Origin of the sequence: Sagittula marina, from assembly GCF_014196795.1 — a bacterium.
GTDB classification, from domain to species: Bacteria; Pseudomonadota; Alphaproteobacteria; order Rhodobacterales; family Rhodobacteraceae; genus Sagittula; species Sagittula marina.
Genome location: NZ_JACIEJ010000001.1, coordinates 1 through 113351 on the forward strand (window position 1 = coordinate 1; position 113351 = coordinate 113351).

General features: G+C 58.0%; 110 protein-coding genes and 1 pseudogene (1 of these 111 running past the window's edge). 54 read left to right on the forward strand and 57 right to left on the reverse strand.

Annotation, left to right across the window (positions count from 1 at the left end; translation table 11 throughout):
- The 9 genes and pseudogenes from GGQ68_RS00005 to mutM form a co-directional block, all read right to left on the reverse strand.
- Positions 1-203: pseudogene (locus GGQ68_RS00005) on the reverse strand (transposase); the annotation flags it as partial.
- 165 nt (positions 204-368) lie between these two features.
- A complete protein-coding gene (locus GGQ68_RS00010) occupies positions 369-608 on the reverse strand; it encodes a hypothetical protein (protein ID WP_183962207.1) in 240 nt (79 codons plus the stop codon).
- A gap of 384 nt (positions 609-992) precedes the next feature.
- Entirely contained in the window at positions 993-3410 is a 2418-nt protein-coding gene (gyrB, locus tag GGQ68_RS00015) for a DNA topoisomerase (ATP-hydrolyzing) subunit B (protein ID WP_183962209.1), read from the reverse strand.
- A gap of 73 nt (positions 3411-3483) precedes the next feature.
- Positions 3484-4590, reverse strand: coding sequence for a DNA replication/repair protein RecF (recF, locus tag GGQ68_RS00020; protein ID WP_183962211.1), 1107 nt, complete (start codon positions 4588-4590; stop codon positions 3484-3486).
- Positions 4591-4671: 81 nt separating this feature from the next.
- Positions 4672-5790 (reverse strand): DNA polymerase III subunit beta, encoded by a 1119-nt coding sequence (gene dnaN / locus GGQ68_RS00025; RefSeq protein ID WP_183962213.1) that lies wholly within the window; start codon positions 5788-5790, stop codon positions 4672-4674.
- A gap of 153 nt (positions 5791-5943) precedes the next feature.
- The gene (gene dnaA / locus GGQ68_RS00030) at positions 5944-7326 is read right to left on the reverse strand and encodes a chromosomal replication initiator protein DnaA (protein ID WP_183962215.1); all 1383 of its coding nucleotides are present in this window, start codon (positions 7324-7326) and stop codon (positions 5944-5946) included.
- A 528-nt stretch (positions 7327-7854) separates the two neighbouring features.
- Positions 7855-8121: a 30S ribosomal protein S20 gene (gene rpsT / locus GGQ68_RS00035; RefSeq protein WP_183962217.1), complete on the reverse strand. Its 267-nt coding sequence runs from the start codon at positions 8119-8121 to the stop codon at positions 7855-7857.
- Positions 8122-8333: 212 nt separating this feature from the next.
- Positions 8334-9110 carry an enoyl-CoA hydratase gene (locus GGQ68_RS00040; RefSeq protein ID WP_183962219.1) on the reverse strand — a complete coding sequence of 259 codons (777 nt, stop codon included), beginning with the start codon at positions 9108-9110 and terminating at the stop codon, positions 8334-8336.
- A 66-nt stretch (positions 9111-9176) separates the two neighbouring features.
- A complete protein-coding gene (mutM, locus tag GGQ68_RS00045) occupies positions 9177-10028 on the reverse strand; it encodes a bifunctional DNA-formamidopyrimidine glycosylase/DNA-(apurinic or apyrimidinic site) lyase (RefSeq protein WP_183962221.1) in 852 nt (283 codons plus the stop codon).
- 86 nt (positions 10029-10114) lie between these two features.
- Between mutM and ubiE the strand changes: the two genes are divergently transcribed.
- On the forward strand, positions 10115-10867 hold the full coding sequence (ubiE, locus tag GGQ68_RS00050) for a bifunctional demethylmenaquinone methyltransferase/2-methoxy-6-polyprenyl-1,4-benzoquinol methylase UbiE (RefSeq protein WP_183962223.1): 753 nt from the start codon (positions 10115-10117) through the stop codon (positions 10865-10867).
- Positions 10864-12396, forward strand: coding sequence for a 2-polyprenylphenol 6-hydroxylase (gene ubiB, locus GGQ68_RS00055; protein ID WP_183962225.1), 1533 nt, complete (start codon positions 10864-10866; stop codon positions 12394-12396). Before ubiE ends, ubiB begins: the two co-directional genes overlap by 4 nt.
- Positions 12397-12413: 17 nt before the next feature.
- Here ubiB and GGQ68_RS00060 read toward each other — a convergent pair whose 3' ends face one another.
- Both GGQ68_RS00060 and GGQ68_RS00065 read right to left on the reverse strand, forming a co-directional pair.
- Complete coding sequence (locus GGQ68_RS00060; protein ID WP_183962227.1) at positions 12414-13124, reverse strand: flagellar hook capping FlgD N-terminal domain-containing protein; 711 nt, start codon at positions 13122-13124, stop codon at positions 12414-12416.
- Between the two features lie 9 nt (positions 13125-13133).
- Positions 13134-14978, reverse strand: coding sequence for a flagellar hook-length control protein FliK (locus GGQ68_RS00065; protein ID WP_183962229.1), 1845 nt, complete (start codon positions 14976-14978; stop codon positions 13134-13136).
- A gap of 112 nt (positions 14979-15090) precedes the next feature.
- Here GGQ68_RS00065 and GGQ68_RS00070 point away from each other — a divergent pair, with 112 nt between their 5' ends.
- The 6 genes from GGQ68_RS00070 to GGQ68_RS00095 all read left to right on the forward strand — a co-directional run bounded on the left by GGQ68_RS00070 (position 15091) and on the right by GGQ68_RS00095 (position 19241).
- On the forward strand, positions 15091-15360 hold the full coding sequence (locus GGQ68_RS00070; protein ID WP_183962231.1) for a rod-binding protein: 270 nt from the start codon (positions 15091-15093) through the stop codon (positions 15358-15360).
- Complete coding sequence (gene flgN, locus GGQ68_RS00075; RefSeq protein WP_183962234.1) at positions 15353-15700, forward strand: flagellar export chaperone FlgN; 348 nt, start codon at positions 15353-15355, stop codon at positions 15698-15700. Before GGQ68_RS00070 ends, flgN begins: the two co-directional genes overlap by 8 nt.
- 202 nt (positions 15701-15902) lie before the next feature.
- Complete coding sequence (locus GGQ68_RS00080; protein ID WP_183962236.1) at positions 15903-17180, forward strand: flagellin; 1278 nt, start codon at positions 15903-15905, stop codon at positions 17178-17180.
- A gap of 74 nt (positions 17181-17254) precedes the next feature.
- Positions 17255-17632: a flagellar biosynthesis regulator FlaF gene (gene flaF / locus GGQ68_RS00085; RefSeq protein ID WP_183962238.1), complete on the forward strand. Its 378-nt coding sequence runs from the start codon at positions 17255-17257 to the stop codon at positions 17630-17632.
- A complete protein-coding gene (gene flbT, locus GGQ68_RS00090; RefSeq protein WP_183962240.1) occupies positions 17629-18033 on the forward strand; it encodes a flagellar biosynthesis repressor FlbT in 405 nt (134 codons plus the stop codon). The genes flaF and flbT overlap by 4 nt, the downstream gene beginning before the upstream one ends.
- Positions 18033-19241 (forward strand): DUF1217 domain-containing protein, encoded by a 1209-nt coding sequence (locus tag GGQ68_RS00095; RefSeq protein WP_246429191.1) that lies wholly within the window; start codon positions 18033-18035, stop codon positions 19239-19241. Before flbT ends, GGQ68_RS00095 begins: the two co-directional genes overlap by 1 nt.
- 18 nt (positions 19242-19259) lie before the next feature.
- Here the strand turns inward: GGQ68_RS00095 and GGQ68_RS00100 are convergent, their stop codons facing one another.
- Positions 19260-20630, reverse strand: a complete 1371-nt coding sequence (locus GGQ68_RS00100; RefSeq protein ID WP_183962242.1) for a FliI/YscN family ATPase — start codon at positions 20628-20630, stop codon at positions 19260-19262.
- Between the two features lie 84 nt (positions 20631-20714).
- On the opposite strand from GGQ68_RS00100, the gene GGQ68_RS00105 reads away from it, so the two are divergent.
- From GGQ68_RS00105 to GGQ68_RS00145, 9 genes are read left to right on the forward strand one after another with little or no spacing between them, the layout of a single operon-like run.
- On the forward strand, positions 20715-21092 hold the full coding sequence (locus GGQ68_RS00105) for a FlgB family protein (protein ID WP_183962244.1): 378 nt from the start codon (positions 20715-20717) through the stop codon (positions 21090-21092).
- A gap of 12 nt (positions 21093-21104) precedes the next feature.
- Positions 21105-21494, forward strand: coding sequence for a flagellar basal body rod protein FlgC (gene flgC / locus GGQ68_RS00110; RefSeq protein ID WP_183962246.1), 390 nt, complete (start codon positions 21105-21107; stop codon positions 21492-21494).
- Between the two features lie 41 nt (positions 21495-21535).
- The gene (gene fliE / locus GGQ68_RS00115; protein ID WP_183962248.1) at positions 21536-21829 is read left to right on the forward strand and encodes a flagellar hook-basal body complex protein FliE; all 294 of its coding nucleotides are present in this window, start codon (positions 21536-21538) and stop codon (positions 21827-21829) included.
- Between the two features lie 4 nt (positions 21830-21833).
- Positions 21834-22103 carry a flagellar biosynthetic protein FliQ gene (locus GGQ68_RS00120; RefSeq protein WP_183962250.1) on the forward strand — a complete coding sequence of 90 codons (270 nt, stop codon included), beginning with the start codon at positions 21834-21836 and terminating at the stop codon, positions 22101-22103.
- A gap of 1 nt (position 22104) precedes the next feature.
- Entirely contained in the window at positions 22105-22818 is a 714-nt protein-coding gene (locus tag GGQ68_RS00125) for a flagellar hook-basal body complex protein (protein ID WP_183962252.1), read from the forward strand.
- A 10-nt stretch (positions 22819-22828) separates the two neighbouring features.
- Positions 22829-23614 (forward strand): flagellar basal-body rod protein FlgG, encoded by a 786-nt coding sequence (flgG, locus tag GGQ68_RS00130; RefSeq protein WP_183962254.1) that lies wholly within the window; start codon positions 22829-22831, stop codon positions 23612-23614.
- Positions 23614-24030 (forward strand): flagellar basal body P-ring formation chaperone FlgA, encoded by a 417-nt coding sequence (flgA, locus tag GGQ68_RS00135; protein ID WP_183962256.1) that lies wholly within the window; start codon positions 23614-23616, stop codon positions 24028-24030. The genes flgG and flgA overlap by 1 nt, the downstream gene beginning before the upstream one ends.
- Before the next feature lie 26 nt (positions 24031-24056).
- A complete protein-coding gene (gene flgH / locus GGQ68_RS00140) occupies positions 24057-24767 on the forward strand; it encodes a flagellar basal body L-ring protein FlgH (protein WP_246429192.1) in 711 nt (236 codons plus the stop codon).
- Positions 24768-24776: 9 nt separating this feature from the next.
- The gene (locus GGQ68_RS00145) at positions 24777-25289 is read left to right on the forward strand and encodes a flagellar basal body-associated FliL family protein (RefSeq protein WP_183962260.1); all 513 of its coding nucleotides are present in this window, start codon (positions 24777-24779) and stop codon (positions 25287-25289) included.
- 15 nt (positions 25290-25304) lie between these two features.
- Here the strand turns inward: GGQ68_RS00145 and GGQ68_RS00150 are convergent, their stop codons facing one another.
- The 13 genes from GGQ68_RS00150 to GGQ68_RS00210 form a co-directional block, all read right to left on the reverse strand.
- Positions 25305-25730, reverse strand: a complete 426-nt coding sequence (locus GGQ68_RS00150) for a hypothetical protein (protein ID WP_183962262.1) — start codon at positions 25728-25730, stop codon at positions 25305-25307.
- A 1-nt stretch (position 25731) separates the two neighbouring features.
- Positions 25732-26820 carry an EscU/YscU/HrcU family type III secretion system export apparatus switch protein gene (locus tag GGQ68_RS00155; RefSeq protein WP_183962264.1) on the reverse strand — a complete coding sequence of 363 codons (1089 nt, stop codon included), beginning with the start codon at positions 26818-26820 and terminating at the stop codon, positions 25732-25734.
- Positions 26821-26826: 6 nt separating this feature from the next.
- Positions 26827-27594, reverse strand: a complete 768-nt coding sequence (locus GGQ68_RS00160; protein ID WP_183962266.1) for a flagellar biosynthetic protein FliR — start codon at positions 27592-27594, stop codon at positions 26827-26829.
- On the reverse strand, positions 27591-29672 hold the full coding sequence (gene flhA, locus GGQ68_RS00165) for a flagellar biosynthesis protein FlhA (protein ID WP_183962268.1): 2082 nt from the start codon (positions 29670-29672) through the stop codon (positions 27591-27593). The genes GGQ68_RS00160 and flhA overlap by 4 nt, the downstream gene beginning before the upstream one ends.
- Positions 29673-29886: 214 nt before the next feature.
- Positions 29887-32184 carry a tetratricopeptide repeat protein gene (locus GGQ68_RS00170; protein ID WP_183962270.1) on the reverse strand — a complete coding sequence of 766 codons (2298 nt, stop codon included), beginning with the start codon at positions 32182-32184 and terminating at the stop codon, positions 29887-29889.
- Complete coding sequence (gene motA, locus GGQ68_RS00175) at positions 32181-33050, reverse strand: flagellar motor stator protein MotA (protein WP_183962272.1); 870 nt, start codon at positions 33048-33050, stop codon at positions 32181-32183. The genes GGQ68_RS00170 and motA overlap by 4 nt, the downstream gene beginning before the upstream one ends.
- A gap of 69 nt (positions 33051-33119) precedes the next feature.
- Positions 33120-34226: a flagellar basal body P-ring protein FlgI gene (locus GGQ68_RS00180; protein WP_183962274.1), complete on the reverse strand. Its 1107-nt coding sequence runs from the start codon at positions 34224-34226 to the stop codon at positions 33120-33122.
- Positions 34226-35224, reverse strand: coding sequence for a flagellin (locus tag GGQ68_RS00185; RefSeq protein WP_183962276.1), 999 nt, complete (start codon positions 35222-35224; stop codon positions 34226-34228). The genes GGQ68_RS00180 and GGQ68_RS00185 overlap by 1 nt, the downstream gene beginning before the upstream one ends.
- A 12-nt stretch (positions 35225-35236) precedes the next feature.
- Positions 35237-36685, reverse strand: coding sequence for a flagellar hook-associated protein FlgK (gene flgK, locus GGQ68_RS00190; RefSeq protein WP_183962278.1), 1449 nt, complete (start codon positions 36683-36685; stop codon positions 35237-35239).
- Positions 36686-36719: 34 nt separating this feature from the next.
- On the reverse strand, positions 36720-38027 hold the full coding sequence (locus GGQ68_RS00195; RefSeq protein WP_183962280.1) for a flagellar hook protein FlgE: 1308 nt from the start codon (positions 38025-38027) through the stop codon (positions 36720-36722).
- A gap of 134 nt (positions 38028-38161) precedes the next feature.
- A complete protein-coding gene (locus GGQ68_RS00200) occupies positions 38162-39001 on the reverse strand; it encodes a flagellar motor protein MotB (RefSeq protein WP_183962282.1) in 840 nt (279 codons plus the stop codon).
- 90 nt (positions 39002-39091) lie between these two features.
- On the reverse strand, positions 39092-39745 hold the full coding sequence (locus GGQ68_RS00205; protein ID WP_343055782.1) for a sugar transferase: 654 nt from the start codon (positions 39743-39745) through the stop codon (positions 39092-39094).
- On the reverse strand, positions 39742-40641 hold the full coding sequence (locus GGQ68_RS00210) for an NAD-dependent epimerase/dehydratase family protein (RefSeq protein ID WP_183962286.1): 900 nt from the start codon (positions 40639-40641) through the stop codon (positions 39742-39744). The genes GGQ68_RS00205 and GGQ68_RS00210 overlap by 4 nt, the downstream gene beginning before the upstream one ends.
- A 51-nt stretch (positions 40642-40692) precedes the next feature.
- On the opposite strand from GGQ68_RS00210, the gene GGQ68_RS00215 reads away from it, so the two are divergent.
- Together GGQ68_RS00215 and GGQ68_RS00220 are read left to right on the forward strand one after the other, a co-directional pair.
- On the forward strand, positions 40693-41802 hold the full coding sequence (locus GGQ68_RS00215; RefSeq protein WP_343055783.1) for a polysaccharide biosynthesis/export family protein: 1110 nt from the start codon (positions 40693-40695) through the stop codon (positions 41800-41802).
- Positions 41803-41872: 70 nt separating this feature from the next.
- The gene (locus tag GGQ68_RS00220) at positions 41873-43084 is read left to right on the forward strand and encodes an MFS transporter (protein WP_183962288.1); all 1212 of its coding nucleotides are present in this window, start codon (positions 41873-41875) and stop codon (positions 43082-43084) included.
- On the opposite strand, the gene GGQ68_RS00225 is transcribed toward GGQ68_RS00220, so the two are convergent.
- Genes GGQ68_RS00225 through GGQ68_RS00235 form a run of 3 tightly spaced genes read right to left on the reverse strand, consistent with a single transcriptional unit; the run spans position 43081 to position 45370 of the window.
- Positions 43081-43671, reverse strand: coding sequence for a Smr/MutS family protein (locus tag GGQ68_RS00225; RefSeq protein WP_183962290.1), 591 nt, complete (start codon positions 43669-43671; stop codon positions 43081-43083). The genes GGQ68_RS00220 and GGQ68_RS00225 overlap by 4 nt on opposite strands.
- Positions 43668-44669, reverse strand: a complete 1002-nt coding sequence (gene mltA, locus GGQ68_RS00230; protein ID WP_246429193.1) for a murein transglycosylase A — start codon at positions 44667-44669, stop codon at positions 43668-43670. The genes GGQ68_RS00225 and mltA overlap by 4 nt, the downstream gene beginning before the upstream one ends.
- 38 nt (positions 44670-44707) lie before the next feature.
- A complete protein-coding gene (locus GGQ68_RS00235; protein WP_183962294.1) occupies positions 44708-45370 on the reverse strand; it encodes a Tim44/TimA family putative adaptor protein in 663 nt (220 codons plus the stop codon).
- A 132-nt stretch (positions 45371-45502) separates the two neighbouring features.
- On the opposite strand from GGQ68_RS00235, the gene GGQ68_RS00240 reads away from it, so the two are divergent.
- On the forward strand, positions 45503-46009 hold the full coding sequence (locus tag GGQ68_RS00240) for an FxsA family protein (protein WP_183962296.1): 507 nt from the start codon (positions 45503-45505) through the stop codon (positions 46007-46009).
- An 81-nt stretch (positions 46010-46090) separates the two neighbouring features.
- Positions 46091-46579: a protein-export chaperone SecB gene (secB, locus tag GGQ68_RS00245; RefSeq protein ID WP_183962298.1), complete on the forward strand. Its 489-nt coding sequence runs from the start codon at positions 46091-46093 to the stop codon at positions 46577-46579.
- Positions 46580-46590: 11 nt separating this feature from the next.
- On the opposite strand, the gene dnaQ is transcribed toward secB, so the two are convergent.
- From dnaQ to GGQ68_RS00265, 4 genes are read right to left on the reverse strand one after another with little or no spacing between them, the layout of a single operon-like run.
- Positions 46591-47322: a DNA polymerase III subunit epsilon gene (gene dnaQ / locus GGQ68_RS00250; RefSeq protein ID WP_183962300.1), complete on the reverse strand. Its 732-nt coding sequence runs from the start codon at positions 47320-47322 to the stop codon at positions 46591-46593.
- A complete protein-coding gene (coaE, locus tag GGQ68_RS00255) occupies positions 47315-47908 on the reverse strand; it encodes a dephospho-CoA kinase (RefSeq protein ID WP_183962302.1) in 594 nt (197 codons plus the stop codon). The genes dnaQ and coaE overlap by 8 nt, the downstream gene beginning before the upstream one ends.
- Positions 47905-48738, reverse strand: coding sequence for a shikimate dehydrogenase (locus GGQ68_RS00260; RefSeq protein ID WP_183962304.1), 834 nt, complete (start codon positions 48736-48738; stop codon positions 47905-47907). Before GGQ68_RS00260 ends, coaE begins: the two co-directional genes overlap by 4 nt.
- A complete protein-coding gene (locus GGQ68_RS00265) occupies positions 48735-49334 on the reverse strand; it encodes a Maf family protein (RefSeq protein ID WP_183962306.1) in 600 nt (199 codons plus the stop codon). The genes GGQ68_RS00260 and GGQ68_RS00265 overlap by 4 nt, the downstream gene beginning before the upstream one ends.
- A 530-nt stretch (positions 49335-49864) precedes the next feature.
- Between GGQ68_RS00265 and rho the strand changes: the two genes are divergently transcribed.
- Genes rho through GGQ68_RS00295 form a run of 6 tightly spaced genes read left to right on the forward strand, consistent with a single transcriptional unit; the run spans position 49865 to position 56651 of the window.
- The gene (gene rho / locus GGQ68_RS00270) at positions 49865-51136 is read left to right on the forward strand and encodes a transcription termination factor Rho (RefSeq protein ID WP_183962308.1); all 1272 of its coding nucleotides are present in this window, start codon (positions 49865-49867) and stop codon (positions 51134-51136) included.
- Between the two features lie 7 nt (positions 51137-51143).
- Entirely contained in the window at positions 51144-52424 is a 1281-nt protein-coding gene (gene mnmE / locus GGQ68_RS00275) for a tRNA uridine-5-carboxymethylaminomethyl(34) synthesis GTPase MnmE (RefSeq protein WP_183962310.1), read from the forward strand.
- Between the two features lie 3 nt (positions 52425-52427).
- Positions 52428-54302 carry a tRNA uridine-5-carboxymethylaminomethyl(34) synthesis enzyme MnmG gene (gene mnmG / locus GGQ68_RS00280; RefSeq protein WP_183962312.1) on the forward strand — a complete coding sequence of 625 codons (1875 nt, stop codon included), beginning with the start codon at positions 52428-52430 and terminating at the stop codon, positions 54300-54302.
- Complete coding sequence (gene rsmG, locus GGQ68_RS00285; RefSeq protein WP_183962313.1) at positions 54302-54919, forward strand: 16S rRNA (guanine(527)-N(7))-methyltransferase RsmG; 618 nt, start codon at positions 54302-54304, stop codon at positions 54917-54919. The genes mnmG and rsmG overlap by 1 nt, the downstream gene beginning before the upstream one ends.
- Positions 54912-55721 (forward strand): ParA family protein, encoded by an 810-nt coding sequence (locus tag GGQ68_RS00290; RefSeq protein WP_183962315.1) that lies wholly within the window; start codon positions 54912-54914, stop codon positions 55719-55721. Before rsmG ends, GGQ68_RS00290 begins: the two co-directional genes overlap by 8 nt.
- A gap of 21 nt (positions 55722-55742) precedes the next feature.
- Positions 55743-56651 (forward strand): ParB/RepB/Spo0J family partition protein, encoded by a 909-nt coding sequence (locus tag GGQ68_RS00295; RefSeq protein ID WP_183962317.1) that lies wholly within the window; start codon positions 55743-55745, stop codon positions 56649-56651.
- Here GGQ68_RS00295 and hemW read toward each other — a convergent pair.
- Genes hemW through rph form a run of 3 tightly spaced genes read right to left on the reverse strand, consistent with a single transcriptional unit; the run spans position 56648 to position 59128 of the window.
- On the reverse strand, positions 56648-57844 hold the full coding sequence (gene hemW / locus GGQ68_RS00300) for a radical SAM family heme chaperone HemW (protein WP_183962319.1): 1197 nt from the start codon (positions 57842-57844) through the stop codon (positions 56648-56650). The two genes, GGQ68_RS00295 and hemW, sit on opposite strands and share 4 nt — an antisense overlap.
- A complete protein-coding gene (gene rdgB / locus GGQ68_RS00305) occupies positions 57807-58415 on the reverse strand; it encodes an RdgB/HAM1 family non-canonical purine NTP pyrophosphatase (protein ID WP_183962321.1) in 609 nt (202 codons plus the stop codon). Before rdgB ends, hemW begins: the two co-directional genes overlap by 38 nt.
- Complete coding sequence (gene rph, locus GGQ68_RS00310; protein ID WP_183962323.1) at positions 58415-59128, reverse strand: ribonuclease PH; 714 nt, start codon at positions 59126-59128, stop codon at positions 58415-58417. Before rph ends, rdgB begins: the two co-directional genes overlap by 1 nt.
- Positions 59129-59236: 108 nt before the next feature.
- Here rph and hrcA point away from each other — a divergent pair, with 108 nt between their 5' ends.
- On the forward strand, positions 59237-60304 hold the full coding sequence (gene hrcA, locus GGQ68_RS00315) for a heat-inducible transcriptional repressor HrcA (protein ID WP_183962325.1): 1068 nt from the start codon (positions 59237-59239) through the stop codon (positions 60302-60304).
- Positions 60305-60307: 3 nt separating this feature from the next.
- On the forward strand, positions 60308-60868 hold the full coding sequence (locus GGQ68_RS00320; protein ID WP_183962327.1) for a nucleotide exchange factor GrpE: 561 nt from the start codon (positions 60308-60310) through the stop codon (positions 60866-60868).
- A 70-nt stretch (positions 60869-60938) separates the two neighbouring features.
- Here the strand turns inward: GGQ68_RS00320 and mutS are convergent, their stop codons facing one another.
- Positions 60939-63557: a DNA mismatch repair protein MutS gene (gene mutS / locus GGQ68_RS00325; RefSeq protein WP_183962329.1), complete on the reverse strand. Its 2619-nt coding sequence runs from the start codon at positions 63555-63557 to the stop codon at positions 60939-60941.
- 117 nt (positions 63558-63674) lie between these two features.
- On the opposite strand from mutS, the gene GGQ68_RS00330 reads away from it, so the two are divergent.
- A complete protein-coding gene (locus GGQ68_RS00330; protein WP_183962331.1) occupies positions 63675-65930 on the forward strand; it encodes an NADP-dependent malic enzyme in 2256 nt (751 codons plus the stop codon).
- A gap of 49 nt (positions 65931-65979) precedes the next feature.
- Positions 65980-66846 (forward strand): ribokinase, encoded by an 867-nt coding sequence (locus GGQ68_RS00335; RefSeq protein ID WP_183962333.1) that lies wholly within the window; start codon positions 65980-65982, stop codon positions 66844-66846.
- Here GGQ68_RS00335 and msrA read toward each other — a convergent pair whose 3' ends face one another.
- Positions 66847-67491 carry a peptide-methionine (S)-S-oxide reductase MsrA gene (gene msrA, locus GGQ68_RS00340; protein WP_183962335.1) on the reverse strand — a complete coding sequence of 215 codons (645 nt, stop codon included), beginning with the start codon at positions 67489-67491 and terminating at the stop codon, positions 66847-66849. It abuts the gene before it with no gap.
- A gap of 234 nt (positions 67492-67725) precedes the next feature.
- Between msrA and GGQ68_RS00345 the strand changes: the two genes are divergently transcribed.
- Positions 67726-68142, forward strand: a complete 417-nt coding sequence (locus GGQ68_RS00345; protein ID WP_183962337.1) for a DUF7282 domain-containing protein — start codon at positions 67726-67728, stop codon at positions 68140-68142.
- 165 nt (positions 68143-68307) lie between these two features.
- On the opposite strand, the gene GGQ68_RS00350 is transcribed toward GGQ68_RS00345, so the two are convergent.
- Both GGQ68_RS00350 and GGQ68_RS00355 read right to left on the reverse strand, forming a co-directional pair.
- Positions 68308-68592: an SCP2 sterol-binding domain-containing protein gene (locus GGQ68_RS00350; protein ID WP_183962339.1), complete on the reverse strand. Its 285-nt coding sequence runs from the start codon at positions 68590-68592 to the stop codon at positions 68308-68310.
- Between the two features lie 124 nt (positions 68593-68716).
- Positions 68717-69940: an argininosuccinate synthase gene (locus GGQ68_RS00355; protein WP_183962341.1), complete on the reverse strand. Its 1224-nt coding sequence runs from the start codon at positions 69938-69940 to the stop codon at positions 68717-68719.
- A 139-nt stretch (positions 69941-70079) separates the two neighbouring features.
- Between GGQ68_RS00355 and GGQ68_RS00360 the strand changes: the two genes are divergently transcribed.
- Positions 70080-70799: a hypothetical protein gene (locus tag GGQ68_RS00360; RefSeq protein ID WP_183962343.1), complete on the forward strand. Its 720-nt coding sequence runs from the start codon at positions 70080-70082 to the stop codon at positions 70797-70799.
- A gap of 40 nt (positions 70800-70839) precedes the next feature.
- Positions 70840-72066 (forward strand): threonine ammonia-lyase IlvA, encoded by a 1227-nt coding sequence (gene ilvA, locus GGQ68_RS00365; RefSeq protein ID WP_183962345.1) that lies wholly within the window; start codon positions 70840-70842, stop codon positions 72064-72066.
- Positions 72067-72102: 36 nt separating this feature from the next.
- Here the strand turns inward: ilvA and GGQ68_RS00370 are convergent, their stop codons facing one another.
- The gene (locus tag GGQ68_RS00370; RefSeq protein WP_183962347.1) at positions 72103-72438 is read right to left on the reverse strand and encodes an Hpt domain-containing protein; all 336 of its coding nucleotides are present in this window, start codon (positions 72436-72438) and stop codon (positions 72103-72105) included.
- A 138-nt stretch (positions 72439-72576) separates the two neighbouring features.
- Between GGQ68_RS00370 and GGQ68_RS00375 the strand changes: the two genes are divergently transcribed.
- Positions 72577-73872 carry a PP2C family protein-serine/threonine phosphatase gene (locus tag GGQ68_RS00375; protein ID WP_246429194.1) on the forward strand — a complete coding sequence of 432 codons (1296 nt, stop codon included), beginning with the start codon at positions 72577-72579 and terminating at the stop codon, positions 73870-73872.
- Here GGQ68_RS00375 and GGQ68_RS00380 read toward each other — a convergent pair whose 3' ends face one another.
- Positions 73873-74307, reverse strand: coding sequence for an NUDIX hydrolase (locus GGQ68_RS00380; protein WP_183962349.1), 435 nt, complete (start codon positions 74305-74307; stop codon positions 73873-73875).
- A 93-nt stretch (positions 74308-74400) separates the two neighbouring features.
- Between GGQ68_RS00380 and hslO the strand changes: the two genes are divergently transcribed.
- The 8 genes from hslO to GGQ68_RS00420 all read left to right on the forward strand — a co-directional run bounded on the left by hslO (position 74401) and on the right by GGQ68_RS00420 (position 84712).
- Positions 74401-75384 (forward strand): Hsp33 family molecular chaperone HslO, encoded by a 984-nt coding sequence (hslO, locus tag GGQ68_RS00385; protein WP_183962351.1) that lies wholly within the window; start codon positions 74401-74403, stop codon positions 75382-75384.
- On the forward strand, positions 75381-75983 hold the full coding sequence (locus tag GGQ68_RS00390) for a CoA pyrophosphatase (RefSeq protein ID WP_183962353.1): 603 nt from the start codon (positions 75381-75383) through the stop codon (positions 75981-75983). Before hslO ends, GGQ68_RS00390 begins: the two co-directional genes overlap by 4 nt.
- The gene (locus GGQ68_RS00395) at positions 75980-77134 is read left to right on the forward strand and encodes a CCA tRNA nucleotidyltransferase (protein WP_183962355.1); all 1155 of its coding nucleotides are present in this window, start codon (positions 75980-75982) and stop codon (positions 77132-77134) included. Before GGQ68_RS00390 ends, GGQ68_RS00395 begins: the two co-directional genes overlap by 4 nt.
- A 178-nt stretch (positions 77135-77312) precedes the next feature.
- Positions 77313-79157, forward strand: coding sequence for an ABC transporter ATP-binding protein (locus GGQ68_RS00400; RefSeq protein WP_183962357.1), 1845 nt, complete (start codon positions 77313-77315; stop codon positions 79155-79157).
- Positions 79154-80995, forward strand: a complete 1842-nt coding sequence (locus GGQ68_RS00405; protein WP_183962359.1) for an ABC transporter ATP-binding protein — start codon at positions 79154-79156, stop codon at positions 80993-80995. The genes GGQ68_RS00400 and GGQ68_RS00405 overlap by 4 nt, the downstream gene beginning before the upstream one ends.
- The gene (locus tag GGQ68_RS00410) at positions 80992-82824 is read left to right on the forward strand and encodes an ABC transporter ATP-binding protein (protein ID WP_343055785.1); all 1833 of its coding nucleotides are present in this window, start codon (positions 80992-80994) and stop codon (positions 82822-82824) included. The genes GGQ68_RS00405 and GGQ68_RS00410 overlap by 4 nt, the downstream gene beginning before the upstream one ends.
- 100 nt (positions 82825-82924) lie before the next feature.
- Positions 82925-84154, forward strand: a complete 1230-nt coding sequence (locus GGQ68_RS00415; protein WP_183962361.1) for a class I SAM-dependent RNA methyltransferase — start codon at positions 82925-82927, stop codon at positions 84152-84154.
- Positions 84155-84211: 57 nt separating this feature from the next.
- Positions 84212-84712 (forward strand): L,D-transpeptidase family protein, encoded by a 501-nt coding sequence (locus tag GGQ68_RS00420; RefSeq protein ID WP_183962363.1) that lies wholly within the window; start codon positions 84212-84214, stop codon positions 84710-84712.
- 73 nt (positions 84713-84785) lie between these two features.
- On the opposite strand, the gene dalA is transcribed toward GGQ68_RS00420, so the two are convergent.
- Positions 84786-85343, reverse strand: a complete 558-nt coding sequence (dalA, locus tag GGQ68_RS00425) for a divisome-associated lipoprotein DalA (protein WP_183962365.1) — start codon at positions 85341-85343, stop codon at positions 84786-84788.
- Positions 85344-85511: 168 nt separating this feature from the next.
- Between dalA and GGQ68_RS00430 the strand changes: the two genes are divergently transcribed.
- Positions 85512-86111, forward strand: a complete 600-nt coding sequence (locus tag GGQ68_RS00430; RefSeq protein ID WP_183962367.1) for a L,D-transpeptidase — start codon at positions 85512-85514, stop codon at positions 86109-86111.
- 148 nt (positions 86112-86259) lie between these two features.
- The gene (locus GGQ68_RS00435) at positions 86260-86457 is read left to right on the forward strand and encodes a hypothetical protein (protein ID WP_183962370.1); all 198 of its coding nucleotides are present in this window, start codon (positions 86260-86262) and stop codon (positions 86455-86457) included.
- Positions 86458-86570: 113 nt separating this feature from the next.
- Here the strand turns inward: GGQ68_RS00435 and hemH are convergent, their stop codons facing one another.
- Both hemH and GGQ68_RS00445 read right to left on the reverse strand, forming a co-directional pair.
- Positions 86571-87641, reverse strand: a complete 1071-nt coding sequence (gene hemH, locus GGQ68_RS00440; RefSeq protein WP_183962372.1) for a ferrochelatase — start codon at positions 87639-87641, stop codon at positions 86571-86573.
- A gap of 58 nt (positions 87642-87699) precedes the next feature.
- Complete coding sequence (locus GGQ68_RS00445; RefSeq protein WP_183962375.1) at positions 87700-88518, reverse strand: methyltransferase domain-containing protein; 819 nt, start codon at positions 88516-88518, stop codon at positions 87700-87702.
- A 30-nt stretch (positions 88519-88548) separates the two neighbouring features.
- Between GGQ68_RS00445 and GGQ68_RS00450 the strand changes: the two genes are divergently transcribed.
- Genes GGQ68_RS00450 through GGQ68_RS00465 form a run of 4 tightly spaced genes read left to right on the forward strand, consistent with a single transcriptional unit; the run spans position 88549 to position 90823 of the window.
- Positions 88549-89262, forward strand: coding sequence for a ComF family protein (locus GGQ68_RS00450; RefSeq protein WP_183962377.1), 714 nt, complete (start codon positions 88549-88551; stop codon positions 89260-89262).
- Positions 89263-89301: 39 nt separating this feature from the next.
- A complete protein-coding gene (grxC, locus tag GGQ68_RS00455) occupies positions 89302-89559 on the forward strand; it encodes a glutaredoxin 3 (protein WP_183962379.1) in 258 nt (85 codons plus the stop codon).
- Positions 89559-90395, forward strand: a complete 837-nt coding sequence (locus GGQ68_RS00460) for a carbon-nitrogen hydrolase family protein (RefSeq protein WP_183962381.1) — start codon at positions 89559-89561, stop codon at positions 90393-90395. The genes grxC and GGQ68_RS00460 overlap by 1 nt, the downstream gene beginning before the upstream one ends.
- The gene (locus GGQ68_RS00465; protein WP_183962383.1) at positions 90392-90823 is read left to right on the forward strand and encodes a MarR family winged helix-turn-helix transcriptional regulator; all 432 of its coding nucleotides are present in this window, start codon (positions 90392-90394) and stop codon (positions 90821-90823) included. Before GGQ68_RS00460 ends, GGQ68_RS00465 begins: the two co-directional genes overlap by 4 nt.
- Here the strand turns inward: GGQ68_RS00465 and GGQ68_RS00470 are convergent.
- Together GGQ68_RS00470 and ubiG are read right to left on the reverse strand one after the other, a co-directional pair.
- A complete protein-coding gene (locus GGQ68_RS00470) occupies positions 90820-91137 on the reverse strand; it encodes a YciI family protein (RefSeq protein WP_246429195.1) in 318 nt (105 codons plus the stop codon). The genes GGQ68_RS00465 and GGQ68_RS00470 overlap by 4 nt on opposite strands.
- Positions 91137-91880 carry a bifunctional 2-polyprenyl-6-hydroxyphenol methylase/3-demethylubiquinol 3-O-methyltransferase UbiG gene (ubiG, locus tag GGQ68_RS00475; protein ID WP_183962385.1) on the reverse strand — a complete coding sequence of 248 codons (744 nt, stop codon included), beginning with the start codon at positions 91878-91880 and terminating at the stop codon, positions 91137-91139. The genes GGQ68_RS00470 and ubiG overlap by 1 nt, the downstream gene beginning before the upstream one ends.
- Positions 91881-91927: 47 nt before the next feature.
- Between ubiG and pip the strand changes: the two genes are divergently transcribed.
- Both pip and GGQ68_RS00485 read left to right on the forward strand, forming a co-directional pair.
- Positions 91928-92926 (forward strand): prolyl aminopeptidase, encoded by a 999-nt coding sequence (gene pip, locus GGQ68_RS00480; RefSeq protein WP_183962387.1) that lies wholly within the window; start codon positions 91928-91930, stop codon positions 92924-92926.
- Between the two features lie 96 nt (positions 92927-93022).
- Positions 93023-94576, forward strand: coding sequence for an ABC transporter substrate-binding protein (locus tag GGQ68_RS00485; protein WP_183962389.1), 1554 nt, complete (start codon positions 93023-93025; stop codon positions 94574-94576).
- Positions 94577-94648: 72 nt separating this feature from the next.
- On the opposite strand, the gene hslU is transcribed toward GGQ68_RS00485, so the two are convergent.
- On the reverse strand, positions 94649-95953 hold the full coding sequence (gene hslU / locus GGQ68_RS00490; protein ID WP_183962392.1) for an ATP-dependent protease ATPase subunit HslU: 1305 nt from the start codon (positions 95951-95953) through the stop codon (positions 94649-94651).
- A gap of 138 nt (positions 95954-96091) precedes the next feature.
- Here hslU and GGQ68_RS00495 point away from each other — a divergent pair, with 138 nt between their 5' ends.
- Positions 96092-97060: a diacylglycerol/lipid kinase family protein gene (locus GGQ68_RS00495; RefSeq protein WP_246429196.1), complete on the forward strand. Its 969-nt coding sequence runs from the start codon at positions 96092-96094 to the stop codon at positions 97058-97060.
- Positions 97057-97857, forward strand: a complete 801-nt coding sequence (locus GGQ68_RS00500; RefSeq protein WP_183962394.1) for a metallophosphoesterase family protein — start codon at positions 97057-97059, stop codon at positions 97855-97857. The genes GGQ68_RS00495 and GGQ68_RS00500 overlap by 4 nt, the downstream gene beginning before the upstream one ends.
- 32 nt (positions 97858-97889) lie before the next feature.
- Here the strand turns inward: GGQ68_RS00500 and GGQ68_RS00505 are convergent, their stop codons facing one another.
- From GGQ68_RS00505 to regB, 10 genes are all read right to left on the reverse strand, one after another.
- The gene (locus GGQ68_RS00505; RefSeq protein WP_183962396.1) at positions 97890-98711 is read right to left on the reverse strand and encodes an alpha/beta fold hydrolase; all 822 of its coding nucleotides are present in this window, start codon (positions 98709-98711) and stop codon (positions 97890-97892) included.
- A 61-nt stretch (positions 98712-98772) separates the two neighbouring features.
- Positions 98773-99321 (reverse strand): ATP-dependent protease subunit HslV, encoded by a 549-nt coding sequence (gene hslV / locus GGQ68_RS00510; protein ID WP_183962398.1) that lies wholly within the window; start codon positions 99319-99321, stop codon positions 98773-98775.
- Between the two features lie 62 nt (positions 99322-99383).
- Positions 99384-100562: a T6SS phospholipase effector Tle1-like catalytic domain-containing protein gene (locus tag GGQ68_RS00515; RefSeq protein WP_183962400.1), complete on the reverse strand. Its 1179-nt coding sequence runs from the start codon at positions 100560-100562 to the stop codon at positions 99384-99386.
- A 180-nt stretch (positions 100563-100742) separates the two neighbouring features.
- Positions 100743-101063 carry a thioredoxin gene (gene trxA / locus GGQ68_RS00520; RefSeq protein ID WP_183962402.1) on the reverse strand — a complete coding sequence of 107 codons (321 nt, stop codon included), beginning with the start codon at positions 101061-101063 and terminating at the stop codon, positions 100743-100745.
- 94 nt (positions 101064-101157) lie between these two features.
- Positions 101158-104526, reverse strand: coding sequence for a double-strand break repair helicase AddA (gene addA / locus GGQ68_RS00525; RefSeq protein ID WP_183962404.1), 3369 nt, complete (start codon positions 104524-104526; stop codon positions 101158-101160).
- Positions 104523-107459: a double-strand break repair protein AddB gene (gene addB, locus GGQ68_RS00530; protein WP_183962406.1), complete on the reverse strand. Its 2937-nt coding sequence runs from the start codon at positions 107457-107459 to the stop codon at positions 104523-104525. Before addB ends, addA begins: the two co-directional genes overlap by 4 nt.
- 93 nt (positions 107460-107552) lie before the next feature.
- Entirely contained in the window at positions 107553-108251 is a 699-nt protein-coding gene (locus tag GGQ68_RS00535; RefSeq protein ID WP_246429197.1) for a nucleotidyltransferase family protein, read from the reverse strand.
- Positions 108236-109696 (reverse strand): tRNA (adenosine(37)-N6)-threonylcarbamoyltransferase complex ATPase subunit type 1 TsaE, encoded by a 1461-nt coding sequence (tsaE, locus tag GGQ68_RS00540; RefSeq protein ID WP_183962408.1) that lies wholly within the window; start codon positions 109694-109696, stop codon positions 108236-108238. The genes GGQ68_RS00535 and tsaE overlap by 16 nt, the downstream gene beginning before the upstream one ends.
- 36 nt (positions 109697-109732) lie before the next feature.
- Complete coding sequence (locus tag GGQ68_RS00545; protein ID WP_246429198.1) at positions 109733-111313, reverse strand: PAS-domain containing protein; 1581 nt, start codon at positions 111311-111313, stop codon at positions 109733-109735.
- 105 nt (positions 111314-111418) lie between these two features.
- Complete coding sequence (regB, locus tag GGQ68_RS00550) at positions 111419-112822, reverse strand: sensor histidine kinase RegB (protein ID WP_183962410.1); 1404 nt, start codon at positions 112820-112822, stop codon at positions 111419-111421.
- A gap of 98 nt (positions 112823-112920) precedes the next feature.
- On the opposite strand from regB, the gene GGQ68_RS00555 reads away from it, so the two are divergent.
- A protein-coding gene (locus GGQ68_RS00555; RefSeq protein ID WP_183962412.1) for an SCO family protein crosses the window boundary here: on the forward strand, positions 112921-113351 show its 5' portion. The gene runs 220 nt beyond the window's last position; only the first 431 of its 651 coding nucleotides appear in the window; it begins with the start codon at positions 112921-112923; its stop codon lies beyond the right edge, outside the window.

The window sequence follows — 113351 nt, forward strand, 5'->3', positions numbered from 1 at the left end:
CTCGCGCCGAAGCCGATCATTCTCTTGAGCGAGGCCAAAATCCTCTTTTGACACCACATCCGTGTCTCGGTGCGCCGTGATCCACTTGTTCAGCGCCGACATGCCGACACCCAGATCATCAGCACCTGCTTACGCGTTAGCCCGCTGGTCAGTGCTATCCGCACCGCATCCTTGCGAAACTCGTCCGTCCGTTTCAGTCTCATAGTTCATCTCCTTTGTTGCAGTAAATGCTAACAAAGCAGCGGCATCAAACCGTGACATGTCCAATGCTCGAGCTTCTTCATGGTCTCGCGCTTGCTGGCCTAGCTGGATCGCGGGTCGTCGATATTCCTGGCCAACTCTTCAGACTCAGCTTTCAACCGCCCGACCTAGGCCTCCATATCGATGATCGGTGAGTATTTCTGCTCGATCGCCTGCCGCTTCTCCTTTTCCTCCGCGAGGATCCGGTCGCGGTCTTCGGAGGCCCGCGTCTTCTCCTGATCGAGCTCGCGACCGAGGCGCTTTGTCCGCCGTCGCGCGACCGAGAATAGAATGAGAAAAAGCGGAAAACCGATCAGGAATATCAGGACGGCGATCGGAAAAGCTATATTCGGGTCCAATTCTGGCATCACGCACCTCTTTCGCGAACTCGGAAATGAGGCACATAAAATCCAGTCAAATCAAGACCGGAGCCGCAATTGAAGATTACGTGCGCTCCCTGCGATCGCCACGCCGGCTTTCAACGCTGAGCTGAAGCTCAAGTTTTTCCTGCGGAGAAGTAGGCTTCTGTCTCGGTTGATGGGCAATAGGCATCAACCGAGACACAATCGCGAAGATCGTTCGTTTTGCAGACGCTGCTCTACGCGCTCCGCGAGAAGCATCTTCACTTTCCGCGAGGGCCTGAATTTCGCGCTAACCTTCTGAAAGTCATGGAAAACGTGGTCGCACCTCGACCTCAGCACGCGAAAAACTATGAGCGCGGCGAAAAACTACGCGCGCGCCTACAAACCGAATCAGAAGTCCAAGTTTTCCACAGATAGCGCATTTTGCTGGATGAATTCCCGGCGCGGTTCGACGACATCACCCATCAGCTTGGTGAAAAGATCGTCTGCTTCTGCCATGTCATCCACGGTCACCTTCAAAAGAGTGCGCGCATCCGGGTCAAGAGTGGTTTCCCACAGCTGACCAGAGTTCATTTCCCCAAGCCCCTTGTACCGCTGCAAAGAGAGACCCTTTTCGCCCTCTTCCAGGATCGCTTTAAGCAGCTCCAATGGTCCGTGAATCAGTTGCCGGCGGTCTTTACGCTCCAACGTTGCCGGTAGACCATAGACTGACATCAAGCTTTCGGTAAAAGAGCCTGTGCGGCGTGCTTCACCCGAGCGGAGCATCGGACCGTCCAAGGTGCGGACCTCTTCAACACCGCGCAGGATGCGCGCGAGACGCACCCCCTTGTCTTGGGTAATTCGACCCTGCCAGCCACGCTCATATTCCAGCGCAACCAGGTCAAGCCGCTTTGCAACAGCATCGGCCACGCCCTGCAAGTCGCTGTCCACCGCGCCCGGAACGAAGGCCCCGGCGATGGCGGCCTGCTCCAGGATGTGTCGCTGATAATGTGTCGGAAAGGCTTCCAAAACACGTTTCAACTGACGAGCTTCGTCGACCACACGGATCAAATCCTGTCCGGCGATGACCTCGCCGTTTCCTTGTATAAGCTGTGCATTTTCAATGCCTTGCTGGATCAAATAGTCATCGAGAGAAGGCTGGTCCTTCAGGTAAACCTCGGACTTGCCACGTGCCACTTTGAACAAAGGCGGCTGGGCGATGTAGAGGTAACCACCCTCGATCAACTCTGGCATTTGACGGTAGAAGAACGTCAGCAGGAGGGTTCGGATGTGCGCACCGTCAACATCCGCGTCGGTCATGATGATGATCTTGTGGTAGCGCAACTTGTCTATGTTGAACTCGTCACGGCCAATGCCCGTGCCGAGCGCCATCACAAGGTTGCCGATCTCCTGCGACCCCAGCATCCTATCAAAGCGCGCACGTTCCACGTTCAGGATCTTGCCACGAAGGGGCAAGATCGCCTGATTCCGGCGATCACGTCCGGTCTGAGCAGATCCACCGGCGGAGTCACCCTCCACCAGGAACAGTTCGGTTTTGGAGGCGTCTTTCTCCGAGCAATCCTTCAGCTTGGCCGCGTTGAACGACACGTCCATCGCCGTCTTACGGCGAGTGAGATCGCGGGCCTTGCGCGCTGCTTCTCGGGCCATTGCAGCCTCGATGATCTTGCCGACGATTTGCTTGGCTTGGGTCGGATTTTCTTCGAACCATTCGCCAAGTTTTTCGTTCACGAGGCTCTCGACCGCCGGGCGCACTTCGGACGAGACAAGCTTGTCCTTGGTCTGGCTGGAGAACTTCGGATCCGGCACTTTGACCGACAGCACTGCAGTCAAACCTTCACGCGCATCATCACCGGTGAAGTTGATCTTCTCCCGCTTGGCAATGCCGGTTTCCTGGGCGTACTTCTGCAACTGACGTGTCAATGCGCCACGAAAACCCGCCATGTGGGTGCCGCCGTCGCGCTGAGGAATATTGTTGGTAAAAGGCAGCACGTTTTCGTGGTAGCTGTCGTTCCACCACATGCCGACTTCGACACCGATTCCGTCCTTTTCGCCGTCCATATAAATGGGGTCCGGCATCACTGCCGTTTTGGACCGGTCGATGTATTTCACGAATTCGCGGACACCGCCTTCGTAGTGCAGTTCGGATTTGATCGGCTCTGCCGGACGCTCATCTTCGAGGATGATCCGCACGCCCGAGTTCAGGAAGGCCAGCTCGCGCAGGCGCTTTTCCAGAATGTGGAAGTCATAATCGAGATTGGAAAACGTGCCCGTCGAGGCGAGAAAGCGCACCTCTGTCCCGGTTTCGCCATTTGCCTCGCCGACAACACGAAGATGTTCTGAGGTATCACCGTGTTCGAATTTTGCGTAATGTTCCTTGCCGTTGCGCCAGATGCGCAGCTCAAGCCAAACAGAAAGCGCGTTCACCACAGACACACCCACGCCGTGCAAACCGCCGGACACCTTGTAGGAGTTCTGGTCAAACTTACCGCCCGCGTGCAGCTGGGTCATGATGACCTCCGCGGCGGAGACGCCCTCCTCGGTGTGAATATCGGTGGGAATACCACGGCCGTTGTCGCGCACGGACACAGAGGAATCGGCGTGGATTTTCACATGCACATAGTCTGCATGTTTGGCCAGCGCCTCGTCGATGCCGTTATCCACGACCTCGTAGACCATGTGATGCAGGCCCGAGCCATCGTCGGTGTCGCCGATGTACATGCCGGGACGTTTGCGGACTGCTTCCAAGCCCTTGAGAACCTTGATGGAATCGGCGCCGTACTCGGTGTTGGCGCTCGGCTGGTCGGACATGCCCATTTCCCTTGTTATTATCGCCCGATTTATAGACCCGGGCGCGGGGAATGTCACGCGTATGACACAAGATTTAGTGGCTCAGCGCTGCTTTCGAAACAACAGAGGAAGCCCCCTCCTCCGTGACCTCCAGTGCCTGCGCCCGGTCACCAAGTTCCGCAAACATTTCGGGTCCGGTTCCAGTCATCCATGCCTGCGCGCCAAGCGCGGAAATCTCGTCAAACAATGCAGCGCGGCGTCCTGCATCAAGGTGCGCAGACACTTCATCCAAAAGCAATATCGGCGGCTCCCCCACATCCTCTGCCAACGCGCGCGCATTCGCCATGATTAGCGAAATCAGAAGCGCCTTTTGCTCTCCGGTCGAACACTCGGACGCGGGGACTTCTTTTGCCGCAAAGGTGCCCAGAAGGTCCGTCCGATGCGGTCCAACCAAAGTCCGCCCGGCCTGGAGATCGCGCGATCGGCTTTCGGACAGCGCAGCACGCAGGTCTTCCATGGACTGGGGCATATCCCCCTCTGACTGAACCAACTTCAAAATAGCGGTTGGAAACTCCGTCTCCGCCCCGGCCTGTGCCTGCGCAATGCGCGCAACTGCAGCCCGGCGGTTCAAATGGATAGCCGCGCCTGCCTCAGCCATCTGGATCTCAAGCGCGGCATACCAATTGGCATCTCGCACCATGTCCTTGAGCAGACGATTGCGCTCCCGCATTGCTTTCTCGTAGTCCAGCGACGCCTGCGCGTGATCGGGAAAAAACGACAGCGTGAGACGGTCCAAAAATCGCCTGCGCCCCTCCGCTCCTTCTATCCACAGCCGGTCCATGGAGGGAATCAGCCAAATCGCACGCGCCAGACGCCCCAACGCGACCTGAGACGCAGGCTTGTCGTCCACCCGCACCTGGCGCGCCGCGCCCCCTTCTGAGACAAAAGACACCTCATGCGCGCCGTTCACCCCAACCAGATCACCGCTGACTTTCCAGCCAAGCGCTTCCGGCCGCCGCGCCATCTCCTGCGCTGACGCCCGCCGCAAACCACGCCCGGGTGAGAAGAGCGAAACCGCCTCGATCAAGTTGGTTTTGCCAGCGCCGTTCGGACCCCAAATGGCAACAGGGCGATGATCGACTTCGACCACCGCCCGTTTATGAGATCGGAAGTGCGACAGGGTCAGCGACGTCAGGTACACGCGCCACGCTCCCGGCTTCTTTGCTTCAAAAATACTCTCGCCGAAGGCACGATTTTTGGCAAAAATCGGCTCAATCTGAAGTCAAACGCGCATTGGCATAACGACGTAGACCGCAGAGGTGTCATTGCCCTCGCGCATCAGGGTCGGATCACCGGAGGAGTTAAACATGAAAACAGCGTTTTCACGATCAACCTGCGACGCGATTTCCAGCAAGTACTTGGCGTTGAATCCGATCTCCAGCCGTTCGTCACCATAGGCCACGGCCAGCTCTTCTTCGGCGGCACCACTGTCAGGTGCGTTGACGGACAGCACCAGCCGGTCCTCATCCAACGCCAGTTTTACGGCACGTGAGCGTTCTGACGAGACGGTCGCGACGCGATCCACGGCCTTTGCAAACTCGGTCGCATCCACTTCCAGCTTGCGCGTGTTGCCCTGCGGGATGACCCGCGTGTAGTCGGGGAAAGTACCGTCAATGACCTTTGAGGTCAGCGTGATTTCCGGAGTGGCAAAGCGCACTTTGGTTTCAGAGACGGACACGGCAATGTCCATGTCATCCTCATCCAGCAGCTTGCGCATCTCGCCAACGGTCTTGCGCGGCACGATAACACCCGGCATATCCTCGGCGCCGTCCGGCAGATCTGCGTCGATGCGGGCCAGCCGGTGGCCGTCCGTCGCAACGCAGCGCAGTTTTTTGCCGCCGTCGCCATCTGCCACATGCATGTATACGCCATTCAGGTAGTAGCGCGTTTCTTCTGTGGAGATTGCAAACTTCGACTTGTCGAACAAGCGGCGCAACACTTGCGCCTTGGCTGTGAAGTTCGAGCTGTACTCGCTCGACGCCATAACCGGGAAATCTTCCTTGGGCAGGGTCGCGAGATTGAACATGGAACGACCTGCCGAAACTGTCAGGCGGCCAGATCCAGGCTCTTCGCTTAGCGACACCAGTGCGCCGTCAGGCAGTTTTCGGACGATCTCGTGCAAAGTGACCGCGCTGACCGTGGTCCCGCCGGCCTTCTCGACTTGCGCCACCGCCTTGTCCAGAACCTCGATGTCGAGGTCCGTCGCGCGGAAGCTTACGGTCTCGCCCTCGGCCTCGATCAGCACATTGGCAAGGATTGGGATCGTATTGCGCCGTTCCACCACCGACTGCGCCTGAGCTACAGCGCGCAGCAGCGTCGCCCGTTCCATGCTGAATTTCATCGCCCTTACCCCTTCGTCAGTCCGGACGCGCACGTTAGCGCGGAGCGTCGCGTGGTCCAAGCCAGTTTTGCGATTTGTCGAACGTATTTACCAAAGCGTCAAGACCGCGCGGCGCATATGCAACGGCGCGCGGCCATGTGTTGTGTTGACGTCTCAGGCTTCGAGCGCGCGGCGCAGCATTTCGACGTCTTCGTCGATCTGCCCATCCGATTGACGCAACTCGTCAATGCGCTTCACACCGTGCATGACCGTGGTGTGATCACGTCCCCCGAAGCGGCGCCCGATTTCGGGCAGCGAGCGCGAGGTCAGCTTTTTGCACAGGTACATCGCAACCTGACGTGGGCGGGCAAAGTTACGCACGCGCTTTGGCCCGATCATGTCGGACAGGCGAATGTTATAGTGCTCCGCAACACGGCGTTGGATTTCCTCGATCGAGATCTTCCGTTCCGACGCACGCAGGACGTCTGCCAGCGAATCCTGCACAAGATCCATGTTGATCGGCTTACCGACCAAGGACGCAAAGGCGAACAGACGGGTCAGCGCCCCTTCAAGAACACGCACGTTGGTGGAAATACGATGCGCGAGGAATTCCAGCACGCCATCGTCGATTTCCAGCCCAGGGTGCATCTCGCGATACCCCTCAACCTTGGACTGCAGGATGCCAAGACGCAGCTCGTAATCCGTCGGATGCAGATCGACCACGAGGCCGGATTGCAGACGCGAGCGAATGCGGTTCTCAAGCTCCTTGATCTCATCCGGCGCGCGGTCGGCAGAAATGATGATCTGCTTATTCTGATCCACCAGCGCGTTGAACGTGTGGAAAAACTCTTCCTGTGTGGAGTCCTTGCCAGCGATGAATTGCACGTCGTCAACCATCAGAACGTCGACGGAACGGAACATCTCCTTGAAATCCATCATCTTGCGCTCTCGCAGCGCCTGCACAAAGCGGTACATGAACTGTTCCGCCGACAGATACAGCACTGTCAGGTGCGGATTGCGCTGCGACAACTCCCACGCAATTGCATGCATCAAGTGCGTTTTACCAAGACCCACGCCCCCATACAGGAACAGCGGGTTGAACGTCACAGGACCACCTTCGGCCACGCGCTTGGCGGCCGCATGGGCCAGTTCGTTCGGTTTCCCCACGACAAAAGTGTCGAAGGTGAAACGCATATCCAGCGGCGCACCGGGCAAAGCCTGATCCTTTGCCGTGGTCGCCCGGGCAACGGGTTCTGCCGCGCCGGGCAGCTCAACAGGCTTTTTCGGCTCATCAGGCGCGCGCGATGCTTCGCTGATACCGGCCTGAAAGTTCAAACGTCGGATCTTTGAATCCTTGGTTGAGATCTGCGCCAGGAGCATGTCGCCAAAATTCTGGGACACATAGGTGCCAAAGAAATTCGTCGGCGCCTGGAGTGTCACGATGCCATCGTCGTTAACACCACGGAAGCGGAGAGGTTCGATCCAGGTTTTGTAATTGTTCTGTCCGATCGTCTTGCAGATCTGCTCTTGGAGGGCGCCCCATTGTTCTTTTGTCATCCGCCAACTGTTCCTCGTTTCGTTCCGTAAGCCGCGTGCGCGCAGCTGCGGGCCAAACCTTTGCATGAAGCACGAAACTATCGACCCCATACCCGAAAGGCATGAGACGGAGACAATGCTCCAGAACCGATCAACTCACACGCCATTGTCCCGACGGTGTGATGAGCCGAACAGGCTCGTTTCATGTACTTTGGACAGGCCAGGGTTTCCCCTGATCATCGCGCGGATAAACTTGTGACAGCATCCTTGCGACGTATCCCATGCCCCGGCAGGAGCGATGGAATCGGCAGCCTTGTCCCCCCATATCTGCGGTGTGACTCGCTGGGTGAAATTACCAACCATCCACAGGCAGCGGCAACTGAACTTCCAACTTGACTCGGAGATTCCCGAAAAAGAATCTCCCGACTCTCAGAAGCGTTTGAAAACTATTCAGGAAATAAAAAAAGAGCATCACACGGGGGTGATGCTCTTCGGTCACTTATAGAAGTGTACATGTCTGCCCACGCGGGCAGAAATCGCAGGTACGGTTCAGGCCGCCATGGACTTTACACGTGCCGCGAGGCGCGACATTTTGCGCGATGCAGTGTTTTTATGGAAGATACCTTTGGTGACGCCGCGCATCAGCTCGGGCTGAGCTGCGGTCAAAGCGGCCTTTGCTGCAGCCTGATCACCGGAAGCGATGGCTTCCTCGACCTTACGCAGGTAGGTCCGAACGCGCGAACGCCGTGCTTTGTTGACGGAGTAACGCTTTTCGGACTGCTTTGCGCGCTTTTTTGACTGGGCTGTATTTGCCATGAGGATCGGTCCTTACTGATGTGATCGCTGATCTAAGCAGCGAATTCGGTTCAAAACTGGTGTGCGCGGCGAAAGCCGTTGCAGACCCGAATTGACCACGGGACCGATTCTTGCCTGAGCGGGCATCACGCGCATGTATGGCAGCTGCCTATAAAGCAGCATAGCCCTGCGGGCAAGACGTTTCCGCCCCACTTTGCCCGCAGTTATCTCACTCAGCGATCGCGGAACTGTGCGGATCGCTTTTCCATGAAAGCAGACATGCCTTCATTTTGATCTTCGGTGTTGAACAGCGCGTGAAAAGCGCGTCGCTCCGACAACAAGCCTTGGGCCAGGGTCGTCTCGTACGCGTTGTTCACCTGCTCTTTGGCCGCGAGCAGAGAAATCATCGATTTTTCGGAGATCTTCTCAGCCGCAGAGCGTGCCTCTTCCAACAAGCTTTTCGCAGGCACCACGCGGCTGACCAGCCCGGAGCGCTCGGCCTCTTCGGCGCCCATGAACCGGCCCGTCAGGACCATGTCCATGGCCTTGGACTTGCCGATGAAACGCGTCAGACGCTGCGTGCCGCCCAAACCGGGAATGACCCCGAGGTTGATTTCCGGCTGGCCGAATTTGGCCGTATCCGCCGCGATTATGAAATCGCACATCATGGCCAGCTCACAACCGCCGCCCAGCGCATAGCCTGCGACGGCGGCGATGATCGGCTTGCGGGTGGACACGATGGCACCGCCTTCGGGTCCGAAGTAATCGGACATGTACATGTCCACATAGCTCTTTTCCGACATCTCCTTGATGTCGGCCCCAGCGGCAAATGCCTTAGGTGAACCAGTGATGATGATCGCGCGAACCTTGTCGTTGCGATCCGCTTCCGCCAGCGCAGTCCCCAGTTCCCGCAACAGCTCTGAGTTGAGCGCGTTAAGGGCATCTGGGCGATTGAGCTTAATTGTGGCGACGTGGTCTTCTACTTCGACGATGATCGTCTCATAGGCCATGGGCATTGGGCTCCGTCAGGTTCCGTCAGACGCCCAGCCTTAACATCTGGTTCAGACCGATCAAGCCTATCTTTGGCAAGATGGACAATAGAAGCTGGATCTGCCCGATTGCACGACCCTCTGTATCGTAGCGTCACAATCGGCCGAGCGGCATGGTTCGCCCTCCCGTCCGTAAACGTCGAAGCTATGCTGAAAGTACCCAAGTTCTCCATCAGCTTGGCGAAAATCCTTCAAGGACGAGCCCCCCGCCTCAATGGCATCGCGCAGCACCTCGCGGATGATGGGCACAAGCGTGGCAATCCGCGCGGCAGCAATGTTGCGCGTGCGCCGACCGGGATGAATTCCCGCCCGAAAAAGCGCCTCGCACACATAGATATTGCCCAGCCCGGCGACAATTTTCTGATCAAGAAGAGCGGATTTAATAGCCGTATTCCGTGGCTTGAGTCGCTCTACAAGATGAGATTCGGTGAACAGGTTACCCAGCGGCTCCGGCCCGATCTGCACCAACAATGGATGCTGTTCTGCTGTCGAGGTGTCGAGCAAGTCCATCGCCCCGAAACGTCGCGGATCATTGAACGTCACGCGCGCCCCATTTTCCATGTCAAAGACGACGTGATCGTGTTTTTCCGCAGCGGGATGGTCATGCACGAACTGTCCCAGCGGATCGCCGGACACCAGCATCCGTCCCGACATTCCAAGATGAATCAGAAGCGTTTCCTCTGTCGACAGGTCTGCAAGAATGTATTTCGACCGCCTGCGCAGTTGCAAAACCTTCGCGCCCGTGAGTCGGTCAGCCATGCGTTCCGGAAACGGCCAGCGTAAATCCGGGCGGTTTACCTGTGCGCGGGAGATCACCGCGCCCTCCATAGCGGGGGTCAGGCCGCGACGCACTGTCTCGACTTCGGGCAATTCGGGCATTGTCTGGGTCCTTCGCATTGTAACGGCCGGGCGGCGCTCTATAAGAAGGGGTCAGACGGTGTAACGACAAGCCCTGAGAGGCGTATATGGCGCAAGATCCTGACAAGACGACACATTTCGGCTTTACTGAGGTCCCGGAGGCGGAAAAGGCTGGGCGGGTTCAGGGTGTTTTCACCTCCGTCGCATCAAAATATGACGTGATGAACGATGCCATGTCCTTTGGGATTCATCGCGTTTGGAAGGATGCGATGATGGATTGGCTGGCCCCGCGGCCCGGCCAGAAACTGCTGGATGTCGCGGGCGGCACAGGGGATATTTCCTTCCGGTTCCTCAAACGCGCTGGGTCTGGCCATTCCACCGTGTTGGACATCACCGAATCCATGTTGGTCGAAGGGCGCAAACGGGCTGAGGCTGCCTCCATGGCCGACTCTCTGGATTGGGTGGTCGGCGATGCGATGAAGCTGCCCTTTGCTGACAATACCTTTGACGTGTATACGATTTCATTCGGCATCCGAAATGTCACCCGTCCCCAAGAAGCACTGAACGAAGCGTATCGCGTGCTAAAACCCGGTGGCCGGCTGATGGTGTTGGAGTTCAGCCAGATCCCCAATGAAATGATGCAATGGGCCTATGATCTCTACTCTTTCAACATCATCCCACGCATGGGTCAGGTGATTGCCGGAGACCGCGATTCATATCAGTATCTTGTTGAAAGTATTCGCAAGTTCCCCGATCAGGAAACGTTTTTGTCGATGGTCCGCAAGGCCGGTTTCGACAATGCCAAATACCGCAATCTGACGATGGGCGTGGCCTGCCTGCATTCGGGCTGGAAGCTTTGAGGGGCCCGCATAATATCTGGCGACTGATCCGTACGGGCGCCACGTTCGAGCGGACCGGCGCCATGCGCGTGGCGCTTGATGCCTTTGATGCGCCTGCCCCGTTGCGACTGGCGGCGCGCGTGCTTGCTTGGCCGTTCAGCTGGCTTGGTGAAAAGGGTGATCCGACGCTGCCACCCGTCGTTCGCGCAATTCAGGCTTTGGGACCGGCCTACATCAAATTCGGACAAATCATGTCCACGCGACCCGATGTGGTCGGCGCCGAGATGGCAACCCAATTGCGCGTGTTGCAGGACAAACTGCCCCCCTTCCCCATCGAAGAAGCCAAAAAGCAGATCGAAGAAGAGCTGGGGATGCCGGTCGACGAGATCTACTCCGACTTCAGCGAACCCGTCGCGGCCGCCTCCATTGCCCAAGTGCACAAGGCCACTCTGCGTGAAACCGGCGAGGAAGTCGCAATCAAGGTGTTGCGCCCCGGTATCGAGCGGGCCTTCCGCAAGGACCTGGACGCATTTTGGTTCGCTGCCGCGATGATCGAAACCCTCTCGCCCTCGTCGCGCCGCCTGCGCCCCCGCGATGTGATCGCTCACTTCGAGGGAGTGGTGATGGGTGAACTGGACCTCAGGTTGGAGGCGGCGGCCGCCAGCGAATTCCAAGCCAACACGGTGAAAGACGAAGGCTTTGAACTGCCACAGGTGAACTGGATGCTGTCAGGCCGAAAGGTCATGACCATGAGCTGGGCTGCCGGCGAGTCCCTGGGTGACAACGCTGCGCTGGACGCTGCCGGCCATGACCGGGCCGTGTTGTCTCAACGGGTGCTGCAACTGTTCCTCAATCACGCTTTGCGCGACGGTTTTTTCCATGCTGACATGCACCAAGGGAATCTGAAGGTTGCTCCAAACGGCAACATTATTGCTTATGATTTCGGCATCATGGGTCATATCGACGAATATACACGCCGCGTTTACGCAGAGATCCTGTTTGGTTTCATTCGTCGAGATTACAAACGCGTGGCTGAGGTACATTTTGAAGCGGGCTACGTTCCCGGGGACCGCGATATCGACGAATTTGCGCGAGCTCTGCGGGCTGTTGGCGAGCCCATTTTCGGGATGGACGCGACGCGGATCTCAATGGGTAAATTGTTGGCCTACCTGTTCGAGGTCACCGAACGCTTTGGGATGGAAACCAGGACAGAACTGATTCTTTTGCAACGCACGATGGTGGTGGTTGAAGGCGTGGCACGGTCTCTTGATCCGCGTATGAACATCTGGAAAGTCGCGCAACCGGTGGTCGAGGATTATATCAAAGGCTCGATCGGTCCAAAAGCTGCGGCCTCGGATCTTTGGAAAACTGCGCAAGTCATGGCAAGATTTGGTCCACGCCTGCCAAAGCTGGTCGAGGCCGCCTTGATCCGCCAAGCGACCCCAGAGCCGGAACCCCGCAAGCGTCCGTGGGCTTCTCGCGTCGGCTGGGCGTCGCTGGGATGTGCGCTTGGCGTTGCAGGAACCTTGGCGTTGCACATGTTCAATTGATGCAACGCCGGGCGAGATCACCCCATAGGTGCGCGCAATCCCGCGATCATCTCGGCGTTCATTTCAGTGCCATCGGACAATTGCACGATTATGACACCATCATCGTTTCGCACCTCATCAATGCGACTGTAGATTTCAGACATTGAGTTGGACAGCAAATTGCCTTCACTGAAACTTTCGATGTGGAAAGAGTAGATGTCTGCGGGCATTTGACTGCCGTCTTCAGCGTGTCCGCCCCAGACAATGCTCTCTTCCCCGACAGAAACCTCATAGCGCGCGACTTCGCTGCCTTCTGAGTTTCGCACAACCATTTCAGCGGCGTCAGCACCCGCCGCGTATTCCGGTCGCACAGAGATTGCCTGACCGGAAAAAGAGACAGGGGCACGCACCAGCCCTTCCATTCCGATCCATCGGCTTGCATCACTCAATGCGCTCCCGCCCAAGGTGGAACTAAGCCCGCGCAGAAGGTCATTGGTCTGAACCTGCTGCTCAACCGAAGAAAAAGTCGCCAACTGCGTCGCATATTCGGTAGAATCCACGGGATTGAGCGGGTCTTGGTTCTGGACTTGAACCGTTAGCATCTTCAGAAATGTCTCGAAGTCGGAGCTGAGAACGGCCGCGTCTTCCTCGGTCTGTGAAGACGCGGCCTTGTCTGCCGTTTGCGCCTGCTTCACCGTCGTGGATGCAGCGCTTTTATAAAGAGGCGGGGGAGAAGTAAGTTCAACCATGTCTAGTCCTCAAATCCTGATATCCAAACCGTCCACCGGTTGGGTAGATATATTGGCCTTTTGGTTAAGTTCCGGTTCCTCGCGTGGGTCTTGGCGGATGCTTCGCGTGGATTCGTCGTCATCTGAGCCTGGGTCCTCACCAAATGAGAAGCCCGCCCCTTCGAAGCCCGCGTCGGATAGGTTACGTGCCAATTCGTCCACGTTTCGGCGCATGAGATCGAGCGTTTCTTGTCGATCCGCCAGAATGGTAACTGTTAAGCCGTGCTCTCCAGAAACGAGAAACATTCGTACGCGGCCAAGTTCTTCCGGTTGAAGCCTCAACTCCACGGTGCCGTCGGTTACTCGTGCAGCGCCCTCAGCTATTTGGCGCACAACAGCAGCAGCTTCTGAACGGTTAGGAGCGTTTTGAAGGATTCCGTGCGGCGCGGAGCTCGTCACTTGGCGACGTGTTGATGCGCCAAGCGACAGCTCCTCCAGAATGAGGTCGGCCTCCGCTTCAGCCTCGACGTCAATCTGACCCAAAGGGGCTCCTTTCGCTAGATTCTCTTGGGCTATAGGAGCCACCGACAGCCCTGAGGCCGTCACCCCAAGCGATGTGCTTGTCGGTTGTGGTGATACTGATGAAGCTGGACCTACAACTCTACTGCTCAAACTTTTTGATTCCAGCTCTCGCGCAGCTCTCCGAGATATAAATCTGGGAACCTCGTTTTTGCCGAAGGTTAACGACATTTCCTCCGCCTTTGACTGAGTCACGCCTTCCTTATGTGTTTCGCTGATTGCGGATATACTCTGGTCACCCAAGCCTGACATAAAGTGAGTTGACTTGTGTCTATGTCCGGATGTTTCCTCTTTTTCGGCGGAGACCATTTTCACGTTCACTGAAAGCGTTGATGCGGTTTCTTCGGACGCGCCGCGAACAGACTTTCCCATTGCTGGATCCTGCCTTGAGGCAACCGACGCTATCGCGTGGGAAGCGGTATACTTCTCGTTGTCCGTCGGAAAGCTGAGACCCGAACCAGCCGGACCTTTTTGAGTGTCTGAACTTGGCGCGGCGCCGAGGCCTGAGGTAGAGAAAATTGGAGGCCGGATAGAGCGGCGCTCCTTTCCAAATACGCCCGTAGCCCTCTGATCAGTGACAGAAGTTTCAGCCGATTTTGAAATGGCAACAACCGCTTCGTCTTTGACGTTATCCCGGCCGTGAAGGCCAGTTTTCTTCGGCTCCTCGATATTCGTGGCCGCCCGGTTAATACGCTCCGCACCTTCCAAAGCCAAACCAATCGACTGCTTAACGTCTTTCGAAACCCAGCTTTTTTCCGCTTCCGACGTTTGGGCAGGTATATTATTCAAGGAGGTAACATCTTTTCTGCTCAAGATATTATTTGCGCCAAGCAGCTCGTGATTGGTATTTCTTTCCTTTGGAGAGGTCGACTTGAAATCGCTGTCACTAGTAGACTTGCTCACATTTTCCAAAAATTGAAAGGAGTTTTTAAGATACTGCCTATCGGTTGAAGACTCAGGATCACCTTTCCATGAGACAAGGCTTGATTTATTTACATCCTTTAACGCCACATCCAAAATCAGATCGGTCTCAGTTGGATAGTCCGAATCCAAATCCTCTGACGCGTCTACCTCATCAGCAATACCAAGGTCTCTTTTATCATTCGTTTCTTCCGCAACCGCATTATCAGGCGGGGGGTCTCGTTCCAGCTCTGCCCCGGCATCTTTGGACTGATGAGATGGTACGTTAGTTTCCGCAAAAACGTCTGAGAAATCGTCGCCCTTCGCCGTGGGCTTTTCATGGGCCTCGACCATCTTCGGGGCCAGGCCCAACAGGCTTGTCAACTGGTTCAGCATGTTCGCTCCTGGAATTCTTCCACTTCTGGAATGTAATCCAAACATCCTTACCGGTTCTTTACTGCATCTCCCTCAAAACGGTCCGAGATGAGTCGAATTGGAGAGAAACATCATGGAACTGCCATCTGATTTCCTCGCAGCTACTGTACAGCGCGAGCAGAAAATGCGCGCGGCTGCAACCGAACTGGAAGCTAACTTTCTAGCAGAGATGCTAAAGGTCGCGGGTGTTGGAAAAACTCCCGAAGCAATGGGCGGGGGGGCTGGCGAGGATCAATTCGCTTCCTTCTTGCGGTTGGAACAGGCCCGACAAATGGCGGAGAGCGGCGGTATCGGTTTGGCAGAGTCTATTTATCATGCATTGAAGGAGCGGGCCGATGTCTGAACCGACCACGACAGAACGACTGGAACGACTGCTGAAACAGGAGCGAGAGGCTTTGTTGAAAGGCGACTTCAACCGCATAGAGTCTCTGGTTGAGGAAAAGCAGGACCTCGTGAAGCAGTTGCGTGAACATGATGCCCGCAGGGAAACCTTGCTTCCTCTCAGAGCAGGCTTACGCCGGAATCAGGAATTATTTGATCAGGCTCTGGCGGGGATCCGCAATGTAGCTGCACGCCTTGGCGATCTAAGCCGAGCACGAAAATCCACGCAAACCTATGATTCTCTCGGGCGAAAACAATCCATACAAGCCCCTGAAAAGCGCAAGCTGGAGCGCAAAGCATAAGGATTTAGGTCAAATCTGCGATACCAGAAAAGAGGTTTTTAGCGCTCCATTAGGATTCCGCAGGTTAGTTGGTCAGCGCACCTAAATTGGGTGGCGCAGGTCGAATAAAGCTTCGGGCTGTATACGTCAGAAAGACGTCAGAGATGCCGTTCGCGGCCAAAGCAACCGGCGCAAAGCGCCTTCTGAACAGCAAGGACAAAACATGTCTAGCATCCTGACGAACAACGGCGCCATGGTGGCACTGCAAACCCTGAAATCCATCAACTCTAAACTTGGTGAGACGCAGCAAGAAATCTCCACCGGGAAGACTGTTGCTAATGCCAAAGATAATTCTGCCGTTTGGGCAATTTCGAAAGTCATGGAAGCTGATGTCAAGGGCTTCAAGGGAATTTCGGACAGCCTTAATCTTGGCCAGTCGACAGTTGCGGTCGCCCGCCAGGCGGCTGAGACTGTCTCTGATCTTCTGACCGACATCAAAGGCAAGATTGTATCCGCCCAAGAAGAAAACGTAGATCGAGAAAAAATTCAGACTGATATTTCCGCGCTGCGGGATCAGATTTCTGCAGTTGTCGGGGCGGCACAGTTCAACGGCCTAAACCTCCTGTCGAATGTTTCTCTGATCGCAGGTACCGGCGAAATCAGCATCCTGTCATCGCTTGACCGATCCGGAACCGGCGTGACCGCATCTGATATCAACGTTTCCAAGGAGGACCTCTCCTTTCAAGAACAGGTGATTGGGTCCACAGGTGTGGGAACATTGACCGACTACATAACGGGTACCGCAGGGAGTGTGACAGGTGCGTCCAGTGCTGCGGCTCGAACCATCACCTTCGAAGGTGGCGTGGTCGAGGCGGGAATTGGCTATCAAGTTACGTTGTCGGCACCCGCAGGGAACGCTACGATTGGTGATGGCGGCGGTGATTTTACTCCAACTGCCGGGGTATACGAATACGTGGCTCGGGACGGTGATACCGCAAAAGACGTGGCAAACGCTCTTGCCCGGCTTATTAACACTGGCGATGCCAACACTGTGTCGGCCACCGTTGGCAGCGCCAATGCAACCGGCGACACCGGTCTCGTGCTCGAATTTGAAGACACGACGGATGGGATCGACTTTGCATACGCGGCTTTTCAGGCCACCGGCGCAACAGTGGGAGGCGGACTCTGGCAACTCGCTGATGTGGATGTCACCACTCAGGTCGGGGCTGACAATGCACTCCAAGAGATCGAAGGTCTGATAAACACGGCCATCGACGCTGCGGCATCTTTTGGTTCTGCTCAGGGCCGGATTGAGACACAGCTCGACTTTGTATCAGGACTGACCGATGCCCTTAAATCCGGCATTGGAACTCTTGTTGATGCTGACATGGAAGAAGCCTCAGCCCGTCTTCAGGCTCTCCAAGTCCAGCAGCAGCTTGGTGTGCAGGCGCTGTCGATTGCGAACCAGGCGCCTCAGTCGCTCTTGTCGCTGTTCCAGTAAATTAGCCCGCCGGAGGCCGGATAAGCTGGCCTTCGGTTTACACTCTTTGACCCTCTAAGCCAGAAGGTTCTCAAGTGAACGCCCAAACCCAAGCGCTGCGGGCCTATGCCCAGAATGCACGGACCACTCAGACACCGCGCGGTACGGAGTATGAGCTAATTGCTCGTGTGACACATCGCATCAAGGCTGCCGCGGAAGCCGGCCCGATGCAGTACCCCAAGCTGGTCGAAGCCCTCTCAGACAATCAGAGGCTATGGACAGCCCTCGCTGTGGATGTGGCCGACGATCGCAATCAACTTCCACAGGAGCTTCGCGCGCGGATCTTCTACCTTGCGGAGTTCGTCCAACTGCAAACTTCCAAAGTATTGACACGGAAAGGTCGGATTACTCCCCTGCTGGAAATCAACGCCGCTATCCTGAAAGGCTTGAGCGGACGGAGGACCAATCGATGAGCGGACTAGTATTAAAGCTCGGCCCTAGAGAACGCGTTCTCATAAACGGTGCCGTCATTGAAAATGGTGACAAGCGGAGCAGGCTTTCGATTGTGACACCTAATGCCAATGTTTTGCGGCTGCGGGATGCAATCCATCCGGACGAAGCCCGCACCCCTGTCCGCAGGCTTTGCTACACAGCTCAGCTGATACTAACGGGCGACGCGGAACCAGACGATGCCAGATCACAGATTCTTCCCCGGATTGAAGAACTCAGCCATATCCTGATTGACCCAGACAGTCGCCGACTGCTGACGCAGGCCACGGACGCACTTCTTGGCGATCAATTCTATCAATGCCTCAAGGCACTAAGAGCTCTGATCCCACGTGAGGATCGGCTTTTGGCGGCAGGACACAAATAATGCCCATTACACCGATGATCCCAGGCTCCGGTCTTATCGGCTGGCAGGTTTTGCAGAAGACTATGGACAACCAGCGCTCGGCATTTAATGCCAGCGCTGATATGGCACGCGACACGGCCTATTTTCGTGAGAAAATTGGTTCAATTTCTTCAAGTGACGAGCTGATTGAAGATCGTACGCTGTTGCGTGTTGCTCTTTCAGCTTTCGGCTTGGGAGAAGAAGTCAACAGTACCTATCTGGTAAAGCGAGTTTTAGCCGAAGGGGCGAAGGACGACGATGCGTTGGCCAAAAAACTTAACGATAGTAGATACGTTGCTCTAGCTTCGGCCTTTAATTTTGAGGAAACGACCGAATTCCCATTTCAAAAAGATGGGTTTTCTGCGGACATAGTTGCGGCCTACGATGCAAAAATCCGCAGTGACCTTGAAACCTTGCTAGAGACTGAAGAGTACGTTAACAATCCGCTTGCAGCCGCCACACTTGAGGCTGCCGCCATTGAGGCGATGGAAACAACAAAGACTTATTTTGAGGAAAACATCGGGGCGATAACATCCGTCGATGATTTTCTGAACGATGATGATATATTAAAGGTCGCTTTATCTGCATTTGGCGTAGAGGATCGTACAAACTCCAAGAATTTGCTAAAACGCGTTCTTGAGGAAGGTGCAGATAATCCAGCTTCTTTGGCAAACATTTTAGGCGATCGCGGGCTGATAAAGTTGACCAAAGCCTTTGGTTTCGACACGGAACCTGTCACTTCTATTCAGAAAGAAGATTTCGCTGATACTATCATAGACAATTACGAATGGCAGCTGTTCGCAGAGGCCGTAGACAACGTGAATCCAGCTATTGGAACGGCGCTTAGCTTTCAGCGTGAAGCCCCAGCACTTGCTGGATTGGATGCTTCTGAAAATACAAAATGGTACAACGTCTTGGGAAACTCCATGATGCGCGATGTTTTTGAAACAGCTCTGGGGTTGCCAAACGGCTTCAGCCAAATCGATATCGACAAACAAGTCGAGATGATGAAAGAAAAATCTAAGAGTAGGTTTGGAATAAACTCCTTTGAAGATATCAAAGATGAGGAAGTTCGCAATAAATTGATCTACAGTTACCTTCTGCAAACCGATATCTCGTCCAACGCAGGCTTTGGATCCAACCAGATTGCTCTGACGCTATTGTCTTCGATGGGCAATCGAAGCTTCTGACGGCCCACCAAAATCGCATCAGCGTGCTTGCACACGATTAGGTCTCGCGCGCGTTGGCTGCTGACGCCGAGTGGCACTGGCGCGACGAAGAAGAAGTTCCAGCCGCTGGAAGGCGTTTTCCGGCCCGCCCGGCGATGGCTCGGCAAGAAAAGCATCGAGTTCGCTCCATATGCGCATTGCTTGGTCCAGAACCGAATCTTCGCCTTCGCGATACAAGCCTGCTCTTATCATAGTCTCCGAGCGTGCGTAGGCGCCTAGAAGTCTTCGGACGTCCTGAATGAGCGCATTTTCACGTTCGTTTGCAGCCTCCGGCAGGCTTCGCGAGACAGAACGAAGCAAATCAATTGCAGGAAAACGACCCCGTTCGGCGATTTGCCGATCCAGCACCACATGCCCGTCAAGAACCCCGCGCAGGATGTCTGCGATGGGCTCTTCCATGTCAGATCCGGCGACGAGCACACTGAACACAGCCGTAATATCCCCAGTCTCTGAGGTTCCGCTCCCGGCCCGCTCTGCCAGCCGCATAATTTGATGCGCCACGGAGGGAGGATGGCCGCGCAAAGCAGGTAACTCACCTGAAGCTATGGCAACTTCTCGATGCGCTTCGGCAAAGCGGGTGATGGAATCCGCAAGGTAGAGAACATGTTTACCTTGGTCTCGGAAATGCTCAGCAATGGTCATCGCGGCCAGGGGGCATCTCCGCCTTTCCAAGGGAGAACGATCCGAGGTTGCCGCAACCACAACGCTGCGCGCCATACCTTCCGGACCCAAGACCTGTGTTACAAAATCCAACACCTCTCGCCCGCGCTCCCCCACGAGCGCCAAGACAACCACGTCAGCTTCGACCCCCTGCGCCAATTGCGCGAGCAGCCGGGACTTGCCAACGCCTGAACCCGCGAAAAGACCGATTCGCTGACCCTGAGCAATCGGCAGGAGAGTGTCGAACACCGCGAGACCTGTACCGAGGCGCGGACCTAGACGGCGACGTGCGGCCGCGGGTGGCGGGCTGGCTCGAAATGGGCGCTGTTTTTGACCCGGTCCCAACGGCGCACCATCCAACGGGCGTCCATAGGCATCGATCACCCGACCGATCCAACTGTCACAAGGCGCCAAGGTCGGCGGTCCCAATAAAGCCACACGATCTCCGCGGGATACACCTTCTGCCACCTCGTCAGGCAGCATAGCTACCAGATCATCGCGAATCCGCAGAACTTCCCCACCCAGGACATTTGGCCCGTGGAGTAGCCGCAAGCGGTCTCCGATGCAGGCGACTTCTGCCAGCCCGCGCACCCAGATGGTCGTACCATCCACCGACTGCACCCTCCCGACGGCGCGTACGGGATGCATCTGCGCAATCCGCGCTCTCAAGCCTGTGATCTCTTCTTCCATCGTACGCTCCATTCAGTGTCCGCAAACCGTTTCTAAAGGAATCACAGTTAAGCCTTGATTGAAGCAATCGAGGGAGAAGCCCCGATGTTCCAAAACCTGGACGTCTTCAGAACGGCGATGGCGATGGCGCGACACGCTGGCCTGCAACAGGCCATGAGCGCGCAGAATATCGCAAATGCGGATACACCCGGTTACCGTGCCAAAGCGGTGCCGGAATTCAGTTCGACCCTGCGAGAGTCGATGATGGGCCAACGCGCCACCCGGGCCAGTCACCTGAACGGGACCACCGGACGCGACGTGGACGTCACGAGACGCGATGCTGAGGTCGACCCCAACGGGAACACCGTCTCTCTTGAAGAAGAGATGGTCTTTGCCGTGGGCGCAAAGCGGCAACATGACCGTGCCTTGGCCATCTATCGCAACAATCTCAGCATTCTTCGTGCCAGCCTTGGCCGCAGATAAAGGAGCACCGTCATGAGCGCATTCTCTGACGCCCTGTCCGTCACCACCGGCGGACTCAAAAGCCAAGCCGCGCGCCTGCGCGTGGTGTCTGAAAACATCGCCAACGTCGACACGCCTGGGTATCGGCGCAAGACAATGTCGTTTGACATGCAACGCAATGACGGTGGCCTGTCGACCGTTGCTCCCGGCGATGTGAACCTGTCGCGCACCGAGCTACCGGATATCTACGATCCAGACCATCCGCTTGCCGATGCAACGGGCAACTACAAGGGATCGAGCGTCGATCTGATGATCGAGATCGCAGATGCCCGCGAAGCCCAGAGATCTTACGAAGCCAATCTTAAAATGTTCGACCAAACCCGGCAGATGTCCACGTCACTGATGGATCTGCTGCGGCGCTAAAGCCCCCCACTTAACCTTAACCACCGTGAAAGGAGACCAGAATGGACGTCCGATCGCTTTATGCCGCGCAGAAATACGCGGCTTCCAAGCCGGCCATGGTGCCGGACCCCACCAAAGCCACCCCCCTGGAGGAGGAATTTGCGCGCGTTACGCAAGATTTCGTCGGCCAGATGGAGGAGGCGGAACAGATCGCACAACAAGCCATGACAGGTGATGCCGATCCGCATGCGCTTGTCGAAGCGTTGGCCCAATCCGAACTGGCCGTTGAGACCGTTGTCGCCGTACGCGACAAGGTCGTGGAGGCCTATCAGGAAATCCTGCGGATGCCGGTCTAACGCCATGATGAACGAAGCCATCTTCTTTGACACGTTGCGAATGGGGCTCTGGGTGGCAGCTGTTACCTCCACCCCGATCCTGGCAGCGGCCTTGATTGCCGGTGTTGGCATCGGTCTGTTGCAGGCGCTGACCTCGATCCAGGAAATGACGCTGACCTTCGTGCCAAAGCTGATGGCCATCGTGGCCGTGTTCTGGATGTCGATGAGCTTTATGACAAACACGCTTATCGGCTTCTTTCAGGAACGCATTATTCCCATCATCACAGGAGGCTGACATGGAAACCGCCGGCTACACCGCGTTGGCGCGCCAATCTGGCTTGCTGCGCGAAATGCAAGTTATCGCGAACAACATCGCAAACGCCAACACCACAGGCTTTCGTCAAGAGGGTGTGATCTTTTCAGAGTACATTACGTCCGGCGACGATGTGAACTCCATCTCGATGGCGCAGGGACGCATCCACAACACGTCCTTTATCCAAGGCGAACTGGAACCCACAGGAGGCATGTACGATCTTGCCGTTGAGGGCGACGGATTCTTCCTTGTCGGCACGCCAAATGGTGAGCGGCTGACCCGCGCGGGGGCGTTTTCGCCCAGCGCAGAAGGGACGCTGGTGAACTCTGATGGCTACCCCGTGCTCGACGCGGGCGGAGCACCGATCTTTGTACCACCGGGCGGCGTGCAACTTGCTGTGTCCCAAGACGGCACAATCAGCTCAGAAGGCCGCCCCATCGGACAGGTCGGCGTGGTCCAACCGATTGATTCCCTTGCGATGGTTCGGGAGGGCAGCCAGTTGTTCAATGCCGAAGCGGGATTTGAACCAGTCGAAAATCCCCGCGTCATGCAAGGATTTACCGAGGCCTCCAACGTCGATCCCATCTTGCAGATGGCTCGCATGGTCGAGGTGCAGCGCGCCTACGAATTGGGCCAGAGCTTTTCGGAACGTGAAGATCAACGCATCAGAGATGCCCTCAAAGCATTCGTGAAATAGGAGCAGTACCATGCGCGCACTCAAGATTGCCGCCACCGGCATGAGCGCCCAACAAATGCGGGTCGAGGTCATCTCGAACAACCTCGCAAACATGTCCACCACCGGCTACAACGCGCGGCGAGCGGAGTTTGCGGACCTGCATTATCAACAACTTGCCCGTGCCGGGACGGTCAGCGCCTCCAACGGCACCGTGCTGCCGACCGGTGTGCAGCTTGGCCTTGGCGTTCGACCGGCCTCTGTCACCGTGCAGCTGTCGCAAGGCTCGCTCTCCGCCACGGGGGGCGACCTCGACGTGGCAATTGAGGGCAATGGCTATCTCGAAGTCACCCTTCCCTCTGGCCAGCTTGCCTATACGCGTGACGGAGGGCTGAAACGCACAGGCGAAGGTCTGATCGTCACATCGGATGGCTACGCTGTCTCTCCCGAAATCACGATTCCCGACGATGCGACCCGAATTTCCGTCAACGCTGACGGCGAGGTCTATGCATACTTCGCTGGCGCGGCGCAGGCGCAATTACTGGGACAATTCTCCTTGTCTGGCTTCAGCAACGCCAAAGGTCTGGAAGCGATTGGTTCGAACTTGTTTGTCGAAACCGAAGCCTCCGGTCCCGCCCTGCAATCAACGCCCGGTCTCGATGGCTTGGGCACATTGCGACAAGGGTACCTTGAAGACAGCTCCGTGGATGCCGTCAAAGAAATCACCGATCTGATCGAAGCGCAGCGCGGGTACGAGCTGAATTCCAAAGTCATTTCGGCGGCGGATCAGATGCTTGGCGCCACGACACAGGTGCGCTGATGCGACTACCGCTGACTTTTTTCCTCTGCCTCTGCTCTGCCGTACAGGCCGAAACCGTGGTCGCGACACGTACAATTCGTGCACAGCAGATCATCTCGGCCGATGCAGTGCGGTTGGATCCGGCACAGGTTCCCGGAGCCTACGATTCGCTGGAAAAGGTCATCGGGCTGGAAGCACTCTATGCCGTGTATCCTGGTCGCGCCCTGATGGTCGGCACAGTGGCGGAGCCCGCTGTTATCGACCGAAATCAGGTCGTGGAAATCATCTATAATCAAGGCGGATTGCGGATCGCAACGGAAGGGCGCGCGCTTGGCCGTGGGGCTGTTGGCGACCGCATCCGTGTTATGAATGTCAGCTCCCGAACAACCCTGTTCGGCACAATCGCCGAGGACGGGACTGTCCTCGTGGCGCAATGAGGATCCCTATGCTGCGCACCATTGGTATGATCGGCATCATCTGCTCTCTGACGGCCTGCGAGCGGGTCAACCACATCGGAAAGGAACCGGATTTCACGCCACAAACCCAAAGCCCGGAGCGGGTGGCCATGATCGCGTCCGGCATTTCAGATGCGGCCCCGCCCGCACGAAACACGGACGAGGCCTCGCTCTGGACCAGCGGGCAAACCTCATTGCTCGGTGATCGCCGCGCCATGAAACGTGGCGATATCCTGACCGTGGTGATTTCTATCGATGACAGCGCAGAGATCCAGAACACGACAGCGCGCTCACGCGGTGGATCTGAATCTTTGGCCATCCCTGATCTTTTTGGCTATCCGGAAAGAATAAACCAAGGCATCACCGATGGTGCGAGCCTCGACAGTGCAGTGAGCATAGACAGTTCCGCCTCTTCAAATGGCACAGGATCAGTGCGCCGCAGCGAAAGCCTGACTCTCCGCATAGCTGCAACCGTTCTTGACGTTCTGCCGAACGGCGTTTTGTCGATCGAAGGCAGTCAAGAGGTCCGCGTCAACTTTGAGTTGCGTGAACTTCTGGTGTCCGGCTACGTGCGGCCAGAAGATATCTCCCGCCAAAACGAAATCACCTATGACAAAATCGCCTCAGCGCGAATTTCGTACGGTGGGCGTGGTCAGATCACCGACGTCCAGCAACCCCGGATCGGCCAGCAAGTGCTGGATGCGATTCTCCCTTTCTGAGGACACCGCATGATCAAAAAACTTCTGCCTATTCTTTTGGCCTTGATCGGAACTGGTGCCGGTATTGGTGCCGGCATCATGCTCAAGCCATCGCCCGCGCCAGAGGACCTGGCAGCTGTCGAATGTGTGCCTCCAGATGGCGAGGTTCATCATGAAACCGTCGACGGAGAAGAGGCAGTAGACGTCGATGCCCCTACGCAAACCGAGTTCGTGAAGATGAGCAATCAATTCATTATCCCCATCATGGGGACAGAGCGTGTGCAGGCTATGGTTGTGGCCTCTTTGAGCCTTGAAGTGCGCACTGGCACAACAGAGGCTGTCTACTCGCGGGAACCTAAACTCCGCGACGTTTTCTTACAGGTCATGTTCGACCACGCAAATATCGGGGGGTTCGAAGGTTCATTTACCAAAAGTGACCGAATGGACATCCTGCGCAGGTCTCTGGTGGATGCGGCCCGCGCCGTGCTGGGAAAAGATGTTGCGGATGTGCTCATTACGGAAATTGCGCGCCAAGACACCTGAGCGCGCAATGCCGCTTTACTGGTCGGAATCCACCATCCGCCTCAACTGACCCAAAGCGTCAATTGTATCTGCCTCCGCAAGTTGCCGCTTGCGGAGGTTTTCCGTGCGGGCCTGCTCCACGAGGTTTTCAGCCGCCTGAGTTCTGGAGAATGCGACCCGTGCAACAGCCAAAGTCTGCATCTCCTGCGCCCGGGCTTGCGCTGCACGCCGCTGGATATCCGCCCGCTTTCGCAGCAGCCACCCCTGCCACAACGTGTCGGCCCCCAACATTTGGCGAGCACTGATAGCGCCTGCATCAGCTTGCGCTGCGGCACGCATGGCATCAATTTGGGCCAATTCCCCTGCAATCTGACGACTTTGGTCCAGGCTTTTTCGATGCTGATCCAGATCTTTCTCAAGCATAATCCGGGTAATACTCGCCAGTTCAGTGTACTTCGTCATCCTACCTCCGAGCGTTGCGTGCCTTCATCCGCATGCTATCCGCAAAGCGGATCGCCGCTGCGACCGAACGATAATGCTCGGTCGGGATTTCGTTGCCGATTTCAGTTGTCGCGAACAGTGCGCGTGCTGTTGGCGGATCCGAGTGGATTGGCACACCAGCGTCGCTTGCCGACTCGCGGATACGCGCAGCAACATGATCGGTGCCTTTTGCCACACACGTTGGGGCCGCCCCGTTAAGGCGGCTCCATTTGAGAGCAACCGCATAGTGGGTGGGATTGACGATAACCACGTCAGCGTCGGGTACGTCACGGAGCATCTGGTTCATCGCCAGCTCCTGTGCGCGCATCCGACGATGTTGCTTCATGTGCGGATCGCCTTCGGATTCCTTGTGCTCATCTTTCATTTCTTTAAAAGACATACGATTTTTGCGAATGTGTTCCGCATGCTGCCAAAACGCATCTATTCCGCCGATGACCATGGCTATCAACACAACCACCGTCAAAAAGCGAAGCATAAGGTCGGTCATCACCAGAACTGCCTCACCAGGCGTACCGAAAATTGTTCCGATAATTGCGTCCAACTGATTGCGCAAAAACAAGGTGAGCAAGATGGAATACACTGCGAGTTTCACAAAACTCTTGAAAAACTCAAACAGCCCCTTGCGGCCAAACTTGTTCTTGGCATTTTCGATAGGGTTGATGCGTGATCCTTTGGGCTGCAACTTTGAGCCTGAAAAGGTGAATCCCTGCATTGCGAATAGGGTCAGCAAAACGAATATCGCTGGCGTCAGAAAAAGCGGCAGAACCGGTACGAAGGCTGAAAACAGCAATGCGCCGATAAGCGCAGATCCTCCGTCTCGTAAATATATATCAACCATACGATCTGGTTGTTCCAGGAGTGGTAGAACTCCATTCGCGAAGGTGGATAGGCTGTAGCCTCCTACAGACAAACCACAAATCAGAAGCCCCAAATACCCCATGGCTGTATTGAGGTCCGTGGCGCGCGGAATCTCACCCTTCTTCCGCTGCTGATCGAGCTTTCGTTGAGAAGGCTCGTGACTTTTTTCAGATGCTTCGTCCTGATCAGCCATCGCGCGCTACCTGAACGGCGCGGCTAAGAACCCTTCAAGTGCGGTCAACCAAGCCGCAAGCATGAAGGGCGAGGCCACCAACAGCGTTGCGATGGCCCCGAAGGTAATCACAGGTGCACCAACGAATGCGACCATCAGCTGTGGCATTGCTTTATTAATAGCGCCGAGCGTTAGATTGTAGATCACTGACAAAATCACAAATGGCGCCGCCAAGGTGAAAGCGAGCGCAAAGCTGCGACCGACCTGCGCCCGCCCTGCCTCTGCAATCGATGATGGGTTTGGAAATTCCATGATTGGAAGAATTTCATAAGATAGAGCAAGAAAACTTGCCGCCTTGATGTGATATCCGGTGGTCATGAGCAAGGCCAAGGCCCCCATGGTCAAGATGTGACCGATGGCAGGAAGGGGGTCCATGCCAGACTGCCCGAGGAGTTGAGACAACGATGTCGACTGGGCCGCTATCGCCCCGGCTGTTTGGATCGCAAAGATGAACATCCGCAGCATCAGGCCGAGAAAAAGCCCTGACAAAGTCTCTGTAGCAATTAGTCTCAGAAACCCGTTCAAGCCTGCGGGCGGCACCGACAGTGTCGGCGCGACAGTCGGCAGGATAACCAAGGTCAGCATTAAGGCGAGCACCAATTTGATCCGAACCGACAGGATCTGCTCACCAAAGACTGGCAAGACATTTACAGCCGCCACAATTCTGAGGAAAACCGCAAAAGCGATCCACAATGGCTCGGCGATAAGCGATTGGAGAGACGTGACATCAATCAAGCCGCCACCACTCCTACAAGGGAAGGACGTGCCTCCAAACCAATTTCCTCAAAGGAGAGCACCGGATTAGTCAGCCCTTTGGCCACCATGACTGTGCGCAAGAATCGACGTCTCCGTGCGGACGTTACCACAGCAGGGAACACGCCGCGGTTGCCCGCGTCACCAATGGTGTTGGCCAATCCTGTTGTCAAAGACTCAAACCGATCCGGAGGCAAGGCAACGTCCAACGCGCCGTGGTTACTTTCCACTTGATAGGCTTGAAACGTTTCCTCCCACTCTGGCGAGAGCTGGACCAACGGGATGGTGCCATCGTCGCGCCGCATTCCGGCCACCAACTGGAAACCCAGACGCTGGCGAACATGCTCACAAATCGCCTCTGGCTGGGTCTGTTGACCACGCATTTCGGCGATAGTCTCCAAAATCAAAGGCAAATTGCGGATTGAAACCTGTTCGTCCAGCAGCAAACGCAAGACTTGCAGCATCGTATCGATCTGAACCTTCTCAGGGATCAGTTCATCAAGCAGGCGTCGGTTTGCCTCGGCCCGGTTCGCGTTAGTCAACGTGACCATCTCATCCAACTGTCGCCGCAAGGTCTTGAGCGACAACAGGCGCCCAAAGTTGCGACGAATGACTTCAAGAAGATGAGTCGCAAGAACTTCGGTCGGCGTCACGATCGTAGCTCCCGTGATGGCGGCCCGATCTTGTTCCTCCGGCCTGATCCAGCGCGCGGGCGCACCGTACACTGGCTCAGTCACGTCACGTCCGCTGGGTAGGGAATCCTTCGCATCCGGAAGCAACGCCATAACCATATCTGGGTTGAGTTCGCCCCGGGCCATTTCGACACCATGAATTCGAACAACATAAGTCCCGGTCGGCAAAGACGGCGCATCGGTCAGGCGAATTTCAGGTAAAATGAGGCCGAAATTGGATGCAATATGCGTGCGCATGTTGGATATCCGGATGTCCAAACCGGTGCCTGGGTCCAGAACCATGTTCACCAGGTCGGGCGCAAATTCGACGTGTATGTCGTCGAGGTCCAGCACGTCTCCCATACGCTGGTGGGCAGGCTCCTCGACTTCATCTTCGATCATCTCAGAGGCCTCAGGCTCGGCTGGACGCGTTGCGCGTCGCCATGCCATCCAACCAAGAAGACCTCCTCCAATGATGAATGGAATGAACGGCAGTCCGGGGACGAGCGCAAACAAAACCATGAGAATTGCAACCGTCGCCAGCGCTGAAGGATGTTTTCCGAGCTGACCAACTACTGCAAGATCTGTCGCCCCTGTTGCACCGCCACGCGCCAACAAAAGACCGGAGGCTATCGAGATGATTACAGCTGGAATCTGCGAAACCAGACCGTCACCGACCGTGAGAATAGAATAGGTTTCGAGCGCGTCTCCGACGGCCATGTCATGCACGGCGATGCCCATTACGACACCCATTACGAGATTCAGCAGAGTGATCAGCAGGCCAGCAACGGCGTCCCCTTTAACGAACTTAGACGCACCATCCAAAGACCCGAAGAATGTGGTTTCCTGTTGTTCTTGTTCACGGCGGGCTTTGGCCTCCGCATGGTCGATGGCGCCCGCAGACATATCAGCATCAATGGCAAGCTGTTTACCAGGCATTGCATCTAGAGCAAAACGCGCCGAAACCTCGGCCATCCGGGCTGAACCCTTTGTAATAACTGCAAAGTTCACAATCATCAGTACGCCGAACACAACTAGGCCAAGAAACACGCTGCCTCCCATGACGAAGTTTGCGAACCCCTGTATAACTTCGCCCGCAGCATGAGTACCGGTATGACCCTCGCCGATAATTAGTTTTGTCGAACTGACATTCAGAGACAGGCGCAGCATCAAGGACGTGAGCAGGATCGTTGGAAAAGCCGAGAAGTCCAACGGTCGTTCAATGAAAAGAGTGACCGTGAAAATGAGGATAGCGAGACCAAAAGACGCCGCCAATCCTATGTCGAGCACCCAAGATGGCATTGGTAGGATCATCATGACGATGATGGCCATCAAAGCCAAAGCCATCAGAACAGTGGGTCTAAAAAGCTCTGCGGCTCGAAACTTCATCTCATCCCCCCCTTTTTAAAACGCATGAAACAAAAAAGAATCTCTGTATATCCAAAGGGTGTTGTTATTTTCACAACACCACCCAATAAGCTATTTTCTCGATAAATATTTTTAAAATGAACCATTCTGGTTGGTGAGTCGCCATTTCTTGGCCTCGCTTAGGTTGCAGATATTTAAAATTATGGCTAAGGTCTTTAAAATTAGTAAGGAAAGGTCAATTTCCGGGCTCAATTCGCGTGGCATCGAGCAAAGTCCGCAATGTATTCAAAGAACTAGAACTTTGATCAGTCAACGTTTCAACTTCGGCCAAAGTTGGAATTGCTGAATCGAGCGCTGGCTGAGCTGTTTGCAAAAGACGTGCCGATTCTGAGAACGCGCTATTAGAGTCATCCGCCACCTGCTCCCAATCTCCGGAAAGCCACGCCTGTGTTGTTGCGTCAGCCTCTTCTCCCAGTTGCTCATAAATTTCACCTGCAAACGTGTGGTCGCCCATTTTACGCCGAGCTTCCGCCCGCAACTTGGAAACGTCCTCCCCCTTCAGGCCGACCAAGTGTATTTCGGCTTCCGCCGGCTGATCTGTGTCGAGCAAGGCCGCTGCACGGATCAGGCGAACTGCACGGTCACTTTCTGGATTGGTAATTTGATCTAAATAGGAAAACGCTGGTTCAGGCATGCCGATTTTCACCAAACGATCCGCAATATCCAGAAGCGTCCGATCACGCAAAGGGGCTGCGTTCGCTACTGCTTGCATCGGGACGACCAGCTTAAGAAAAGTGATATCCTCGGCTTTTTCAACTAGATAACCCACCGCCACTTCATTCATATCAGTCATCACATCCTGTGGGATTGATTTTCCCTGCTGCAATACCCCAAAAGCTTGTTCAAAGGCTCCATTCAAAAGAAGACCCCGTAAATGTGCCTGCCAAAGATCGACACCTTCTGCACTGTCGCGTAGCTCGTTCGAATATGCTTCAGCAAGATCCAAGATCCGTTCTGGCAGTTTCTCTTCTTTTGCCTCAGCAATTCTAACTCGCGCCACAATTGCCTCAGGCGTCTCCGGGCTTCCTTGCTCTGAAAGAGGTTTCAACCTCTGTTCGGCCGCATTCAGCTTCCCGGCTGCAAGGTCGATCTGCGCACGTCCCAAGGAAATGGAGGGGGTTTCCTCCCCTAAAGAGCGCTCAAGACGACGATAGACTTCCTTGGCGCTATCAGAGTAACTGGCTGCTTCGAATTTTTGAGCCAGAATGGGACCAAGGTGTCTTTTGAGGTGACTTGGAAGGTTTTCGAAAGCTCTAAGGACAGCTTTTTGATCGAAAGTATCTTCTGCGCCTAGCCGCTCATCTGCCAAAACAGACCAAAGAGAAGCAGCGCCCAAACATTCCATTTGACCGCTAAATATGCCCGTTGGATCATTTTCACCATCGACAAGAAAGCTGAGTGAAACCAATGTTTGGTCTGCAACATCAGGGTCCATGTCAAGAACCTGACGGGCTTCTGCACCAAAACCAAAGTGGATCAACGCGCGCGCATAACCATTTATTTTTTTTGGATTTATCTTGTCGAACTCTCCGAATAGATCACTTCGCCATTCAGCAAAAGCCGTTGCTGCATCAGTATCTGGATCGACCCAGTTCGCCAATTCGAGCTTTCCATCGGCTATACAATTTTCTCCTCCCAAACTTACCCGGCTGCTAGATAATCCCGATCGATCTGCGCCAGTGAAACCTTCGACGATCTGTATGGCCAAGTCGGCGGTCGAAGCAGATTCAGCCGCAATGGAACGATCTACTTGCTCTGAGGATGTCGAACCAAGTGGACCAGGTACCGTCCTAACAGCCGGCGTGAGAAGCCCGGCCGTCGCAGCGGCGGCGAGATCTTCGGCAATCTGCCCGCCAACTCGCGAAGAGGTGCTTATTGGCAGTTCAGGCTTATTTTCTTTCATCTCCGCATCAAAAGACATCCGCGTCGGCAACCTTGGCAAAAGAGGATCCGGCTGTTTCAATGGGCCGACACCGGGAGAGGCTCCAACGCGAACGCGCCCTAAATCCGAGAGCAACGGCGCGTCTTCTCGGTTCATTACCTGCGGCGCAGAGGGTGCAGGTAAATTTGGCTCATTGGTAGCAACTATTGAACCGCTATTCTCAGGCATAGAGATACCCGGTCTCACATCGATAACCAATAGATTGCCATCTGCCACGAAAGTTTCGGCACCGCAATCGCAGCCGAGTTCAATTTCAAGTCCACCACTTGCCGTCCGAGTAAGTTCAGAGATCCGGGATCGATCTATACGTTGAAACGCTGCACTAAGGTCGAATTCAGCATCCTGCCCCCTCAGCTCAACGATCATTTTGTCTTTAGCTGGATCGGCTTTTATGGACCAATTCGCGCCGGCAGGTATGCGCATGACGAGACGAGTGAAATCCCCATGCTCACCCGTGCGTACAATAACCTCTTGCGCCAAAATAGACGAAGGAATGAACGAAACTAATAGAGCGATAATCAGGCGCCTCATGCTGCCTCCTGCTTCACCGATTTCAAAGCTTCTTCAAGATCTTCAAAGCTGGGTCGGAAGTGTCCAGGCGTATTTTGGCGACCTACTTCGATGCATATGTTGGTTGCATGATTGTGTAGGTTGGCCACCAGAACCTCACGGATGAGGTGATAGAAGTGCATGTCTTCCTCAGCAACGGCTTTGACTTTTGTCGCGAAGGGGCCGACAATTCCGTAGGCTAAAAAAACGCCCAGAAACGTTCCCACAAGGGCGCCACCGATCAGTTTACCGAGGACCTCCGGCGGCTGGTCGATAGAGGCCATCGTTTTGATCACCCCCAATACCGCAGCGACAATTCCCAAGGCTGGCAGAGCGTCAGCCATGGATTGCAGGGCGTGACTCGAATGTTGCGAATGATGAGCCATACCATCGAGGCGTTTATCCAAGACCTCTTCGACTTGATGCGGGTCGTCGTAATTCATGGAAACGGAGCGCATCGTATCGCAAATCAACTCAAGCGCATACTTGTCCGCCGAGATCTTTGGATATTTACCGAATATTGTAGATTCAGATGGTGTTTCGATATGCTCTTCGATGGCGACCGGATTTTGCCGTGCCAGACGGATTAACTCAAACAGCAGGCACAACAGATCTCGATAGTCCTCATGCTTCCATTTGGCCCCTTTAAAGACCTTACTCAGGTCCTTGAGCGTATGTTTCACGGTAGCGCCGTCATTGCTGATCATGAAGGCACCTGCTGCTGCCCCCCCGATCATCATGAATTCAAATGGCATAGCTTTGAGGATGATACCCATCTTGCCGCCAGCGGCGAGATAGCCGCCGAACACCATGGCGAACAAGACGACTAAACCAATAATTCCGAGCATTCTCGCTCTCCCGATCCATAACCAGGTCCAGACTGACAGTGAGCCGTTAAGAAACCCTCTGTTTCAACTTCACATCACGACGAAATCGGCATGTAACGCGCCAGCAGCCTTGATGCTTTTGAGGATGTCGATCATGTCGCGCGGCGCGACGCCCAGCGCATTGAGACCTGCGATCACCTCCGATAGGTTAGTGCCGGTGGGCACTTCGGCTAAACCAATGCCGGGCTCCTCTTCGATGGCGGCGCCGGTGCGCGGCACCACAACCGTCTCCCCTTCGGCGAAGGGATTTGGCTGAATCGCAATTGGGGCTTCTTCGATCCGGAGCGTCAGGCCACCTTGCGACACGGCCACCCGCGAAATTCTTACATCCGCGCCCATGACAATTGTGCCAGAGCGTTGATCGACCACGACCCGTGCGCGCCGTTGTGGCTCCACTGCAAGATTTTCAATCGACACGATCGTGCGGGCAGGCGAGCCGGTTCCAGCCCGCGCCAGATCCAGCGTAATCGTGCCGGCATCCAGCATCGTTGCCGCGCGTCGTCCAAGGGATCGGTTGATGACCGCCTCGATCCGCGCCGCCGTGGTGAAATCAGGCTCTCGTAGCGCAAGGCGTAAAGTGGTTAGACTCGTGAAATCGAACGGAACTTCCCGCTCAACCCGCGCACCCGAGGGGATCACACCGGAGGTCGGCACGCCCTGCACGACCCGAGCGCCGTCGCCCTCCGCTGCGGCGCCTCCTGCAATCACAGTCCCCTGAGCAACGGCATAGATCTGTCCATCCGCTGCATTGAGCGGCGTCATAATGAGCGTCCCACCCAGCAAACTACCTGCATCACCAATGGCCGACACCGTGACGTCGATCTGCCCCCCAGTCCGCGCAAAGGCTGGCAAGCGGCCCGTGACCAAGACCGCAGCCACGTTTCTTGGACGGAACTGTTCACCTGTGACGTTCACGCCAAGCCGTTCGAGGATGTTCTGCATGATTTCCTCGGTAAACGGCGAATTCCGCAACCCGTCGCCCGTGCCATTCAGGCCGACCACGAGGCCGTAACCCACCAGATCGTTGGATCGAACGCCATCGACCTCTACCAAATCCTTTATACGGACGGATTGCGCCGCGACGGGTGACGCGAGTAGCGTAAGGCAAGCCAGAAGCATACCGAGGACATTGAACATTAGAGGAACTCCGCTAGCGATAGGCGTTGTGACCGGACCGTGATCGCGTAAAGGCTTTCCAGCTGGGACCGAATGTTCTCGTATCGTGAGGCGGATTCGTATTGATCAGCCCCTACCAGATCGAGCCGTGCCATGCTGGTTGCGGTTATTTCTGCAGAATTGCGCGCGTCTGCGTCTTCGACTCGCGCCTCCAAGGCGCCGAGGCCAGCCCGCAGCTCCACGAGACCTTCCTGAGCGCCCAATAGATCACGACCAGCTTTTGCCATCATCTCGACCTGGACATCCTGCGAAAACCCAAGCGCGACATCGGTGGCCAGTGCCGCCATGATCAAGGGCTTGAGAACCTCGCGAAACACAGGATCGGTGGCGCGAATATCGACATTAATCGATTCAGTCTCGCTCAACTGCATGGGTGACAGCGCTGTGTTGGAGCCTTGATAGGTGGTCGTCTCATAAGTCCCACCGGCGCCAAAAAATGTGTCTAGCACAGTTTCGACATCTGCGACTGAGGTTGCCCCGATCAAGGCCGTTCGCACGTCGGTCAACACATCATCCACGCCTTCAACCGCGCGACGATCCGTGGCTGTGCCAGAAAACAAGAACCGCCCGGCAACATTGCGGTTCAGACCGTTCAGGGTCTGGCTCAGCGCATTTTCGGCGTCTTCTGACATGGTGGCCAATAGAGACCCGTTGGGCGTTAGCTCCGCGGAGATCAGAGTTTGCGAAATAGTTTCGGAGCGGCTTTGGATCTCGCCCAAAGTGACCTGCATCGAACCAGTAAGAAAGGTGGCCTCCGTGGTGTTGACAGAATATGCCTCAAGCCGGGAAAGGGAGCGGTCAATCGCCTGCAGCCCCGTCAAGTCGCCTTTCAGATGTTGCCCTGCATCTCTTACAAAGCCCGTGGCCACTTCGACCGCTAGCTTATCCATTTCTTCCCGCAATTTTACTTGGTTCGTGCGCAAAACAAGAACGCGGGACATATCACCAACAACTTCCATTTCAATTCCCCCTTAAATTGACAGCAGACGCTCAAAGAGGCTATCTACGGTTGAGATGACCTTGGCATTTGCGGTGTAATACTGCTCAACCTGAAGGAGTTTTTGAAGCTCCTGATCTGTATCGACACCTTTGGAAAATTCCATTTCTTTCAGCGTGGTGTTTTGCGCGGTTTGAAAGATAAAGGCATTTTCCGATCGTACCCGCTCGCCAACCATGGCAGAAGAGAATTGAGACACATGATCGACAAAGCTGCGTGCGACCGGAGACAGCGCCCCGGAACTTGGCGCAATCTGCTCGCCAAGGATGTCGGCAATGCCCTTAATCAGGCTTGCATCGCCCACCTCGCCCATCGTGGCCGCGCCAAGACCATCGCGAATGCGCCATGAGCCCCCCGACGCAGGTTCGATCATAGCGTTCAAAGAGATACGACCGGCGATACCTGCCTCGCTTGCCGCGACGAAAGCCACTCCATTGTCAGTGAAAAAGCCTGGGGCGGTTGCGGCCAAGGTCGTATCCGGCCCACCGGGACCAAGTCGTTCGATCAGATCGCGTGCCATGCCGTCCAGTTCGGATTGCCGCAAAACTCCAGCCTCGTCACGAATGGCGAACTTTGACGCAAGGCTGCCGCCTGCAAACATACCGCCGTCTGCCGCAGAAACAGCCTTACCATTCAGCGTCAGACCTTTCAGTGATCCATTGGCAAAAGTGGTGCTCGCATCAATTGCTCCTGTGGTGGAGAAGCCAACCTCAAAAGCCATGCCATCCAAAAGTGTTGCGCCGTTTCGCGTAAAAAGAGAAATTTCGCCTTTATCTCTTTCGACAATACGCAGCGGAACAATGTCCGATATCTGATTTAGGATGGCCTGGCGCTCATCAAGGATAGATGCCGTTTCCGTACCTGTGGCCTTTGCCTTGACGATAACTTCGTTAATATCCTTCAGCCGCGATACAGCGTCGTTCAAATCCCGGACCTGAAGGGAAATTGCCGTGTCCGCTGACTGCCGGGAGACCTGCACTTCTTTGGATAGTTCGTTGAAAGTGGTGGCCAGATCTCGGGCATTGGTGGCCACCAGTTCCAGCCTCTGGGTCGACGATGGATTGGACGCCGCTGACAACAGCGCATTTTCGAATGCGGTAACGCGATCGGTCAGGGACCCCGCTGTTCCTGACTCCCCAACCATGTCTTCCAATCGCTGAGCAAAGGTGAACATGTCATTGCTGTAGGCAAGCCGCGCATCGGACACCATGCGATCCGCCAGCAAAGCGGGGTCGGAGTGCCGTATCACCGAGGCTACGTTGACTCCCCCGAGGTTCCCCGCGCTCAGCGCGGAAAGCCCGAGTTCGCGACGGCCATAGGCCTCGTTTGATGCGTTCGAAATATTGGACGAAACGACGCCAGCTGCGCGCGTATTCGCTTTCAAGCCTGTAAAGGCATTGTTCAAAGCACTCGACAGGGACATTTTTTGCCCTCCTTGCTTTAGCTATGAGTTGGCGTCAGCGCTTGATGTTCGTGGTTTCCTGCAACATCTCGTCGACCGTCTGAATGACCTTGGCGTTCGAAGAATACGCGCGCTGTGTCTGGATCATGTCAGTCAGTTCCCCAGCTACGTCGGTGGTGGATTCCTCCCGAGCATAGGGCACGATCTGGCCTGTAGACCCATCACCCGCATCCCACAGAAAGAACCTGCCGCTTTCCTGGGACGGCTGGTAAATCTGATCGTTCAAGGCAATCATACCGTTCGGGTTCGGCACATCGACCAGGGGCACCTGATAAATCAACGCGCTGATCCCTGTGTCGGAGTGTGCGAACACCTGGCCGGTTTCATCGATCTCCACCGACGAGATATGCCCGGCAGGAGAACCATCCTTTGCGATGTTCAACGGTGCGAAGCTGTCCGAGCGCTGGGTTAAACCGCCGTTCGTAAAGAGTTGGCCGATTGTCAATTCGATGGGGCCACCCGCTGCGCTCACAATGACCGACCCGGTTGCCGGAACGTACGTGCCGCCGGTGGTCAGCGGTGCACTCACACTGGAGAGTGTCCCACCGGCGGCGGGCGTGTCGTCGAAGGTTACCGTGTAATCACCTATGACTGCGCCGCCGCTCGCTGAATCGCTAATGACCATCGTCCATTCGTTCGAAGATCCGGAGGCAGCGACAGTCGGCGTGAAGCTGACTGTCAACGATTCAGACCGGCCCAAATTGTCAAAATACTCCACCGGAAGTTCAAGCGAGTCGCCACTTGCCCCTGCAGTGGTTTCCGTCGCAGGCAAGTTCACACCCATAGTGACGGAAGTCGTTGGCTCGCTGAGGTATTGATTTAAAGCAACTCGAATCGGTTCAAGGCTTGCAGAGGTGTCCCTCGCGTTGGTCGGAATGGTGCCATCTGCATTGGCCGCCCAGCCCATGAGCATCAGTCCAGATTCACTACGCAAATATCCATCAGCGTCCAGGCGAAACGAGCCTGTCGTTGTCAAGTACATTTGCTGGTTCCCGTTCCCCGCAAGCACTTCCGTCGCCTGCGCTACAGGCAAGAAACCTGAACCTCTGATCGCAAGGTCAGTAGGGTTGTTTGTAGACACAAGCGCGCCGTTTTCAGACACCAGTCTATTGGTCGTGGTGCGCACACCGCCCGCTGTGTAAGTACCACCGCGCCCGGCCGTCACCATTGCCGCAAACTCTGTCTCCACGCGTTTGTACCCCCGCGTGGAGGAGTTGGCGATGTTGTCAGAGATGGTGGCCAAGCGGTTAGCGTTGGCCGCCAGTCCTGATACGCCTGCGTTGAGGGATGATGAGATTGTCATGACACGCCTTTCTGCTGTCTCGTTCGAATTTCGAGACAACTAGTAAGGCCAACGGGTTTAACGCCCGGCTAACAGCTAAAATCCGATCAATTCTTCCCCACGAAACCCGGTTCTTTGCCCGGGTCAGATCCGGATCAAATGTCTCTCAGAAATACCACCTCAATCCGATTGTTGCGAACATTCATTGGGTTCGCATGTGAGGGTTCTCTATCGCCGTGCGAGGTCAGGCGCTGGACTCTTTTTCGGTCCAGCCCGTCACCCGTCAGCAATTCTCGGAAAACAGACGCCCTCAGCGCGGAAACATTCCACGACGGATCCTCTGCCAGAACCAAAGGATAGGCCGCTGTATGCCCTTCGATGGCCATTGCGTTTGTCACAATCTCGGACGCGCGCGCCAAAACAACCGCAAGATCTTCGAGCAGGGGAGTCGGCGTAGCCGCCCCCGTGAACAGCGGCGCTGTCTCTGTCTCGAACAGCTCAATCACCAGGCCTTCATCCGTGACACGGGTGACAATGTGCTGCATAAGTTCGTCGGCGACCATACTTTCACCGCCCCGGCCCATGAGCATGTCTTCGACTTCCTTGAACTGCTCATTTGCCTCGGCGGATTCCTCGTCACTTTTGCCTTCGGAATCCGTTGTTGTATCACCACGTATCGAGGCTGCGTTCAGACTGGTCGCGCCTGTCCCCATCCGTGGCAGCGTATTTTCCGAAAAGACGGAATCTCCTCCGAGAGATCCATCCCCACCCCCCGATAGCCGAGCTATCGCAATAGTCGGTGTAAAGTAATCTGCAATCCCCTTACGCTGCTTGTCCGTCGTCGCGTTCAGCAGCCACATCAACAAAAAGAAAGCCATCATAGCGGTCACGAAGTCCGCATATGCTACCTTCCACGCGCCGCCATGGTGGCCTTCACCCCCGACGACCTTCTTGCGCTTGATGATGATCGGGGCCAGCTCATTGTTGCTCGCCATCCCACTCACCTTTTCTCCCACCAAGGGCAGGTCTAGCGGTCGCAGCTTACCTTCGGCTTAATAAATAAAAATGCGCAGTTAAAATGTCGGTTAACGCTTCGTTACCGGACGACGGTCGTGCATCGATACCCGCCGGAAAACCGTTGCAAACATAAGGCGCATATCCGTGCAAGGCGTGCGCCGACGGGCATATACCAAGTCCAGCCGCGCTTTCGTCGGAATGCAACGGCGGCAATAGACCTGTTCCGTTTCGGCGGCCGTTTCGGTTTTGCTCAGGAGGCGTTCCTCATGACCATGGTAGATCATGCTTGCAAGTCCGGTCACGCCGGGCCGCTCCCGAAGCACGTCGGCGTAAAGCTCTGGAAACATCTCCACATAACGCCGCAGCGGAGGGCGCGGCCCGACGAAACCCACATCGCCCCGGAGAATATTCCAAAGCTGAGGCAGCTCATCAAGCCGTGTTCTGCGCAGCCATTTGCCCGTCGGCGTTATCCGTGCAGCTTTGTCTCCGCCGGACACGCCCTGGTCCTGTGTCACAGGTTCCATCGTACGAAACTTCCACAGCAAAAAAGGCTGATCAACCGCGTGCATCCGTTCGCTTTTGAAGAGGATTGGTGTGCCCTCGCGCCACCAGACAACCAGCGCAACAAAGAGGATCAACGGCGAAAGCAAGATCCCTAGCCCAATTGCATAGACCACATCGAGGACGCGCGTCAGCCCGGCAATTCGGCCGCGACCGCTCACAAACTGTTCCCCGACCATCCACCCGCCGCGTGAACGTCCGAGACAAGCGTCGTCGCGTCATGAGCCAGAGACAGGCCAGGCAGATGCGAGACAAGCTGTGTCATGTCGACGGCAACTTCCTGAATCGCATCTCTCGGTGCTCTTTCCCACTCAATCTTGGCCCCTGCGGCACGCACGATATCCGCCATATCTGTCGCCACCGGTGCACCCAAATTGAAAGTCCCGGATATCTCCGCGGACGAACTCAAACGGCCCAAAACAGTGACTAAATCAACGGGGGAAATGTAGCTTCGGCACGGCCCTCGCCCATCGGGGAAACGGTGCAACCTCACGGTACCGCCCGGAACCAGATTGCCAAACAAGCTGTCAGCTCCGGCGATATTTGCCAAACGCAGCACGATTGTCCTCGGCCCGTCCGGATGGGATGCCTGCCAATCTGCCAAGGCTTTCTCCATGTCAGATTTGGCCTGGCCGTAAGCGTTCGCCGGACGCAGGCAACTGTCCTCCGTCAACACTTCAGCCTGCGCGCCGTAAACCGCAACGCTGGAGCAGTGCACCACCAATTCCGCGCCAAGGATGACGGCAAGCTCCTGCGCCTTGATCGCCAGCTCTGCATTCCCGGACAGTTGTCTATCGTTGCCAGACGTCACGCCCCAAAAAGCCAGAACCGCTTGAACGCCCTGAAAATTTTGCGTCTCGATATCTGTCCATTTCATGACGCCCGGCGCGCCTGAACGGCCGAGGCAAATCAAACCGGAGCCGTCACCCTGCATAAGCGTGCGGACCATGCGGCCAACCTTTCCCGAGGCGCCAAGCAAAACTTTACACTCTTTTAAGCATACGCGTGACACGCTGATCGCCTCTCTTGTTTGATGTAGAAAGCCAATGAAGTGCATCGACGTAAACAGGGTATGCAGAAGAACTCAATCACCGCTCGGGGGATCGGCGTGAGTTTGAAGCTGCGTCTTTTACCAATGATCGTTCTGACACTTGCGCTCTCTGCGTGCAGCCTTCCACGTGGGGCCGCGCTCCAATCAGAGGTTGTTAGAGAACAGAATGCCGAACAACCGACCTTTCAGGTGGTTCAGGTCACGCGGGCCAATATGCCTGCCATCGCGACATGGCCCAAAACAGGAGGAAACCAATCTGTTCACTGGCCCAACACGTCGTCCGGAAGCACCTCTTCGATTATTCGCACCGGAGACCTGCTGGACGTGACGATCTGGGATAGCCAGGAAAATTCTCTTCTGACAAATCCCGGCCAGAACTTCACCAAGATCGAGGGGCTTGAGGTCGACGCCCATGGATCGGTTTTCCTACCCTATATCAACAAGATAGGCGTTCGCGGCCTTAGTCCGTCCGACGCACGCTCGCGCATTCAAAGCCGTCTGGAGCCCATCATTCCTTCGGCGCAGGTACAGGTGAGCCTGACCCAAGGAAGAGACCATGCAGTGGATATGGTGAGCGGTGTGGTCAATCCAGGGGCCTATCCAATGCCCTCGCGCAACTACAAAATCTTGAACGTCTTGGCGGATGCCGGCGGTATCCCCGCCTCTATGCGCAACCCGCACGTACGACTGCTGCGCGGGTCGAACACTTATGTCATTTCTGCCAAAGAGCTGTTCGCCGACGGCTCGCGCAATGCTCTGATGTGGCCGCGTGACAGCGTGGTTGTGGAGGAAGATGACCGCAGCTTTACTGCGTTGGGCGCCGCCGGCATCGAAAACATGATCTATTTCCCTAAGGACCAGCTCAACGCTATAGAGGCGATGTCGCTCATGGGTGGGATCTCAGACAATCGCGCCGATCCCCAAGGCGTGCTGGTCCTGCGGGAATACGCAGCGCATCAGATCGGAAAAGGCCCTCAAAAACAACAAGTTGTCTTTACCTTTGATCTGACCAGCGCCGACGGTCTCTTTGCAGCCCGCCAATTCGAGGTTCAGCCGGATGATACGCTGCTGGCAACAGAAAGCCCTGTCACCAGCGCACGCACGATTTTTGGTCTGATCGGGTCACTTCTTGGCGTGACGGCTCAGGCCGGTGCCATGTCAAACTGATCAGCAGGTTTTGTGCATCGGCCTGCATTCCGGTCTTGCGCATTTTGCATGACCGACGCATCCACATGCCATGAACCTTTATCGCTTTTTTCTCGACAATGCACAGTGGCTGGCGGCGGGCATCCTGCTGACATTCCTGTCGAGCTTCGGTCAAACTTTTTTCATCTCAATCTTTGCCGGTGAAATCCGCGAGAGCTTTGGCCTCAGCCACGGCGACTGGGGCCTGACCTACACCATCGGCACAAGTGTTTCAGCCGCCGTAATGATCTGGGCTGGCGGTTTGACCGACATTTTCCGCACGCGCGTTATCGGCGGGATCGTTCTGGCGATGCTTTCTGCAGCCTGCCTGTTCATGGCGTTGAACATGTGGGCGGCACTGCTTCCCGTTGTGATCTTCGCACTGCGCTTTACCGGCCAAGGCATGACCAGCCATATCGCAGTGGTGTCCATGGGGCGCTGGTTCGTGGCCACACGGGGCAAGGCGCTGTCCGTGGCGACGCTTGGCTTTTCCATCGGCGAGGCGATCTTGCCGCTGGCTTTCGTCGCGCTGATGGTCTTCGTCGACTGGCGGTTCTTATGGGTCGGGGCAGCGATTGTCGCGTTGTTGGCGATCCCCGTCTTGGTCCGTTTGCTGAAACAAGAGCGCACACCGCAAAGTCATGCGGAAACGGATCACGCCACCGGGATGCTCGGTCGGCACTGGCGACGGCCTGAAATGCTGCGTCATTTTCTATTCTGGTTCATGATCCCTGCTCTTCTGGGACCAAGCGCATTCAACACGGCGTTCTTTTTCCAACAGGTACATTTTGCCGAGATCAAAGGCTGGTCGCATCTGGAGCTTGTTGCGCTTTTCCCGCTGTACACACTCGCCGCTGTCTCTGCGATGATGCTCTCCGGTAGCCTGCTGGATCGCTTTGGCACGGCCCGTTTGCTGCCTTGGTATCAACTGCCGATGGTAGCGGCCTTTATGCTTTTCGCGTTGGGACAAAGCCTGTTTTCAGCACTTCTTGGTCTGATGTTCCTTGCCATAAGCGCTGGTGCCAACCAAACTTTGCCGAATGCTTTTTGGGCCGAGTTCTATGGCACCCGCAGCCTTGGCGCGATCAAGGCAATGGCCGCTGCGGTCATGGTTTTGGGCTCTGCACTGGGGCCGGGCATAACAGGTGTCTTGATCGATGCAGGCATCGGGATCGAAACACAGTACATTGGCGTGGCCGCATTTTTCGTGTTTGCCACGGTGTGCATGGTCATTGGGGTGCGTCGTGCGGCCCGGCTACTTTAACGCCCGCGACGCAGATAGACGTAGTAAGCCCCTGATCCGCCGTGCTTCAGATGCGCTTCCGAGACCTGCAAAATCGCAGAGGACAGGGGCGCCATCGTCATCCAAAGCGGCACCTGCTGTTTCAGCACACCCCGCCGGCGCGGCGCAGGATCATAGGGATCTTGCGGAGCACCCTTACCAGTGATCACAAGCACCAGCCTGTGACCCTTGGCCTGTGCGCCCATGATAAAACGGTTCAAGGTGGGATGCGCTTGATCGAGGGTCATGCCATGCAGATCGATACGCGCATCGGGTTTAAGCTTCCCGCGCTTCAGCCGCTGATAGGCCTTGCTGTCCATGCGCACTGGCGCATTGTGCAGACGATCCGCCGTCGTGCGGGGAAAGACGTGGGTTTCAGTTCGGGAAACTTTCTCACCCAGATCAAACGACTGCAAAGGCGCATCCTTACGCTCTGACGGACGCGACATCGCCGGATCGACCGTCGGCGCAGGATGCGACTTCAGCTTATCTGGCAAAGGGTCCGTACTGCGGGCCACCTGTTTCCAGAGGTCCATCTCCTCGGGGTGTAGTTTTCGACGGCGGGTCATTCAATCCAGTCCGGAAGCAAGGCGTACGCCCGTTGGATCGGCATCAATACGATCATACGGCCGGGGTCTTTGATTTTGCCAGCGATCCTACCGGCTCTCATACCTGTACCGATGAAGATATCCGCACGCTGCGCACCCTTGATGGCCGATCCAGTATCCTGCGCGATCATCAGCCGTTTCAAAGGGCTGCGCCCCCCTTTTTCGATCCAGACCGGCGCGCCAAGCGGCGTAAATGTCGGATCTACAGCCACTGACCGCATGGCCGTAATCGACCGGTTCATGGCGCCCAATGGACCGCGTTCTGACGGCACTTCGCTGACTTCACGAAAGAAAACGTAGCCGTCGTTGTGATACAACAGCTCCTCCCCCGCGGATGGGTTGCTCCGGACCCAATTGCCAATCACCTGGGCCGAAACCTGGTGCATATTGAAGATACCGCGGCGCACAAGTTCTTGCCCTATGGAACGATATGTATGCCCATTAAATCCCCCATAGCCGACGCGGATGCTGTGTCCGTCGGGGAAACGCACACGGCCAGAGCCTTGTATTTGAAGGAAAAAGAGCTCAACAGCGTCATCAACCCAGGCTATCTCCAGTCCACGGTTTTTCATCACGCCGGACGTCAGGATAGAACGACGCGTCAGCCAAGGACGGTTGTTCCGCGCCTCCTCGGGCATTTTGTAGATCGGGTATCGATAGCGCGCCGTCGGAACAGGAGACCCCCTGAGTTCAGGCTCAAAATACCCCGTGAACAGCGCCTCTCCGGTGCCGTCGCTGATCTGAACGGGGCGGAAAAACAACTCGAAGAAGTCTTTGGCATTGCCGGCCTCGTCGGCAACGCGACACAGGGCCCGCCAGTCGGGATCGTCGAAGTCCCGACAGGTGTTGCGGAACACCTCCAATGCCTGGGCGTGGTCGTCGCCGTCCCAGCCATTCAGATCCTCGAACCCCAGCACCGCGTAGCTGACGTCCGGCGCGTCCTGCGCCGATCCGGGCATGGGTCCCATGGCCAGACAGAGCGCGAGGACCAGACGGATCATTCGTCCGTTGCGACCAATTGCCAGTTCGGATCGGAGCTGCCCATGACACGGGCGTAGGTCCAGATATCCTTTTGCCGTTTCACAGCCGTCGGCGAGCCTTCGATCACTTCACCAGTCGCGTCTTTGACGACAGAGGTCAGTTCACCCACATGGCGCACAGTGATCTCGGCGGTGTTGGTCGCCGCATCGAAAGTCGCCTCGTTCAGCGCAAGATCCCGTACGCCAACGAATTGTGCTTCGATGGTCAGGCCTTGAGCCTTTCTGCTGGCGACGACTTCGGCGAAGGTTTCGTACACATCGTCGGCAAGGAACGGTTTCAGCTCTTCAATTTCGCCGCGCTCAAATCCCATCAGGATCATTTCGTATGCGCCGCGGGCACCGGAGAGAAATTCAGTAGCGGAGAAGCTCGGCTCCATCCGTTTCATTTCGGCCAGTGCCAAGGCTGAATCGCTGCCCTCGGGAACGTGATCGGTGATGTCATGATCCGGGCCGCCTTCGATGACTTCGAAGCCTTTGCGACTGGACGGCTCCGGTGCCGTGGCCTGGGTCTCGTCAGTTCGTTCGAATCCCTCTCTCGTGCCCAGCACACTACGGAGCCGAAGCACCAGGAAAACAACTATACCGCCCAGAATAAGCAACTGGAGAAGCGTACTTTGCATCAAGGCCTCGCAGGTCATTGGATGGAAATTTCGGTTCTGCATACCTATGTAGGTGACGTGTCTGGACAAGTCCACAGAAGCCGGCCCGAAGGTTCGGCAGGGCGACAGTCACGGCAAACGGAGGATTTACCTATGTGGCTGTTTCTGGCCTTTCTTTTGGTCCCGTTGATCGAGATCGGTCTGTTCATTCAGGTCGGGGGCCTTATCGGTCTGTGGCCGACTTTGCTGATCGTTATTTTGACGGCTATTCTCGGCACTTGGATGGTCAAACAGCAAGGTGCGCGTGCCATAAACGACTTGCGCCGCAGCTTTTCTCAGCTCGAGGATCCCAGCCAACCGCTGGCGCATGGTGCCATGATTCTGATTTCCGGCGCGCTTTTGTTGACGCCAGGTTTTTTTACCGATGCCGTGGGCTTTGCCTTGCTGGCACCGCCGGTGCGTGTTGCTGTCTTCGGATGGGTACGCAAGCGCGTTAAGGTCAGCAGCTTCCAGATGGGGCCGCAACCGACAGACATGCATCGCCCGCACGATCCACGCAACGCGCCGCCGGCCTCGCAGGATGTCATCGACGGAGAGTTCACCGAGGCTCCGAAGGGAAAGTCGCCGAACCATCCCGGGTCTGGTTGGACAAGGCATTGACACGTCTTCGCAGTAGGCATTGAGCGTCGACTTCCCGCCTGCTATGCCCAAGACTGACAATATTTAAACCGGAGAGTATCCATGGCAGAGACCAACGGAGGCGCTGAAGCGCCCCAACAGGCGCCGAAGATGAACGTTCTCGCGCAATTCATTCGCGACATGTCGTTTGAAAACATCCTGTCGCAAAAGGGTGTAACCGGCGAAGTTCAACCCGACGTTCAGGTTCAGGTTAATCTTGATGCCAAAAAACGCACGGCCGACAATCAGTACGAAGTCGTGATGAAGCTCAAGGTCGAGTCGAAGTCCAAGTCAAACGCTGAAGTTCTGTTCCTGCTCGAACTTGATTACGTTGGTGTGTTCCATGTCGAGAACGTGCCCGAAGATCAGATGCACCCGTTCTTGCTGATCGAATGCCCGCGCATGCTGTTCCCCTTTGTGCGTCGCATCGTGTCGGACGTCACCCGCGATGGTGGCTTCCCGCCGCTGAACCTGGAGACGATCGATTTTCTGGCTCTCTACCGGGCCGAGCTACAGCGCCGCGCGTCCGAGCAGCCCGCCGGAACCGCCTGATCGTATCGGGATCAGCTCTTCAGCCAAAGAGCAGCATCCCCAAGAGTTTCGACAAAGGCGGCGTGAGCCGCCTTTTCGCTGTCCGACAGACGCGATGGCAGAGGCGTCGGGCGCGGCTGGGGACGCCAATTGCTGTCCAGATCACTGGCACCCGCCGTTTCCTGCACAGCACTCAGACCAAAATCCGGCTGCTTCCCCCCAATCAGTTCGAGATAAACTTCCGCCAAAATCTCCGAGTCGAGCAAAGCACCGTGCAGTGTTCTTGCTGTGTTATCGATGGAAAACCGTCGGCAGAGTGCGTCGAGCGTGGCCGGAGACCCGGGATATTTCCTGCGCGCCATACCAAGCGTATCGATAGCGATCTCACTCGGTAGCAAGCGCCGCTTGCTCCACCGAAGCTCCGCATTGAGGAATTTCATATCAAAGCTGGCATTGTGGATGACCAACTTCGCATCGCTACCAACGAATTTTAAAAAATCGTCAGCAATTTCTGCAAAAAGCGGTTTGTCCTTGAGGGTGACCTCACCCGGCTCCGCCGGACGCGGCGAAGACAACAGGTCGGGACCGATGCCATGCACACCAAAAGCTTCGTCCGGCATACCGCGCTCAGGGTTAATGTACTGGTGATAGGTCTTACCTGTGGGCATATGATTGAAAAGCTCAACGGCACCGATTTCAACGATACGGTCCCCCTGCTCGGGTTCGAAGCCGGTCGTCTCTGTGTCGAGTACGATTTCACGCATGGGATAAGGTCTCCTCAATCTCGGCAACGATAGCCTGCACCTGAGCGCGGGCATGTTCCATTGTATCTGTCTCTATCACCCAATCGGCGCGCGTGCATTTGTCTTCATTCGGTATCTGACGCGCCAGGATCCGCTCAAGATCTGCCACAGTCATTGTGCCACGAGCGAGGACTCGTGCACGTTGCGTTTCACGTGAAACCGAGACGCAGGCCGTGCCATCCATCTCTGCGTCACCACCGGTTTCAAACAGCAGTGGAATATCGAAAACGCCGATATCCTGTTTGGCTTCCTTCATGAAATGAGCACGATCTTCTTGGACAAGCGGATGTACGATAGCTTCCAATCCTGCCAGCGCTGCACTTTCCTTTGCTATCAAGGCCTTAAGAGCACTGCGATCCACCTGCCCTGCCTTCACCGCTTCTGGAAACTGCTCAGAAATAAGTGGAACCGCGGCACCGCCAACACCATAGAGCCGATGAACCGCAGCGTCTGCATCCCAAACAGCACACCCCGCCTCCGCAAACAGCCGGGCGGTTGTGGATTTACCCATGCCGATAGAGCCTGTCAGACCCAGCCTATATTTCATCGAAGTACGGCAGCGCGGGTTTCTTCGTCAATCTCGGGTCTGGTGCCAAACCATCGTTCAAAGCCGGGCACGGCCTGGTGCAATAGCATGCCCAATCCGTCGACCACTGTGCAGCCTGCTGCCTCTGCCTCGGCCAACAGGCGTGTTTGCAAAGGAGTGTAAACAAGGTCCGTCACAACCATGCCTGACGTTAACGCATCAAGCGGCACGCGGAATTCCGGTTTACCGGTCATCCCAAGGGAACTTGTGTTCACCACCGTGGCGCAATCTTCGACTATATTCCCGGCCTGCACCCAATCATAAACGACAATTGTATCGCCGAAGTCTTGGCGCAACTGCTCTGCCCGCTCCCGTGAGCGGTTGGATAAGCGAATTTCCGGAACGCCGACATCAATCAACGAGGCAATGACCGCCCGACATGCTCCCCCTGCCCCAAAGACAGCGGCCGGTCCGGTCGTAGGATCCCAACCGGGCGCGCCTTGGCGCAGGTTTTCAATGAAACCAAAACCATCGGTGTTATCCGCGTGAATGCTCCCGTCTTCCTTCAAAACCAATGTATTGGCAGCTCCGATCAGCGTGGCGCGCTCCGATACATGATCCGCGATCTCCATCACCGTTTCTTTGTGTGGGATGGTCACATTTGCGCCCACAAATCCGAGGTCCGGCAAACTACGCAGCGCTGCCTCCAACTTGTCGTCTGCAATCTCCATCGGGACATAGTGCCCGGCAATACCATATTTTCGAAGCCAATGACTGAACAATCGCGGCGACCGCGAATGTGCCACAGGGGAGCCGATGACACCTGCCAATGGAATGCGATGAAGACTCATGCGGAAATGGCTCCTCTTAGCGAAAGATAGTTCAACAGCTCCACCAGAGGCAGACCGAGGATTGTGAAATTGTCGCCTTGTATGTGCGAAAACAGGCGCACACCTTCTTTCTCCAGCTTGTATCCTCCGACCGACGATCCAACGTCAGGCCAGTTTCGGTCAAGATAGGCTTCGAGATATTCGTCTGAAAATGCTCGCATCCCAAGCCGCGCGATCCCGATGTGTCGCCACACCGGTTCCCCACCGTCATAAATGACAGCTGCAGACAACAACCGATGGGTCTTTCCCCGAAGCCGGAGCAACTGCTCGCGCGCATCATCTCGCGTCTCAGGTTTAGACAGGAGAGACTGTTCCACTTCCAAGACCTGATCACAGCCGAGAACAAGAGCATCCGGTATTCGAGAGGAAATTTTGCGTGCCTTCGCCTCTGCTAACGTATCGGCAACATCTCTGGGCGAGGCTTCTTCAAACAAGAGCGATTCTTTAATCGCCTTTTCGTCGATAGATGCTGGCTGGCACTCAACCACAAGGCCCGCCGATTCGAGCATTTCGCGGCGGATTGACGAACTGGAAGCGAGGATCAAGTCCACTTTCATGTGGGTAAGTCTTTGCATAAACGTGTGCGGTTGTCTGATGATGGTTTTGAGGAAAATTCCCTAAACATGCAAGCGTGTGGGCAAAGCCCTACCTTGTGCCGCCTCTCACATCTTCTGTACGTCTGTGGATACGGATAACTGGAGAGGAGAGAACTTCTCTGTGAGAGAGCACCCCCCCACAGATTTATCCATGGCAAGAGACAAAAATTAAATTCTCTTTAAGCGACTGAATTCATTGTAAGTTTTGCACTTTTCAAGATGACGTTCACAAGCCTTCCCCCCACTTTATCCTCAGACTTACAACCTGTTAACATTCGTGTTGATATGCCAAGTATCCACAGAAACAGCTCGCACAACGAACATCAAAAACCTTTCTAAATTCTTTATTCTATAAGGAAGATAGGCTCTCGAACTTGAGCATTGACGGACGAGCTCATGACCTTTACCTGAACGCTTGTTCCTGTTCTGGATCAAACTCTCCCAGTCTACCAAGAAAGCACGCTGCCGCATGGCTTGGCGTGAGGTGTTTCATGACCGAAGAAAAGCTCAACCTCGCCGATCTCAAGGCACAAAGTCCCAAAGTCCTTCTGTCGATGGCAGAAGAGTTGGAGATCGAGAACGCCTCGACCATGCGTAAGGGCGAGATGATGTTCCAGATTCTCCGCGAACGCGCGGATGACGGCTGGCAGATCTTTGGTGACGGTGTTCTGGAAGTTTTGCAGGACGGATTTGGATTTCTTCGGTCTCCTGAAGCAAACTATTTGCCTGGCCCCGACGACATTTACGTCTCGCCCGATATGATCCGTAAATTCTCGCTTCGCACTGGCGACAGCATCGAAGGCGAAATTAAAGCCCCTGATGGAGAAGAGCGTTATTTCGCTCTGATCTCAGTTGCACGGATCAACTTCGAAGATCCGGACAAGGCCCGTCACAAGATTGCCTTCGACAACCTCACTCCGCTCTATCCGGACGAGCGTCTGAAAATGGAAGTTGAAGACCCGACGATCAGAGACCGTTCTGCCCGTATCATTGATCTCGTCGCTCCGATTGGCAAAGGCCAGCGAAGCTTGATCGTGGCACCGCCGCGAACAGGTAAGACAGTACTGCTCCAGAACATCGCCAACTCGATCGAGAAAAACCACCCAGAATGTTACTTGATCGTTCTGTTGATCGACGAACGTCCCGAAGAAGTCACAGACATGCAACGCTCCGTTAAAGGTGAGGTTGTCTCGTCTACCTTCGACGAACCTGCGGATCGTCACGTTGCCGTTTCTGAGATGGTTATTGAAAAAGCCAAGCGCCTTGTTGAACATAAACGAGATGTAGTCATCCTTCTGGATTCTATCACTAGACTTGGTAGAGCGTTCAACACTGTTGTGCCATCTTCCGGCAAAGTTTTGACCGGCGGTGTGGATGCAAATGCCCTGCAACGCCCAAAACGTTTCTTTGGTGCGGCACGTAACATTGAGGAAGGCGGATCTCTGACGATTATTGCCACAGCGCTGATCGATACGGGTTCGCGCATGGACGAAGTGATCTTTGAAGAATTCAAAGGTACAGGCAACTCTGAGATCGTTCTTGATCGAAAGGTCGCGGACAAGCGAGTCTTCCCGGCCCTGGATATTCTCAAGTCCGGTACTCGGAAAGAGGAACTGTTGGTTGACAAAGTTGACCTTCAAAAGACCTTCGTGTTGCGTCGGATCCTGAACCCCATGGGCACCACCGATGCTGTTGAGTTCCTGATTTCGAAGCTTAAGCAAACCAAGACAAATTCAGAGTTTTTCGACTCTATGAACAGCTGAGGCAATTATGGATACGATCTTTGCCTTGGCCTCCGCGCCTGGAAAGGCGGGGGTCGCCGTATTGCGCGTATCTGGACCAGATGCGTGGACGTCGGTAGAGCGGCTGGCGGGGAAAGTTCCCCCGGCGCGAACGACAAGCCTGCGTACGTTAAAAGACGAAGCTGGCATATTTCTTGATCAAGCGATGATTATCGTTTTTGAGGAAGGTGCTAGCTTCACTGGCGAGCGCATTGCTGAATTCCATCTCCACGGAAGTATTTCCGTGGTAAATGCCGTTTTATCGTTTCTGAGCAAACTTCCCTCTTACAGAATGGCTCAACCTGGCGAGTTTACTCGGAGAGCGCTTGATAATGGTCAACTAGATCTGACCCAAGTAGAAGCATTGTCAGACTTGATTGATGCGGAAACGGAAGCTCAAAGGAAGCAAGCGATCCAGGTTTTGACCGGAGCGTTGTCAGATAAGGTCATAGACTGGCGCGCCAAGTTGGTTCGTGCCGCGGCGTTGCTTGAAGCAACGATTGACTTCGTCGATGAAGATGTCCCTTACGATGTGTCTGATGAAGTCGTTTCTCTGCTCTCCTCAGTAAAAGCGGACTTGGAAACCGAACATTCCGGCGTCGATGCAGCAGAACGCATTCGTTCAGGTTTCGAGGTGGCGATTGTTGGTCCGCCCAACGCTGGAAAGTCGACACTTCTCAACTATCTGGCAGGACGCGAAGCGGCTATTACGTCAGATGTTGCTGGCACGACACGCGATGTCATCGAAGTCCGAATGGATATCCTTGGTCTGGCAGTGACATTCCTCGACACAGCTGGATTGCGTGAGACCTCAGATGTTGTCGAGCAAATTGGCGTAAAGCGCGCGAAAGATCGCGCAGCAGCTGCGGATCTGCGGATACACCTAGCCAGAAATGAAGAAGAGCTCCTCCTCCCTGTTCAAAAAGATGATATAGTCTTAATTCCCAAGCAGGACCATGGGCATCCTAAGGGGGTATCAGGTCACTCGGGATTTGGTGTTTCAGTCCTGTTAGATAATGTTAAGTCTGTACTGTCCGGGCGTGTTGCCAATGCAGGCTTAGCATCTCGTGCCCGACACAGAGAAAATCTAGGTCACAGTATCTCGTACATTGGTCGTGCTTTAACCGAACTTTCAGATGAGAATTTTCAAGCTGATCTTGTTAGTGAAGATATCCGTGTGGCCATCAGATACCTTGAGACCCTGGTTGGTAAAATCAACGTAGAGGACCTGTTAGATGAGATTTTCTCGTCTTTCTGCATCGGTAAGTGAGGAGTGTTTCACGTGAAACAATCGAACTACGACGTTCTTGTAATCGGTGCTGGGCACGCAGGCGCTGACGCGGCTTCTGCCGCTTCTCGTATGGGAGCACGCACGGCACTTGTGACGCTGAAACTGACCGATATTGGGGTTATGTCGTGTAACCCGGCAATTGGCGGACTTGGTAAAGGCCACCTCGTTCGCGAGATAGATGCACTCGACGGTTTGATGGGTCGCGTTGCTGACTTCGCGGGTATTCAATTTCGACTACTAAATCGTCGAAAGGGGCCCGCCGTCCAAGGCCCGCGCGCTCAAGCTGATCGTAAGCGCTATGCGTCCGCAATGACTAAAGCGCTGCATGAACAACAAAACTTGGATATCATTGAGGGTGAGGTTTCAGACTTAATATTGAGCGGGCCTGACGTTTCAGGAATTGTTTTAGCAGACGGAACGAAAATTTCTGCGCGTGCGGTTGTGTTGACAACCGGAACGTTTTTACGGGGCCTTATCCATATCGGAGATGTAAACTATTCCGGTGGTCGAATGGGTGACAAGGCTTCTCTGAAATTGGCTGAACGTATAGACGATTTTGGACTTCCCCTGGGACGTCTAAAGACGGGCACCCCGCCAAGGTTGGACGGCAACACAATCCGCTGGGACGCATTGGACGCGCAACCAGGCGATTCTGATCCCGTCATGTTTTCATTTTTGTCGACACGGCCGACTGCACGACAAATCTCCTGTGGGATCACACACACGAACGAAGAAACACACGAAATTATACGAGAGAACCTGGGGAAATCTGCGATGTACGGGGGGCACATTGATGGTGTGGGTCCTCGTTACTGTCCGTCAATTGAAGACAAAGTCGTCAGATTCGCCGAGAAGACTTCGCACCAAGTCTTTCTTGAACCTGAAGGATTGGACACAGACGTTGTTTATCCTAATGGCATTTCGACCTCTTTGCCTGCCGAGGTTCAGGAAAGCTATGTTCGGAGTATGGCCGGTCTTGAAGGCGTGACCATTCTCCAACCCGGATATGCAATAGAATATGACTTTGTTGACCCTAGAAGTTTGTCTTCTACCTTGGAGCTGAAATCAGTAGGTGGTTTGTTTTTAGCTGGCCAAATCAACGGAACAACCGGGTACGAGGAAGCTGCCGCTCAGGGGGCTGTTGCAGGGCTTAACGCAGCTGCAAAGGCGCTTGATCGAGATCCAATTCGATTCAGCCGGACCGACAGTTATATCGGCGTGATGATCGACGACTTGACCACACGGTCCGTGACTGAGCCATATCGTATGTTTACCAGTCGCGCGGAATTTCGGCTTTCTCTTCGGGCTGACAACGCTGATCAGCGGTTGACGCCTCTGGCCATGGAAATCGGGTGCATTTCCGACGCGAGGACTCAGGCCTTTGTTAAGAAGCAGGAAGACCTCGCAAAAGCTCGCGACCTCCTGAACGATTTGATGTTTACGCCCAAGGAAGCTCGAGAATTGGGTGTTGCCGTCAACCTTGATGGAACACGACGGTCAGCCTATCAGCTCCTGTCCCTAAAGGACTGCAGCTTTTCCCAGATTGCAAAAGGCTCCAATACTTTGTCTGCGATATCAGAGGACATTTCAGCGCAGATTGAAAAGGAAGCTCTTTACGCCAACTACCTTGACCGCCAATCTCGGGATGTCGAAATTCTTAAGCGTGATGAAGCGTTGAGCATTCCCGCGGATTTTGACTACTCTAGTGTTTCAAGCCTTTCGAATGAACTTCGCGCCAAACTGGAAGCTGTGCGTCCCGAGAGTATTGCCCAAGCTTCAAGGATCGAAGGCATGACACCGGCTGGTCTGATGTTGGTTTTGGCTAAACTTCGTCACTCTGTCAGAAAGTCAGCTTGATGTCCTTGAGTTCTATCGCTGGCCTGGATGTTTCACGTGAAACACTGGAGCGGCTGGGCCACTATTTGGAACTCGTAAAAAAGTGGAACCCTAGAATAAACTTGATATCGGCAAAAACTCTGAGCGAAGCCGAGAACCGTCACTTTTACGATTCAGCCCAGGTATTCGCTTTGCTGCCGAAGCACGCCAAGAGCCTTGTGGATTTCGGATCCGGTGGTGGCTTTCCTGGTCTCGTGCTGGCTATTATTGCCACTGAATTAATGCCTGAGATGAACATCACATTGATTGAAGCGGACCAGCGGAAAGCGAGTTTTTTGCGTACAGTTTTGCGCGAAACGTCGGTCTCAGCGACAGTGATCGCAAAGCGGATAGAACAGATTGAGCCGTTGGGTTGTGATGTCGCAACGGCCCGCGCACTGGCACCGCTTCCGCTTCTATGTAATTTCGCTTATCGACATCTTCAGCCTTCCGGATGTGCCCTGTTCCTTAAAGGAAAAACCTGGGGAAAAGAGCTCGAAGATGCACACACGGAATGGAAATTCGAATATACTGCGCATACAAGTCAGACAGACTCCGACGCTGTCATCCTGCATTTGCGAGACCTCTCACATGACTGATCCATTGCGTTCTAGCGCGCCGAAAATCATCGCCGTGGCGAACCAAAAAGGCGGCGTGGGTAAAACCACCACGACAATTAACCTCGGTGCGGCGCTCTGCGAGATGGGTCAGAAAGTCCTGATTGTGGATCTGGACCCGCAGGGGAATGCTTCCACTGGTCTGGGTATCGAGATTGAGGATCGTGAACTCACCACGTACGAGCTTTTGGTTGATGATGCAGCGCTGGAGGATGTTATCCTTCCGACTGGCACGGATGGGCTACATCTGATCCCTGCGACGGTCGATCTGAGTTCTGCAGATATGGAACTGATTGCCAATGAAAAGCGCAGCTTTTTGCTGCACGACGCTTTGCGTCAACCGGCAATGGATGCGTTTCAATTCGATGTGATCTTGATCGATTGTCCGCCGTCCTTGAACCTGCTGACTGTTAACGCAATGGTGGCGTCTCATTCCGTCCTGGTCCCGCTTCAAAGTGAATTTTTTGCATTGGAAGGTCTGTCTCAACTCATGCTGACTGTCCGAGAAGTCAGGCAGACAGCTAACCAAGCGCTTCGCATCGAGGGGATTGTTCTCACGATGTATGACGCACGCAACAACCTTTCCCAACATGTGGAGGCCGATGCGCGTGCGAATCTCGGGGAATTGGTGTTCGACACTGTCATCCCGCGCAACGTTCGTGTCAGTGAAGCGCCGTCTTATGCGCTGCCCGTTCTCGCATACGATACCGCGTCAAAGGGCGCAAAAGCGTATAGAGCGCTCGCAGAAGAACTCATCAAAAAGAACGACAAGCGCGCTGCATAAATGCGCGCGAAGGAGGCCACTATGGCAGAGAAGAAAGACACGCGTCGGGGGCTTGGTCGAGGCCTCTCAGCGCTTATGGCAGACGTGGCCCCAGCTGAGGATACTGGACCAACGGAAGCGCCGCGTCGAGCCGATCGGCAACTTCCCATTGAATCTCTTCGCCCCAACCCAGATCAGCCGCGTCGCGTTTTCACGCCGGAGCATCTTGAGGATCTGGCCAATTCTATCCGGACCAAAGGTGTCATTCAGCCGCTCATTGTGCGGCCAGATCCCAAAGCGGACGGGATGTATGAGATTGTCGCGGGTGAACGCCGCTGGCGGGCCTCCCAGATGGCGAAGCTGCACGAGGTTCCGGTTCTTATCCGGGACTTCAACGACACCGAAGTTCTTGAAATCGCTATTATCGAGAACATTCAACGCGCGGACCTGAGCCCGATTGAGGAAGCCGCCGGGTTTCGTCAACTCATGTTCAAATTTGGCCACACCCAAGAAAAACTAGCTGAAGCCTTGGGTAAATCACGGTCGCATATCGCCAACCTGATGCGTCTGTTGAATTTGCCAGAGACAGTTCAGGATATGGTGTCGCAAGGGACCCTTAGCGCGGGGCACGCGCGCGCGTTGATCACTGCGCCAAACCCTGAAGAATTGGCAAAGACGATTGCGGAGAAGGGCCTCTCCGTGCGTGAAACGGAGAAGCTGGTCAAGTCCGGTCCGAACCCTGAAAAGCCGAAAAAGCCTTCGGTTGAAGGTGGAGTCAATGTCGGAAAAGATGCGGACACCAAGGCTCTTGAAGGAGATTTGTCTGCTGCTTTGGGTATGAAAGTGTTCATCGATCACAAAGCGGGGTCTGAGAAAGGTCGTGTTTCGATATCCTACGAGAGCCTAGAGGATCTGGACACACTCTGTGCGCTGCTTAGCACGCATCGTTAAGGTACCAACTTCTCGATCACGCTGTTCAAAACCAATCGACCTCTCGGCGTTGCCCACAGCCGAGAGGTGTCAGATGCAACCAGACCCATCTCGGACAGACCCTTGATTTGGTCCCCTGTTGCAAAATCGTTCGACATACGGTGGAGCCTCGGCAAATCTATGCCTTCGTTCAGCCGCAGACCCATGATGAGGTATTCAGCGGCCTGTTCATCGGGCGGCGCAATCAGTCGGGTCTCTTCTCCGTTCCCACGTTCCGCGGCTGCCAACCATGCGCCGGGCATTCTATGGGCGACCGTTTCCTGGCGTCCGGACGGTGTCGTGAAACGACCATGCGCGCCAGGGCCCACAGCCATCCAGTCTCCATAGCGCCAGTAGACCAGATTGTGGCGCGACTCCGCACCGGGACGCGCATGATTGGATACCTCATATGCGGACATGCCCGCTGCGGCGCAGACCTCTTGCGTCAGATCATACATATCCGCGCCAAGATCTTCACTTGGAAGGCCGCGTAGCCCGCCGCGTTCCGCTCGGTCCCAAAATGCTGTCCCTGGTTCCAAGGTCAATTGATAGAGCGAGAAGTGATCCACAGCCATGTCCAAGGCTTCTCGAAGCTCGACTTCCCAGTCGCGAAGGCTCTGGCCCTGACGGGCATAGATCAGGTCGAAGCTTACCCTGTCGAACACCTCGCGTGCGATGCCGAATGCGGCGCGAGCTTCGTTGACGTCATGCAAGCGGCCAAGCTTCTTCAAATCGGGCGCACGCAAGGACTGCACTCCAAGAGACACACGATTGACGCCCGCCCTCGCGTAGCCCTCAAAGCGCGCCGCTTCGACGGAGCGTGGGTTGGCCTCCAAAGAAATTTCTATGTTGTTCGAGAAGGTCCAGCAGTCCCGCGCGGCGTCGATCACCTGCGCCACCGTTTCAGGCGCCATGAGCGACGGCGTGCCACCGCCAAAGAATATCGAGGTCAAGACACGCCCGGGCACCTCGGTGGCGACGCGGCGAACCTCCGCAGCGAGGGCGTTGGCCCAACGGGCTTGGTCGATTTGACTGACCACGTGACTGTTGAAGTCACAGTAGGGGCACTTGGCTTCGCAGAAGGGCCAATGAACGTACAGTCCAAAGCCCCCCTGCTGCCAGTTTTCGAGCACGACTTCAGGCAAAACAGCCGTCGACGAACTTCTTGAACGCATCAGCACGGTGGCTGATCTCGTTCTTTTTCCAACGGTCCATTTCACCAAAGGTGATGTCAAAGCCTTCGGGGACGAAGATGGGATCGTACCCGTGCCCCTGCGCCCCGCGCATCGGCCAGACCACTTGTCCCTCCATGACACCGGGGAAGACATGATCGCTGCCATCGGGCAGTGCCAAAACCAAAGTACAGCAGAACCGTGCAGTCCAGGGTTCTGCAGCGCCCTTCTCGACCAGCTTGTCGTGCGCCTTGGTCATGGCCATGACGAAATCTCTCCCATTGGGCGTTTCGGCCCAGTCGGCGGTGTAGACACCGGGTGCCTTGTCCAGCGCGTCGATTTCGATCCCGCTGTCGTCGGAGAGTGCGGGCAAGCCGGTGGCCTTTGCCGCGGCATGCGCCTTGATCCGGGCATTTTCAACGAAGGTCGTGCCGGTTTCCTCTGGCTCTGGAAGGCCCATTTCCTTCGCGCCAACACAGGTCACGCCAAAGGGTTCCAGCAGCGCCTTGATTTCGTCCAGCTTGCCTTGGTTGTGCGTCGCCACCAGCAGCTTGTCGCCAATCTGTTCCCGCATCAGCTTACCGCGGCCTTTTGTGCTGCGACCAGCTCGGCCACACCCTTTTCGGCCAGGCCCATCAGGTCATCCATCTGCGCGCGAGAAAAGACGGAGCCTTCCGCGCTCATCTGGACTTCGATCAGAGCACCATCGCCGCGCAGGATGAAGTTTCCATCCACACCAGCTTCGCTGTCCTCGGGGTAGTCGAGATCCAAAATCGGCTGCCCGGCGTAGATGCCACAGGACACCGCAGCCACAGGCGACACCAGTGGATCAGTGACGATATCGCCCGCTTTGATCAATTTGTTTACGGCCAGACGCAGCGCCACCCAACCGCCGGTGATAGACGCACAACGGGTTCCGCCATCCGCTTGAATGACGTCGCAATCCACTGTGATCTGACGTTCGCCAAGCGCGTTGCGGTCCACACCGGCGCGCAACGCGCGACCGATCAGGCGCTGGATTTCGACCGTGCGGCCGCCTTGCTTGCCCATCGTGGATTCACGGCGCATCCGTGATGTGGTCGACCGGGGCAACATCCCGTATTCTGCGGTCACCCAGCCCTGCCCCGACCCTTTGATGAACGGCGGGACTCGTGGCTCCAGCGATGCGGTACACAGAACATGCGTGTCGCCCATCTTGATCATGCACGACCCTTCGGCGTGTTTCGTCACCCCGGTTTCGATTGAAACCGCGCGCATTTCGCTTAATTCTCTTCCTGACGGTCGCATGGTGTATCCTTTCATTGCCCCCATCGGGATAGACAGGGCACCGAGTAAAGCGCAACCCCGATTGACGCCACGCGCATGTCCTCTTTAATGGCCCTTGAAGGGATACCAATGACCCAGACAAATGATCTTCTGGCACAAATGAACGCTCGCTCCCGCGAGGTGTTCCGCCGTGTGGTCGAAGGATATCTGGACACCGGCGAGCCAGTGGGCTCCCGAACGTTGACGCGGACCCTTACGGAAAAGGTGTCTGCCGCGACGATTCGCAACGTGATGCAAGATCTGGAATACCTTGGCCTGCTCAACAGTCCGCATGTTTCTGCGGGCCGGATTCCGACGCAGACAGGGCTGCGGATGTTCGTTGATGGTCTTCTTGAGGTCCGAGAGTTGGACAATCTCGATCGAGAGGCGCTGGACGCGACCGCCGGGCGCAGCTCCGACGACGTGGGCGGGTTGCTGGATCATGTTGGCTCGGCCCTGTCCGGGGTCACACGCGGCGCGTCCTTGGTCTTGACGCCCAAACACGAAGCGCCGTTGAAACACATCGAATTTGTCTCGCTGTCTCAGGAACGCGCGCTTGTGGTCATCGTTTTTGCTGACGGGCATGTGGAAAACCGCGTGTTTACGCCGCCGCCGGGACTCACGCCCTCTGCGATGCGCGAAGCGGCAAATTTCATCAATTCGCTGGTGGAGGGGCGCACGCTTTCCGGTCTTCGAAAAGTGATGGAGGCGGAGATCACGCGCCGTCGGACAGAAATCGACACGCTCGCGTCAGATCTTATCGACGCGGGTATCGCAGTGTGGGACGGTCACGACACGCGCACGGAACGTCTGATCGTTCGGGGGCGCGCGAACCTGATTGATGAAGCCGCCGAAGAGGAACTGGACCGAATCCGTAGCCTGTTTGATGACCTCGAACGCAAGCGTGACATCGCCGAATTTCTTGAATTGACCGAAGATGGCGAGGGAGTCCGCATTTTTATTGGGTCTGAGAACAAACTTTTCTCACTTTCGGGTTCCTCTCTGGTGGTGTCTCCATATATGAACGCAGACCGAAAGATTATCGGTGCGGTCGGGGTGATTGGCCCCACCCGTCTGAACTATGGGCGGATCGTTCCGATCGTGGATTATACAGCGCAACTGGTCGGCAAGCTTATCACCGACCGGAGCCAGAGGTGAAGAATGGCAGATCCGAAAGAAGAAGACTTCCTCGACGATATCGACAGCGCCGAAGCTGAAGCTTACGCGCAAGACGAAGAGGAGATGGACGACGTGGCAGTCGAAGTTGATGCTCTGCGCGCAGAGCGCGACGAGATGAAAGACAAATTCATGCGCGCCTTGGCCGATGCGGAAAACGCTCGCAAGCGCGCAGCAAAGGACCGCCAGGAGGCGCAAGCCTACGGTGGGACGCGTATCGCGCGTGACCTGCTCCCCGTTTATGACAACTTGAACCGTGCCTTGCTCGCGGCGAAGGAAACGGACTCCGGCGCGTCAACGGCGTTGGTCGAAGGCGTGGAGTTGACGCTCAAAGAGCTTTTGAACGTCTTCGACCGTCACGGAGTGAAGCGAATTGTCCCCGAAATCGGCGACAAGTTCGATCCCAAAGAGCACGAAGCCATGTTCGAGGCCCCAGTACCGGGCACCGTTGCGGGGGAGATCATCCAAGTCTCCACCGAAGGTTTTCTGCTCTATGATCGCCTCTTGCGCCCGGCGCAGGTCGGAGTCAGTTCGACCCCCGCGTAAGCCAGCAAATTTGACATGAAAAAGCCGGGCGATTTGCCCGGCTTTTTACGTTTCAGTCATAAGGTCGAGGTCACACAGATTTCGCCAGACCCTTCAACTCATAAAGCGCCTGCAGCGCCTCTCGTGGCGACATATCATCGGGCGTGATGGATTTTAGCCGCTCTTCCAGTTCCGAAGGTGTTTCCCGTGAAACCGTCTGCGGTGCGGCTTTTGTTGCGACGGAAAAAAGCGGCAAATCGTCGATCAGCGCTTTGGGCGATGCGCGTTCCCGCTCGCCCTTCTCCAGCGCTTCGAGCACATCGCGGGCGCGGGTGATAACCGCTTTTGGCAGCCCTGCGAGTTGCGCAACTTGCACGCCGTAGGACCGATCTGCGGCCCCCTCTCGGACTTCGTGCAAAAAGATTACGTCGCCTTCCCATTCTTTCACCGCCACTGTGGCGTTTTTCACGCCCTGCAGTTTGCCGGCCAATACCGTCAATTCGTGGTAGTGCGTGGCAAACAGACCGCGCACGCGGTTTACCTCATGAAGGTGTTCGAGCGTGGCCCATGCAATGGACAAACCGTCATAGGTCGCTGTGCCGCGACCGATCTCGTCCAGGATCACCAAGGCATGCGCGTCGGCCTGGTTGAGGATGGCTGCGGTTTCCACCATTTCCACCATGAAGGTCGATCTGCCACGGGCAAGATCATCAGAGGCGCCCACGCGTGAGAAGATCTGGCTGACCACGCCTATATGCGCTGACCGTGCCGGGACATAGGAGCCGATCTGAGCCAGCAGTGCGATCAGCGCGTTCTGCCGCAGATAGGTCGATTTACCAGCCATGTTGGGGCCCGTCAGCAGCGTGACCGACGCCGCCTCGCCCTCCGCCGTCAGACCACAGTCGTTTGCGATGAAGGGGTCTCCGGATTTCTGCAGAGCGGCCTCCACCACGGGATGTCGCCCGCCGTCGATCTGGAACGCGCGACTGTCATCCACGAGCGGCAGACACCAATCTCTCTGGCGCGCCAGTTCGGCCAGCCCTAGCGCAAGATCGAATTCCGCCAGAGCGCTGGCCAGTTCGCCCAACACGCCGGCGGAGCATAGAATTTCGGCTTTTAAGGTGTCATAGAGCCGCTTTTCGATTTCGGCGACATCGTTGCCGGCATTCAGAATACGCGTTTCCAGTTCCGACAGTTCAGTTGTAGTGAAGCGCACTTGGTTGGCGGTTGTCTGACGGTGAATAAATCTTTCATTCAGCGCATGCATCTTCTCCGCGTGGGTGGTTGTGACTTCGATAAAGTAGCCCAAAACGTTGTTGTGCTTGATCTTAAGCGAGCCAATCCCGGTTTCCTGCGCGTACTCCCCCTGCATCCGGGCAATGACGCCCCTGCCCTCGTCGCGCAGCGTTCGGGACTGGTCCAGCCCGTCATCGTACCCCGGCGCGATAAACCCACCGTCGGCCACACGCAAAGGCGGTTCGGCCACCAAGGCGGACTCCAAAAGCTCCAATAAAGCGTCGTGCCCGGTCAAACAGGCTCTACTCCGGCCCAAAAGGGCCGGCAGGTCTACGCCTTCCAAGCGTTCAGACAGGCCCAAAGCCTGCGTCAGTGCGTTACGCACGGCGGCCAGATCTCGGGGACCGGCGCGGTCCAAAGCGAGCCGAGACAAAGCGCGTTCCACGTCGGGAACCCGCCGCAGCACCTCTCGCAATGCGTCAGAGAACGAGCCTTCGACACCCCAGCGCACGGCTTCCAAGCGTTCGTGTATGGTCAACAGATCCTGAGAGGGCGAAGACACCCGGCGTTCCAGCAAGCGCGCACCGCCGGCGGTGACGGTTCGGTCAATCGTCGCCAGCAGGCTCCCTGCCCGTCCGCCGGACATGGCAGCCGTCAGTTCCAGATTGCGCCGCGTGGCTGCATCGATCTGCATCAGCCTTGCCCCAGCCTCCTGCTTTGGTGGCAGCAGCAGCGGCAAACGGCCCTTTTGCGTGATGTCGAGATAGTCGACCAAGGCACCCATGGCGGACAGCTCTGCGCGATCAAATGTGCCGAAGCCAGCCAGCGTCGCGACGTTAAACGTGGAACAAAGCCGCCCGTCCGCCGCACCGCTGTCAAAGGAAGATGCGCCAAGTGTGGTTGCTTCGATCCCCAGGTCGCTTAGAACTTCGCGCAGCATCTCGTCGGTCTTTTCAGACACCAACACCTCGGACGGCGCGAGCCTTGCCAATTCCGCGCCGATGCGCGCCTGGCCCAAGGGCATCACATGAAACGCTCCGGTGGATATATCGGCCCAGGCCAATGCCCATTCATCTCTGACATTGCCCAAAGCACACAGGTAGTTGTGCCGCCGGGCTTCGAGCAGCGTGTCCTCTGTCAATGTGCCCGGGGTAACCAGACGCACCACATCGCGCTTCACTACGGACTTGTAGCCGCGTTTCTTGGCCTCTTCCGGTGATTCCAACTGCTCGCCGACGGCAACGCGGAATCCCTTGCGGATCAGCGTCAAAAGGTAGCCTTCTGCCGCATGCACAGGTACACCGCACATGGCGATGTCCTCTCCCTCGTGTTTACCGCGTTTCGTCAGGGCGATATCCAGTGCCTCCGATGCCGCAACCGCGTCGTCGAAGAACAATTCATAGAAATCACCCATGCGGTAGAACAGCAAAGCGTCAGGATACTGCGCTTTGATTTCCAAATATTGCGCCATCATGGGTGTGACGGTACTTTTATTTCCTTTGTTAGCGCTCACAACTCTTTTCCCCGTCCGTTCGCCGTGACAGTAAGGCCACCGACCCATGGGTAAAACCAGATTTCCAGGCAGGATCACATGTCAAAAGTGAAGTTCACCCGCGAGGAAGCCCTCGCCTTTCACCTCGAACCGACTCCCGGCAAGTGGGAGGTCACGGCCACGGTCCCTATGACCACGCAGCGCGACCTGTCGCTGGCTTACTCTCCGGGTGTGGCCGTGCCTTGCGAAGATATCGCTGCAAACCCCGAACTGGCGTATGATTACACCAACAAGGGCAACCTCGTCGCGGTGATTTCCAACGGGACGGCGGTTCTGGGTCTGGGCAATCTTGGGGCGCTAGGGTCGAAACCGGTGATGGAGGGCAAATCTGTTCTCTTCAAGCGTTTTGCCGATGTGAATTCCATCGACATTGAGCTGGACACCGAAGACCCCGATGCCTTCTGCGAGGCGGTGCGTCTGATGGGCCCGACCTTCGGAGGGATCAACCTCGAAGACATCAAGGCGCCCGAATGCTTCATCATCGAGCAGCGCCTGAAGGAAGAGATGGATATCCCCGTCTTTCACGACGACCAGCACGGCACCGCCGTGATCTGTGCCGCCGGTTTGATCAACGCCCTGCATCTGTCGGGCAAAAAGATCGAAGACGTGAAAATCGTGCTGAACGGTGCAGGTGCGGCTGGCATCGCTTGCATCGAACTGCTGAAATCCATGGGCGCCAAAAACGACCATTGTATCGTCTGTGACACCAAGGGCGTGATCTACCAGGGGCGCACAGAAGGTATGAACCAGTGGAAGTCGGCCCACGCCGTAGCCACGGAATTGCGCACGCTCGAAGACGCCATGAAGGGCGCAGATGTGTTCCTTGGCGTCTCTGCAAAAGGGGCGGTCACGCAACAGATGGTTCAGGACATGGCCGACGACCCGGTTATTTTCGCCATGGCCAACCCTGATCCGGAGATCACCCCGGAGGAGGCTCATGAAGTGCGTCCCGACGCCATCGTCGCAACCGGTCGTTCAGATTATCCGAACCAGGTGAACAACGTCCTCGGATTTCCCTATCTGTTCCGGGGCGCACTGGACATTCACGCCCGCGCAATCAACGACGAGATGAAAATCGCCTGTGCCGAGGCGCTCGCCGAACTGGCGCGCGAGGATGTGCCTGACGAGGTTGGACTCGCCTACGGCAAGACGCTGTCCTTTGGCCGTGACTACATCATTCCGACGCCGTTCGACCCCCGCCTGATCTGGCGCATTCCGCCCGCCGTTGCAAAGGCCGGGATGGACACCGGGGCGGCGCGCCGTCCTATTGTGGATATGGAAGGGTACACTGAGCGGCTGAAGGGTCGCATGGACCCGACCACGCCGATCCTTCGGTCGATCAACAACCGGGCCCGTGCGGCACAGGCGCGGATGATCTTTGCCGAGGGCGACGATCCACGCGTCTTGCGGGCGGCGGTGATGTACCAGCGCAATGGCTTCGGCAAGGCGTTGGTCGTGGGCCGTGATTCCGACGTAAAGCAAAAGCTGGAAGAGGCCGGGCTCGCTGACGCCGTGCGTGAGCTGGAGGTGGTGAACGCCGCCAACACGCGTCACCTCGATATGTATAAGGACTTTCTTTACGAGCGGTTGCAGCGACGTGGCATGGACCGGCAGGACATCCACCGTCTTGCAGCGCGAGACCGCCACGTATTTGCCGCGCTGATGTTGGCGCACGGGCACGGAGACGGGCTTGTGACCGGGGCGACGCGCAAATCCGCGCACGTGATGCAGTTGTTGAACCACGTGTTCGACGCCGATGCCAAACACGGTGCAGCCGGTGTTACGGCGATTCTGCACAAGGGCAAAGTCGTTCTGATTTCCGACACGCTGGTCCATGAATGGCCCGATGAGGAGGATCTCGCCACCATCGCGGAACGTGCCGCCGATGTTGCAAAGCACCTCGGTCTTGAGCCGCGCGTGGCCTTTGTCAGCTTCTCCACCTTTGGCTATCCGGTGTCTGAGCGCGCGGAAAAAATGCATCTTGCGCCGCGAGTTCTGGACCGTCGTAAGGTGTCGTTCGAGTACGAAGGTGAAATGACGGTGGATGTCGCCCTGAACGAAAAGGCACGCGCCGCGTATCCGTTCCAGCGCCTTAGCGGCCCGGCAAACATCCTTGTGGTGCCGGCGCGGCATTCTGCGTCGATATCTGTCAAGCTGATGCAGGAAATGGCAGGCGCTACGGTGATCGGTCCCATCCTTGCGGGGGTCGATCACTCCATTCAGATCTGTTCGACCAACGCGACGGCGAACGATATCTTGAACATGGCGGTTCTGTCGGCCTGTAAGGTCGGTTAATTCGGGGCTAGGGTGGGGCAACAGCCCCACCCTACGCCTCGGAGTGCCCATGACGATCTTCAACCTCGGATCTATCAACGCGGACATCGTGTACCGCGTGCCGCACTTGCCCCTGCCCGGTGAAACCCTCTCCACCACTGGTTTTCAGCGCGGACTTGGGGGCAAGGGCGCGAATATGTCCATCGCGGCGGCGCGCGCGGCCGGGCGCGTTGTGCATATCGGCGCGGTTGGCCGCGATGGCGATTGGGCGGTCCAGAGCCTGATGGAAAGCGGCGTCCACACACAGCACATCCAGCGCGCCGAGACCACAGGTCACGCCATCATCTATGTTGATGAAACGGGCGAAAATACGATTGTCATTCATCCGGGCGCGAACCGAGAGATTTCCATGTCTTCCGTGATTGCGGCCCTGTCGGACGCGACGCAGGGCGATACGTTCGTCACCCAGAACGAAACCAATATGCAGGCCGACGCCGTGCGCATCGCTGCGTCCAAAGGGATGCGCACGGCCTACGCTGCCGCGCCGTTCGACGCAGACGCGGTTCAAGCCGTTCTTGGCGACCTTGACCTTTTGGTGCTGAACGAGGTCGAAGCGCAGCAGCTGGAGACGGCCACAGGCCAGACTCTGACAGACATCGGTGTTCCAGATGTTGTGATGACCCTTGGGGCCAAAGGGTGCCGCTGGTTTCACGGGAAACAGGCGCAGGACTTTGCTGCCCACAAAGTGACACCAGTGGATACCACCGGGGCTGGCGATACCTTTACCGGCTATCTGCTGGCGGGTCTGGACCGTGGCGAGCCGATGGAACAGGCCATTCGGCTCGCCCAGAAAGCCGGCGCCCTGATGGTCCAGCGCCAAGGCACGGCGGATGTGATCCCGGACCTCAAGGACGTGCGCGACGCCTTCCCGTCGTAATCAGTTTACGAACGGCGCTGCGTCCCCCCAAAGCTCTTTGACCCGGGCATCTCGTCCGCAAGCGTCACGGTAACGTTTGTAGGCATCTTTCATCTTGATTGGGCCAAAGCGCGTCAGGATGCGGTCTTCGCCTTTGTAGTAGTCCTGATGGTAATCCTCAGCTTGATAGAAGGCCGCGCCGTCCAGAATTGGTGTTACGATGGACTGGCCCAGGGCCTTTTCCGCCGCAGCCTTGGCGGCTTCGGCTGCTTTGCGTTGGTCCGGCCCGTCCACGAAAATCGCCGTGCGATAGCTGTCGCCCCGGTCGCAGAACTGGCCCCCCGCGTCCGTCGGGTCAATCGAGCGGAAGAACGTGTCATACAGCGCTTTCGCAGTGACCTGAGACGGATCGTATCTGATTTCGACCGCCTCGTAGTGACCAGTGCCACCGCGCGTCACCTGCTTGTATGTCGGGTTGGCAACCGTCCCGCCGGTAAAGCCAGAGACAGCCTCTGATACGCCTTTGACCTTTTCGAAGTCAGCCTCGACGCACCAGAAACAGCCACCTGCGACGGTGATTTCGGCGGCGTCGGCGGGTTGGGCCTGTGCGCCGGTTACGATCATCAGGGACAACGCCCCTAGGCAGGATTTGCGAAAGTTGGTCATGAGTGGTCTCCTCTTTGCAGCCAGCCTGCCCACGGTCTCTTCTGTCTGGCAACAGTGTGAAGCATGCATTCACCGTATGGTGACCGGCGCGTGAAGGCCGGTGCCAGGCGCGTTCTCATGACGACGGTTAAAAAAATTGAAAATTTTGAAACTACCCCCAGCGCACAGCGTGTCTAAGGGCATCCAAGACGGATCGTTGATCGGTTCGCCAGCCTATTTCGAAAGGATTTCAGTATGAAAACCGGTATTTTGACCGCCGCCGCTTTGATCGCAACAGCTTCCACCGCGTTCGCGGCCAGCCACTCCATGACACCGATGGTCGACGCCTCTGACCAATCCGTGGAAAACGGCGTCGTGTCTGCCGACAAGATCGTCGCAGACGCCAACGGCTGGTTGGTCGTGCACCGTACAGACTCCGAGATGAAGCCGGGCCCCGTGGTTGGTCATGCGCCGCTGCGTAAGGGTGAGACGATGGATGTGGCCGCGATCCTGACCGAAGATGTGGCCGCAGGCGACATGCTGATGTTGATGGTCCATTCCGAAGCAGGCGGTACGGAGACTGGCATCTTCGAATACACGCTCGGTGCGAAGGAAGACGGCCCGATCAAGATCGACGACAAGCTCGTCATGACCGTGATCACCGCGCAATAGATACATCGCAGCAAGCCTGTGTCGCTCTTTGGCTGGCTTGCCTGCCACGTCGGTTCGTAACGAGTGCGTGTGGTTTGGTGTCGGTAAAAGGTACTTAGGGTACTTAACGAGTGATGTGTTTACCAAGGTGTCCCGCCCTGCGGGGCACCTTGTGCCGTTCCCCGGTCAGCCAAGAAGCTGCCCCAGCTTCATGGCTAGGGTCATATCGCCAGAGACCTTGATTTTTCCCATGGCGAAGGCTGCCACCGGGTTCAGGTTGCCAGCGATGAGTTTCGACAGGTTCTTTTCCGAAATATGTATGGTGCATTGCGCTGGACGGTCCTCAGTGAGAGCCTTGCCATCCTCCAGCGTGATCGCGCCGTCCGTGCCGCAGTCAAATTTGATCGTCTCAGCCAAAGGGTGTTTGTCCAACCCGCGTTGCATCTGTGCCGCGATTTCATTCAAGGTCATGCCCGTTCTCCCATTTCGCAGAGGTACCTGAGCAGCCCTGGCGTCGGGCGCAACGGCGACGTTACGGCTCAAAATGAAAAAGGCCCGCCATGGGCGAGCCTTTCTAATCGTTGCCAACAGATGATCAACCCAAGCGGCGTTTCCGTGCGGCCAGCAGACGCAGGCGTAGCGCGTTCAGCTGGATGAAGCCCGCCGCGTCCTTTTGATCATAGGCGCCGGCGTCATCCTCGAAGGTCACATGCGCCTCGGAATACAACGAGCTGTCAGACCAACGCCCCACACAGGTGGCCGAGCCCTTATACAGCTTCAGACGCACCGTGCCGGACACAAGTTCTTGTGACTTGTCGATGGCTGCCTGCAACATCTCGCGTTCTGGCGAGAACCAGAACCCATTGTAGATCAGCTCCGCGTAGCGCGGCATCAGGCTGTCCTTCAGATGGCCTGCGCCGGAATCAAGCGTGATCTGCTCGATGCCGCGATGCGCTTCGAGCAGAACAGTGCCGCCGGGCGTCTCGTAGATACCGCGGGATTTCATGCCGACGAACCGGTTTTCAACAAAATCCAAACGTCCGCAACCGTGCTTGCCGCCAAGCTCGTTCAGCTTGGTCAGGATCGTGGCGGGCGACATGGCCTCGCCGTTGATGGCAACCGCGTCACCCTTTTCAAAGGTGATCTCGATGTATTCAGGCGTCTCGGGGGCATCTTCGGGTGCGACGGTACGCTGGAACACATAATCGGGCGCCATGACGGCTGGGTCTTCCAGCACCTTGCCCTCGGAAGAGGTGTGCAGCAGGTTCGCATCGACGGAGAACGGAGCCTCGCCGCGTTTGTCCTTGGCGATCGGGATCTGGTTTGCCTCGGCGAATTCCAGCAACTTTGTGCGCGACGTCAAATCCCACTCACGCCATGGCGCGATGCATTTGATATCGGGGTCGAGCGCGGCTGCGGACAGCTCAAAGCGGACCTGATCGTTGCCCTTTCCGGTCGCGCCGTGTGCGATGGCATCGGCGCCGGTTTCACGCGCAATTTCCACCAGACGCTTGGAGATCAGCGGGCGGGCGATGGACGTGCCCAGTAGGTACAGCCCCTCGTAGACCGCATTTGCGCGGAACATCGGAAAGACGAAGTCCTTTACAAACTCTTCACGCACATCCTCAATGTAGATGTTTTCAGATGGAATACCGAGCAGCTCAGCTTTTTTACGCGCCGGTTCCAGCTCTTCGCCCTGGCCCAGGTCGGCGGTAAAGGTCACCACCTCGCAACCGTATTCGGTCTGAAGCCACTTCAGGATGATCGAGGTATCAAGGCCACCGGAGTAGGCCAGCACGACTTTCTTGGGCGCGGACATAATGTTTCCCTTTGTTCGGATCGCACGCGCGATAGCGGGTTTTTGCCTTGACGGCAAGGTGCGTGCCTTCGTGAGCCTTGACAGCAAGGGCAAGCATCCGCCTTTAAGATGAATTGCTTCGCCGCACTAGGATGTGACCTTGGGGTTTTTCGCTTTTCTCCGGCCCACGCTTGGCCTTTTGAACCAGCGCATCTTTGCGGCCCTGCGGCTGTCGGTGCTGCCCGTTCTGTGCGGACTGGGGATTTGGATGCTGGGCCGTCTATACGCTGGTGGCGAGCCGTCGACAGGTCTGTCCTACCTGTGCTTTGTTTTGTTGGAGCTGTTGGCGCTGTGTTTTTGCCATGCGTGGTTCGCGATCCGATGGATGCGATTGGTGCTGCTGGGCGAGCCTCAGACAGCCATCGGAGGCCTGTTTCCGCCTCGGGCATGGCGGCGCTATGGCCTGCGGCTGTTCGGGCTGGCCTGCGGATTTTGGGTGGTGGCAGAGGGCGTGATCGCCACGACAGACCATTTCTGGACCCTTCGCCCAACGGGGGAGTGGGTCCGCTACATCACGCTTTACCTGGGGTTGGCATTTGTCTTTCACCGTATCAGTCCCGTTCTGGCCGGGGTGCCGGTCGGTGCCCCCCTGACAAGAGGTGAGGCTTGGCGCGCCACGCGGGGTGCCAATCGCGCCTGTCTTGGTCTGGCTGCGGGAACCCTGTTGCTGAGCTCCATTTTGAAATTTCCGCTGGCGCCTGAGGGAGCCGAGATTTCTGCCTACGAGCCGCTGTTCATCGTCGCGGCCTTCTGGATCCAGGTGTTGGCGTTCACCAGTGCGGTCACGGTCGTGTACCGACGCACAGTCATGGGGGAGTAAACCCCTTGCCTAAACCCTGTTTCTCGTGAAACGAAAGCCCATGACAGATTTCAACGCTCTCGCCCGCGCTGCCGAAGAGGCCATGCGCGAAGTTTTCCCCGCCACGCCCTTGCTGCGCAACGACCACTTGTCGGCGCGCTTCGGGGCCGATGTCTATCTCAAGCGCGAGGATCTCTCGCCTGTGCGCTCTTACAAGCTGCGCGGCGCGTTCAACGCCATGCGCAAGCGGCCCGATGTGGGGCTGTATGTAGCTGCGAGTGCCGGGAACCACGCACAGGGTGTGGCGTTCATGTGCCGCCATCTGGACGTGAAAGGCGTGATCTACATGCCGGTCACGACGCCGCAGCAAAAAATCCAGAAGACCCGCATGTTTGGGGGCGACAACATCGAGATTCGCCTGACCGGGGATTACTTCGATGACTGTCTCACTGCGGCTCAGGCGTACTGTGCCGAGGCGGACGGACACTTCCTGTCGCCTTTTGACGATGAGGATGTGATCGAGGGGCAAGCTTCTGTCGCGGTTGAGATCGAGCGCCAGCTTGGTCGTGTGCCTGACCACATGGTCATCCCTGTCGGCGGTGGCGGTTTGAGCGCCGGGGTGTTGTCCTATTTCGGGACGGATACGCTATATACGTTTGTCGAACCATCTGGTGGTGCGTGTCTGCGCGCGGCGCTGATGGCGGGTAAGCCTGTGGCATTGGAGACAGTAAACACCTTTGCCGACGGCGCGGCGGTGGCGAAAATCGGGGAACGTACGTTTGCCCGTTTGAAAGGGGTTGGTCTTGCGAACTCTCTGACCATTCCCGAGGACCGTCTCTGCACCACCATGATCGAGATGCTGAATGTCGAAGGCGTGGTCCTGGAACCTGCGGGTGCCTTGTCGGTGGATGCGTTGAAGGATCTTGGGCAAGGCATCCTTGGTCGCACTGTGGTTTGCATCACGTCTGGGGGGAACTTTGACTTTGAGCGACTGCCCGAAGTTAAGGAGCGTGGACAGCGTTATTCCGGCATAAAGAAGTATTTCATTCTCCGCCTGCCCCAAAGGCCGGGCGCGTTGAAAGATTTCCTGAACCTGCTGGGTCCGGAGGATGATATTGCGCGGTTTGAATACCTCAAGAAATCTGCGCGCAACTTCGGGTCTGTTCTGATCGGGATCGAAACCAGCGCGCCAGAGAACTTCGAGAGGCTTTTTACCCAGATCACGGCGCATGGGTTCAGCTATCATGATATCACCGACGACGAGATCCTCGCGCAATTTGTGATCTGATCATCGGCGGCCCGTAAGGCCGTCGGACCTCTGGGCTCAAGCTGCGATACGCTTTGGCAGATCCTGCTCGAACTGCGCGCGCGAAGTTTGATAAATCTGCCGAATCTGTTCGACGGTCACCACATTGGGCCGTCCGGCATTGGCTGCCTTTTCCCCCTTGAGGCAGAGTTGCGCCAACATCTCGAACCCTAGGTTCAGCGCGGCCCCTTTCAGAAAATGCATCTGTTCCTCGACAATCACCAGGTCGGAATCGGCCGTTTCCAGAATGGAAATCGCGCCTTCGACCTCCAACAAAAACAACTCGACCACTTCGGCGAAATCTTCGGCACCGATTTCTTCAACCAGCTCGTGCACCCGTGCCCAATCTATCATGCGTCACCTCCTGCTCACGCAAATCTTGTACCGATATGAGGTGAACGTGATCTTTCGATGGCAGCGAATTTAGATCGACTTTGATCTTTGAGGTGCTGTTAACGGTGCAAGGGTAACACCTGTCCCGAATAGGCGAAGATGAACAAGGGGCTTGGTTTGCAGGCAGATCCTCTGAATATGCCTCGGCAGCTCACGGCCTCTATCCGGCGGGTGCTGGTCGTCGACGACAGCCGTTTGCAGCTCAAGCTGGTCGGCAGCGTGCTCAAACGTTGGGGATTCGAGGTGATGACCGCGGAATCCGGCCCACAGGCGTTGAAAATTTGCGCTACCGATCCTCCGGATCTGGTGCTTTCCGACTGGATGATGCCTGGGATGAGCGGGCTGGAATTGTGTCGTCGCTTTCGTGAATTGGATCACGAGGGGTACGGGTATTTTATTCTCGTAACCTCCAAGAGCGAAAAGGGTGATGTGGCTCAGGGACTGGATGCCGGTGCAGATGATTTCCTGACCAAGCCGGTCAGCAACGACGAATTGCGTGCCCGGATCAATGCGGGCGAGCGGATCCTGTTCATGCAACGCCAATTGTCGGAAAAAAACCGCGACCTCTCGGTCGCGCTGGAAGAGCTGCGTGAGATCCATCAGGCCATCGACAACGATCTGCGCCAGGCGCGGACGATTCAGCAATCTTTGGTGCCGGAACGTGTCTGCGAATTGGCGACATCGCGCGTGAGCCTGTTGTTGCAACCCTGTGGCCACGTGGGCGGGGATCTGGTGGGCATGTTTCGGCCGGGCGGCACGGACCTCGGACTGTATAGTATCGATGTGTCGGGGCATGGCATCACCTCTGCAATGGTGACGGCGCGGGTTGCAGGGTATCTTTCCAGCACCTTCCCGGAACAGAACCTCGCGCTGAACCGTGGCTTCGACGGCACGTTTACCATGCGTGAACCGGCAGAAGCAGCAAAGATGCTCAACGAACGGCTCTCCGCCGATCCGGGAGTGGAGGAGTACCTGACGATGGCCTATGTCGCGGCCGACCTGTCGACAGGACGGATGCGCATGGTGCAGGCGGGTCATTCGCCGCCGCTTCTTCTGCGTGCGGATGGTCGGACGGAATTCATTGGCGATGGCGGTTTGCCCATCGGCCTGGTCGAGGAGGTCAGCTACGACCAGCATGAATTCATGCTGCACAAAGGTGACCTTCTCCTGCTGTATTCAGATGGCTTTACCGAAGCAGTGATGAAAAACGGCGAAATGCTTGGCGACGACGGTCTCGTCCGCCTGTTCCGAGAGAGTGCTGCCGCGGGAAGCGGACCTGACATCATGGAGGATATGTTTTGGCGCCTCACCGCAGAAATGGCCGATTCCGAGAAGTTGGGCGACGATGTGTCCGCCGCCTTGTTGGAGTACGACGTGCTTTCACGACCGACATGATCAGCGCAGATACCGCGCCACGATGTCACGTTCGCCCGGATTGCCCAACTCTCTGACGGCTTGATTGGCGTCCATCCAGACAGCAGAATGACCGGGTTCAATTGGCTCAACCAATCGCAGGACAGGCCGCGCGACATAGAGCATGCAAAGCTTTTCCGCCCATATTTCGTATTCAGGCATCCAGGTGAAACGCCGAAAGGCCCCCAGTCTGCGCGGGTTTGCGATCTTCCAGCCGGTTTCCTCCCACACTTCGCGATGCAGCGCCTGCAATGGGCTTTCACCGGGATCAATGCCACCTCCCGGCAGCTGATATTCGGGGAACGGCTCTGACTGATGGGTCAGTAGCAGATCATTGCCCTGTGGCAAAACCGCATACACACCGGGTCGAAAAATGTAATTTTGGCCGTCAATCGGGGCCTCACCGTACCTGCGCATGCTCTGCCCCCTTTGCGTTTTCTGCCATAGCGCCTATATGCTCGCCTTAACTGCCAGCCATTGGCACCCAAGAAAACCCCCAAGGATCTCCTCATGAGCTTCGGTGACAAGATCGCCTGGGACGACACCGTCCTGCCCTTCCAACTTGACCGCTCCGACATGCGTGGCCGCGTGGCCCGTCTCGACGGAGTGTTGTCAGGCGTCCTGCAACAGCACAATTACCCCGCGCCCGTCGAAGCGCTGGTGGCCGAGATGGCCTTGCTGACCGCTCTGATCGGTCAGACGATCAAGCTGCGTTGGAAACTTTCTCTGCAAGTTCAGACCAATGGGCCGGTGCGCATGATCGCCACCGACTATTATGGTCCCGAGGCCGAAGGTGAACCTGCGCGCATTCGCGCCTACGCCAGCTTTGATGCCGATCGGATCACTGATGATTCGCCGTTCCAGCAGTTGGGGACGGGCTACTTTGCAGTCATGATTGATCAGGGAACTGGCATGCAACCCTATCAGGGCATCACGCCCATCGCCGGGACAAGCCTGTCTGACTGTGCAGCGGCCTATTTTGCGCAGTCTGAGCAGCTGCCGACCACCTTTGCGTTGTCTTACGGTCGCTCGACCGAGTCCGGTCAGGCGGAGAAATGGCGCGCGGGCGGGATCATGTTGCAACACATGCCAAAAGCCTCGCCCTACGCCAAGGACGCGCCCTCGGGTGATGACAGCCTCGTCGCGGCGCAAGATCTACTCGGCGGTGACGAGCAGGAGAATTGGAGCCGGGTGAATATGCACCTCGGAACGGTGGAAGAACTGGAACTTATTGGTCCCTCCGTCCCGCCGACTGATCTGCTTGTGCGTTTGTTTCACGACGAACAGCCCCGCGTTTATGACAGCCAGCAGATACGGTTCGGGTGTACTTGCTCCGAAGACCGGGTGCGCCAGTCGCTGTCGATCTACTCGGCCAAGGATATTGAGAAGATGACGACCGATGACGGCCTCGTCACTGCGGATTGCCAATTCTGCAGCGCGCATTACGAGCTGGATCCCAAGACAGTCGGCTTCGAGGCGGACACCGGGAAGTGACCAAGGTCGACGACCAGATAAACGCTTTGCGGCGCGCTTCCGGATTGGTTGGCGCGCCGTCTTCGGATTTTGACCTGAACCCGGAGGTGACCCCGGCAGAGGGGCGCAAACTGCGGGCCGCCGGGGTTCTGGTGGCCTTTGAGCCGCGCGCCGACGGGTTGCATCTTCTGTTGACCAAGCGGTCGTCCCACCTCAAGCATCATCCCGGGCAGATCGCCTTTCCCGGCGGCAAGGTCGATCCCGGTGATGCGGACGAGGTGGCCGCCGCACTGCGGGAAGCACGGGAGGAGGTCGCTCTGCCCTCCGGACATGTCGAAGTGCTGGGCACCCTGCCCGCCCACGAGACTGTGACCTCATTCACCGTGACACCGGTTTTGGCGCTGATTCACACGCCATTTGATCCGGTGCGTGAACCCGGCGAGGTTGAGGAAGTGTTTTACACGCCGTTCGATCACGTCATGGACCCGGCGCGCTATAGCGTTCAGTATCGGCGCTGGCGCGGCCAAAGGCGGCTCTATTACACTGTCCCTTTCGGTCCCTATTACATTTGGGGCGCCACGGCGCGGATGCTCCGCGCATTGGCAGAGCGGGTGGCATGACCACCGTTTTCGGCGACTGGCTGACCACGCCCGGCACGCAGGCTGTCTTCGCCATGTTGGAGAATGCTGGTCATCAGGCCTACGCCGTGGGCGGCTGTGTCCGAAACGCATTGTTGGGTGAGCCGGTCGCGGATGTGGATATCTCCACCTCTGCACGGCCCGAGACAGTGATGGAATTGGCCCAGACGGCAGGCCTGAAACCTGTCCCCACCGGCCTTGAACACGGTACAATCACTGTCGTGGCGGGGCGTCAGGGCTATGAGGTCACCACCTTTCGCGCCGACGTAGAGACGGATGGTCGACGCGCTGTCGTGTCTTTTTCGGATGATATTCACGCTGACGCTGTGCGGCGCGATTTCACCATGAATGCGCTGTACGCGGATAAAGATGGGCATGTACTGGACCCGCTCGGCGGTCTGCCGGATCTGCGCGCGCGACGGGTTCGCTTCATCGAAGATGCGGATCGGCGTATTCGCGAGGACTATCTGCGCAGCCTGCGCTACTTCCGGTTCTTCGCTTGGTACGGCGACCCGGCGGATGGCGTGGACCCAGATGCCATGTCCGCCATTGCCAGCAATCTTGATGGATTGGACCTGCTGTCTCGCGAACGTGTGGGGCAAGAGTTGGTAAAACTGTTCGGTGCGCCTGACCCCTACCCCGCCGCCTGTATTATGGCGCGCACCGGCGTTCTGGTAAAGGTGCTGCCCGGCGCGACCGAGGTGCCGCTTGGCCCGCTTCTGGTGCACGAGCAGAGCCTCATGCTACCGCCGGAGCCTCTTCGTCGTCTCGCAGTCATGGGGGTATCGGACGGTCGCTCGCTCCGCCTGTCCAAGCCAAAGCAAAAGCGTCTGGCACTCTATCAGGATTTGATAGGCGGGACCCAATCCCCGATTGAAATCGCGTATCGCCATGGTGTCGACATTGCCCTGGATACCTTGGCAGCGCGCGCTGCAAGCTTTGAGACGCCCCTGCCTCAGATCGACCGACAGGCTCTTGAGCACGCCGCACATGCGCGGTTTCCCTTACGGGGAAAAGACCTGCAGCCAGCGTATCAAGGCAAGGCGCTGGGCGACGCGCTCAAGCGACTGGAGCGGAACTGGATTGACTCTGGCTTTACGCTCGACAAGGCGGCGTTGCTGGCCCAGCTATAAATGCGTGACATGAGCATCCAACCGGGCTAAACCGAGTTTGAACGCACTCGGAGCCAACCTGATGATGATTGCACGGTCCCTGCCCAGCTTTGTCTGACTGACCCTGCACGCGCGGGCAGCCTCAGGCCCCCGCGCTCTATCGTCATGCCCGATCCACGCCCACCAAAAGGCGATCCGAATGTTCCGTTTCTTTGAAAATCTCGTCGACCCTTACGCCGAATATCCGCGCACTGACACACCGCCAAAGCGGCTTTTCCCGTTTCTGATGCAGTACACGCGCCCGTTCCGGGGGGTGTTCATGATTGCCACCGTGACCTCGATCCTGACGGCCTCGGTCGAGATCGGTCTGATCTATGGCATGGGCTGGGTGGTGGACATCCTCGACGGCGATCCGGCGCAAGTCTGGGACACGCATGGGGCCACGCTGATCTTTCTGGCGCTGTTCCTGCTGATCCTGCGCCCGCTTTTGAATGTGTTCGATGTCGCGCTGATCAACCAGACCATTCTGCCAAACCTTGGCACGCTCGTGCGCTACCGGGCACACGGGCATGTGCTGAGGCAGTCCGTCGGCTGGTTCGAGAACGACTTTGCCGGGCGCATAGCCAACCGCATCATGCAAACGCCGCCCGCGACGGGTGAAGTGGCGTTTCAAGTGTTCGATGCAGTGACGTTTTCGCTGGCCTATGTCATTGGCGCGATGGTGCTGTTGGGGGACATGGATCCCTTGTTGATGGTGCCGCTGGGGGTGTGGATGCTGCTCTACGCCGGATTGATCCGCTGGACGATCAGGCATGTGGCGCCCGCGTCCAAGGCCAGCTCTGACGCCCGCAGCCAGATCAACGGGCGGGTTGTGGATGCCTACACCAACATTCAGTCGGTGAAGATGTTCGACCATCACGACCGCGAGATGGACTACGCACAAGAGGCGATCGAGCATGGCCGCGTGACCTTTCAGCGCGAAATGCGGCTCTATACCACCATGGATCTGGTCCTGAACGTGCTCAACGCGTTGTTGATCGTGGGGGTTGTTGGCATGGCCCTGGCGCTGTGGTTGAACAGCGCCACCTCCGCTGGGGCGGTGGCTGCGGCGACGGCACTGGTCTTGCGGTTGAACGCGATGACCGGCTGGATCATGTGGGCGACGACATCGTTGTTCCGTGAATTGGGCATCGTTCAGGAAGGCATGGAAACCATTGCCCAGCCCATTGACCTGACGGACGCAGCCGGTGCTAAGCCGCTGCAATTGACCCAAGGTCGGGTCGAGATCGGCGCACTGTCGCATCACTACGGTCGCGGGGCAGGCGGCTTGGACAGTCTCGACCTCTCCATCGCGCCTGGTCAGAAGGTCGGGTTGGTTGGCCGGTCCGGCGCGGGGAAATCGACGCTGGTGAAGCTGCTTTTGCGGTTCTACGACCCCGAAAGCGGCACAGTCCGCATCGACGGGCAGGACATCACGCAAGTCACACAGGCCAGTTTGCGGGCGAACATTGGCATGGTTCAGCAGGAATCGAGCCTGTTGCACAGATCCGTCCGTGATAATCTGCTTTACGGACGTCCCGACGCCACAGAGGCGCAAATGATTGCCGCCGCCAGACAGGCGCAGGCGCATGATTTCATCCTCGACCTCACCGATCCGCAGGGGCGCCGGGGCTACGACGCCCATGTGGGCGAACGCGGGGTGAAACTGTCTGGAGGGCAACGCCAGCGTGTGACTTTGGCACGTGTCATCTTGAAGGATGCGCCAATCCTGATCCTCGATGAGGCCACCAGTGCGCTGGATTCCGAGGTCGAAGCCGCCATACAGGATACGCTTTACGGCATGATGGAGGGCAAGACTGTCATCGCCATCGCGCACCGCCTGTCCACCATCGCCCGAATGGATCGGATCCTCGTGATCGATCAGGGACATATCGTCGAGGATGGCAGCCACGACGCGCTTTTGGCTCAGGGTGGCCTATATGCCAGCTTCTGGGCGCGCCAATCTGGCGGGTTTCTGGATCTCGACGAAGAGGCAGCGGAATGATCGCACACATCATCCACAAGGCCGGCGGCCTGATCGACACACGCGCACAGGCCGAGGGGCCTCCGCCGCGCACGCTTGCACGGTTCATCCGCTGGGCGCTCAAGGGCGCTTGGCCGGTGATCTTGCTGGGCGCACTGATTTCGCTGTCCGCAGGCAGCACGGAAGTTCTGTCCATGTACCTGCTCGGATTGATTGTGGATGCAGCAGGTGAGGCCGGGTCGCTGCTCGACCATTGGCCTTTGTTCCTGGGCGCAGCCGCGTTGATGCTGGTACTGCGTCCGCTGTTGTTTGGTGGACTGGCGCTCACACAGACGGTGATGATCGGGCCGAATGTATTCAATCTGGTGATGACGCGACTGTACCGCTGGACCATCGACCAATCCGTCAGTTTTTTTGACAACGATTTCGCCGGACGGTTGGCGCAGAAAAAGGTACAGGCCGCGAACTCTTTGACCGAGACCGTGATCGAAAGCGTCAATGCCCTGACCTTGGGTCTGGCGACGGTGCTGGGCACGGCTGCGCTGCTCGGGGCTGTGAACCTTTGGTTGGTGCTGATCCTTCTTGCGTGGTTTGTTGGGTATTTGTGGTTCTTGAAGCGTCACCTGCCGACGATCCGCAGCCGCTCTGCCAGCCGGGCAGGCGCGCGGGCCATGGTGTCGGGGCAGGTGGTGGACACGCTGTCCAACATCAAGACCGTCAAGCTGTTCGCCGGACGCCAGTACGAAGATACCAAAACGCTGGGCACACTGGATGAATTGCGAACAAAGGCGCTGCGTTTTGGCGAGGCAACCACCAGCTTTCGCCTTGGCCTGATCTGCATCGCGGGGCTGCTGCCTGTAGCGTTGATTGGCGCGGCTGTACTACTGCGCGACAGCGTGACACCGGGCGATATTGCCGCCATCGGGGGGGCATCGCTGCGGCTGGCTCAAATGACCGGTTGGATCAGCTTTTCGATCATGGTGATCTCCGGCCATCTTGGCGAGGTCGAGGATGGCATGAACACCTTGTCCGTGGCGCATGACCTGACCGATGCGCCTGACGCCGGTACGCTGAACGTGACAGAGGGACGTATCCACTTCGACCAGATTACCTTTACCTACGGGGGCGACAGTGGCGGCATCGAGGGCATCGACCTGACCATCGCACCTGGGGAAAAGCTGGCCATTGTCGGTGCCTCCGGCGCAGGCAAATCGACGCTCGTTGCGTTGCTTATGCGGCTCTATGACACCGAAAAAGGCACGTTGCGCATTGATGGACAAAACGTGGCCGACGTCACCCAAGACAGCCTGCGCCAGCAGATCGGCATGGTCACGCAGGAAACGTCCATGTTCAATCGCTCGGCTTTGGACAACATTCGCTACGGTCGTCCGGATGCCACGGATGAGCAGGTGTTCGAGGCCGCGCGCCGGGCAGAAGCGCATGAGTTCATTCTGGACCTTCAAGACGCCGAAGGGCGGCAGGGCTATGGCGCGCATTTGGGCGAACGTGGGGTGAAGCTGTCGGGCGGGCAACGTCAACGGATCGCTCTCGCCCGGGCCATTTTGAAGGACGCACCCATCCTGATCCTGGATGAAGCGACCAGCGCCTTGGACTCCGAGGTGGAGGCCTCGATCCAGACCGCGCTGGACCACGTGATGGAGGGGAAGACCGTGCTGGCCATTGCGCACCGGCTGTCGACCATTTCCAGCATGGACCGCATCATCGTGCTTGATCAGGGGCGCATTGCCGAAGCAGGCAGCCACGACGATCTTCTGGCGCAACAGGGTCTATATGCCCGCTATTGGGATCGGCAATCTGGCGGCTTTATCGGGTCGGACAAGCAGGAGGCCGCAGAGTGATCCGAAACTGGCTGCCAAAGATCGACCCATTCCAGCCAGCAGATGGACCGCCGCCAAGCGGTCTTTTGCCATTTATGAGGTGGGCGCTTAAAGGGTCCTGGCACGCCATCGCGTTGGCCATCTGCGTGACGTTGGTTGTCGGGATAACCGAAGTCATCGTGGCGCGTTACACCGCATGGGTGATCGACAGCGCACAAGCCGCGGGGCAGGGCGCGTTCTGGGATGCCTTCTGGCCACAAATCCTGGTGGGCGTCGGGTTCTACATGGTGTTCCGTCCAGCCCTGTTCCTGATCGATGCAGCCGTGAGCGGCGTGATGCTGAGCCCGAACTTGTTTCCGCTGATCCTTGCGCGGATCAACAATCACACACTTGGCCACTCCATGGCCTTCTTCGAAAACGACTTTGCCGGGCGGATCAGCCAGAAGGCCAACCAGGTTGCGCGTGCGCTGACCGATCTGGTGATCGAGCTCACCGACGTGGTGATTTACGCGCTGGCCATGTTCGCAGGGTCCTTCTTTATCCTTGGGGGCGTGGACTGGCGGCTGCTGTTGGTCTTTGTGATCTGGGGTGTCCTGTATGCCGCTGCATTGCGTTATTTCATCCCGCGCGTGCAGGTTCGATCCGCCAGACGGGCCGGGGCGCGGACCCAGGTGATCGGTCAGATCGTGGACACCTACTCCAACATTTCGACGGTCAAGCTCTTTGCTCGGGACGACGACGAGGATCGCACCACACGCGACACGTTGGACGTTTACAGGTTGAGTAGTCTCGATTTTGGTGAACTCTCGGCGCTGTTTCGCATGGTGCTGATGACGCTTGGTGGCTTGCTGCCGATGGTATCGATTCTGCTGGCGCTCTTCTTGTTCAGTCGCGGCACAGCAACGGCTGGCGATATCGCCATGACCGCGATGATGACGACGCGGCTGTCCATGCTGACCAACCGACTGGGGCGTGTGGCCATCTCGATCTTCACCCAAGTGGGCGAGATTGAGGATGGTGTCGAAACGCTGGCGCCGCCGCACGCGATTTTGGACCGGGCCGGGGCGGCCGATACGGCGCCGCGCGGTGCGATCCGTTTCGACGCGGTGGGCTTTGCCTATGGCGGGGAAACCAACGCTTTGCGGGCCTTTGATCTGACGATCGGCGAGGGTCAAAAGATTGGTTTGGTCGGGGCCTCCGGCGCTGGAAAATCCACCGCGGTGTCGTTGCTTTTAAGGCTGCATGACGTTGAACAGGGTCGAATTTTGCTCGGCGGCACAGACATCCGTGACCTCAAACAGACCGCGCTGCGTGAGGCGATCTCAGTGGTGCGGCAGGACACATCGATGTTCAACCGCTCTGCCATGGATAACATTCGCTACGGGCGGCCCGACGCGACGGATCAAGAGGTCTTTGAGGCCGCGCGGCGGGCGTCTGCGCATGATTTCATCCTTGCACTGACAGATAGCAAGGGGCGTGCTGGCTATGATGCGCGGCTCGGCGAACGGGGTGTGAAATTGTCCGGTGGCCAGCGACAACGCATCGCTTTGGCTCGCGCGATTCTGAAAGACGCGCCGATCCTGATCCTCGACGAGGCGACAAGCGCGCTCGATTCCGAGGTGGAAGCAGAGATCCAGACCGCTCTGGAGCAGGTCATGCAGGGCAAGACCGTCATTGCTATCGCCCACCGGCTTAGCACCATCGCTGCCATGGATCGGATCATCGTCATGGACCACGGGCAAATCGTTGAACAGGGTACGCATGACGAGCTTTTGGCGCAACAGGGTCTATATGCGCGCTATTGGGCACGGCAGTCTGGCGGTTTCCTTGGCGCAGAGGCGGCCGAATGAACGAGGTAAATTCGCGCTAATCCCTTGCCCTGACCATGGTCTGTGCGGCATGGGCGGTGTAGTCGATATATCCACTGAACGAAGTACAGGGTCTGATCATATGTCCGAAGAGATGCGCGTCACCGTCGAACGGCTTGGACATCGTGGCGATGGCATCGCCGAAGGTCCGATCTACGTGCCCGGTATTTTGCCCGGTGAGGTCGTCGAAGGCGTCGTGGACAATGGCGTCATGGCCAACCCGCGTATCGTCACCCCGGTCGAGGATCGCGTCGCTCCGCCCTGTCGCCACGCGAAGTCCTGTGGCGGTTGTCAGCTACAGCACGCGTCGGATGCGTTCGTCGAAGGGTGGAAAAGCGACGTTGTGGCGCGTGCCTTGGCGGCGCAGGGCCTTGAGACGGAACAGCGGCCTTGCATCACCTCACCCGCGCAATCGCGGCGACGGGCCGGATTTTCGGCACGACGGACCAAGAAGGGCGCGCTGGCGGGGTTTCACGCCAAGGCCTCTGACGTCCTGATCGCTGTACCCGATTGCAAGCTGGTGCGACCTCGACTGGCCGCTGCGCTGCCGTTGGCAGAGGCGTTGGCCGTCGCAGGGACATCGCGCAAGGCCGAACTGACGGTTCAAATGACCGACAGTGAGGCGGGCTTGGACGTGTCCGTGACGGGCGGCAAGAGCATCGACGACGATTTTCGCGTGACCCTCGCGGGCATTGCGCAGGAATATGACGTGGCGCGTTTGGCATGGGACGAAGAAGTCCTCACGCTGCGTCCGCCGTTTCAGACCTTTGGCTCGGCACAGGTGGTGCCGCCGCCCGGTGCGTTTCTACAAGCCACGCAAGAAGGTGAGGCCACGCTGCTCGCCTGTGTTTCCGAGGCGCTGAACGGTGCGAAGCACATGCTCGATCTGTTTGCCGGATGTGGCACTTTTGCGTTGCCTTTGGCGCGTCTCGGACGCGTCCATGCTGTAGAAGGGTCCAAAGAAATGGTGCGTGCCCTCGACAAGGGGTGGCGCATGGCCGAGGGGGTGCGTCATGTGACCCATGAGGCGCGTGACCTCTTTCGCAATCCACTTCTGCCGGATGAACTGACGCGCTTTGACGGTGTGGTCATCGACCCCCCGCGCGCCGGTGCCGAAGCTCAGGTCACACAGCTGGCCAAGGCACGTATTCCGCGAATCGCTTTTGTGTCCTGCAATCCAGTGACCTTTGCCCGCGACGCCAAAATCCTGACCTCCGCAGGCTACCGGCTCGATTGGGTGCAGACGGTGGACCAATTCCGTTGGTCTACGCATGTGGAGCTTGTGGCTCAGCTGACGCTGGCGAAATCGTGAGATGTAACGGGGGTGTGATCCGGTGTATAAGGAGAAAAAACGCATCGAGGCAGTGAAATGCGATTTCTCAAGTTTGGTATTCTGGCTCTCGCGCTGTTGAGCGCAGCGGCCTGTTCGCAAAAGAAATTCTACAATTACCGCGGCCCTGAGGTGACCCAGGTTGTGGTGAACAAGGGCGAGCGTCGGCTTCACTTGTTGCACCATAACAAGGTGCTTGAGTCCTATGACATCGGTCTGGGATTCGCGCCGCGCGGGCACAAGGTCGTCGAGGGAGACGGTAAGACGCCGGAAGGCCTCTACTACATTGACCGTCGCAACCCGAATTCCAAATTCCACCTGTCCATCGGCGTCAGCTATCCGAATCCCTATGATCGGGCCAATGCGCAAGCCATGGGCAAAAGCCCCGGTGGTGACATCTTTATCCACGGGCGCGGAGACAATTATCCAAAAGGCGCGCCGCGCGATTGGACGGCTGGCTGTATTGCTGTTTCGGACAAGCAGATCCGCGACATCTATTCGATGGTGCAGGATGGCACGCCGATCATAATCACGCCCTGACGACAAAGCGTCGGACATGAAAAAAGGGTCGGTGCCTGATGCGCCGACCCTTTTTTTATTTCTGTCGAGAGGTTTAGCTCTGCATCCCGGGAGTGGAAGCCATACCTGCTGCGCCGAGCACCATGCACCACCAGATTTTCCCACTCTGTTCCTGGAACCAGGCAAAACCCATTTCAGTCGCCGAGGAATCCAGAATCACGCGACGGGTGGGTTCTTCTTCCATCCATGCAGACAGGGTTTCGAGTTCGGTCTCGTAGGTTTCGGAAATCGTTTCGCCCACGAGGCGGCCGCTGTAGCCAACGCGCTGAACGCGATCCACAGGCGACGATCCGTCTGAGCCAAAGTGCCATGGGCGGTTTTGCACCGACATGTCGCGCGCATGCGTGGCGGCAGCGGCCTGAAGCTTTCCGTCCAGCTGCAGGTTTGGCGCGCCAGAGGCCTGACGCAGCGCATTCACCGCATCAAGCATCCGGTATTCGATCTCGGCGCGCTGGCCCATGCCGATGCGGTAGACACGCGGCAATGGCCGCCCGTCCGGTCCGATTCCACCACCGCCAGACGGTGCGGGTCCGGTGGTGCATGCTGCAAGCGCAGCGGCTGAGGAAAGGGCAAGGAAGGCGCGACGGTTCATGTAAAGTGCTCTCGACTGTGCGTTTCTCTCGGCTTACCCTTTAAGGCGTTGCCAATCAAACCCACATCGGCGTGAGCCTGCGCAAACACGACGCTTTGAATTGCGACTGATGCTTTCAGGCCATATCATGCCAGCCTGCAGCATTTTTTCGTCTGGAAGGATAGGACAATGGCTGATTGGTCAAAGAACAAGCTGGGCCGGCGTGCGTTCCTGGCAGGCTCCGCCGCAGTATTGGCGACCCCCGCTCTGGCGCAGAGCGTCAATGGCGTTGCCACGACAGAGATCGAGCGCGAGCTGAACACATCTGTGCGGCGCAACATTTCCAGCTTTCGTACGCTGGATTGGCAGCCGTATTTCTCCAACCTGAACAAGGGTGCTGTTTTGGTGGATATCTCTTCGCGGGCGCTGCATTACTGGCAGCCTAGCGGGATTTACCACCTGTATCCGTGCTCTGTCCCGCTGACCGAAGATCTCACGCGGCGCGGTCGCACCACAATTACGTTGAAGGATCCGGCCCCGGACTGGCGCCCGACCCCCGCAATGAAAATCCGCAACCCCGAATGGCCTGACTATGTCGGCCCCGGTCCCGATAACCCGCTCGGCTCGCGCGCAATGCACTTGGGATGGCAGTATTACCGTATCCACGGCACACACGACACGCGCAAAATCGGTCGCCGGTCCTCCAATGGGTGCATTGGCCTGTACAATGAGCACGTTGAGCAGTTGTACGAGATGGCGCAGGTGGGCACGCAGGTGTTGCTAATTTGACGACATGGAGTCGAACGGCGGATTTCGAGGGTTAACTAGCAATTGCAAACTCTCCAAAATACTGCTTAGAACGACTCACGAGGTAAGTCTTGGGTGCCTTGCTGTACGTCCATTCGCGACTGAGGCAGGCAAATATCTGGAGAATAACATGAAGAAAATCGCACTCGCCGCCGCTTTTGGTGTTGCCGCTACATCCGCAATGGCCGGTTCCTACGCTAAGGACGACGTGGTCATGGAAGTTGAGCCCGTTGTTGTTGTTGAAGAGACTCAAGCGTCTTCTTCTTCCGCAGCTCTGCTCATCCCGCTGCTGCTGATCGCAATCGTTGCGGCCGCTGCTGCTGACTAATTGTCAGTATCTCCCGCTCTGATGCGGGAACGAAGATTAAAGAAGGCGGGGCGACGGTTCCGCCTTTTTGCTTGTCTGGGGGTATGTTGCGGCCGAAACCGCAACAAATGTTTTTATATGGGGCGCACCCAGCCGCCCAGATTTTCACCGATGACAGCGCAAAGTGCATCCACATGGGCATCGTCGTCGTTGAGGCAGGGCACGTAGAGAAAATCCTCACCGCCCGCGTGCTCAAAGCTTTCCTTGATCTCTTCGTTGATCTCTTCGAGCGTTTCGATGCAGTCGGCAGAGAAAGCCGGGGCACAAACAGCGATGTTGGTTTTACCCTCTTCCTTCGCCAGGCGCGCGACCTCTTCGACGGTGTAGGGTTGCAGCCACTCCTCCGGGCCGAACTGGCTCTGGAAGGTGGTCTTGATCTGCGAGTCGTCCCAGCCCAGCCGCTCTTTGAGCAGGCGCGTCGTCTTCTGACATTGGCAATGATAGGGGTCGCCTTCCATCAGGTAGCGCTGTGGCAACCCGTGGTAGGAGCAGATCAGAAGTTCCGGCCTTTTCGGCGCCGCCGCATACGCGCGCTCAACCGATTTCGCGAGTGCGTCGATGTAGTCGGGGTGTTCGAAATACGGGTCCACGACACGGGCTGTCGGCTGCCATTTCTCTTCCATCAAAGCCCGGAAAAACTGGTCATTCGCCGTGGCAGTGGTCGCCCCCGCATAGTGAGGATAGAGCGGGAAAAACAGGATCTTGTGGCAACCCTTGGCAATCAGGTCTTTGACCTTCGACTGGGTCGACGGATTCCCGTAGCGCATGCAGAAATCGACCTCCACCTGATCGTCATAGGTGGCGCGCAGCTGTTCGGTGATCTTTTCGGTCTGTGCACGGGTGATGGTCATCAGCGGGCTTTCATTCGCCGCTTCATTCCAGATCGATTTATACGCCGCACCAGAGGTAAAGGGGCGTTTGGTCAGGATGATGGTCTGCAGCAGTGGTTGCCACTTCCACTTTGGATAGTCGATGACACGCTGGTCAGACAGGAATTCGTTCAGGTAGCGACGCATGGACCAGTAGTCCGTGCCGTCCGGTGTCCCGAGATTGGCCAGCAGGATGCCCACCTTGCGCGGCTTGACTTTGGGGTGGTCGGCGGGGGCGTGCACAGGGCAGGTGCCCTCGTTTGCGGCATCTAGCATCGGTTGTGTCCCAATTTTTGAATGTGTTGTGTCGTAAGTATCCTGTCCGCTTATACGGTCAATCCTTTAGCTTGGTTTCATCTGTGCCAAGCGCTTGTGCCAGACGATGGGTCGCAGTGCCGGGCCGCAGCGGCTGCGGCTGGCTGGCGTCGGGTGCCCATCCCGCCAAGGTAATCATCTCAAAGGTCGCTGCAACACGACCGTTTTCCGCCGGAAAGCTCTCGGCATAGATCTGGGCGGCACGCAGCAGAACGGAGCGTCGGGTCGGATGGCGCAGGCGACTGTCGAGCGCGTTTGCCTCCCCCATCGCGCGAAGCTCGTGCATCAGGTGCAGCGGCGTAGCGTAGCTTGTACGAAGCGGCGCACTGTCTGCAACCGGCAGGGCCAGACCAGCCCGCTGCATCAACGCGCCGAGGTCGCGGATATCGGCCATTGGCAACACACGCGGGGACAGCCCCCCTGTGACTTCGGTTTCCGCCTGCGCCAGGGCCGCGCGCAGTTCGTGCAGCGTTTGTCCGCCCAGCGTCACCACAAGCGCCATGCCGTCCGGCTGTAAGGCATGCCGCATCTGGACCAATTGCCCAACCGGATCATCGGCCCAGTGCAGACACACGCCGTGGATGACCAAGTCATGCGCACCCGGCGTCAGGTCCAACACCTCGGTATCGGGAACGCAGATGGCATCGGTAAAACGCGCACGCCATAGCTCTGGAAACGGCGATACGATCGCGATGTTCTTAAACGTCTTGTTAACCATCGCCAGACGATCCTCTGCCTCGTCCACAGCGAGGTCATGCAGGAACAGTGCGTCAGCGCGCGCGCGGCGGCGGTTTCGCCGCAGAGCTTCGGGATCGGTCAGGCGAGGGGGTTTATCCATATGGGAGGAGATAATTTCTGGACGTCCCAGATGCAAACCCTCGTGCATCTTGTTTTTCCGCCGCGCTGCCTGAATTGCGGCGGGCTGGTGGAAACCGACTTTGGCCTGTGCAGCGGGTGTTGGCGCGACACGCAATTCATTTCCGGGCTGGTCTGCGATTCGTGTGGTAAGCCTTTACCCGGCCAATCGGACCGGGTGGAGCATTGCGACGAGTGCCTGGCGATTGCGCGGCCTTGGGCGCAGGGGCGTGCGGCGTTGGTGTACGCGGATGTTGGGCGGCGGCTGGTGCTTGGGCTAAAACATGGCGACCGCCACGACATTGCGCACCCTGCGGCGCAGTGGATGGCGCGCGAGACGCGGCCAATCCTGCGTCCTGATACGCTGTTGGTGCCCGTGCCGTTACACCTCCACCGACATCTGTCGCGGCGATATAACCAGTCGGCGTTGCTGGCGCAGGCACTTTCGGAGCAACTGGACTGCGATTGGTGCCCGGATGCGCTTCGGCGCCAGCAGGCGACCCCCTCCCTCGACGGCAAAAGCCGACATGAACGGTTTGAAACCCTCGCTGGGCGCATCAGCGTGCCGTCCATCCGCACCCGCTTACTAAAGGATCGGCCCGTCTTGATTGTCGATGATGTGATGACCACAGGGGCGACCCTCGCCGCCTGTACGGAGGCCTGTCTCGCCGCAGGCGCAAGTGAGGTTTGTGTATCGGTTCTGGCACGCGTTGCACAGGATGCCTAAGTACCCTTAACTGGCCGTAACGCCGAAAGGGAAAACACCATGCCGAATATTGAAATCTACACGTCGCCGCTGTGCGGCTTTTGCCACTCTGCCAAGCGCCTGCTGAACTCCAAGGGTGTCGACTTCACAGAGATCGACGTTCTCAAGGACCCCGCGCGCAAGTCCGAGATGATGGACCGCGCAAACGGCGGCCACACTGTGCCGCAGATCTTCATCGGCGAAACGCATGTTGGGGGCTGTGACGAGCTGTACGCGCTGGAGCGGGCGGGCAAACTGGACCCGATGCTCGAAGCCTGATGCGGGTTGCGCTGCTTCAGATGACTTCGTCCGACGATCCGGTCGAAAACAGCGCCACGCTGCGGGAGATGCTGCGCGCCGCCAAGGGCGCCGGGGCCGAAATCGCCCTGACGCCGGAGGTGACGAACTGCGTCTCCATGGACCGGGCGCATCAACACCGGGTCTTGGCCCCTCAAGAGGACGACCAGCTGCTGCACATGGTTCAGTCCGAATCGCAGGCGCTGGGCCTCTGGGTTTTGCTTGGGTCGCTGGCGGTGAAGTCCGACCCGCCGGAGCAGCGCTTTGCCAACCGGTCGCTGATGATCTCGCCCGAGGGGGCGGTGACTGCGACCTACGACAAAATGCATATGTTCGATGTGCAGGTATCCGAGGCTGAGACGTACCGCGAATCGTCCGGCTATGCGCCGGGCGACCGCGCCGTGACCACGCAGGCGCTGGGCGCGACTTTTGGCCTGACGATCTGTTACGATCTGCGGTTCGCTTATCTTTACAGAGCCTTGGCGCAGGCCGGTGCGCAAATCCTGACAGTGCCGGCCGCGTTCTCGCCCGGCACGGGACCTGCGCACTGGCAGCCGCTGTTGCAGGCGCGCGCCATCGAAACCGGATGCTTTGTCCTCGCGCCCGCGCAATGCGGAACGCACCCGGCGCAATCCGGCAAATCACGCCAGACCTACGGTCATTCGATGGTGATCGCACCGTGGGGAGAGGTTCTGCTGGATGCGGGCACTGACCCGGGCGTGCATTGCGTCGATCTGGATCTTGCCAAGGTCGAGGATGCCCGTCGCAAGGTGCCCGCCCTGACCCATGACCGCACGTTCAAGGGGCCAGACGCATGAGCGAAGGCAGCGGGCTCGCTATATCGTTGTTTTCCGAGCTACTGGTGGCCGACCAGTTGCTGCGTGCCCGGCTGACCAAGGTCCTGCCAAACAAAATGGAAATCTCGCATTTCTCGGTGCTCAACCAACTGGCCCGCGGCGGTGAGAAAAGTCCCGCACAACTCGCACGGGCGTTTCACGTGACGCGCGGCGCCATGACCAACACCCTGTCAAAGCTGGAAATCGCAGGTTACGTGCATATCCGCCCCGATTGGGACGACGCGCGGCGCAAAATGGTGTCGATTTCGCCTGCTGGGCGGTCAGCCCGTGACGCCGCGCTGGCCGCTATCACCCCGCTGATTGACGAAGTCATGGGCGACCTGGGTGAGGAAAAGGTTCGCGCGGCCATTCCGGTTCTGCGAGAGCTGCGCAGCAAGCTTGAGGCTTAAGCCTGTTGCGCCAGTGCGGCCAAGGTCGGGTGGCGCGTGCCTGGATCGAACTCGGTAAACGTCATCTCCACCACGCCAGCGGTGCTGAAGGGGTCTTGCGCCATGCGCGCCTGCACGGCGTCCATGCTCTCGCCCACGGCGATGATCAACCCACCGTCGCGCGGCACCTTTGGACCAGACACAAGGATAAACCCATCGTCGAGGCATTGCTGAATAAACGTCATATGCGGGGCGCGGACGGATTCTATATCCTCGGACGATGCGGTGTAGCGGATGTCGATGACAAACAAATGGTGACCGGCCGGGATGGGCATCAGGCGGCCTCCGGCTTCAAAGCGGCAGTCACGTAGTTTACGGAAAGGTCGCGGTCCGAGATCGACCATTTCCACGACACCGGGTTGAAAACATAGCCCTTGCGGTCAACGGGCGTCATTCCGGCACGTGTCATCAGGTCGTACAATTCCTCAGGCGTGATGAACTTCGACCATTCATGCGTCCCCTTGGGCAGCCAGCGCATGACATATTCCGCGCCGACAATCGCCATGGCAAAGCTCTTGGGATTTCGGTTGATCGTCGAACACAGATGCAGCCCTCCGGGCTTGAGCAGCTGCCGGCAGGCGGTCAGGTAGGCCAACGGGTCGGCCACGTGTTCCACCACTTCCATGTTGAGCACGGCGTCGAATTGTTCGCCTGCGGCGGCCATCGCTTCGGCTGTGGTGAACCGGTAGTCAATGTCCAGCCCGGATTGACGCGCGTGCGCCTCGGCGACAGGGATGTTGCGCTCGGCGGCATCGACGCCCACGATGTCGGCCCCCAGCCGCGCCATCGGTTCGCACAAAAGCCCCCCGCCGCAGCCGATATCCAGGATGCGCAGCCCTTCAAACGGCCGCTGCGACGTGAGGTCGCGGTCAAACTCCCCGGCGATCTGCGTCGTGATATAATCCAGGCGCACCGGATTCATCATGTGAAGCGGCTTGAACTTGCCGTTGGGGTCCCACCACTCGGCGGCCATAGCTTCGAATTTGGCAATCTCGTGCGCGTCGACGGTGGTTGTCATTGCGTTCCCCATGGTCTTTCTTTGACACTACGCAATATAGGTAGGACATGGACAAAATCCCGGGCCAAAAGCGCGCAGTGCAATATCTTTATCCCCCCATCGACCCGTTCGACCAGCGCACGCTAGACGTGGGCGACGGGCACAGCGTCTATGTCGAGCAATGCGGCAACCCTGACGGCTGGCCGGTCATCGTGCTGCACGGGGGGCCTGGCGGTGGCTGTAGCCCTGCAATGCGGCGCTATTTCGACCCTCAGGTCTACCGGGTGATCCTGTTTGATCAGCGCGGCTGCGGACGGTCCCGTCCCCATGCCAGCGTGAAAAACAACACGACATGGGATCTGGTCCACGACATCGAACTGATCCGAGAGACGTTGGAGATCGAAAAAGCCAGCGTCTTTGGTGGCAGTTGGGGCGCGACTCTGGCGCTGATCTATGCGATTTCCCATCCGGAGCGGGTGTCTCACCTGATCCTGCGCGGCGTCTTTTTGATGACGCAGGCGGAGCTGGATTGGTTCTATGGCGGCGGTGCCGGGCAATTCTGGCCGGAGCCTTGGGCGCGGTTCACGCATCTGGTTCCCGATGAGGAAAAGCACGACTACATTGCCGCTTATGCGCGCCGCCTGTTCAGTGGTGACATGCGGCAAGAGACGCGGTTTGCGCAGGCGTGGTCTGCGTGGGAAAATGCGCTGGCTTCGGTCTATTCCAACGGGCATGGCGGAGAGGCCCCCGGCGAATACGCCCGCGCCTTTGCCCGGCTGGAAAACCACTATTTCGTCAACAAGGGCTTCTTGCCCGAAGACGGGTGGATCCTGAACAACGCAGATAAGCTCGCAGGCATTCCCGGCGTGATCGTCCAGGGGCGTTACGACATGATCTGCCCGCCGCGCCGCGCGTGGGAACTGGCACAGGCCTGGCCAGACGCCGACCTGCGGATGGTGCGCAACGCGGGCCATGCCTTGTCAGAGCCGGGCATCAGCGCCGAATTGGTGCGCGCCATGGACGAAATCGCGCGGCGTGATGGGCTGCAAACGCCGAACGCGCGCTGACTCGCAATGGCGTGATGCGTGCGCTTGGGTGTTGATCCCCGGCAGGCGGAGTGACTAAGGTTTTGCGACTTGTGCGTTCAGACAAGGAAGCGACGTATGACACGGATTAGCAGACGCGGTCTTTTGACCTCTGGCGCGGCGGCAGGTGTGCTGGCGGCCTCCGGTCTGCCGTTGCGTGCACAGACGCGCAAAGGCGGGCGTCTGCGCGCGGGGTTGTCCGGTGCGCATGGAACCGACAGCTGGGACGCGCGCACGCATCGGGACACCTTCATGATGGCCTGCGCGCAAGGCGCGGTATTCGACTGCCTGACAGAGGTGAAGGCAGACGGCACCCTGACCGGGGAGCTCGCCACCGATTGGGAGACGACGCCCGACGCCCGCACCTGGACCTTCAACCTGCGGTCAGGCGTGCGGTTTCACAACGGCAAAGCCTTTGGCGCGGATGACGTGATCGAAAGCCTGCAGCTGCATCTGGAGGACGGCACAGCGTCCCCCGTCCGCAACATCGTCTCGGCCATAACCGACATGACAAAGACCGGCGAGCGGCAGGTGCAGTTCACGCTGGCGCAGGGCAACGCGGATTTTCCCTATTTGTTGTCTGATTATCACCTGCTGATCTATCCCGCTGGTCAGATCCAGGCAGCCATCGCCAAGGGCATCGGCACCGGCCTGTACAGGGTGCAAAGCTTCGTTCCAGGCGAGCGTCTGACCGCGACCCGCGTGCCTGACCACTACAAGGGCGACAACGTCGGCCACTTCGACGAGATCGAATATATCGCCATGAACGATGCGGCGGAGCGGATGACTGCTTTGCACAGCGGCGAGGTGGATGCGATCAATCGGATAAACCCGGCAGCGCGCGCAGCGGTGGAGGCAAACGCCAAATTGCGGGTACGGGAGGTCTCCGGCAACCAGCACTACAGTTTTCCGATGCTGACAAAGGCCTCTGCCCTGGGGGACGTGAACCTGCGCAAGGCGCTGAAGCACGGCATCGACCGGCAGGCCATGGTCGACAAGGTCTTGTTGGGCCATGGTCGCGTCGGCAATGACACTCCAATCGGCCCGGCCAACCAGTATTTCGCAGCCGACCTCGCGCCATTGCCGTATGATCCGGACAAGGCGCGGTATCATCTGAACCGGGCAGGCCTTGATCGGCTCGATATCACGCTGTCCGCCTCGAACGCGGCCTTCGAGGGGGCTTTGGATGCGGCACATCTTTACCAGGCTTCCGCCGCTATGGGCGGCATTTACATCGACGTGGTGTCGGAGCGGGCGGATGGGTACTGGTCCGACGTCTGGATGCAAAAGCCCTTCTGCGCCAGCGGCTGGTCCGGGCGCGCGACAGAGGACTGGATGTTTGCCACGGCCTATGACAGCGCTGCGCCTTGGAATGACAGCCAATGGAGCGGGCAGGACAGCGCGCGGTTCCAATCGCTGCTGAAGGCCGCGCGGGTCGAGCTCGACAGCATGAAGCGTCGCGAGATGTACCGTGAAATGCAGATCATTCTGCGCGATGACGGCGGGGTGATCGTGCCGATGTTCGCGAACGAACTACACGCCGTGAGCCGCAAAATTGCCAGCCCGCACATGCTGGGCAACCTTTGGCAAATGGACAACGCCCGCATGGCGGAACGTTGGTGGATGGCCTGACGCAGGCGCCACCGACCAAAGCAAAAGCCCCGCAAAAGATGCGGGGCTTTTTTCGGTTCGCCTGAAAAGGGCTTACAAGACGTAGCGCGACAAATCTGTCGAGCGGGTGAGGTCGCCCAACTGCGCTTCGACAAAGGCCGCGTCTACCGTGATCTCTTCGCCGGTCTTGTCGGGCGCATGAAAGCTCAGTTCCTCAAAGACACGCTCCATCACGGTGTACAGCCGCCGCGCGCCGATGTTCTCGACCGAGCCGTTCACCTCCGCCGCGATCCGCGCCAGCGCGTGAATACCGTCTTCGGTGAAGGTCACAGTGACCTGCTCCGTTTTCATCAGCGCCGTATATTGGCGCGTCAGGGCGTTGTCCGTTTCCGTCAGGATGCGGACAAAGTCATTCTCGGTCAGTGCGTTCAGCGTGACGCGGATCGGCAGGCGGCCCTGCAATTCCGGCAGCAGGTCCGAGGGCTTTGCGATGTGGAATGCACCGGAGGCGATGAACAGGATGTGGTCGGTCTTCACCGGGCCGTGCTTGGTCGACACAACGGTGCCTTCGATCAGCGGCAGCAGGTCACGCTGTACGCCTTCGCGGGACACATCGCCGCCGCGGGCATCGGACTTGGCGCAGACCTTGTCGATCTCGTCCAGAAAGACGATGCCGTTTTGCTCCACGGCTTCCAGCGCTGCGGCCTTGATGCTTTCATCGTCCAGCAATTTGTCCGCTTCTTCGGCGATCAGCGTTTCGTAGCTTTGTGCAACGGTCATCGACTTGCGCGTTGTGCGCCCGCCAAAGGCCTTTCCGAAAATATCGCCAAGGTTCATCATCTGGCCCGCCCCAGGCTGGCCGGGGATGTCCATCTGCTGGAAGGGGTTCGCGGTCTCGGCTACGTCGAGCTCGATCACCGTGTCGTCCAGCTCACCAGCCTTCAGCTTGCGGCGGAACATTTCGCGGGTCTGCTCGCGGGCATCCTTGCCGGCGACGGCCTCGATGACGCGTTCCTCGGCAGAGGCATGGGCGCGCGCCTTGACGTCCTCGCGCATGTGCTCTCGGGTGTCGACAATCGCCGTATCCATCAGGTCACGGATGATTTGCTCCACGTCGCGGCCGACATAGCCGACCTCGGTGAACTTGGTGGCTTCGATCTTGATGAACGGGGCGCGTGCCAGTTTCGCCAAACGGCGGCTGATCTCGGTCTTGCCGACGCCGGTGGGGCCGATCATCAGGATGTTCTTGGGATAGACCTCGTCGCGCAGGTCGTCGCCAAGCTGCTTGCGACGCCAGCGGTTGCGCAGGGCCACGGCGGTGGCGCGCTTGGCTTCTTGCTGGCCAATGATGAAACGGTCAAGTTCCGAGACGATTTCGCGGGGCGTGAGGTCGGTCATGGGAGTCCTTTTCAACGATTGATCCTCAGATAACCGCTAAGACGGAAATTCCAAGCCCTGCCGCAAGATGCGGTTTTGCAGCCGCCAAGGAACTGCCGCGCGCCAATGGGTGTTTACCCAGGTAACGGAGTGCAACTCATGCCTGATCAAGGTCCCTATCCCATGGATTTGCCGACACCGCTCGCCAGCGAGGGGCCGGTGATCATCATCACCAACCGCAAATCGGGTCGCAATTCCCGCGACCGCGAAGCCGTTGAAGCAGCTGCCAAGACGCTGGGCGGTGAGATCGCATCGTTCAGCGGTGGCAAAGGTCTGATGGCAACCATCGAGCAGGTCCGCGCACGCCGCCCTTCTTTGGTGATTTCCGCCGGAGGCGACGGTACGGCGATGGCCGTGGCGAATGCTTTCCTCGGGACCGATGTCGCCTATGGCGTGCTGCCCTTGGGAACCTTCAATTATTTTGCGCGCGGACTGGGACTTAGCGAAGATCCCAACGAGGCTGCTCAGCAGTTGGCTCAGGGGCGGGTGATCGACATCACGATCGGGCAGGTGAATGGTCAGGCTTTTCTCAACAATGCTTCGGTCGGTATCTACCCGTCTATTCTGAAAGTACGCGAGACGGTCTACCAGAAATGGGGCCGTCGTCGCATCATGGCGCACTGGTCGGTGGTAAAGACATTCCTGCGGTTCCGGAAACCGATGAAGGTGCGCATAACCGTTGATGGGGTGGCCGGACGCTACCGCACGGCTTTGGTTTTCGTGGCGCGGTCTGCCTTTCAGCTGGAGAACTTCAGGCTGGAGGGCACGGATGCGATCAAGGGCGGTGGTTTCGCCGTGCTGCTGGTCAACGCGCATACCCGGATGGAGCTGTTCCGCCGCGTCTTCAAACTGGCGCTGGGCACGGTCGAAGAGGGCGTGGATTACGACCTCTTTGCCGCCAACGAAGTGTGCGTGGAGGTCGAGGGCCGCAAGCGCGTATTGCTGGCCTATGACGGCGAGAAGCGCCGGGTGGACGCGCCCTTGAAATTTGGCATGTCTGATACGCCGTTGCGCTTGGTCGTCCCACAAGGCTACCAACCCTTGGCCAACGAGACGGAGGAAGAATGAAGCGCGTTCTACACCTATCTGATCTGCACTACGGCAAGGACCGCGCTGATCTCGAAGATCCCTTGTTGAAAACCATCGACCGGCTCGCCCCGGATCTGGTGGCCATATCCGGCGATTTCACGCAGCGCGCCCGCCGCGGTCAATTTGATCGCGCAGCGACGTTTCTGGATCGGCTGAGCGTGCCTTGGCTGGCTGTGCCGGGCAATCATGATACGCCTTTGGACAATCTCTGGGTCAGATTGACGAAACCATGGAAGCGCTACAAGCGCGCTATTCATGGCGAGTTGGAGCCTGTTTTTGAAGATGACGGCATGGTCGTGGTCGGCGTGAACACGGTAAATCGATTTGCCTGGCAGCGTGGGAAACTCTCAAATCGTCGGGTAAAGCGCGCCTGTCGGGCCTTTGGCGATCACGATGAGCGGTCACGACTGGTGATGCTGCACCATCCGTTACAGCACGGGCCGGAGGTCGAAAAGCGCCTGATGGCAGGCGCGGATGACGCGTTGAAAGCATTTGCGGAATGTGGGGCACAGATTGTGCTCTCAGGGCATTTGCACAACACGGTGATCTCACCCTTCCGGGCGTGGCCGCAGCTTCTGTTCGTTCAGGCAGGGACGTGCCTGTCCAGCCGAGTGCGCGGCGAAGAGAACATGTTCAACGTGCTGGACCTCACGGCTGACTCTGTCCGGGTCGAAAGCTGGGGAGCGGAAAACCTGATTTTCTCACCGCGCCTGACCCGGAGTTTCTTCATAGAAAACGGGCAGTGGGTGCGCAGAGACGGGCCGCTGGAAGCATAAAAAAGGGACGCAATCGGCGCCCCTTCTTGTGGTTATTCAGCGGACACAGATCGCGCTGGCGCCATCAGGAAATCCAGAATCGCCTTGTTGAATTCCAGCGGATGCGAGGTGTTGCAGCCGTGCGGAGCGCCTTCGATACGGTGCAATATGCTCTGCTTGACCATCTCATGCGTCCGCTCGCCTGATCCTTCGATCGGCACGATGCCATCAGCCGTCCCATGCAGAACCAATGTCGGGACACTGATCTGCCCAAGATCCTCGCGGAAATCCGTGGTGGCCCAGGCCTTCATGCATCCCAAAGCCGCCTCTTGCGAAGACTGATGGCACAGCGAAAGCGCCTTCTGACGCGTGTCTTCGGAGACTTTCAACTCGCCGTCGGCGGAAAAGAAATCCTTGGTAAAGCCTTCGAAAAACGCATCGCGGTCCTCGGTAAGGTTCTTTTCGAATTCGTTGGCCGTGGCTTGGTCAAGCGGCCCATCTGGGTTGGACGCGCTCTTCATCAGGAAAGGTGGAACGGCCGAGGCGAACACTACTGCCCGCAGTTTATCCTCGCCAAATCGTCCAATGTAGCGCGCGACCTCGCCGCCCCCCATGGAGAAGCCCACCAGCGTCACCTTCGAGAGGCCACGGTTTTCGATCAGCTCGTGCAGGTCATGCGCCAGAGTGTCGTAGTCAAAACCTTCGCCGGGCTTGTCAGACTTGCCAAATCCACGGCGGTCATAAGCGATCACACGATAGCCGGCGTCGACCAAAGCGGGGATTTGCGGCTCCCACGCGTCCGATGAAAGTGGCCAACCGTGGATCAGAATAATCGGATCACCGGTGCCGCCTGTGTCATTTACAAAGAGTTCCATTTTGCGTCCTCCGCGTCGTGCTGCGTTTCGCAGATCAACGCGGAGGCACAGGCAGACGTTCCTAGATCGTTTCGACCGTCAGGCGCCCGTTGGTATAGACGCAAATGTCTGCTGCGATGGCCATGGCCTCGCGTGCAACGGTTTCGGCATCCTTATCGGTGTCCATCATGCCGCGCGCCGCCGCGAGGGCAAAGTTGCCGCCCGAGCCGATGGCAGCCACGTCATGTTCCGGCTCCAGAACGTCGCCCGCCCCGGTCACGACCAGAAGGTCGGTGCCATCGGTAACGATCAGCATGGCTTCGAGCTTGGACAGGTATTTGTCGGTGCGCCAGTCCTTTGCCAGTTCGACACAGGCGCGTTGCAGTTGGCCGGGGGTGGCTTCCAGCTTCGTCTCCAGCCGTTCCAACAGGGTAAAGGCGTCTGCGGTCGACCCGGCAAACCCTACAACCACGTCAGAGCCGCCGGGCGACAGGCGGCGTACCTTGCGCGCTGTGCCCTTGATCACGGTCTGGCCGAGGGAGACCTGCCCATCGCCTGCGACGACGACTTTGCCGCCCTTGCGGACGCCGATGATGGTGGTGCCGTGCCAGCCGGGGAATTCATTGCTCATGTCGTCTCCTTTGCTTGGGAGGGATATGGCAACGGGTTGCGCAGGAGGCAAGGGTGCGGCCGTTACGGAGTGGGTGGCGTCCAGACGTGCTGCGGCTCGATGACGTGATCTGCTGGGATCTGTGGTGGCAAAGGGCCGGCCGCCAGAACAGAGGCATGGATGCGCGCTCCATCGGGAACATTCCGCGGCTCTGAGCGCGGCAAGATCCAACCACGAAATGCCGTTCTCTGCGATCCAGCTGGCTTGCGGCGCGGGATGTACTCCAGCAGTTTCCACCCCTTCGACATGGAATCGTGTTCCTTCGCTTTGGGGTCAGGGGCTGTGTATTGCTTGTCATCGCTGGGGTATTTGTGGCCCATCACGATGCGGTTCACGGTCTGCGGGATGTACTTCAGGCCAAGCTCCTCGGACTCCCTTATCATCCAGTAGAGCGGCAATTTCCCCAGTGCAGATTCGTCCTCTGGGTAGCCGCCGCCAACATCCCCGTGGACGCCGCGAAACCACACCTCTCGCGCGTCCTGGGGCACGTCGCTGTTGGGGTTGAAGACGTTCTTGCGATAGGTCTGCCCCTCCGGCCAATGCTGCGGGCGGAACATTGTGCGTCGTTCCGACAGAGCGACCGCGTGGCGGACGGCCACGACGGAGGTGTTTACCTTGGTAAAGGCATGGCTGCGCAGCCGCGGCAGAAATCGCCCGCTTTCGATAACGGACGACACGGTGTCAAACAGCCCGAGAAACGTGATGGTGACCCGCTGGGGATCAATGATCTTCTCGAACAGACCGATTTCGGCAAAGGCGTCTTCGCCTTGGGTGCTGCCAATGCGTTTGTAGGCGCGGTAGGCGTAGTTCAGCAGGTTCAGGTTGCGGGGCTCCATCAAGCCGAAGGCATGTAAAAATCCAGCCAGCACCCGCGCCGTATAGGCCCCGCGCGAAAACCCGAAGATCCAGATGCGGTCGCGTTCGCCGTCCTCGTCTGTCTGCACGGTGTCAACGAGGAATCGATAGGCCTCCTTGACGTTGCTATCCAGACCCCAGCCCGTCGCCATGCCCCAAAGCTCCTGCGCCTTGCGAGTAAGTTCCGACCAGCTGTTTTCCGCGCCAAATGTGCCGACGCCGGGATCGTACCACACGATCTGGCTCTCGGACTTTTTCAGCGTGCCGTACAAACGCAGGATATTGGTCCGGTCGGCACAAATCTCGTTCGAGGTGCCGTCTAGGAGGAGGACAATGTCTCGTGCCATAATCGAAACCACTTGTTCATTTCTGCCAATGCCAGGTTAACAGGGGCTGGGCACAAGGGGAAAAATAAAGCGATCGGAGTGTCGCGCCAAGGACGGAGCAACGCTGTCGGCCAGCCTTTGACGCAAAAAGGGCCCCAAACGGGGCCCTCGATCTCAAACTGTGCCTGAAACAGACAAAAATCAGATGGATTCGTCGATCCAGGATTTCAGCGCGGCCTTGGGGCGGGCGCCTGCAAGGTTGGCCACAGGTGCGCCGTCCTTGAACACGAACAGCGCCGGAATGCCGCGCACGCCCATGGCAGCGGCGGAGTTCGGGTTGCTGTCCACGTCGACCTTGGCGATCTTTACGGTGTCGCCGTATTCAGCGGACAGCTCTTCGAGAGCGGGGCCGATCTGCTTGCACGGGCCGCACCACTCGGCCCAGAAGTCGACGACGACCGGAACGGAGGAGTTTTTAACTTCGGCGTCGAATGTGGCATCGGTAACGGCAACGGTGGCCATGGGATCTCTCCTGAGGGTTGGAGTGCTGCGGAATCGCGGTTTGGGCGGGTGTGCCCATTCAGGATCTGGAAACTAAGGACGCCCCACTCAGCCGTCAAGGTGTGGCGGCCCTCTCAAGGGCTTGGGTCACGAGGTCGTGCGGTAGCGGCATATAGTGTGCGGTGGCCGTCCAAAGCAGCCCTGTCTCGATCTCGCGTCCGGGATAAAGTTGGGTCAAAGCAGCGGCATAGGCTCCCATCTGTCGCAGCAAACCTTCCGGTGTCTGTTCCGCTTTTTCCGGCACAGTGCGGTTGGTTTTGAAATCGACGATGGTAATTTTGTCTGCTGTCACATGCAGCACATCAATGATGCCATGTACACGCCCGAGGCCTTGCAGATCAGCGGTGATGGCGGTTTCGGTCAGCGCGCCCTTGGTGAACAGATGGGCCAGTGCAGGGGTGTCGAGCACTGTCAGGACCTCTTGCAAAAGGATTGGCAATTGCTCCGTGATGAGGTCCGCATCTTCCCCTTGCCGCATTTCCTCCAAAAGGGAGGGCGCAAGCTGGTCGCGCTGCGCGGCGGTCAGTGGTGCGAGCGTCTCCAGCAGCAAGTGCAGGGCGGTGCCGCGTGCTTTGGCCACGTCTTCGGTGTCGCCGGCGGCACCGGGCAAGGCCTTGGCCCCGCCAAGATCAGACGGGCTGCGAGTTTCTGGCGGCAGGACCGGGGTGGGCAGGGGGCGGTCCAGCGCCTCTGGATACACCAACGGCTCGGCAGAAGGCACATCCTTTGCGGCCTCGGTTGGCAGCGACCAGTCGCCGTACTCGATGCGCTGCCCCTCGCCACCGCCAAGATCGCCAAAGTCGTAGGGATGCGGCAAGGCCCCGGACCGGTCCATGCCTTTGGCCACCTGATCGTACCAGGCGTCTCCATCCTTGCCCAACTCGCCAGCTGCTCCGACGATCAGCCACTTTTCCGCCCGCGTCAGGGCCACATACAGCAGGCGGTCGCGCTCCTGCGCTTCCCGTGCCTTGGCAATGTCGATGGCCTCGGTCTGGCGGCTGGGTTGATGCGCGGCGCTCTGTTTCCACATGACCCCCTCCGGGTCGGCCAGCAGGTCCGCTTTGACCGAGGTGTCGGGCTTTGCGCAGTCGGGCAGGATGACGATAGGCGCTTCCAGCCCCTTAGACCCATGCACGGTCATGACGCGCAGGGTCGCGCCGGCCCCGTCCGGTGCGCGCTTGATCTCCAGATTGTCCGCCTGTGCCCATTCGAGGAAGCCGGTCAGCGTCGGCACTTCGGTTTGCTCGTAACTCAACGCCTGTTGCAGAAGCGCGTTGATACCGTCCTCCGCCTCTGCGCCAAGCCGCCCGATCAGCAAGCGGCGGCCCTTGTGGTGTGTCAGGATGCGATCAATCAGGTCGTAGGGACGCAGAAAGTCTGTGTTTTTGAGAAGATCGTTCAGCACCGCAACATAAGGCGCATCGCTGCCGCGCAGCACTTCCCATAGATATTTGCGCGGCCGGTTGTGCGCGAGCGTGAACAGGTCCTGCTCCGACAGGCCAAACAGCGGCGAGCGCAGCGCCGTGGCCAGCGACAGCGAATCCTCCGGCGTTTCAAGGAACTTGAGAACGGCGATGATATCCCGCACCGCCAACTCTGCCATAACCTTGAGCCGGTCGGCCCCAGCGATGGGCAGACCCTCTTGTTTGCAGGCGCGAATGATTTCCTTGAACAATTGTCCGCGTCGCCGGACGAGGATCAGAAAGTCGCCGGCGTGCACGGGACGCGCCGTGTATGTGTTGGTGAACCCGACTTCCTTCGGCATGGGATGGCCCGCGTCGATGGTCTGGCGGATGAAGCGCGCGATGCGCTGGGCGAGGATCACCGAATGATGCGTCGCCGCCGCACGATCCAGCGGTTCGTGCCAGGGCCCGTCATCGTCGTCCTTCACCTTCTCGACCACCGGCCAGAGGTCAACGCGCCCCGGCATATTCGATTTGAACGCCCGGTGCAGTGCGCCGTCGAAACCGCTCTCTGCGGCGTCGGTAAAGGTGTTGTCCACAACCCGCAGGATCGGCTCGGCCGAGCGGAAGGAAAAGGCCAGCTCCGAGTTTACCAGCGGCGCATCCGTATTCACCAGCCGTTGGCTAAAATCCTCGCGCATACGGTCAAATTCACGGGGGTCGGCCCCCTGGAAGGAATAGATCGACTGCTTCTTGTCGCCGACGACAAAGATCGTGCGCCGCGTCTCGGTGCGCGCCCCCTCGCCGGAGGTGAACTCATGCGCGAGCCGTTCGATCACTTGCCACTGCACGGGAGAGGTGTCCTGCGCCTCGTCCACCAGAATGTGGTCAATGCCGCCGTCGAGCTTGTAAAGCACCCAATCTGCCACCTTTTCGTTCGACAGCAGGTCGCGGGCGCGGGTGATCAGGTCATCGAAGTCGAGCCAGCCGCGCAGCAGCTTTGCGCGCTCATAGGCGGGCACGAAGCGCGCCGCAAAGGCGGTCAGCGCAATGTCGCGCTGGGCAGCATGCAGGGCCTTCTCCACCTCCAACGCATCCGCAATCCGTCCCGTCAGCTGGTCAAAGCGTTCGCAGAGGTCAGGAAAATTGCCGCGCGTCTTCTTTGTCGGGAAATTCTTGCGCGGGGTGCCCGCCTGCGTCAGGCAGATCTGCTTCCAGAGGTCGAGCGCTGCGGCATCGTTGCCGTGGATGGCTTGCAGTGCGGGAACCATGCCTTGCTCAGTCTTGCCGCCTTGTTGGAACACCGGGACCAGATCAGCGGCGAGCGCTGCTTCTGAGCCGAGAAAGATCGACCCAAGCACGCTGGCCTCATCCTGATCCGGGCTCAGCCCGTAATGGGCCCGAATGTCCTGAGGCGAAGGTGGCGTGAGGTAGACATCGCGGCGCGCGCAAAGGCTCCGCAGCAGTCCCTCCGTATCGTCGCCGGACAGATACGGCGCGATGCCCTCCAGCAGGCCCCTGTCCGGGCCGTCGGCGATGTCTTCGAGCAGATCGGCGCGGAGCAGTTCCGCCGCGCGATCCTCCATCTCCTTGAACTGGGGGGAGACCTGTGCCTCCAACGGGAAGCGCCGCAGCAGAGACGCGCAAAACGAGTGGATCGTCTGGATGCGCAGCCCGCCGGGCGTCTCGATCGCGCGGGCAAACAGGGTTCGCGCCTCGCGCAGGAACTCTGGTGTCGGTTGTTGATCGACGCCCAGCTCGTCCAGCTCATCGCGCAGCTTCGGCTCGGCCAGCATGGCCCAGCCGCCCAGCCGCTTGAACAGGCGGTTCTGCATCTCGGTCGCGGCGGCCTTGGTGTAGGTCAGGCACAGGATGTGGCTCGGGTCTACGCCTTCGAGCAGAAGGCGCGCCACACGGTCGGTCAGCACACGGGTCTTGCCTGACCCTGCGTTTGCGGCAAGCCAGGTTGAATGGCCGGGCGCGGCGGCGCGCACCTGCGCTTCTGTTGCGTCGTCTCTCATGTCAGCGGGTCCAGCTTGGCCTCGGCGGTGACATCCCATTCGCCAAAGCGCGACAGGTGGTCATAATCCGCATGATCGGTGTCTTTCATCAGGGCGCGGCGCGCGGTATAGCCCTTGTCCGCCTGCATATAGGCGGCGATGAGCGCGGTGAACTCGGCCCATGTCTGATCGGGGGGGCAATCGTCGAGCGGCGCCGGGATCTCCTTTGGATCACCGGGCTTGAGCTGGATATACGTGGCCGCCGCGATGTGGCGTGGTTTCAAGTTCGGGAAGGCCCCTTGCAGAAGCATCGCGGCCTCCAGCAGCAACTGTTTGTCAAAGGTCTTTTGCTGCGATTCCGTGGGGGCGCCGCCGGTTTTGTAGTCATAGACATGTGCGCCGCCACGCTCGTCCATGTCGATGCGGTCTGCCGTGCCGGTGAGCGTGAACCCCAGCATGGGGAGCTCCGCCTGACCTGTGATTTCAAAGTTCGCTTCCTGTGGTGCGGCGCGTTGCCGACGCTCCGCTTCGGACGCGACGAACCAGCCGGAAAAGCGATCCACCCGCGCCTGCCAGAGAGTCCGAACCGTGGGGAAGGGAATTCGGGCCAGCTCGGTCGCCGCGATCTCCCGCAGCCGTTCCGGTGTGAGTTGCGCCGGGTCAGAGACTGTTTCGCGGATGAAATCTTCGATCACCTTGTGGGTCAGAATGCCCCGCATCAATGCGTCGGGGGCCTGCATCAGCGGGTCCAGCGGTTTGAGGTTCAGCACCTTGTTGGCGTAGATCGCATACGGATCACGCACCAGCCGTTTGATGGCCGTAACCGACAATTGCGTTGGCCGCGCGTCAACCGGTGGCGCGGGGGACGGGCGCACGGCTGGTTCTGCGTGGATCGGTGCTTCCGACGCACGGGCCAGTGCCAGCCACGGTTTCGCGCGGTCCCGCATCTGGGTCAGCGCCTCTTCGCCGTGTCGATCGGGCAGGCCGTTCATCAAGTTGACCAGCCGGTTGATCCAACGACTTGGGACCGTCTCGGCATCGTCGGATTTCATCGCACGGGTCAGCCAGACCTGCGGCGCGGCAACGGCCTGTTGGAAGTCATGCGCCGACAGGCCGATACGCCGTTCCGGCAGCAACAGACCCGCTTCGGCCCGCATCCGGCGGTTCAGCCAAGGGTCGGCGGCAGGGCTTTCGGGCCATGACCCTTCATTCAACCCGGCAAGGATCAGCAGTTCCGGCCCGGCCACGCGGGCCTCCAACGTGCCCCAGATGCGAATCCGCGGGTGCGGCGTGTCGGGATTACGTACTTCCTCGCGGCTGAGCAAAGCCTGGAACAGGTCGGCGTAGTCGCGGGCGCTCATGGCGGTGCCATTCTCGGCCTCCGCGCGCAGGGTCTCCGTGATCTGGCGCAGACGACGGCCTGCCACTTCGTCCCAAAGCGGCGCGGGTGTTCCATCGGGACCGGCGACCAAGGCTTCGGCCAAGGTGAGATGTGTCTCCACCCACTCAGAAAGCGGCCGCGGCGCGGGATGATGTTGCGTGCACAGCTGCGCAATCCATTCGGCCCAGGCGGGTCGTTCGGCCTTGGTCCCCCATTCGGCCAAAGTTTCAGGTGTCGGGTAGGGCATGCCATCACGCCGGATCGACAGTTCCAGATCGCGTGTGTTCAGCAGGTGCTGGCCGCGATCCTTGCCCTTGTGACACAGAGGATGCTTCAGCAGCGACAGCATCAAATCTGCAGCCAGCGGGCGGGTGAACAAATCGGCCACAAGCCGCAAGAAGCGTCCCGGCGGGGTCAGCTGCGCCGGGATGCCTGCGGAGTCGTCGGGGACGATGCCCCAGTGGTTCAGGGCCGATGTAACCTGCCGTGTCAGCATCCGGTCAGGCGTGATAAGCGCGGCCTCGGTTCCGTCAATCGCCGCCTGTCGCAGGCGGAGCGCGATGGCCAGTGCTTCTTCACGCAAACTTGGCGCCTCCAGCAGCGTGACATCCTCCATCGCTGTCGGCAGATCCGGCAGCTTCGGCCCCTCGGACAACCATTGGTGCGTGACCGGCGCGGGGCGCAGGGCGAGCGAAACCACGCGGTTGCGCTCCGGCGCGGGGGCCTGCGTCTCCGCCCAGTCACGGACGGCTGACGGATTCAGATCCAGTTCACGCATCAGCTTGGCAAAGCGATACTGCGGATGGTCCTCCCCGGTAAGCGGATCGTTGAGCATGTCCCAGACGTTTTGCGGCATATCAGTGTCGAATCCGGGCAGGATAACCGCGCCTTGCGGCAGCCGGGAAACAGCGCGCATGAAGGCATGGGTGGTGCCGCGCGATCCGGTCGACCCTGCGATCAGGATGGGATGCTGCGGCGGATCAAGCTCCCATTGCGCCAGACGCAGGGCCAGCGCCCGCCGGGTAAAGGCCTGCGCGTCAGGTGCGCTGTCGTCCTGGAAATACTGCTGTACGATGTTGAAGAAGCGCAAGGCGCGGTCCCAATGGCCGGATTGATCGGTCACATCAAGGCCGGCAACGGCATCGGGAGGCACATTTTCGCCATGCATCTCCTCCATTAGCGTGGCGAGACTGTCGGACAGATCGAACAGCGCGGCGCGCGGGGCGAGCTCTGGCGCGCTTTCCAACAGCGCTGAAACGAGACCGGTCAGTTCAAGCCTGCGTCGCAGCGGGGGAACAGGCGCGGGCAGTTGCGCGCGGGTCAGAGGGTCGGCAAGGTCGGTGACCAGCCTGATTTTCGGCAGCAGGGACGCGGGACCGGCATCGAACAGGCTGCGCAAACGGCGGCGCATGCGATCGGTGTTCACATAGAGCTCGACCTGCGCGATGGCTTCAGGCGGCTGCCCTTCCAGTCGCGCGCGCAGCCCCTCGATCAGAGCCGCCGGGAAATCAACGCCTGACGGCAGGCCATACAGGCGCGGACCACTGGCGGAAAAGATTTTGGTTTCAGACATATAACTCTCGCGCCCAATCAGCCGACGCCCACGTCGGACCCACAAGATGGACCGTCCCGACGCGCGGGGCAACCGGCGGTTTCGGCCAGGATGTCAGCTTTTGTCAGGGGCGGTGCTGCGCAGCATCTCTTCAGCCAAGGTGATGCCGCCGGGGTGGCCCACATCGCACCACAGACCGGGATAGGACAGCCCGCAGAACCTGCCTTTTGCCTCTGCCTCATGCCACAGCTTATGCAGAGAAAAAGCCTCGTCCTCGATGTGCGCCAGCGCCTCTGTCTTTACGATTTGGGCACCCGTGTAGACCATGTCACCGCCCCAATGCAGCGCGCCGTCTGTCAGGGTGAAATCCCCGCCCCCTTTGCGCCCTGTGGCGTTGGACAGCGGCACGCACAGCAAAAGCGCGTCCATCGCGTCCGGGTTCCAGGCGTCATGTAGCAGCTGCAAAGGATTTGGCCCCTGCCAAACAGCATCCGTGTTCAGCGTAAAAACCGGACCATCCCCCAAGATCGGCAAAGCCCGCTTCAGGCCGCCCCCAGTGTCGAGGATCTGCGGCTTTTCGACACTCACGTGCACATCTGTTCCGGCCAAGTGTGCGACGATCTGATCGGCTCTGTAGTGGGCGTTTACCACGCGTGTGCTGAGCCCTTCGGTCAGCTTCAGGGCGTGGTCCAGCAGGGGAAGACCCGCAACGGGGATCAGCGGCTTTGGCAGCGTGTTCGTCAACGGGGCCATGCGTGTGCCGAACCCGGCGGCAAAAAGCATCACCGCGTCGGGTGTCATCCGGTCGGGCATTGCGCGCGCAAATCCTTCAGATGGTCGCCCTCGGGTGCGGGCAATTTCGAGATGATCGGGCGCATGGGGGCGAGAGCCGGATGGGTCATTTGCGCCTGAATGTGGTCCCATGTCCGCGGCAGAAAGTCGAGATAGCGCGCCTTGCCGTGCGTGATCGCGAGCCGGGCAAAGACGCCAAGAATGCGAAGGTTGCGCTGTACGCCGAGCACGGCATATGCGGCGCGATACGCCTCTGGATCGCTGTCAGTGGCGGCGAGGTATGCCTCTATGCAGGCGTTTTCGGTATCGGGAAAAAGATCGCGGCGCACGTCGCGGCACAGCGACACCAGATCGTACGCGGTGTGTCCGCAGACCGCATCCTGAAAGTCGAGCAAGCCTGTGCGCGCTGCGCCCGTGCGCTCGGGCAGATGCAGAATGTTTTCCGCGTGAAAGTCGCGCAATACCATCACATCCTGCGGCGAGGCATGCTGATCGAGTATCGGGCCAAAAGCCTTTTGTGCCTCCTCCAGCAATTCATACTCCTGGACGTAATGCGTAAAGGCGAGGTCAATTGACTGGGTGAGCAGCTCCGGCGTCGCACGGGGCAGGCGGGACGGCGCGGCTTTTTGATGCAGCGCGACCAACGTGTCCACCGCCTGGAGGTAGAGCTGCTTCTCCGCCTCGGCATCAATCGCCAATTTTGCCACCAGACCATCCCCAAGATCTTCGAGCAGAAGAAGGCCCGGCGCTTCCGCCAACACGTGGGGCGCGGACAGGCCTTGCTGTGTCAGGTGACGTGCAAGGGTTGCGAAAAGCGATGTATCACCATCCGGGTCCTGCATAAGGATCGCGGTTTGCCCTCGGCGATCAAGGCGTGTGTAGTGGCGGGAGGAGGCATCCCCGGCAAGCTGTGTCGCCTCGGCGTCGTCCCAGTTGGACGTGGCAAGGAAATCTGCAACCTCGTCTCCATGCACGGGGCCGGATGTCATGGTCAAAGCGGCGTCGATCCGTTTGTTCCAACCTGAATCGGTCCATTGCATGTCAAGCTGGCGGCTGTTGTCTGATGGGCCATCGCTGAACTGCAACATAAGCGACGAGACAGGGGCCAGATCGCCAAGCCTGTCGGGCCATTCGACAATGCAAATGGCGTTGCAAAATGCCTCAAGCAGGCCTAGTTCCTCGACCTCATCAGGGCTGTGAAGCCGGTACAGATCACTGTGCCACAGCGGGCCCCGGTCGGTTTCATACTCCTGAACCAAGGTGAAAGTGGGCGATGGCACGTCTTCTGGGTCTGTCAGCAGTGATTGTATCAGCGCACGGGCGAAATGCGTCTTGCCGGCGCCAATACTGCCGGTCAGCAACAGCACGTCCCCGGCGCGCAATTGGCTGCCCAACGCGCGCGCGAAATCGGCGGTGGCCTCCGGAGAGGCGAGGTTGAGCGCTGTGATCGGCGATACCTTGTTCATAACGCCTAAATATCAAGGGATCTTCGCATCGCAAGGTCAGCCGTGACTGCGGCCGGGCTGTTTTCTCTGATCGTCTTCGATCTGTTGCATTTGCGGGTCCGCGTAGGCCGCGGGAACGTAGCGCAGTGTTCCGACCCCTTCTGAAGCGCTGCGGCTGGCAAAGCGCACCATCGTGGCGCCGGCGGCCACCGGTTCCACGATGCACACCAGGCGCTCCCCGTCGTGGGTTGTCAGTTCCGATTCCCATGCGGTTCGCTCTCGCAGCGTCAGCACAAATTCCCGTAGCTCGGACCAGATCGGGCTGGGCTTGCAGGCAGTGCGCCAGATGGAAACGGCATCAACGATCGTCACTTCGGCGAAGGTGCAATCCGACTCGCATTTCCAGCGTTCGCGGTAAGCTGCGTTGGAAAAGGTCAGCACGCCCAGACGCGAAAAAACGGCGACCGAATCCCCAAAGCAATCAAGCACCGATTGTGTCAGTTCGAGCTCCGAGCGGAAGCGGCGTGTCAGGCTGATCTCGGCGGATATGTCTTCCAGCAAAAAGGCAACGGCACCGTCGGGATGTGGCCGTCCGGTGATCTTGTAGGTCAGGCCGGAGGGCAGGTTCCATGTTTCAGCGTAGCGGTCCTCGCGCGCGGCGGTGACAACATCGTAAAGCTTGTCGCGCCAATTGGCGTAGTTTTTTGGCTCAGGCATCGTGCGGTTCTCGCGCATGTGGTCGAAGAACGAGAGCAGATTCGGTTTGGAACTCAGGAAATCCACCGGCAGATGCGTCAGATCCACCATGGATGGATTGAACAGGACCAATTGCCGGTTCTTGTCAAAAACGGCGAGGCCAATAGGCAGATGCGCAAAGGTCTTTGTCAGCGTCTGGACAAAGTTGCGCTGGGCCATCTCGGCGTTGACAAGGCTGTCAATGGAGGTCGCAAAGTGCACCCAGCCCTCGCCGGTGGGCGTGGAGATTACCTCGAACCAATGAGCTTTATCCGTGTCGTCGCTAAGACTTAGACGATTCATTTGTGTGCTGCGAGATGGCGGCACCGGCAGGGCAAACGGCAGGCAATCGTTCGGATCTTGTCCGATCTCTTCGCAGAGTTTTTCGTAGGCGTCGTTGTACCAGGTCACCTCGTCGTCGCGGGAGGTTTGCCAGACGGGATAGGGGGTGTTGCCGCAAATGGTAAACAACCGGTCAAAGGATTGCTCGATCTGCGCGGCACGATAGGTTTGCGCCGGTTTGCTCATTGGCGCCTGCAGTGTCAGCCGCAGTGTGGTGCCAGAGGGAATGGCGCGCAGTGTCGCGCCTTCGACGAATTCGCAGGTCCATGCGTCGGGCACGGTTGGCGCGTCTTCGGGCAGGTCGGGAAACCCGGAAAGGAGCGAGTCACGCAGTTCGAACCAGGTCATGCCATTGATATCGCTGCGGTTGAACAGGTGAACGACATCGTCGGTGTGGTCAAAAACGCGCCCATTGCGCAAAAGGACAACCGTCTCCGACGGCACGGTGCGTCCGTCTGGATCTGACTGTCGGCGTCTGAGCGTGGCGAATGCCAAAAAGAGGACCGCAAGTGCCGTCGTTCCGACGCTGGCCCCGACCGCCATCACTGCAATTTCCTGCAAACTTACGCCCCTTCAGTGGTCCTACATAACATTGTCACCTACCCAACTCTCGGGATACTTCATGATGGTTAACGACGTGTTAAATACGCAAGGGCTTTGTTATGGTCAGTGATCGAAACGCTGATTTTCGCCCAAGGGCGTGCCTGGCGGCATCTTGACCACGATTTTTGCCCGCGGCCAGACGACCTCGACAATGGCGCCGCCGGGGTTGCCGGGCGCCGTCATCGGCGCGTAAGGATCAGAGCCGTTGGCAAAGCTGAGTTCCGCACCAGAACGTTCCAGAAGCGTTTTGGCGATGAAAAGGCCCAGGCCCATCCCTTCATATTCCGGTCGCGCGCGCCGATCTGCGTCGGACCGGCGCCGACGCATGAAGGGATCGCCGATGCGCCCGATCAGCTGTGGCGGGAACCCGCGCCCGTCATCGAGAATACGGATAGAGACAACCTCGTCCGTCCACATCGCTTCGATCCAGACAGTCGCGCGCGCGAAATCCACTGCGTTCTGGACAAGGTTGCGCAGGCCGTGAATGACTTCAGGTCTGCGCAAGATTTGCGGCGGATTGAATTCCCCACCTGGACCGGGGCCATTCTCGATCAGAATGTCCTTGCCACGGTCCTGATGCGGTTCTGCGGCCTCCCGGATGACTTCGATCAGCGGGGCCCGCCGCATGTGGAGGTCGTCTTTCCCGGCGCGGCCCATGGATCGCAAGATGTCCCGGCAGCGATCTGCCTGCTCGCGGATCAAAAGGGCGTCGTCTTTCAGATCGGACAGTTCGGGATGATCGTCCAGATCATCGGCCAGCTCCGATGAGGTCAGCTTGATCGTGGCCAAGGGGGTGCCCAGTTCATGCGCCGCAGCGGCCACGACCCCCCCCAGATCATTGAGCTTCTGGGCGCGCGCAAGTGCCATCTGCGTCGCGGCCAACGCGTCCGACATGGAGTTCATTTCCCGCGCGATACGCCGCGAATACGCCGACAGAAAGCTCAGGGCGATGAGAATCGCGACCCATTGGCCGTACACGAAAATGTCAGGGATGCGCAGGACAAACCCCTCGTCGGTGCGCAGCGGAAAATGGTAAAAGACCATCAGGCTCACCAATACCATAGCGGTCAGGCCAAGGGTCACGGTGGACCGCAGGGACAGCACCGAGGCAGAGATCGTCACCGGCCCCAACACCAGCAGCGAAAACGGATTGTTCAGCCCGCCGGTCAGAAACAACAGGACACAGAGTTGCAGCAGGTCAAACATCATCATCATGAAGTTTTCTGCTTCCGAGAGCCGCTTGTTTTCGGGGAAAATGAAGATGGCCACAAGGTTGCCGACGACCGATGTGCCGACAACAAGATAGCACAGCCCCAGCTCCAGCTGCAGGTTGTACATGCGCTGCGCTGCGGTGATCGCAGCGATCTGGCCAATGATCGCAACCCAGCGCAACAGGATCATCGTCCTGAGGCGGATCCAGTTGCTGCGTTGCTCTTCGCCCAGAAGGCCAAATTCGGTTGTGTTCATGGGATCTGTTTCCCCTCTGTTGCAACGTATGGCAAGAGGGCGGAATGGACGCCTGGAAACATGCGAAAAATCGTATATATCAGTCGGGAGATGCCGGCATGAAGGAGGACATCGTGGTCAAAACCTTTACCAGAGTTGCGACGACAGCGGTTGCACTGCTGCTCGGCGGCACATTTGCGGCCTCTGCGGGGTGGCTTGACGGTCTGTTCGGCGGCAACGCCGAGGATGCCTTTGCCCAGTGTCGGCAGGGGGCCGTGGCCGGCGACATCGGCGGCCCGTTCGAGCTGGTCAATGCGCAGGGAGAGACGGTCACCGATACCGACGTGATTACCGAGCCGACCCTGCTGTATTTCGGCTACACGTTTTGCCCCGACGTGTGTCCCTTCGATGTGGCGCGCAATGCGGAGGCGATCGACATTCTGGAGCAGCGCGGCATGAGCGCGACGCCGGTCTTTGTCTCCATCGATCCGGAGCGGGACACCCCCGAGGTGGTGGGCGATTTTGCGGACACGTTCCACGACAAGATGAT

Excerpts from the sequence above, each read along its gene's own strand:
- GGQ68_RS00010 (WP_183962207.1), bottom strand. The coding sequence starts at position 608 with ATGCCAGAATTGGACCCGAATATAGCTTTTCCGATCGCCGTCCTGATA.
- gyrB (WP_183962209.1), bottom strand. The coding sequence starts at position 3,410 with ATGTCCGACCAGCCGAGCGCCAACACCGAGTACGGCGCCGATTCCATC.
- dnaN (WP_183962213.1), bottom strand. The coding sequence starts at position 5,790 with ATGAAATTCAGCATGGAACGGGCGACGCTGCTGCGCGCTGTAGCTCAG.
- dnaA (WP_183962215.1), bottom strand. The coding sequence starts at position 7,326 with ATGACAAAAGAACAATGGGGCGCCCTCCAAGAGCAGATCTGCAAGACG.
- rpsT (WP_183962217.1), bottom strand. The coding sequence starts at position 8,121 with ATGGCAAATACAGCCCAGTCAAAAAAGCGCGCAAAGCAGTCCGAAAAG.
- GGQ68_RS00040 (WP_183962219.1), bottom strand. The coding sequence starts at position 9,110 with ATGGCCTATGAGACGATCATCGTCGAAGTAGAAGACCACGTCGCCACA.
- mutM (WP_183962221.1), bottom strand. The coding sequence starts at position 10,028 with ATGCCCGAATTGCCCGAAGTCGAGACAGTGCGTCGCGGCCTGACCCCC.
- ubiE (WP_183962223.1), top strand. The coding sequence starts at position 10,115 with ATGGCGCAAGATCCTGACAAGACGACACATTTCGGCTTTACTGAGGTC.
- GGQ68_RS00060 (WP_183962227.1), bottom strand. The coding sequence starts at position 13,124 with ATGGTTGAACTTACTTCTCCCCCGCCTCTTTATAAAAGCGCTGCATCC.
- GGQ68_RS00065 (WP_183962229.1), bottom strand. The coding sequence starts at position 14,978 with ATGCTGAACCAGTTGACAAGCCTGTTGGGCCTGGCCCCGAAGATGGTC.
- GGQ68_RS00070 (WP_183962231.1), top strand. The coding sequence starts at position 15,091 with ATGGAACTGCCATCTGATTTCCTCGCAGCTACTGTACAGCGCGAGCAG.
- flgN (WP_183962234.1), top strand. The coding sequence starts at position 15,353 with ATGTCTGAACCGACCACGACAGAACGACTGGAACGACTGCTGAAACAG.
- GGQ68_RS00080 (WP_183962236.1), top strand. The coding sequence starts at position 15,903 with ATGTCTAGCATCCTGACGAACAACGGCGCCATGGTGGCACTGCAAACC.
- flbT (WP_183962240.1), top strand. The coding sequence starts at position 17,629 with ATGAGCGGACTAGTATTAAAGCTCGGCCCTAGAGAACGCGTTCTCATA.
- GGQ68_RS00095 (WP_246429191.1), top strand. The coding sequence starts at position 18,033 with ATGCCCATTACACCGATGATCCCAGGCTCCGGTCTTATCGGCTGGCAG.
- GGQ68_RS00100 (WP_183962242.1), bottom strand. The coding sequence starts at position 20,630 with ATGGAAGAAGAGATCACAGGCTTGAGAGCGCGGATTGCGCAGATGCAT.
- GGQ68_RS00105 (WP_183962244.1), top strand. The coding sequence starts at position 20,715 with ATGTTCCAAAACCTGGACGTCTTCAGAACGGCGATGGCGATGGCGCGA.
- flgC (WP_183962246.1), top strand. The coding sequence starts at position 21,105 with ATGAGCGCATTCTCTGACGCCCTGTCCGTCACCACCGGCGGACTCAAA.
- fliE (WP_183962248.1), top strand. The coding sequence starts at position 21,536 with ATGGACGTCCGATCGCTTTATGCCGCGCAGAAATACGCGGCTTCCAAG.
- GGQ68_RS00120 (WP_183962250.1), top strand. The coding sequence starts at position 21,834 with ATGATGAACGAAGCCATCTTCTTTGACACGTTGCGAATGGGGCTCTGG.
- GGQ68_RS00125 (WP_183962252.1), top strand. The coding sequence starts at position 22,105 with ATGGAAACCGCCGGCTACACCGCGTTGGCGCGCCAATCTGGCTTGCTG.
- flgG (WP_183962254.1), top strand. The coding sequence starts at position 22,829 with ATGCGCGCACTCAAGATTGCCGCCACCGGCATGAGCGCCCAACAAATG.
- flgA (WP_183962256.1), top strand. The coding sequence starts at position 23,614 with ATGCGACTACCGCTGACTTTTTTCCTCTGCCTCTGCTCTGCCGTACAG.
- flgH (WP_246429192.1), top strand. The coding sequence starts at position 24,057 with ATGATCGGCATCATCTGCTCTCTGACGGCCTGCGAGCGGGTCAACCAC.
- GGQ68_RS00145 (WP_183962260.1), top strand. The coding sequence starts at position 24,777 with ATGATCAAAAAACTTCTGCCTATTCTTTTGGCCTTGATCGGAACTGGT.
- GGQ68_RS00150 (WP_183962262.1), bottom strand. The coding sequence starts at position 25,730 with ATGACGAAGTACACTGAACTGGCGAGTATTACCCGGATTATGCTTGAG.
- GGQ68_RS00155 (WP_183962264.1), bottom strand. The coding sequence starts at position 26,820 with ATGGCTGATCAGGACGAAGCATCTGAAAAAAGTCACGAGCCTTCTCAA.
- flhA (WP_183962268.1), bottom strand. The coding sequence starts at position 29,672 with ATGAAGTTTCGAGCCGCAGAGCTTTTTAGACCCACTGTTCTGATGGCT.
- GGQ68_RS00170 (WP_183962270.1), bottom strand. The coding sequence starts at position 32,184 with ATGAGGCGCCTGATTATCGCTCTATTAGTTTCGTTCATTCCTTCGTCT.
- motA (WP_183962272.1), bottom strand. The coding sequence starts at position 33,050 with ATGCTCGGAATTATTGGTTTAGTCGTCTTGTTCGCCATGGTGTTCGGC.
- GGQ68_RS00180 (WP_183962274.1), bottom strand. The coding sequence starts at position 34,226 with ATGTTCAATGTCCTCGGTATGCTTCTGGCTTGCCTTACGCTACTCGCG.
- GGQ68_RS00185 (WP_183962276.1), bottom strand. The coding sequence starts at position 35,224 with ATGGAAGTTGTTGGTGATATGTCCCGCGTTCTTGTTTTGCGCACGAAC.
- flgK (WP_183962278.1), bottom strand. The coding sequence starts at position 36,685 with ATGTCCCTGTCGAGTGCTTTGAACAATGCCTTTACAGGCTTGAAAGCG.
- GGQ68_RS00195 (WP_183962280.1), bottom strand. The coding sequence starts at position 38,027 with ATGACAATCTCATCATCCCTCAACGCAGGCGTATCAGGACTGGCGGCC.
- GGQ68_RS00200 (WP_183962282.1), bottom strand. The coding sequence starts at position 39,001 with ATGGCGAGCAACAATGAGCTGGCCCCGATCATCATCAAGCGCAAGAAG.
- GGQ68_RS00210 (WP_183962286.1), bottom strand. The coding sequence starts at position 40,641 with ATGCACTTCATTGGCTTTCTACATCAAACAAGAGAGGCGATCAGCGTG.
- GGQ68_RS00220 (WP_183962288.1), top strand. The coding sequence starts at position 41,873 with ATGAACCTTTATCGCTTTTTTCTCGACAATGCACAGTGGCTGGCGGCG.
- GGQ68_RS00225 (WP_183962290.1), bottom strand. The coding sequence starts at position 43,671 with ATGACCCGCCGTCGAAAACTACACCCCGAGGAGATGGACCTCTGGAAA.
- mltA (WP_246429193.1), bottom strand. The coding sequence starts at position 44,669 with ATGCCCGGATCGGCGCAGGACGCGCCGGACGTCAGCTACGCGGTGCTG.
- GGQ68_RS00235 (WP_183962294.1), bottom strand. The coding sequence starts at position 45,370 with ATGCAAAGTACGCTTCTCCAGTTGCTTATTCTGGGCGGTATAGTTGTT.
- GGQ68_RS00240 (WP_183962296.1), top strand. The coding sequence starts at position 45,503 with ATGTGGCTGTTTCTGGCCTTTCTTTTGGTCCCGTTGATCGAGATCGGT.
- secB (WP_183962298.1), top strand. The coding sequence starts at position 46,091 with ATGGCAGAGACCAACGGAGGCGCTGAAGCGCCCCAACAGGCGCCGAAG.
- dnaQ (WP_183962300.1), bottom strand. The coding sequence starts at position 47,322 with ATGCGTGAAATCGTACTCGACACAGAGACGACCGGCTTCGAACCCGAG.
- coaE (WP_183962302.1), bottom strand. The coding sequence starts at position 47,908 with ATGAAATATAGGCTGGGTCTGACAGGCTCTATCGGCATGGGTAAATCC.
- GGQ68_RS00260 (WP_183962304.1), bottom strand. The coding sequence starts at position 48,738 with ATGAGTCTTCATCGCATTCCATTGGCAGGTGTCATCGGCTCCCCTGTG.
- GGQ68_RS00265 (WP_183962306.1), bottom strand. The coding sequence starts at position 49,334 with ATGAAAGTGGACTTGATCCTCGCTTCCAGTTCGTCAATCCGCCGCGAA.
- rho (WP_183962308.1), top strand. The coding sequence starts at position 49,865 with ATGACCGAAGAAAAGCTCAACCTCGCCGATCTCAAGGCACAAAGTCCC.
- mnmE (WP_183962310.1), top strand. The coding sequence starts at position 51,144 with ATGGATACGATCTTTGCCTTGGCCTCCGCGCCTGGAAAGGCGGGGGTC.
- rsmG (WP_183962313.1), top strand. The coding sequence starts at position 54,302 with ATGTCCTTGAGTTCTATCGCTGGCCTGGATGTTTCACGTGAAACACTG.
- GGQ68_RS00290 (WP_183962315.1), top strand. The coding sequence starts at position 54,912 with ATGACTGATCCATTGCGTTCTAGCGCGCCGAAAATCATCGCCGTGGCG.
- GGQ68_RS00295 (WP_183962317.1), top strand. The coding sequence starts at position 55,743 with ATGGCAGAGAAGAAAGACACGCGTCGGGGGCTTGGTCGAGGCCTCTCA.
- hemW (WP_183962319.1), bottom strand. The coding sequence starts at position 57,844 with ATGCGTTCAAGAAGTTCGTCGACGGCTGTTTTGCCTGAAGTCGTGCTC.
- rdgB (WP_183962321.1), bottom strand. The coding sequence starts at position 58,415 with ATGCGGGAACAGATTGGCGACAAGCTGCTGGTGGCGACGCACAACCAA.
- rph (WP_183962323.1), bottom strand. The coding sequence starts at position 59,128 with ATGCGACCGTCAGGAAGAGAATTAAGCGAAATGCGCGCGGTTTCAATC.
- hrcA (WP_183962325.1), top strand. The coding sequence starts at position 59,237 with ATGACCCAGACAAATGATCTTCTGGCACAAATGAACGCTCGCTCCCGC.
- GGQ68_RS00320 (WP_183962327.1), top strand. The coding sequence starts at position 60,308 with ATGGCAGATCCGAAAGAAGAAGACTTCCTCGACGATATCGACAGCGCC.
- mutS (WP_183962329.1), bottom strand. The coding sequence starts at position 63,557 with ATGATGGCGCAATATTTGGAAATCAAAGCGCAGTATCCTGACGCTTTG.
- GGQ68_RS00330 (WP_183962331.1), top strand. The coding sequence starts at position 63,675 with ATGTCAAAAGTGAAGTTCACCCGCGAGGAAGCCCTCGCCTTTCACCTC.
- GGQ68_RS00335 (WP_183962333.1), top strand. The coding sequence starts at position 65,980 with ATGACGATCTTCAACCTCGGATCTATCAACGCGGACATCGTGTACCGC.
- msrA (WP_183962335.1), bottom strand. The coding sequence starts at position 67,491 with ATGACCAACTTTCGCAAATCCTGCCTAGGGGCGTTGTCCCTGATGATC.
- GGQ68_RS00345 (WP_183962337.1), top strand. The coding sequence starts at position 67,726 with ATGAAAACCGGTATTTTGACCGCCGCCGCTTTGATCGCAACAGCTTCC.
- GGQ68_RS00350 (WP_183962339.1), bottom strand. The coding sequence starts at position 68,592 with ATGACCTTGAATGAAATCGCGGCACAGATGCAACGCGGGTTGGACAAA.
- GGQ68_RS00355 (WP_183962341.1), bottom strand. The coding sequence starts at position 69,940 with ATGTCCGCGCCCAAGAAAGTCGTGCTGGCCTACTCCGGTGGCCTTGAT.
- ilvA (WP_183962345.1), top strand. The coding sequence starts at position 70,840 with ATGACAGATTTCAACGCTCTCGCCCGCGCTGCCGAAGAGGCCATGCGC.
- GGQ68_RS00370 (WP_183962347.1), bottom strand. The coding sequence starts at position 72,438 with ATGATAGATTGGGCACGGGTGCACGAGCTGGTTGAAGAAATCGGTGCC.
- GGQ68_RS00375 (WP_246429194.1), top strand. The coding sequence starts at position 72,577 with ATGAACAAGGGGCTTGGTTTGCAGGCAGATCCTCTGAATATGCCTCGG.
- GGQ68_RS00380 (WP_183962349.1), bottom strand. The coding sequence starts at position 74,307 with ATGCGCAGGTACGGTGAGGCCCCGATTGACGGCCAAAATTACATTTTT.
- hslO (WP_183962351.1), top strand. The coding sequence starts at position 74,401 with ATGAGCTTCGGTGACAAGATCGCCTGGGACGACACCGTCCTGCCCTTC.
- GGQ68_RS00395 (WP_183962355.1), top strand. The coding sequence starts at position 75,980 with ATGACCACCGTTTTCGGCGACTGGCTGACCACGCCCGGCACGCAGGCT.
- GGQ68_RS00400 (WP_183962357.1), top strand. The coding sequence starts at position 77,313 with ATGTTCCGTTTCTTTGAAAATCTCGTCGACCCTTACGCCGAATATCCG.
- GGQ68_RS00405 (WP_183962359.1), top strand. The coding sequence starts at position 79,154 with ATGATCGCACACATCATCCACAAGGCCGGCGGCCTGATCGACACACGC.
- GGQ68_RS00415 (WP_183962361.1), top strand. The coding sequence starts at position 82,925 with ATGTCCGAAGAGATGCGCGTCACCGTCGAACGGCTTGGACATCGTGGC.
- GGQ68_RS00420 (WP_183962363.1), top strand. The coding sequence starts at position 84,212 with ATGCGATTTCTCAAGTTTGGTATTCTGGCTCTCGCGCTGTTGAGCGCA.
- dalA (WP_183962365.1), bottom strand. The coding sequence starts at position 85,343 with ATGAACCGTCGCGCCTTCCTTGCCCTTTCCTCAGCCGCTGCGCTTGCA.
- GGQ68_RS00430 (WP_183962367.1), top strand. The coding sequence starts at position 85,512 with ATGGCTGATTGGTCAAAGAACAAGCTGGGCCGGCGTGCGTTCCTGGCA.
- GGQ68_RS00435 (WP_183962370.1), top strand. The coding sequence starts at position 86,260 with ATGAAGAAAATCGCACTCGCCGCCGCTTTTGGTGTTGCCGCTACATCC.
- hemH (WP_183962372.1), bottom strand. The coding sequence starts at position 87,641 with ATGCTAGATGCCGCAAACGAGGGCACCTGCCCTGTGCACGCCCCCGCC.
- GGQ68_RS00445 (WP_183962375.1), bottom strand. The coding sequence starts at position 88,518 with ATGGATAAACCCCCTCGCCTGACCGATCCCGAAGCTCTGCGGCGAAAC.
- GGQ68_RS00450 (WP_183962377.1), top strand. The coding sequence starts at position 88,549 with ATGCAAACCCTCGTGCATCTTGTTTTTCCGCCGCGCTGCCTGAATTGC.
- grxC (WP_183962379.1), top strand. The coding sequence starts at position 89,302 with ATGCCGAATATTGAAATCTACACGTCGCCGCTGTGCGGCTTTTGCCAC.
- GGQ68_RS00460 (WP_183962381.1), top strand. The coding sequence starts at position 89,559 with ATGCGGGTTGCGCTGCTTCAGATGACTTCGTCCGACGATCCGGTCGAA.
- GGQ68_RS00465 (WP_183962383.1), top strand. The coding sequence starts at position 90,392 with ATGAGCGAAGGCAGCGGGCTCGCTATATCGTTGTTTTCCGAGCTACTG.
- GGQ68_RS00470 (WP_246429195.1), bottom strand. The coding sequence starts at position 91,137 with ATGCCCATCCCGGCCGGTCACCATTTGTTTGTCATCGACATCCGCTAC.
- ubiG (WP_183962385.1), bottom strand. The coding sequence starts at position 91,880 with ATGACAACCACCGTCGACGCGCACGAGATTGCCAAATTCGAAGCTATG.
- pip (WP_183962387.1), top strand. The coding sequence starts at position 91,928 with ATGGACAAAATCCCGGGCCAAAAGCGCGCAGTGCAATATCTTTATCCC.
- GGQ68_RS00485 (WP_183962389.1), top strand. The coding sequence starts at position 93,023 with ATGACACGGATTAGCAGACGCGGTCTTTTGACCTCTGGCGCGGCGGCA.
- hslU (WP_183962392.1), bottom strand. The coding sequence starts at position 95,953 with ATGACCGACCTCACGCCCCGCGAAATCGTCTCGGAACTTGACCGTTTC.
- GGQ68_RS00495 (WP_246429196.1), top strand. The coding sequence starts at position 96,092 with ATGCCTGATCAAGGTCCCTATCCCATGGATTTGCCGACACCGCTCGCC.
- GGQ68_RS00500 (WP_183962394.1), top strand. The coding sequence starts at position 97,057 with ATGAAGCGCGTTCTACACCTATCTGATCTGCACTACGGCAAGGACCGC.
- GGQ68_RS00505 (WP_183962396.1), bottom strand. The coding sequence starts at position 98,711 with ATGGAACTCTTTGTAAATGACACAGGCGGCACCGGTGATCCGATTATT.
- hslV (WP_183962398.1), bottom strand. The coding sequence starts at position 99,321 with ATGAGCAATGAATTCCCCGGCTGGCACGGCACCACCATCATCGGCGTC.
- GGQ68_RS00515 (WP_183962400.1), bottom strand. The coding sequence starts at position 100,562 with ATGGCACGAGACATTGTCCTCCTCCTAGACGGCACCTCGAACGAGATT.
- trxA (WP_183962402.1), bottom strand. The coding sequence starts at position 101,063 with ATGGCCACCGTTGCCGTTACCGATGCCACATTCGACGCCGAAGTTAAA.
- addA (WP_183962404.1), bottom strand. The coding sequence starts at position 104,526 with ATGAGAGACGACGCAACAGAAGCGCAGGTGCGCGCCGCCGCGCCCGGC.
- addB (WP_183962406.1), bottom strand. The coding sequence starts at position 107,459 with ATGTCTGAAACCAAAATCTTTTCCGCCAGTGGTCCGCGCCTGTATGGC.
- GGQ68_RS00535 (WP_246429197.1), bottom strand. The coding sequence starts at position 108,251 with ATGCCCGACCGGATGACACCCGACGCGGTGATGCTTTTTGCCGCCGGG.
- tsaE (WP_183962408.1), bottom strand. The coding sequence starts at position 109,696 with ATGAACAAGGTATCGCCGATCACAGCGCTCAACCTCGCCTCTCCGGAG.
- regB (WP_183962410.1), bottom strand. The coding sequence starts at position 112,822 with ATGAACACAACCGAATTTGGCCTTCTGGGCGAAGAGCAACGCAGCAAC.